Source organism: Phyllobacterium sp. 628 (assembly GCF_014189505.1).
Taxonomy (GTDB): domain Bacteria; phylum Pseudomonadota; class Alphaproteobacteria; order Rhizobiales; family Rhizobiaceae; genus Phyllobacterium.
The window spans coordinates 3153607-3267130 of record NZ_CP050301.1 but is presented as its reverse complement, the minus strand read 5'-3'; the positions used below and the strand labels follow the sequence as shown (position 1 = coordinate 3267130).

The 113524-nt window shown below is 54.3% G+C and carries 116 protein-coding genes and 4 pseudogenes (1 of these 120 cut by a window edge); 72 read left to right on the top strand and 48 right to left on the bottom strand.

The features are described from left to right. Positions 1–171: 171 nt before the first annotated feature. From cobU to HB779_RS17735, 5 genes are read left to right on the top strand one after another with little or no spacing between them, the layout of a single operon-like run. Positions 172–696: a bifunctional adenosylcobinamide kinase/adenosylcobinamide-phosphate guanylyltransferase gene (gene cobU, locus HB779_RS17755; protein WP_188343580.1), complete on the top strand. Its 525-nt coding sequence runs from the start codon at positions 172–174 to the stop codon at positions 694–696. Positions 697–700: 4 nt separating this feature from the next. Then, a complete protein-coding gene (gene cobW, locus HB779_RS17750; protein WP_188343579.1) occupies positions 701–1753 on the top strand; it encodes a cobalamin biosynthesis protein CobW in 1053 nt (350 codons plus the stop codon). A 14-nt stretch (positions 1754–1767) separates the two neighbouring features. Then, entirely contained in the window at positions 1768–5499 is a 3732-nt protein-coding gene (gene cobN / locus HB779_RS17745) for a cobaltochelatase subunit CobN (RefSeq protein ID WP_188343578.1), read from the top strand. Between the two features lie 26 nt (positions 5500–5525). Continuing rightward, entirely contained in the window at positions 5526–6164 is a 639-nt protein-coding gene (gene cobO, locus HB779_RS17740; protein ID WP_188343577.1) for a cob(I)yrinic acid a,c-diamide adenosyltransferase, read from the top strand. Continuing rightward, entirely contained in the window at positions 6164–6592 is a 429-nt protein-coding gene (locus HB779_RS17735; RefSeq protein ID WP_188343576.1) for an EamA family transporter, read from the top strand. The genes cobO and HB779_RS17735 overlap by 1 nt, the downstream gene beginning before the upstream one ends. 178 nt (positions 6593–6770) lie before the next feature. On the opposite strand, the gene HB779_RS17730 is transcribed toward HB779_RS17735, so the two are convergent. Beyond that, a complete protein-coding gene (locus tag HB779_RS17730; RefSeq protein ID WP_188343575.1) occupies positions 6771–7562 on the bottom strand; it encodes a TSUP family transporter in 792 nt (263 codons plus the stop codon). A gap of 172 nt (positions 7563–7734) precedes the next feature. Here HB779_RS17730 and HB779_RS17725 point away from each other — a divergent pair, with 172 nt between their 5' ends. Genes HB779_RS17725 through cobM form a run of 3 tightly spaced genes read left to right on the top strand, consistent with a single transcriptional unit; the run spans position 7735 to position 9334 of the window. Next, positions 7735–8163 carry a TerB family tellurite resistance protein gene (locus HB779_RS17725; protein ID WP_188343574.1) on the top strand — a complete coding sequence of 143 codons (429 nt, stop codon included), beginning with the start codon at positions 7735–7737 and terminating at the stop codon, positions 8161–8163. Next, positions 8163–8570 carry a cobalamin biosynthesis protein gene (locus tag HB779_RS17720; RefSeq protein WP_188343573.1) on the top strand — a complete coding sequence of 136 codons (408 nt, stop codon included), beginning with the start codon at positions 8163–8165 and terminating at the stop codon, positions 8568–8570. Before HB779_RS17725 ends, HB779_RS17720 begins: the two co-directional genes overlap by 1 nt. 2 nt (positions 8571–8572) lie before the next feature. Continuing rightward, the gene (gene cobM / locus HB779_RS17715; protein ID WP_188343572.1) at positions 8573–9334 is read left to right on the top strand and encodes a precorrin-4 C(11)-methyltransferase; all 762 of its coding nucleotides are present in this window, start codon (positions 8573–8575) and stop codon (positions 9332–9334) included. 150 nt (positions 9335–9484) lie between these two features. On the opposite strand, the gene HB779_RS17710 is transcribed toward cobM, so the two are convergent. Together HB779_RS17710 and HB779_RS17705 are read right to left on the bottom strand one after the other, a co-directional pair. Next, a complete protein-coding gene (locus HB779_RS17710; RefSeq protein ID WP_188343571.1) occupies positions 9485–10231 on the bottom strand; it encodes a cobalt-precorrin-6A reductase in 747 nt (248 codons plus the stop codon). Beyond that, the gene (locus HB779_RS17705) at positions 10218–11309 is read right to left on the bottom strand and encodes a cobalt-precorrin-5B (C(1))-methyltransferase (RefSeq protein ID WP_371823938.1); all 1092 of its coding nucleotides are present in this window, start codon (positions 11307–11309) and stop codon (positions 10218–10220) included. The genes HB779_RS17710 and HB779_RS17705 overlap by 14 nt, the downstream gene beginning before the upstream one ends. A gap of 134 nt (positions 11310–11443) precedes the next feature. On the opposite strand from HB779_RS17705, the pseudogene cobA reads away from it, so the two are divergent. From cobA to cbiB, 4 genes and pseudogenes are all read left to right on the top strand, one after another. Further along, positions 11444–12282, top strand: a pseudogene (cobA, locus tag HB779_RS17700) (uroporphyrinogen-III C-methyltransferase). Beyond that, positions 12279–13577 carry a cobyrinate a,c-diamide synthase gene (locus HB779_RS17695; RefSeq protein ID WP_188343569.1) on the top strand — a complete coding sequence of 433 codons (1299 nt, stop codon included), beginning with the start codon at positions 12279–12281 and terminating at the stop codon, positions 13575–13577. Before cobA ends, HB779_RS17695 begins: the two are co-directional and overlap by 4 nt. Next, positions 13577–14588, top strand: a pseudogene (cobD, locus tag HB779_RS17690) (threonine-phosphate decarboxylase CobD). Before HB779_RS17695 ends, cobD begins: the two are co-directional and overlap by 1 nt. Before the next feature lie 29 nt (positions 14589–14617). Further along, entirely contained in the window at positions 14618–15595 is a 978-nt protein-coding gene (cbiB, locus tag HB779_RS17685; protein WP_188343568.1) for an adenosylcobinamide-phosphate synthase CbiB, read from the top strand. Here the strand turns inward: cbiB and HB779_RS17680 are convergent. The 5 genes from HB779_RS17680 to HB779_RS17660 form a co-directional block, all read right to left on the bottom strand. Further along, positions 15592–17220 (bottom strand): ABC transporter ATP-binding protein, encoded by a 1629-nt coding sequence (locus HB779_RS17680; RefSeq protein ID WP_188343567.1) that lies wholly within the window; start codon positions 17218–17220, stop codon positions 15592–15594. The two genes, cbiB and HB779_RS17680, sit on opposite strands and share 4 nt — an antisense overlap. Further along, positions 17217–18068, bottom strand: coding sequence for an ABC transporter permease (locus HB779_RS17675; protein WP_188343566.1), 852 nt, complete (start codon positions 18066–18068; stop codon positions 17217–17219). The genes HB779_RS17680 and HB779_RS17675 overlap by 4 nt, the downstream gene beginning before the upstream one ends. Beyond that, positions 18065–19012, bottom strand: coding sequence for an ABC transporter permease (locus HB779_RS17670; RefSeq protein WP_188343565.1), 948 nt, complete (start codon positions 19010–19012; stop codon positions 18065–18067). Before HB779_RS17670 ends, HB779_RS17675 begins: the two co-directional genes overlap by 4 nt. A 252-nt stretch (positions 19013–19264) precedes the next feature. After that, complete coding sequence (locus HB779_RS17665; protein ID WP_188343564.1) at positions 19265–20749, bottom strand: ABC transporter substrate-binding protein; 1485 nt, start codon at positions 20747–20749, stop codon at positions 19265–19267. Positions 20750–20809: 60 nt separating this feature from the next. Beyond that, positions 20810–22081, bottom strand: a complete 1272-nt coding sequence (locus tag HB779_RS17660; RefSeq protein WP_188343563.1) for an acetylornithine deacetylase/succinyl-diaminopimelate desuccinylase family protein — start codon at positions 22079–22081, stop codon at positions 20810–20812. A 158-nt stretch (positions 22082–22239) separates the two neighbouring features. On the opposite strand from HB779_RS17660, the gene HB779_RS17655 reads away from it, so the two are divergent. From HB779_RS17655 to HB779_RS17645, 3 genes are all read left to right on the top strand, one after another. Continuing rightward, positions 22240–25092 (top strand): molybdopterin oxidoreductase family protein, encoded by a 2853-nt coding sequence (locus HB779_RS17655; RefSeq protein ID WP_188343562.1) that lies wholly within the window; start codon positions 22240–22242, stop codon positions 25090–25092. Next, positions 25089–25856, top strand: coding sequence for a 4Fe-4S dicluster domain-containing protein (locus HB779_RS17650; protein ID WP_188343561.1), 768 nt, complete (start codon positions 25089–25091; stop codon positions 25854–25856). The genes HB779_RS17655 and HB779_RS17650 overlap by 4 nt, the downstream gene beginning before the upstream one ends. A gap of 200 nt (positions 25857–26056) precedes the next feature. Continuing rightward, positions 26057–26971 carry a DmsC/YnfH family molybdoenzyme membrane anchor subunit gene (locus tag HB779_RS17645; RefSeq protein ID WP_188343560.1) on the top strand — a complete coding sequence of 305 codons (915 nt, stop codon included), beginning with the start codon at positions 26057–26059 and terminating at the stop codon, positions 26969–26971. 26 nt (positions 26972–26997) lie between these two features. Here HB779_RS17645 and HB779_RS17640 read toward each other — a convergent pair whose 3' ends face one another. From HB779_RS17640 to HB779_RS17615, 6 genes and pseudogenes are all read right to left on the bottom strand, one after another. Next, positions 26998–27930, bottom strand: coding sequence for a lipid A biosynthesis lauroyl acyltransferase (locus HB779_RS17640; protein ID WP_188343559.1), 933 nt, complete (start codon positions 27928–27930; stop codon positions 26998–27000). A gap of 3 nt (positions 27931–27933) precedes the next feature. Further along, a complete protein-coding gene (locus HB779_RS17635) occupies positions 27934–28962 on the bottom strand; it encodes a zinc-binding dehydrogenase (protein ID WP_188343558.1) in 1029 nt (342 codons plus the stop codon). 27 nt (positions 28963–28989) lie between these two features. Beyond that, a pseudogene (locus tag HB779_RS17630) lies at positions 28990–30268 on the bottom strand (beta-ketoacyl-ACP synthase). Between the two features lie 11 nt (positions 30269–30279). Further along, positions 30280–31464: a beta-ketoacyl-ACP synthase gene (locus HB779_RS17625; protein WP_188343557.1), complete on the bottom strand. Its 1185-nt coding sequence runs from the start codon at positions 31462–31464 to the stop codon at positions 30280–30282. Between the two features lie 71 nt (positions 31465–31535). Next, positions 31536–31817: an acyl carrier protein gene (locus HB779_RS17620; protein WP_188343556.1), complete on the bottom strand. Its 282-nt coding sequence runs from the start codon at positions 31815–31817 to the stop codon at positions 31536–31538. Between the two features lie 129 nt (positions 31818–31946). Beyond that, the gene (locus tag HB779_RS17615) at positions 31947–32534 is read right to left on the bottom strand and encodes a histidine phosphatase family protein (RefSeq protein WP_188343555.1); all 588 of its coding nucleotides are present in this window, start codon (positions 32532–32534) and stop codon (positions 31947–31949) included. Between the two features lie 103 nt (positions 32535–32637). On the opposite strand from HB779_RS17615, the gene HB779_RS17610 reads away from it, so the two are divergent. The 3 genes from HB779_RS17610 (at position 32638) to HB779_RS17600 (ending at position 36217) form a co-directional block, all read left to right on the top strand. After that, positions 32638–33594: an AEC family transporter gene (locus HB779_RS17610; RefSeq protein WP_188343554.1), complete on the top strand. Its 957-nt coding sequence runs from the start codon at positions 32638–32640 to the stop codon at positions 33592–33594. A 134-nt stretch (positions 33595–33728) separates the two neighbouring features. Further along, a complete protein-coding gene (locus HB779_RS17605; protein WP_188343553.1) occupies positions 33729–35186 on the top strand; it encodes an NAD-dependent succinate-semialdehyde dehydrogenase in 1458 nt (485 codons plus the stop codon). 5 nt (positions 35187–35191) lie between these two features. Continuing rightward, positions 35192–36217 (top strand): aldose epimerase family protein, encoded by a 1026-nt coding sequence (locus tag HB779_RS17600; RefSeq protein ID WP_188343552.1) that lies wholly within the window; start codon positions 35192–35194, stop codon positions 36215–36217. Positions 36218–36389: 172 nt separating this feature from the next. On the opposite strand, the gene HB779_RS17595 is transcribed toward HB779_RS17600, so the two are convergent. After that, complete coding sequence (locus HB779_RS17595) at positions 36390–37307, bottom strand: sugar kinase (protein ID WP_188343551.1); 918 nt, start codon at positions 37305–37307, stop codon at positions 36390–36392. A 142-nt stretch (positions 37308–37449) separates the two neighbouring features. Here HB779_RS17595 and HB779_RS17590 point away from each other — a divergent pair, with 142 nt between their 5' ends. Genes HB779_RS17590 through HB779_RS17580 form a run of 3 tightly spaced genes read left to right on the top strand, consistent with a single transcriptional unit; the run spans position 37450 to position 40432 of the window. Continuing rightward, a complete protein-coding gene (locus tag HB779_RS17590; RefSeq protein WP_188343550.1) occupies positions 37450–38067 on the top strand; it encodes a pyridoxamine 5'-phosphate oxidase family protein in 618 nt (205 codons plus the stop codon). 26 nt (positions 38068–38093) lie between these two features. Next, positions 38094–39806, top strand: a complete 1713-nt coding sequence (locus tag HB779_RS17585; RefSeq protein ID WP_188343549.1) for a SulP family inorganic anion transporter — start codon at positions 38094–38096, stop codon at positions 39804–39806. 5 nt (positions 39807–39811) lie between these two features. After that, complete coding sequence (locus HB779_RS17580; RefSeq protein ID WP_188343548.1) at positions 39812–40432, top strand: ParB-like protein; 621 nt, start codon at positions 39812–39814, stop codon at positions 40430–40432. 185 nt (positions 40433–40617) lie between these two features. On the opposite strand, the gene phnF is transcribed toward HB779_RS17580, so the two are convergent. Next, positions 40618–41364, bottom strand: coding sequence for a phosphonate metabolism transcriptional regulator PhnF (gene phnF / locus HB779_RS17575; protein WP_188343547.1), 747 nt, complete (start codon positions 41362–41364; stop codon positions 40618–40620). A gap of 84 nt (positions 41365–41448) precedes the next feature. Between phnF and phnG the strand changes: the two genes are divergently transcribed. The 14 genes from phnG to phnN all read left to right on the top strand — a co-directional run bounded on the left by phnG (position 41449) and on the right by phnN (position 53791). Next, complete coding sequence (gene phnG, locus HB779_RS17570; protein ID WP_371823867.1) at positions 41449–41937, top strand: phosphonate C-P lyase system protein PhnG; 489 nt, start codon at positions 41449–41451, stop codon at positions 41935–41937. Continuing rightward, on the top strand, positions 41937–42548 hold the full coding sequence (phnH, locus tag HB779_RS17565; RefSeq protein WP_188343545.1) for a phosphonate C-P lyase system protein PhnH: 612 nt from the start codon (positions 41937–41939) through the stop codon (positions 42546–42548). The genes phnG and phnH overlap by 1 nt, the downstream gene beginning before the upstream one ends. Positions 42549–42551: 3 nt before the next feature. After that, positions 42552–43658 (top strand): carbon-phosphorus lyase complex subunit PhnI, encoded by a 1107-nt coding sequence (locus HB779_RS17560; RefSeq protein ID WP_188343544.1) that lies wholly within the window; start codon positions 42552–42554, stop codon positions 43656–43658. Positions 43659–43941: 283 nt separating this feature from the next. After that, a complete protein-coding gene (locus HB779_RS17555; protein ID WP_188343543.1) occupies positions 43942–44835 on the top strand; it encodes an alpha-D-ribose 1-methylphosphonate 5-phosphate C-P-lyase PhnJ in 894 nt (297 codons plus the stop codon). After that, positions 44832–45614, top strand: a complete 783-nt coding sequence (phnK, locus tag HB779_RS17550) for a phosphonate C-P lyase system protein PhnK (RefSeq protein ID WP_188343542.1) — start codon at positions 44832–44834, stop codon at positions 45612–45614. Before HB779_RS17555 ends, phnK begins: the two co-directional genes overlap by 4 nt. A gap of 9 nt (positions 45615–45623) precedes the next feature. Beyond that, positions 45624–46331, top strand: a complete 708-nt coding sequence (gene phnL, locus HB779_RS17545) for a phosphonate C-P lyase system protein PhnL (RefSeq protein WP_188343541.1) — start codon at positions 45624–45626, stop codon at positions 46329–46331. After that, a complete protein-coding gene (locus tag HB779_RS17540) occupies positions 46328–46942 on the top strand; it encodes a DapH/DapD/GlmU-related protein (RefSeq protein WP_188343540.1) in 615 nt (204 codons plus the stop codon). The genes phnL and HB779_RS17540 overlap by 4 nt, the downstream gene beginning before the upstream one ends. A gap of 98 nt (positions 46943–47040) precedes the next feature. Then, positions 47041–47874, top strand: coding sequence for a phosphonate ABC transporter ATP-binding protein (gene phnC, locus HB779_RS17535; protein ID WP_188343539.1), 834 nt, complete (start codon positions 47041–47043; stop codon positions 47872–47874). A gap of 84 nt (positions 47875–47958) precedes the next feature. Next, complete coding sequence (phnD, locus tag HB779_RS17530; RefSeq protein ID WP_188345990.1) at positions 47959–48870, top strand: phosphonate ABC transporter substrate-binding protein; 912 nt, start codon at positions 47959–47961, stop codon at positions 48868–48870. Between the two features lie 78 nt (positions 48871–48948). Further along, a complete protein-coding gene (phnE, locus tag HB779_RS17525; protein ID WP_188343538.1) occupies positions 48949–49908 on the top strand; it encodes a phosphonate ABC transporter, permease protein PhnE in 960 nt (319 codons plus the stop codon). A 9-nt stretch (positions 49909–49917) separates the two neighbouring features. Continuing rightward, positions 49918–51252 carry a phosphonate ABC transporter, permease protein PhnE gene (gene phnE, locus HB779_RS17520; protein WP_188343537.1) on the top strand — a complete coding sequence of 445 codons (1335 nt, stop codon included), beginning with the start codon at positions 49918–49920 and terminating at the stop codon, positions 51250–51252. 66 nt (positions 51253–51318) lie between these two features. After that, the gene (locus HB779_RS17515) at positions 51319–52026 is read left to right on the top strand and encodes a DUF1045 domain-containing protein (protein ID WP_188343536.1); all 708 of its coding nucleotides are present in this window, start codon (positions 51319–51321) and stop codon (positions 52024–52026) included. Between the two features lie 2 nt (positions 52027–52028). Then, the gene (locus tag HB779_RS17510; protein ID WP_188343535.1) at positions 52029–53165 is read left to right on the top strand and encodes an alpha-D-ribose 1-methylphosphonate 5-triphosphate diphosphatase; all 1137 of its coding nucleotides are present in this window, start codon (positions 52029–52031) and stop codon (positions 53163–53165) included. Beyond that, positions 53162–53791, top strand: coding sequence for a phosphonate metabolism protein/1,5-bisphosphokinase (PRPP-forming) PhnN (phnN, locus tag HB779_RS17505; protein ID WP_244642678.1), 630 nt, complete (start codon positions 53162–53164; stop codon positions 53789–53791). The genes HB779_RS17510 and phnN overlap by 4 nt, the downstream gene beginning before the upstream one ends. Positions 53792–53858: 67 nt before the next feature. On the opposite strand, the gene HB779_RS17500 is transcribed toward phnN, so the two are convergent. The 15 genes from HB779_RS17500 to HB779_RS17430 form a co-directional block, all read right to left on the bottom strand. Further along, positions 53859–54926: a porin gene (locus HB779_RS17500; RefSeq protein ID WP_188343533.1), complete on the bottom strand. Its 1068-nt coding sequence runs from the start codon at positions 54924–54926 to the stop codon at positions 53859–53861. Positions 54927–55401: 475 nt separating this feature from the next. Beyond that, entirely contained in the window at positions 55402–55752 is a 351-nt protein-coding gene (locus HB779_RS17495; RefSeq protein ID WP_188343532.1) for a hypothetical protein, read from the bottom strand. Beyond that, entirely contained in the window at positions 55752–56018 is a 267-nt protein-coding gene (locus HB779_RS17490; protein WP_188343531.1) for a pyocin activator PrtN family protein, read from the bottom strand. The genes HB779_RS17495 and HB779_RS17490 overlap by 1 nt, the downstream gene beginning before the upstream one ends. Beyond that, positions 56015–56431, bottom strand: a complete 417-nt coding sequence (locus HB779_RS17485; RefSeq protein WP_188343530.1) for a hypothetical protein — start codon at positions 56429–56431, stop codon at positions 56015–56017. The genes HB779_RS17490 and HB779_RS17485 overlap by 4 nt, the downstream gene beginning before the upstream one ends. Continuing rightward, complete coding sequence (locus tag HB779_RS17480; RefSeq protein ID WP_188343529.1) at positions 56431–56814, bottom strand: hypothetical protein; 384 nt, start codon at positions 56812–56814, stop codon at positions 56431–56433. The genes HB779_RS17485 and HB779_RS17480 overlap by 1 nt, the downstream gene beginning before the upstream one ends. Next, entirely contained in the window at positions 56811–57158 is a 348-nt protein-coding gene (locus HB779_RS17475; RefSeq protein ID WP_188343528.1) for a hypothetical protein, read from the bottom strand. Before HB779_RS17475 ends, HB779_RS17480 begins: the two co-directional genes overlap by 4 nt. A 1-nt stretch (position 57159) precedes the next feature. Further along, positions 57160–58059: a hypothetical protein gene (locus HB779_RS17470; RefSeq protein ID WP_210302598.1), complete on the bottom strand. Its 900-nt coding sequence runs from the start codon at positions 58057–58059 to the stop codon at positions 57160–57162. 379 nt (positions 58060–58438) lie between these two features. Continuing rightward, entirely contained in the window at positions 58439–58651 is a 213-nt protein-coding gene (locus HB779_RS17465; RefSeq protein ID WP_188343526.1) for a hypothetical protein, read from the bottom strand. After that, positions 58648–58983 carry a hypothetical protein gene (locus tag HB779_RS17460; RefSeq protein ID WP_188343525.1) on the bottom strand — a complete coding sequence of 112 codons (336 nt, stop codon included), beginning with the start codon at positions 58981–58983 and terminating at the stop codon, positions 58648–58650. Before HB779_RS17460 ends, HB779_RS17465 begins: the two co-directional genes overlap by 4 nt. A 64-nt stretch (positions 58984–59047) precedes the next feature. Next, positions 59048–59239, bottom strand: coding sequence for a hypothetical protein (locus HB779_RS17455; RefSeq protein WP_188343524.1), 192 nt, complete (start codon positions 59237–59239; stop codon positions 59048–59050). A gap of 379 nt (positions 59240–59618) precedes the next feature. Continuing rightward, a complete protein-coding gene (locus tag HB779_RS17450; protein ID WP_188343523.1) occupies positions 59619–60050 on the bottom strand; it encodes a hypothetical protein in 432 nt (143 codons plus the stop codon). An 88-nt stretch (positions 60051–60138) separates the two neighbouring features. Beyond that, positions 60139–60408, bottom strand: coding sequence for a hypothetical protein (locus HB779_RS17445; protein WP_188343522.1), 270 nt, complete (start codon positions 60406–60408; stop codon positions 60139–60141). Continuing rightward, entirely contained in the window at positions 60405–61106 is a 702-nt protein-coding gene (locus tag HB779_RS17440) for an exonuclease domain-containing protein (RefSeq protein ID WP_188343521.1), read from the bottom strand. The genes HB779_RS17445 and HB779_RS17440 overlap by 4 nt, the downstream gene beginning before the upstream one ends. Next, entirely contained in the window at positions 61103–61681 is a 579-nt protein-coding gene (locus HB779_RS17435) for a hypothetical protein (protein ID WP_371823866.1), read from the bottom strand. Before HB779_RS17435 ends, HB779_RS17440 begins: the two co-directional genes overlap by 4 nt. Positions 61682–61898: 217 nt before the next feature. Further along, on the bottom strand, positions 61899–62105 hold the full coding sequence (locus HB779_RS17430) for a hypothetical protein (RefSeq protein WP_188343520.1): 207 nt from the start codon (positions 62103–62105) through the stop codon (positions 61899–61901). 411 nt (positions 62106–62516) lie between these two features. Here HB779_RS17430 and HB779_RS17425 point away from each other — a divergent pair, with 411 nt between their 5' ends. The 24 genes from HB779_RS17425 to HB779_RS17310 all read left to right on the top strand — a co-directional run bounded on the left by HB779_RS17425 (position 62517) and on the right by HB779_RS17310 (position 87898). Beyond that, on the top strand, positions 62517–63056 hold the full coding sequence (locus HB779_RS17425; protein ID WP_188343519.1) for a terminase small subunit: 540 nt from the start codon (positions 62517–62519) through the stop codon (positions 63054–63056). 188 nt (positions 63057–63244) lie between these two features. Continuing rightward, positions 63245–64735: a terminase gene (locus tag HB779_RS17420; RefSeq protein ID WP_188343518.1), complete on the top strand. Its 1491-nt coding sequence runs from the start codon at positions 63245–63247 to the stop codon at positions 64733–64735. Between the two features lie 7 nt (positions 64736–64742). Next, positions 64743–65054 carry a hypothetical protein gene (locus HB779_RS17415; RefSeq protein WP_188343517.1) on the top strand — a complete coding sequence of 104 codons (312 nt, stop codon included), beginning with the start codon at positions 64743–64745 and terminating at the stop codon, positions 65052–65054. 4 nt (positions 65055–65058) lie between these two features. Next, a complete protein-coding gene (locus HB779_RS17410; protein ID WP_188343516.1) occupies positions 65059–65268 on the top strand; it encodes a hypothetical protein in 210 nt (69 codons plus the stop codon). A 19-nt stretch (positions 65269–65287) separates the two neighbouring features. Further along, positions 65288–66976 (top strand): portal protein, encoded by a 1689-nt coding sequence (locus HB779_RS17405; RefSeq protein WP_188343515.1) that lies wholly within the window; start codon positions 65288–65290, stop codon positions 66974–66976. After that, the gene (locus HB779_RS17400) at positions 66973–67320 is read left to right on the top strand and encodes a hypothetical protein (protein ID WP_244642411.1); all 348 of its coding nucleotides are present in this window, start codon (positions 66973–66975) and stop codon (positions 67318–67320) included. The genes HB779_RS17405 and HB779_RS17400 overlap by 4 nt, the downstream gene beginning before the upstream one ends. After that, a complete protein-coding gene (locus tag HB779_RS17395; RefSeq protein ID WP_188343514.1) occupies positions 67304–68101 on the top strand; it encodes a hypothetical protein in 798 nt (265 codons plus the stop codon). The genes HB779_RS17400 and HB779_RS17395 overlap by 17 nt, the downstream gene beginning before the upstream one ends. Positions 68102–68104: 3 nt before the next feature. Next, on the top strand, positions 68105–69148 hold the full coding sequence (locus HB779_RS17390; protein WP_188343513.1) for a major capsid protein: 1044 nt from the start codon (positions 68105–68107) through the stop codon (positions 69146–69148). A gap of 65 nt (positions 69149–69213) precedes the next feature. Continuing rightward, the gene (locus HB779_RS17385) at positions 69214–69624 is read left to right on the top strand and encodes a Bbp16 family capsid cement protein (protein WP_188343512.1); all 411 of its coding nucleotides are present in this window, start codon (positions 69214–69216) and stop codon (positions 69622–69624) included. Then, positions 69617–69955, top strand: coding sequence for a hypothetical protein (locus HB779_RS17380; RefSeq protein ID WP_188343511.1), 339 nt, complete (start codon positions 69617–69619; stop codon positions 69953–69955). Before HB779_RS17385 ends, HB779_RS17380 begins: the two co-directional genes overlap by 8 nt. Positions 69956–70007: 52 nt before the next feature. After that, positions 70008–70286 (top strand): hypothetical protein, encoded by a 279-nt coding sequence (locus HB779_RS17375; protein WP_188343510.1) that lies wholly within the window; start codon positions 70008–70010, stop codon positions 70284–70286. Next, positions 70283–70585 carry a hypothetical protein gene (locus HB779_RS17370; protein WP_188343509.1) on the top strand — a complete coding sequence of 101 codons (303 nt, stop codon included), beginning with the start codon at positions 70283–70285 and terminating at the stop codon, positions 70583–70585. Before HB779_RS17375 ends, HB779_RS17370 begins: the two co-directional genes overlap by 4 nt. Then, positions 70566–71186, top strand: a complete 621-nt coding sequence (locus HB779_RS17365) for a hypothetical protein (protein ID WP_244642410.1) — start codon at positions 70566–70568, stop codon at positions 71184–71186. Before HB779_RS17370 ends, HB779_RS17365 begins: the two co-directional genes overlap by 20 nt. Position 71187: 1 nt before the next feature. Continuing rightward, complete coding sequence (locus HB779_RS25465; protein ID WP_244642409.1) at positions 71188–73617, top strand: hypothetical protein; 2430 nt, start codon at positions 71188–71190, stop codon at positions 73615–73617. After that, on the top strand, positions 73598–74074 hold the full coding sequence (locus HB779_RS17355; protein WP_244642408.1) for a phage protein Gp13 family protein: 477 nt from the start codon (positions 73598–73600) through the stop codon (positions 74072–74074). The genes HB779_RS25465 and HB779_RS17355 overlap by 20 nt, the downstream gene beginning before the upstream one ends. Further along, complete coding sequence (locus tag HB779_RS17350) at positions 74067–74585, top strand: hypothetical protein (protein WP_188343507.1); 519 nt, start codon at positions 74067–74069, stop codon at positions 74583–74585. The genes HB779_RS17355 and HB779_RS17350 overlap by 8 nt, the downstream gene beginning before the upstream one ends. Positions 74586–74592: 7 nt before the next feature. Next, positions 74593–76803 (top strand): hypothetical protein, encoded by a 2211-nt coding sequence (locus HB779_RS17345; protein WP_188343506.1) that lies wholly within the window; start codon positions 74593–74595, stop codon positions 76801–76803. Positions 76804–76950: 147 nt separating this feature from the next. Further along, on the top strand, positions 76951–83547 hold the full coding sequence (locus HB779_RS17340; protein WP_188343505.1) for a hypothetical protein: 6597 nt from the start codon (positions 76951–76953) through the stop codon (positions 83545–83547). A gap of 42 nt (positions 83548–83589) precedes the next feature. Next, positions 83590–84360 carry a hypothetical protein gene (locus HB779_RS17335; protein WP_188343504.1) on the top strand — a complete coding sequence of 257 codons (771 nt, stop codon included), beginning with the start codon at positions 83590–83592 and terminating at the stop codon, positions 84358–84360. A gap of 11 nt (positions 84361–84371) precedes the next feature. Continuing rightward, the gene (locus HB779_RS17330) at positions 84372–86336 is read left to right on the top strand and encodes a hypothetical protein (RefSeq protein ID WP_188343503.1); all 1965 of its coding nucleotides are present in this window, start codon (positions 84372–84374) and stop codon (positions 86334–86336) included. Between the two features lie 78 nt (positions 86337–86414). Next, the gene (locus HB779_RS17325) at positions 86415–87038 is read left to right on the top strand and encodes a class I SAM-dependent methyltransferase (RefSeq protein ID WP_188343502.1); all 624 of its coding nucleotides are present in this window, start codon (positions 86415–86417) and stop codon (positions 87036–87038) included. A 114-nt stretch (positions 87039–87152) separates the two neighbouring features. Further along, entirely contained in the window at positions 87153–87395 is a 243-nt protein-coding gene (locus tag HB779_RS17320; RefSeq protein ID WP_188343501.1) for a hypothetical protein, read from the top strand. A gap of 54 nt (positions 87396–87449) precedes the next feature. Further along, a complete protein-coding gene (locus HB779_RS17315) occupies positions 87450–87641 on the top strand; it encodes a hypothetical protein (RefSeq protein ID WP_188343500.1) in 192 nt (63 codons plus the stop codon). Then, complete coding sequence (locus HB779_RS17310) at positions 87638–87898, top strand: hypothetical protein (protein WP_188343499.1); 261 nt, start codon at positions 87638–87640, stop codon at positions 87896–87898. Before HB779_RS17315 ends, HB779_RS17310 begins: the two co-directional genes overlap by 4 nt. A 121-nt stretch (positions 87899–88019) precedes the next feature. Here the strand turns inward: HB779_RS17310 and HB779_RS17305 are convergent, their stop codons facing one another. From HB779_RS17305 to HB779_RS17270, 8 genes are all read right to left on the bottom strand, one after another. Continuing rightward, positions 88020–88358 carry a hypothetical protein gene (locus tag HB779_RS17305; protein ID WP_188343498.1) on the bottom strand — a complete coding sequence of 113 codons (339 nt, stop codon included), beginning with the start codon at positions 88356–88358 and terminating at the stop codon, positions 88020–88022. 85 nt (positions 88359–88443) lie between these two features. Further along, positions 88444–88812 (bottom strand): hypothetical protein, encoded by a 369-nt coding sequence (locus HB779_RS17300; protein ID WP_188343497.1) that lies wholly within the window; start codon positions 88810–88812, stop codon positions 88444–88446. A 30-nt stretch (positions 88813–88842) separates the two neighbouring features. Next, on the bottom strand, positions 88843–89385 hold the full coding sequence (locus tag HB779_RS17295; RefSeq protein WP_188343496.1) for a hypothetical protein: 543 nt from the start codon (positions 89383–89385) through the stop codon (positions 88843–88845). After that, complete coding sequence (locus HB779_RS17290) at positions 89382–89588, bottom strand: hypothetical protein (RefSeq protein ID WP_188343495.1); 207 nt, start codon at positions 89586–89588, stop codon at positions 89382–89384. Before HB779_RS17290 ends, HB779_RS17295 begins: the two co-directional genes overlap by 4 nt. After that, on the bottom strand, positions 89589–90527 hold the full coding sequence (locus HB779_RS17285; protein ID WP_188343494.1) for a recombinase RecT: 939 nt from the start codon (positions 90525–90527) through the stop codon (positions 89589–89591). It lies immediately after the preceding gene. Beyond that, positions 90490–90693, bottom strand: coding sequence for a hypothetical protein (locus tag HB779_RS17280; protein WP_188343493.1), 204 nt, complete (start codon positions 90691–90693; stop codon positions 90490–90492). Before HB779_RS17280 ends, HB779_RS17285 begins: the two co-directional genes overlap by 38 nt. Further along, entirely contained in the window at positions 90683–91567 is an 885-nt protein-coding gene (locus HB779_RS17275; RefSeq protein WP_188343492.1) for a PD-(D/E)XK nuclease-like domain-containing protein, read from the bottom strand. Before HB779_RS17275 ends, HB779_RS17280 begins: the two co-directional genes overlap by 11 nt. Before the next feature lie 274 nt (positions 91568–91841). Continuing rightward, the gene (locus tag HB779_RS17270; protein ID WP_188343491.1) at positions 91842–92471 is read right to left on the bottom strand and encodes a helix-turn-helix transcriptional regulator; all 630 of its coding nucleotides are present in this window, start codon (positions 92469–92471) and stop codon (positions 91842–91844) included. Between the two features lie 194 nt (positions 92472–92665). Here HB779_RS17270 and HB779_RS17265 point away from each other — a divergent pair, with 194 nt between their 5' ends. The 9 genes from HB779_RS17265 (at position 92666) to HB779_RS17225 (ending at position 99323) form a co-directional block, all read left to right on the top strand. Next, entirely contained in the window at positions 92666–92896 is a 231-nt protein-coding gene (locus tag HB779_RS17265) for a helix-turn-helix domain-containing protein (RefSeq protein ID WP_244642407.1), read from the top strand. Between the two features lie 221 nt (positions 92897–93117). Next, positions 93118–94605 carry a DEAD/DEAH box helicase gene (locus HB779_RS17260; RefSeq protein ID WP_188343490.1) on the top strand — a complete coding sequence of 496 codons (1488 nt, stop codon included), beginning with the start codon at positions 93118–93120 and terminating at the stop codon, positions 94603–94605. Beyond that, the gene (locus HB779_RS17255; RefSeq protein WP_188343489.1) at positions 94602–94961 is read left to right on the top strand and encodes a hypothetical protein; all 360 of its coding nucleotides are present in this window, start codon (positions 94602–94604) and stop codon (positions 94959–94961) included. The genes HB779_RS17260 and HB779_RS17255 overlap by 4 nt, the downstream gene beginning before the upstream one ends. An 82-nt stretch (positions 94962–95043) precedes the next feature. Continuing rightward, positions 95044–95541: a single-stranded DNA-binding protein gene (gene ssb, locus HB779_RS17250; RefSeq protein ID WP_188343488.1), complete on the top strand. Its 498-nt coding sequence runs from the start codon at positions 95044–95046 to the stop codon at positions 95539–95541. Further along, positions 95541–95894 carry a DUF4031 domain-containing protein gene (locus tag HB779_RS17245; protein WP_188343487.1) on the top strand — a complete coding sequence of 118 codons (354 nt, stop codon included), beginning with the start codon at positions 95541–95543 and terminating at the stop codon, positions 95892–95894. Before ssb ends, HB779_RS17245 begins: the two co-directional genes overlap by 1 nt. Next, positions 95894–96298, top strand: a complete 405-nt coding sequence (locus HB779_RS17240) for a VRR-NUC domain-containing protein (protein ID WP_188343486.1) — start codon at positions 95894–95896, stop codon at positions 96296–96298. The genes HB779_RS17245 and HB779_RS17240 overlap by 1 nt, the downstream gene beginning before the upstream one ends. 78 nt (positions 96299–96376) lie before the next feature. Beyond that, entirely contained in the window at positions 96377–97261 is an 885-nt protein-coding gene (locus HB779_RS17235; protein WP_188343485.1) for a CHC2 zinc finger domain-containing protein, read from the top strand. Then, the gene (locus HB779_RS17230; RefSeq protein WP_188343484.1) at positions 97258–97575 is read left to right on the top strand and encodes a winged helix-turn-helix domain-containing protein; all 318 of its coding nucleotides are present in this window, start codon (positions 97258–97260) and stop codon (positions 97573–97575) included. Before HB779_RS17235 ends, HB779_RS17230 begins: the two co-directional genes overlap by 4 nt. Further along, positions 97572–99323, top strand: a complete 1752-nt coding sequence (locus HB779_RS17225) for a DUF5906 domain-containing protein (protein WP_188343483.1) — start codon at positions 97572–97574, stop codon at positions 99321–99323. Before HB779_RS17230 ends, HB779_RS17225 begins: the two co-directional genes overlap by 4 nt. Positions 99324–99497: 174 nt before the next feature. Here the strand turns inward: HB779_RS17225 and HB779_RS17220 are convergent, their stop codons facing one another. Beyond that, the gene (locus HB779_RS17220) at positions 99498–99782 is read right to left on the bottom strand and encodes a cyclic nucleotide-binding protein (RefSeq protein ID WP_188343482.1); all 285 of its coding nucleotides are present in this window, start codon (positions 99780–99782) and stop codon (positions 99498–99500) included. A gap of 91 nt (positions 99783–99873) precedes the next feature. On the opposite strand from HB779_RS17220, the gene HB779_RS17215 reads away from it, so the two are divergent. After that, complete coding sequence (locus HB779_RS17215; protein ID WP_188343481.1) at positions 99874–100671, top strand: glycoside hydrolase family 108 protein; 798 nt, start codon at positions 99874–99876, stop codon at positions 100669–100671. On the opposite strand, the gene HB779_RS17210 is transcribed toward HB779_RS17215, so the two are convergent. Further along, positions 100652–101734: a site-specific integrase gene (locus tag HB779_RS17210; protein ID WP_188343480.1), complete on the bottom strand. Its 1083-nt coding sequence runs from the start codon at positions 101732–101734 to the stop codon at positions 100652–100654. The genes HB779_RS17215 and HB779_RS17210 overlap by 20 nt on opposite strands. A 105-nt stretch (positions 101735–101839) precedes the next feature. On the opposite strand from HB779_RS17210, the gene dusA reads away from it, so the two are divergent. Further along, positions 101840–102868 carry a tRNA dihydrouridine(20/20a) synthase DusA gene (gene dusA, locus HB779_RS17205; RefSeq protein WP_188343479.1) on the top strand — a complete coding sequence of 343 codons (1029 nt, stop codon included), beginning with the start codon at positions 101840–101842 and terminating at the stop codon, positions 102866–102868. Here the strand turns inward: dusA and HB779_RS17200 are convergent. The 3 genes from HB779_RS17200 to HB779_RS17190 are packed head-to-tail and all read right to left on the bottom strand — an operon-like array spanning position 102865 to position 104633. Next, the gene (locus HB779_RS17200) at positions 102865–103569 is read right to left on the bottom strand and encodes a TIGR02281 family clan AA aspartic protease (RefSeq protein ID WP_188343478.1); all 705 of its coding nucleotides are present in this window, start codon (positions 103567–103569) and stop codon (positions 102865–102867) included. The genes dusA and HB779_RS17200 overlap by 4 nt on opposite strands. A 5-nt stretch (positions 103570–103574) precedes the next feature. Then, positions 103575–103808: a DUF1289 domain-containing protein gene (locus tag HB779_RS17195; RefSeq protein ID WP_188343477.1), complete on the bottom strand. Its 234-nt coding sequence runs from the start codon at positions 103806–103808 to the stop codon at positions 103575–103577. Between the two features lie 18 nt (positions 103809–103826). Then, on the bottom strand, positions 103827–104633 hold the full coding sequence (locus HB779_RS17190; protein ID WP_188343476.1) for an adenosylcobinamide-GDP ribazoletransferase: 807 nt from the start codon (positions 104631–104633) through the stop codon (positions 103827–103829). Between the two features lie 94 nt (positions 104634–104727). Between HB779_RS17190 and cobT the strand changes: the two are divergent. Beyond that, positions 104728–105745, top strand: a pseudogene (cobT, locus tag HB779_RS17185) (nicotinate-nucleotide--dimethylbenzimidazole phosphoribosyltransferase). A 121-nt stretch (positions 105746–105866) separates the two neighbouring features. Here cobT and HB779_RS17180 read toward each other — a convergent pair. The 4 genes from HB779_RS17180 to HB779_RS17165 all read right to left on the bottom strand — a co-directional run bounded on the left by HB779_RS17180 (position 105867) and on the right by HB779_RS17165 (position 112896). After that, positions 105867–109205 carry an autotransporter domain-containing protein gene (locus HB779_RS17180; protein WP_188343475.1) on the bottom strand — a complete coding sequence of 1113 codons (3339 nt, stop codon included), beginning with the start codon at positions 109203–109205 and terminating at the stop codon, positions 105867–105869. A gap of 301 nt (positions 109206–109506) precedes the next feature. Next, positions 109507–110436: a LysR family transcriptional regulator gene (locus HB779_RS17175; RefSeq protein WP_188343474.1), complete on the bottom strand. Its 930-nt coding sequence runs from the start codon at positions 110434–110436 to the stop codon at positions 109507–109509. 401 nt (positions 110437–110837) lie between these two features. After that, the gene (locus HB779_RS17170) at positions 110838–111284 is read right to left on the bottom strand and encodes a DoxX family protein (RefSeq protein WP_188343473.1); all 447 of its coding nucleotides are present in this window, start codon (positions 111282–111284) and stop codon (positions 110838–110840) included. Positions 111285–111372: 88 nt separating this feature from the next. Next, positions 111373–112896: a HAMP domain-containing sensor histidine kinase gene (locus HB779_RS17165; RefSeq protein WP_188343472.1), complete on the bottom strand. Its 1524-nt coding sequence runs from the start codon at positions 112894–112896 to the stop codon at positions 111373–111375. Between the two features lie 179 nt (positions 112897–113075). Between HB779_RS17165 and HB779_RS17160 the strand changes: the two genes are divergently transcribed. Next, on the top strand, positions 113076–113524 hold the 5' portion of the coding sequence (locus HB779_RS17160; RefSeq protein WP_188343471.1) for a thermonuclease family protein. 154 nt of this gene lie beyond the right edge of the window; only the first 449 of its 603 coding nucleotides appear in the window; its start codon is at positions 113076–113078; its stop codon lies off the right edge, out of view.

Sequence of the window (113524 nt, the reverse complement as noted above, 5' to 3'; positions counted from 1 at the left end):
GCTTGGGGTAATCCTGCCCAAGAACCGAAGGGTAGCATCCCTTCTGGCCCAGCACGGAGGTTGTCATGGCTGCTCGCATCGCGCGTTCTATTGTTCTTCCCCCTCACATCTTGATAGTGCGGCGCCGCCGCTGCCGTTTGATGGACCATTGCGGTCGTATTGACGGCGGCGATGTCTGTGCTCAATCACGGTGTGACCTTCATTCTTGGCGGAGCCCGCTCCGGCAAATCCAGCTTTGCTGAGGGTTTGATCAACGCATCCGGTCTGGATCGCGTTTATCTCGCCACGGGCAGGGCTTGGGATGAAGAAATGTCCGAGCGGATCGATTTGCACAAACAGCAGCGCGGTTCAGCATGGCGTACAATCGAGGAGCCGCTCGATCTGGTGGATACATTGCAAAGCGCAACTGCACCCGGAAAAGCCGTTCTTGTTGATTGTCTTACGCTCTGGCTTACGAACCTCATGATGGCCGAGCGCGATATTACCGCCGAGACACGGCAGCTCGTTGAAGCGCTGCCGAAACTGCAGGGATCAATCATACTGGTTTCGAATGAGGTGGGTCTTGGCATTGTACCGGAGAACCGCATGGCGCGCGATTTTCGCGACCATGCCGGACGTCTCCATCAGGCTGTGGCACAAGCCGCAGCAACAGTCTATTTCGTGGCAGCCGGGCTGCCGCTCACAATGAAGGGATAGGAATATGCAGGGTCAAAAGATTCCCGCAACAGTGATCACTGGTTTTCTCGGTTCGGGCAAAACGACGATGATCCGCAATCTGCTCGAAAACGCCAATGGCAAGCGCATTGCCCTGATCATCAACGAGTTTGGTGATCTCGGCGTCGACGGGGGCTTGCTCAAGGGTTGCGGTATCGAAGCATGCCGGGACGAGGACGTGATCGAACTGAACAATGGCTGCATCTGCTGCACCGTTGCCGATGATTTCATCCCGACCATGACCAAACTGCTGGATCGGGCTGACCGGCCGGATCACATTGTGATCGAGACATCAGGTCTTGCCTTGCCGCAGCCGCTGGTTGCCGCGTTCAACTGGCCGGAGATCAAGACGCAGGTTACCGTTGATGGTGTTATCACTGTGATTGACGCCTCAGCCGTATCGGAAGGGCGCTTTGCTGATGATCATGACAAGGTTGATGCGCAGCGCATTCAAGACGATTCGCTGGATCACGACAGCCCGCTCGAAGAGCTGTTTGAGGACCAGATTCGTGCTGCTGATCTGATCGTTCTGAACAAGACGGATCTGATCAATGACAAGCAGCTCGACGGTGTGCGTGGTGACGTGCAGAGCCGTTCGTCGCGCTCGCTCAACATGGTGTCGGCCAGCTTCGGCAAGCTCAGCAATGAATTGCTGCTTGGTCTTGGTGTCGGTACCGAGGAAGACATTGCCAATCGCAAGTCACACCATGAGATGGAGCATGAGGCAGGTGAAGAGCATGACCATGACGAGTTCGAAAGCTTTGTCGTTGGTCTTGGCCCAGTTGCTGAGCCGAAGTCGTTCATCGAAAAGCTCAAGACCGTTATTGCCGATCACGACATTCTGCGACTGAAGGGCTTTGCTGACGTTCCGGGAAAACCTATGCGTCTGGTTGTGCAGGCTGTCGGCACGCGCATCGAGCATTACTTTGATCGTGCGTGGAATCCGGGCGAGGAGCGGCAGACCCGTTTCGTTGTCATCGGACTGCACGACATTGATAATGATGCCATCACATCGGCTGTGACCGCAGCCGCTGTCTGAAGATAGGAAACTGAATGCATCTCCTGCTCGCCCAGAAAGGCACGATTGCTGAAGGCACCGAGGCGATTGACCTTGGCCAGACGCCGGGAGATGTGTTGTTTCTGTCCGCCGCCGATACGGAACTTGCCAGTCTGGCCTCCGCCCGGCGGCAGGGCGATGGTGCGGTTTCCCTGCGCCTGGCCAATATGATGAGCTTGTCGCATCCGATGTCAGTCGATGCCTATGTCGAGCGAACGGCGCGTTTTGCGAAACTCATTGTCGTGCGCGTCATCGGTGGTGAGAGTTACTGGCCCTATGGTCTGGAAGCGCTGCATGCCTGCGCTGTCAATCACAGGGTGCAACTTGCTGTTCTGCCCGGTGACGAAAAGCCTGATCCGGGACTCGACCGGTTTTCGACTATTGTCCGGCATGACCGGGATGCGCTTTGGCATTATCTGCTGGAGGGCGGGGCACAGAATGCGCAGCGTTTTCTCGATTATTGCGCGGCATTGATTGGTGCCGGTGAAAAACCGCAGGATGCAGCGCCATTGCTCAAAGCAGGTCTGTGGTGGCCGGGCAAGGCCGCGCCTTCGCTGGAAGAAATGCGGCATGAGTGGCATGAGGGCTCACCGGTTGTAGCGATCTGCTTTTACCGGGCATTGGTGCAAAGCGGCCAGACCCAGCCGGTTGAGGCATTGTTGGAGGCTTTGCGCGCCAAGGGCCTCAATCCTTTGCCGGTGTTTGTCTCCAGTTTGAAAGACCCGGTTTCAATCGCTACATCGGAAAGCATCTTTTCCGAAGCGCCGCCAGCTGTCGTTTTGAACGCAACCGGGTTTGCTGTTTCCGCGCCGGGTGCCGCACGCAAGCCGACGGTGCTGGAACATGACGGCGCGATGGTGTTGCAGGTCATCTTCTCAGGTTCCAGCGCCGAGCAATGGCGTTCATCCGATCAAGGTCTGTCGGCGCGTGATCTGGCGATGAATGTCGCCTTGCCCGAGGTGGACGGCCGTGTGCTTTCCCGTGCTGTTTCGTTCAAGTCGGCCAGGCATTTTGATGAGGCGGTGCAAGCCAATATTGTCATGCACGAACCGCAAGCGGACCGTGTCGCATTCGTGGCTGATCTCGCATCAAACTGGGCACGGCTGCGTACCAGCAAACCGGCTGAGCGGCGCGTTGCCCTTGTCATGGCCAACTATCCCAACCGGGATGGACGGCTCGGCAATGGTGTCGGGCTCGATACGCCTGCCGGTACATGGCAGGTGCTCAGATCCATGCGGAATGCCGGCTACACGATTGCCGATTTGCCTGCCGATGGTGAGGCATTGATCAACCATCTGATGGCGGGCCCAACCAATGCAGCCAGCGATGGACGCGACATCCGCGAAACGATTTCGCTGAATCAATACAATAGTTTCTTTGCATCGCTTCCGGATGTGATTCAGCAAAAAGTGACAGCGCGCTGGGGCACGCCGAAGGATGATCCATTCTTCCTTGATGCAGCACGTGGCTTCGCCCTGCCGCTCAGCCGGTTCGGTGAGGTGCTGGTCGGCATTCAGCCCGCACGCGGCTACAACATCGATCCGAAGGAAAGCTACCACTCGCCGGATCTTGTGCCGCCGCACGGCTATCTCGCCTTCTATGCTTATCTTCGAACAGTCTATGGTGCCCATGCCATTGTGCATGTCGGCAAGCACGGCAATCTTGAATGGTTGCCGGGCAAATCTCTCGCACTCTCGGAAACGTGTTTCCCCGAGTCCGTGCTTGGCCCCGTTCCGCATATCTATCCGTTTATCGTCAACGATCCGGGTGAGGGCACGCAAGCCAAACGCCGCTCGTCTGCGGTCATTATCGATCATCTGACGCCGCCGCTGACGCGGGCCGAAAGCTATGGTCCGCTGAAAGACCTCGAAGCGCTGGTGGATGAATATTATGAGGCATCGGGTGTAGACCCGCGTCGTCTCGTGCGGCTCAAGGTGCAAATCCTGGATCTGGTCCGCGATATCGGTCTCGATACGGATGCGGGCATTCACGATCACGATACAGATGATCTCGCTCTGCAGAAGCTCGATGCGTATCTCTGTGACCTCAAGGAAATGCAGATCCGCGATGGCCTGCATATTTTTGGCTTGGCCCCCGAGGGACGCCTGCTAACGGACCTTGTCGTTGCTCTTGCGCGCGTGCCGAGGGGCTCTGGTCAAGGCGCTGACCAGAGCTTGCAGCGGGCCATAGCCAATGATCTGGGTTTTACCTGGTTCGATCCACTCGATTGCGACATGGCAGCGCCATGGAATGGCGAGCGTCCGGATATTTTGGCTGAGGTGTGTGGCGATCCATGGCGCATTGCTGGCGATACGGTGGAGCGTGTCGAGTTGCTGGCAGCCAAGCTGGTTGCCGGAGAAACGGTGTGTCCGGTTGACTGGTATGCAACGCTTGAGGTTGTCGAAGGCATCCGAACCAATTTGCATCCGGCTGTGATGGCTTGCGGCCATGCGGAAATGGCCGGACTTTTGACGGCTATGGACGGACGTTTTGTTGCGCCGGGGCCATCGGGTGCGCCGACACGCGGCCGTCCCGATGTGCTGCCGACAGGGCGCAACTTCTTTTCCGTTGATAGCCGCGCAGTGCCAACACCGGCCGCATGGGAACTTGGCCAGAAATCGGCGGAACTCTTGATCCGCCGTTACACGCAGGATCATGGCGAGTGGCCGACATCACTGGGCCTGACGGCGTGGGGCACCTCGAATATGCGGACCGGCGGCGATGATATCGCTCAGGCCTTGGCCCTGATCGGCGTCAAACCTGTGTGGGACAGGGCTTCCCGGCGCGTGACTGGCTATGAAATCATTCCGCCAGCTGTGCTGGGGCGTCCGCGTGTCGATGTGACTTTACGCATTTCCGGTTTCTTTCGTGATGCGTTCCCGGATCAGATTGCACTGTTCGACAAAGCCGTGCGTGCGGTGGGGGCGTTGCAGGAAGATGCGGACGACAATCCCATCGCCATGCGCATGCACAGCGAACAAGCGCGTTTGATCGCCGAGGGTGCAGATGAGAAAACCGCAAGGCAGCGTGCGGGCTTCCGTGTCTTCGGCTCAAAGCCCGGTGCCTATGGTGCGGGCCTGCAGACACTGATCGATGAAAAGGCCTGGGATAAGCGTGACGATCTGGCCGAAGCCTGGCTCGTCTGGGGTGGCTATGCCTATGGTGCCGGTGAAGAGGGCAAAGCGGAACGCGGTCTCTTGGAAGAACGGCTGCGTACTGTCGAGGCCGTCGTGCAAAATCAGGATAACCGCGAACACGACCTGCTGGATTCCGATGACTATTATCAGTTTGAAGGCGGCATGTCGGCGGCGGTCGAACAATTGTCCGGCGAGCGTCCGACGATTTACCACAATGATCACTCGCGCCCGGAAAAGCCGGTCATTCGCACGCTCGAGGAAGAAATCGGGCGAACTGTTCGCGGCCGTGTGACAAACCCCAAATGGATCGCGGGCGTGATGCGCCACGGCTATAAGGGTGCCTTCGAGATGGCTGCCACGGTGGATTATCTCTTCGCCTTTGCAGCAACGACCGGTGCCGTACGCAATCATCATTTTGAAGCCGTTTATCAAGCCTTTTTGATGGATGACGAGGTGCGGGCGTTTCTCAAAGACAAGAACCAGCATGCCCTGCGTGACATCGCTGAAAAGCTGGAGGAAGCCGTGGAACGTGGCTTCTGGACACCGCGCTCCAACTCGGCACGATTTGAACTCGGCAAGCTTGCCGCCTGAGACAATGATTCGGAAGGACACGCCAAATGGCTGAAAAATCAGAGAAACTGTTGAACCTGACCGAAGAGGAAGTGAACGCGCGCCATGCGGACAAGATGCGCAAGAAGAAGGTCGTGCGCGATAAAATTCTTGCCACCAAGACCGATGAAAAGGGATTGGTGATCGTCAATACCGGTAAGGGAAAGGGCAAGTCTACCGCCGGTTTCGGGGTGGTTTTCCGGGCGCTCGGCCACGGCATGAGGATTGGCGTCATTCAGTTCGTCAAAGGCTCATGGGACACCGGTGAGCGCTGGGTATTGGAGAAATTTCCGGAACAGGTGAAAATCTCGGCCATGGGCGAGGGATTTACCTGGGAGACGCAAGATCGGGCGCGCGACATCGCCATGGCTCGCGACGCATGGGAACAGGCAAAGACAATGATCCTCGACGATGAAACGGACATTGTACTTTGTGATGAGCTGAACATCGCGCTGCGCTACGACTATCTCCCCGTCGAAGAAATCATTGAGGTTCTCAAACAAAAGCCGCACATGAAACATGTGATCATCACCGGCCGCAACGCCAAGGACGAACTTATCGAGTTCGCCGACCTTGTCACCGAGATGGAAATGATCAAACATCCGTTCCGGTCCGGTATCAAGGCGCAGAAGGGCATTGAATTCTGATGACAGGAACTTGGCAATTCTGGGCTTTTCTCTCCGCAATCTTCGCGGCTCTGACCGCCATTTTTGCCAAGATCGGCATTGAGAATATCAATTCGGATTTTGCCACGCTGATCCGTACCTTTGTCATTATCGGCGCGCTCTGCCTGTTTCTGACCGTCAGCGGGCAATGGCAAAGCCCGTCAACCATTTCAGCCAAGACCTGGACATTTTTGATCCTGTCCGGGCTGGCGACGGGTGCATCGTGGCTCGCCTATTTTCGTGCATTGAAAATCGGCGATGCGGCGCGGGTTGCGCCCATCGACAAACTGTCCGTGGTGATGGTTGCAATTTTCGGCGTGGCATTTCTCGGCGAGAAACTATCAGGCCTGAACTGGCTCGGTGTTCTGCTGATTGGCGGCGGTGTCATCCTACTTAGTTTCAGGTTCTAAAGGCGACGGATAACGCCTGTTACAATGAAGTTTATGCGTGGTTCGACAATCTCACCATGAGGGATATGGATGGCTGCAAAACAATCGTCAACATTGCAGAATATAACTCCCTGCAATCTTCACTGTCCCTCATGGTGAGCTTGTCGAACCACGCAGCATTCTTCGTGCAGCACTGCTGCTAAAGGAGCGCTGCCAGCCAGAGGCGAATCGGGTTGCTGGGATCAAGCAGCAATTTTGTCGCCAAGGCCAGACAGACGACAATCAGCAATGGCTTGATGATCTTTGCGCCGTTTTTCATGGCCATGCTGGCACCGACGCGCGCGCCAATAAATTGGGCGACGCCCATACACAGGCCAATCTTCCAATTGATCACCCCGAGAAATGCGAAAGTAGCGAAGCCACCGACATTGGAAGCGAGATTGAGAAGTTTTGTGTGCGCTGTTGCCTTGAGCAGGCCATAGCCTGCCAGGGACACGAAGCTGAGCATAAAAAACGAGCCGGTTCCCGGACCGAACAGGCCGTCATAAAAACCAATGAGTGGGACAATCGTAAGGCCGAAGAGAAATGGTGTCATGCGCCGGGTGCGGTCGATATCGCCCATATTTGGCTTGAGCGCGAAGTAAAGCGCAATTGCGATCAGCAGGACCGGCAGAAAGGCACGAAGCAAATCTCCGGGCAAAAAGCCTGCGAGCAATGCGCCGCCGACGCCGCCAAGTGCCGACATGAGGGCTGACGGCAACTGCTTTTTCAGATCGACATGACCCTTCTGGGCATAGGCGATGGTCGCCGAGGCAGAACCAAACAGCGATTGCAGCTTGTTGGTGCCAAGGGATTCGACGGGCGACATGCCTGAAAGAAGCAGCACCGGAACGGTGATCAATCCGCCGCCACCTGCGATAGAGTCGATAAAACCTGCAGCAAAGGCGGCAAGGATAAGAAGTACTGGAATATTTTCGAAGAAGGCAGACATGGCGGGAACTCATTAAGAATGCGCCGGAACATAGAGAGATTTTTGTCTTTGGCGAGAACATTTAGGCGCCTGCACAATTCAACTGTGCGAATCACGCGCTAGTGTGTTGTTTACGCACTTGAATTGGAAAGTTTCTGCTGCGATCAATCGCGTGCAGACAGTTGGGGGTACAATGAGCGAGAGCATTTTTGATCGCATCACCGCATTTCTCGGTTCCAAGAGCGCCGTGCAGAAGGTTGCTGACGATCCGGTTTTGACCGCTGAGCTGCTGCTTTTGCTGCATGTGGCGCTGGCTGATGGCAAAACCGAGAAATCGGAATATGCCGCGATCCTGCGCATTGCCTCGACCGATTTTGGCATTTCTCCCGATGAGTTTGGCGAAGTCGCCACATACCTCAAAGACTTCGGCTATGAGACATCCAGCGAGCAGGCTGCGCTGGCCTTTGCCGATGTTCCGTTCGAGCGCAAGGTTATGCTTCTGCGCCATCTTCTTGCGATCGCCAATGCGGACAATGATCTTGATCCCAAGGAGGCAAATCTGATCCGCAGGACAGCCGATTTGCTTGGAGTGACGCCGGAAGAGCTTCACAAGTCGCATTGATGGTTTCTGCAGGCGAAATTGCTGCCGCCTATATGTTGGGGCTGGGTTGTGAGCGCGGATGTGATCCAGAAGAATTGTTCTTGCTTGCTGAAAACGTTTTACGGGAAGCAAATATAAGCCCGGATGACTTGGCAGGTATCTGTTCGATCGATGCACGGCAGAGCGAACCAGCTATTGTTCAGCTGGCAGAACGATGGGGATTGCCGCTCATTTGCTTCACGGCTGCAGCGCTTGAAGAACAAACACCGCGTCTGGCTAACCCATCAAGGCGGGTGTTCGAACTGACAGGCAGTCACGGGGTGGCTGAAGCGGCAGCACTTGCCGCTGCCGGCCCTGAGGGTGCTTTGGTGATTGCCAAGACAAAATCTGCCCATGCAACCGCGGCACTCGCGGTAAGGAAGAAATAGATATGAAGGTTCATTTCATTGGCGCCGGTCCGGGCGCACCTGATCTTATCACGGTGCGTGGTCTGAAACTCATTCAGTCCTGTCCGGTCTGTCTCTATGCCGGTTCGCTTGTGCCACCGGAAATGGTGGCGGAAGTGCCGGAGGGCGCCCGCGTTGTTGATACATCATCGCTGACGCTGGATGAGATTATCGCCGAATTCGAGCGCGCGCAGGCCGAAGGCAAGGATGTGGCGCGGGTTCATTCCGGCGATCCGTCGATTTATGGCGCAGTTGCCGAACAGATGCGCCGCCTTGATGCGCTCGGCATTGAATATGACGTTACCCCCGGCGTTCCTGCTTTTGCCGCTGCCGCTGCGGCGCTGAAGAAGGAGTTAACAGTTCCCGAGGTTTGCCAAACCATCATTCTGACGCGCACATCAATGAAATCTTCCGCCATGCCGGAAGGCGAAGAACTGGCAACACTTGGCAAATCCGGCGCGACGCTTGTCATTCATCTTTCCATCCGCAATCTGACACGGATCGAAAGCGAACTGGCGCCGCTCTACGGTGCTGACTGTCCAGTCATCGTTGCCTATCGTGTCGGTTGGCCGGATGAGCAGTTTATCCATGGTACATTGGCTGATATTACCGGGAAAGTGCGGGAATCCGGCCTTACCCGCTCTGCCATGATTTTCGTCGGCAAAGGCTTGTCGGCTGATGCGTTTCGTGATTCTGCGCTCTATCACAAGGATCACAGCCACACGCTGCGTTCACGCTCGGAGTAGCTGCAAAACGATTGTGCGTGGTTCGACACGCTCACCATGAGGGAAATGGATGGGCTGCAAAGTAATCACTAATGTTGCAGAATTAACTTCCTGCAATCCTCACTGTCCCTCATGGTGAGCTTGTCGAACCACGCACAAGGGATGTGCATGCTATCCCAACCTCTCCCGTACGAACGATATAATGCTGTCGACATCAGGCAAGGTGCTGGTATCAGGGCGATGCGGCCGCTCAATCATGATGACCGGTAAACCCAGTTCCCGGGCGGCTGCGATCTTGGCATAGGATGCCGATCCGCCAGAGTTGCGGCACACGATATGGGTCAGGCGCTTGCGTGTCAGAAACGCGGCCTCCTCATCTTTCTTGCCGGGTTTGGATAGTTCCAACTCAAAATCGGCCAAATCCGGTGGCGTTTCCGGCGGATCGATCATGCGGACGACAAAGTAAACGTCCCGCCGTTTGGAGAATGGCCCAATATGCTGCCGTCCAAGTGCGAGCAAGACGCGGGCTCTGGAGGGGATGGACAAAACTGCTTCTTCCAATGTTGCGACGCTGTTCCAGATATCACCGGGTTTACGCTGCCAGGCAGGCCGCTCAAGACGCACAAATGGAGTATGCGTTGATTGGACTGCTGCAAGGGCATTGTCGGAAATCTGAGTGGCAAACGGATGTGTGGCGTCAACGAGGAGTGCAATATTCTCGTGCAGGAGATAGTGGGCCAATCCCTCGGCACCACCAAAACCGCCTGTACGAACCGCGCCTTCTATCTTCGCAGGATCACGGGTCCGGCCCGCCAATGATGAAATAGTAGAATAACCTTGGGCAACCAGAGAGGCTGCCAGCTTGGTGGCTTCGGCCGTTCCGCCCAGAATAAGAACACGGCGATCAGAGACGGGCAAGAATGCCACCTTTGCGATCCGTGACGATCAATTCCACTTCAACGGGCGCGCCTTTGAGTGTGGCAAGTGCTGTCGCCTTTGCCTTTTCGGCAATAGCGGATGCGAGATTAATGCCGGATGCTTGAGTCATTTCAAGCACTTCCTGCGCGGTATTGGCGTTGAGAATCCGTTCCCTCATGTTTTTGTCAAACCCGAGCTTTTCCGCTTCATCCGCGAGAAATGCCATGCTGACCTGACTGCGCGCGGAGTGCAGATCAAGCGCGCCCTGCGCCAGCTTGGTCAATTTAGCGAAACCGCCGGCGATAGTCAGCTTGTCGATCGGGTGAACCCGCAGATACTTCAAAAGGCCACCGGCGAAATCGCCCATATCGAGCAATGCGATATCAGGGAGATCGTAAATCTCCTGAGCTGCGTCTTCCGAGGTGGAGCCGGTGGCCGCCAGCACGTGCGTGAGCCCTGCAGCGCGGGAAACATCGATGCCGCGATGAATCGAGTGAATCCATGCTGCACAGGAGAAGGGATGAACGATGCCCGTCGTGCCGAGAATGGAAATGCCGCCGATGATTCCAAGCCGTGGGTTCCAGGTTTTTTTGGCAAGTTCCTCACCCTCCGGAACGGAAATGGTGATGACAAGATCAGCAGGAAGATCGTATTGCGCACAAATCTCTTCGCAGATGGCAGTCATCATGGCGCGGGGAACCGGATTGATCGCGGCTTCGCCTGGCTGAATCGGCAGGCCCGGCAACGTCACTGTCCCCACACCTTCGCCAGCGACAAATTGGATGCCGGTTCCGGGCGGCGCCGGGAAAACGGTGGAGATGATGGTGGCGCCATGCGTGACGTCAGGATCATCGCCGGCATCTTTGACGATACCGGCGATTGCATAGCCATCGCCAAACGATTCGAGTGCGAGAGGAAAATGCGGAACTTCGCCCTTCGGCAGGATAATCGCCACAGGATCGGGGAATTCGCCGGTAATCAGGGCAATCAGCGCCGCCTTGGTGGCCGCTGTCGCGCAGGCTCCCGTCGTCCAGCCCCGCCGCAGCGGGGTGTGGTTCGGTTCATCAGGTTTACGCATTCCGGCATCAGGTTCGTCGCTCATGCGCGTCTTATAGACCACCTAGGGATAGAGTTGCATGATTTTTCCGATAAGTTCATGCTTGTGATGCGGAAAATTATGCTATGCGCAAAAGAGCAAATATGGGGAGCGCGATGAGCGCAGTGACATCAAAACTGCCGAAGTTTGAACCGGGCCATGTCTGGCTTGTCGGAGCGGGACCGGGTGATCCGGGCCTCCTGACGCTGCACGCGGTCAATGCGCTCGAACAGGCCGATGTCATTGTTTATGATGCATTGGTGAATGAGGAATGCCTGTCATTTGCCCGCCCTGATTCTGAACGGGAATATGCAGGCAAACGCGGCGGGAAACCGTCGCCGCAGCAGCGGGATATTTCGCTGCGGCTGGTTGAATTGGCTCAGGGTGGCAAGCGCGTTCTCCGGCTAAAGGGGGAGATCCCTTTGTCTTCGGCCGTGGCGGTGAAGAGGCTTTGACGCTGGTGGAACACGGTATTCCTTTCCGCATCGTACCGGGCATAACTGCCGGGATTGGTGGTCTGGCCTATGCGGGTATTCCTGTCACACACCGCGAAACCAACCAGAGCGTCACTTTCCTGACCGGGCATGATGCGACAGGTCTGATTCCGGATACGATGGATTGGGCGAGTATTGCCAAGGGGTCATCGGTCATCGTCATGTATATGGCGATGAAGCATATTGGCGTGATCGCCGCAAAGTTAATCGCCGCCGGACGAGCGAAAGACGAGCCCATGGCCTTCGTGTGCAATGCCACGACCGGTGAGCAGAAGGTGCTGGAAACGACGCTGGCGCAAGCTGAACGCGATGTGGAACAGGCAGGGCTGCGCCCGCCCGCCATCGTGGTTATTGGCGAGGTGGTGCGACTGCGGGCGGCGCTTGACTGGCTTGGTGCGATGGAGGGCAGGGTGCTGCAAAACGATCCGCTGGGAACGCGCCGCGAAAAGGATGCGGGATGAAAGGCTTTGTCATCGCTGCGCCCTCGTCGGGCAGTGGCAAGACGACGGTAACGTTGGGTCTGCTGCGCGCCTTGCGCGATCTTGGTGTGAAGATCGCACCGGCCAAGGCAGGCCCTGACTATATCGATCCCGCCTACCACAGCGTTGCCAGTGATGTGCCCTGCGTGAATCTCGATCCCTGGGCGATGCGCCGCGATCTTGTCAGCGCGCTGGCTTCCCGCCACACGGAGGGCGGCAAGCTTCTGGTTGTCGAGGGTATGATGGGCCTGTTTGACGGTGCAATTGATGGAACAGGTTCGGCTGCGGATCTTGCCACCCATTTGTCGCTGCCGGTTATTCTCGTGGTCGATTGCGCAAAGCAATCGCACTCGATTGCAGCGCTGGTCAGCGGCTTCCGGGATTTTCGCCGTAATGTGATGATCGCCGGACTTGTTCTTAATCGGGTTGGCAGCGCACGCCATGACGCGATGCTGCGTTCGGCGCTTCAGCCGGTTGGTATTCCCGTTCTTGGCGTGATCCCGCGCGATCCGAAATTGCATCTGCCGGAACGGCATCTTGGGCTGATTCAGGCCGGTGAACTTGCTGATCTTGATGCTTTCATTGGCAATGCCGGAAGGGTCATCGGCGAAAAGATTGACCTGACTTTGCTTCAGCACATTGCAGGACGTTTTGGTCCGGCAGAATCCATGGCGAACATTGCCCGGGTCCCGCCCTTGGGCCAGCGGATTGCCGTGGCGCGTGACAACGCATTTGCATTTTCCTATGTGCATTTGCTGGATGGCTGGCGGCGGCGTGGTGCCACGATCAGTTTCTTTTCACCGCTCAACGATGAAGCGCCTGCGGAGGATTGCGATGCGATCTATCTGCCAGGCGGTTATCCTGAATTGCATGCGGAGCAACTTTCGAAAGCTGCACATTTTGCTGGCGGTATCCGCCGCGCGGCAGAAAGCGGCATTCCAGTCTACGGCGAATGCGGGGGCTATATGGCGCTGGGCGAAAGCATCGAGGACGCCGCGGGGAAAACTTATCCCATGCTTGGCCTGTTGCCGCTGGAAACCAGTTTTGCCAAGCGAAAGATGCATCTGGGGTATCGGCGGGTTGAACCGCTGCAAGCCTCTCCATTCCAGTTTCCGTTCACGGCGCACGAGTTTCACTATGCCAGCATTGTGCGGGAAGGTGATGCCGCGCGCTTGTTTCGCGTGCGCGATGCGCTGGGTGAAGACCTTGGCGAAGCCGGTTTGCGGGTTGGCTCCGTATCGGGTTCTTACATGCACATGATTGATATAGCTGGATGATGCAGATTGAACATGGCGGCGCGCTTGATCGCGCCATGCACCGCTATGGCGGGCGGCGCGAAGATTGGCTCGATCTTTCCACCGGCATCAACCCCGAAGCTTTTCCGTTGCCGCCGATCAAAACCGATGTGTGGAACCGCTTGCCGGATGAAAATCTGCTGAAATCAGCGCTCGATGCGGCTCGGGCTTACTACGGTGCATCCGCAGACGCAGGAATGGTTGCGGCACCGGGCACGCAGGCACTGATCCAGATCCTGCCTGAACTGGTTGTTCTGGGGGGACGTTGCCATTGTCGGGCCAACCTATCAGGAACATCAATCATCTTTCAGTCGAACAGGGTGGAACGTCATCTTGTGCGACAGCGTCGAGCAGATTCCGCTGACGGCGAAGGTCGCCGTGATCGTCAATCCCAACAATCCGGATGGCCGTGTTGTTGGCAGGGATGTGTTGCTCAATCTCGCAGACCGACTGCGCGAGCGGGGAGGATTCCTCATTGTCGACGAAGCCTTTGCTGATCCACATCCAGAAACCAGCGTTGCTGGCCATTGCGGGCGCGACGGTTTGATTGTGCTCAAATCGTTTGGCAAGTTCTTTGGACTGGCCGGCTTGCGGCTTGGATTTGCCTTGGCAACGCCTTCGATTACCAATGCGCTGGTTCAAAGATTGGGGCCTTGGGCGGTCTCCGGTCCGGCACTTGCCATCGCGGCGGAAGCATTTTCAGATGCCGCCGGACGGGCTGCGTTTACGGATCGGCTCGAACGGCGGCGTACTCTGCTAGGCGATGTTTTTGCAAAGACAGGTCTCAAAGAAATTGGCGGGACAATGCTGTTCTCGCTGGTTGAACACAGGGATGCGCACGCTTTGTACGATGCGCTTTGTACGCAGCGGGTACTGGTGCGAAAATTTGCCTATGCGCCACAATGGTTGCGCTTTGGTCTGCCACTGGATGAGAATGACGCAGAGACATTGCGGCAGCGGCTCGCTATAGCAATAGGCGCAATCCGTAGCTGACATTTTGATTCAAGAGGATCGAAACATTCATGGAAATCAATCTCTTGATTCTGTTTCTTGCCTTACTCGCGGACCGGTATGTCGGCGATCCGGATTGGCTTTGGCATAGGGTACCGCATCCGGTGGTCCTGTTCGGCAATGCCATCGCATTCGTTGATAAACGTTTCAACAAGGCTGGTAAGACGGAACAGGAAAAGCGGCGCGATGGCTTTTTGACCATGTCGGCGCTGCTGGTTCTGGCGGGTGCGATTGGTGGTCTCATCCATTGGGTGCTGACAATGATCCCGCCCTTTGGCGGATTGATTGAAGCTTTGATCGTTGCTGTGTTTCTGGCTCAGAAGAGCTTGGGTGAGCATGTTGCACGGGTGGCGGATGCGCTGCGCAATGACGGGCTTGTTGGTGCCCGCCGGGCGGTCTCGATGATTGTTGGCCGCGATCCACAAGTATTGGACGAGCCTGCCATTACGCGCGCCGCCATCGAAAGCCTTGCCGAAAATACCTCGGATGGGATCATCGCACCAGCATTCTGGTATGCCCTGTTTGGTCTGCCGGGATTACTTGCCTACAAGATGCTGAATACGGCCGACTCGATGATTGGTCATCTCAATGACCGCCACCGCGACTTTGGCCGGTTTGCCGCCAAGCTTGATGATGCCGCCAACTGGATTCCTGCGCGATTGACTGGTCTGCTGATTGCTGTGGCCGCTTGGATTATACGGGGCAGTCAGGCTGCTGCCCGGTCATTTAACGTGATGATGCGCGATGCGCGTTTGCATCGCTCGCCTAATGCCGGTTGGCCTGAGGCCGCGATGGCTGGCGCGATAGACGTCGCTCTTGCCGGGCCGCGCGTCTATGGCGGTGTGGTTGCCAATGAGCCTATGCTCAACGGTGCGGGGCATCGCGATGTCGGTGCGGACGATATCGATGCAGCGCTGCGCGTTTATAGCGTGGCGACCGCGCTGTTTATGGCTGTTCTGCTGGTTTTGTTTTTTCTTGGGCTTTTCTAACCCTGTTCACCAATGCGGCGGGCAAGAGCTTTGTGCAGGTCGGGCGAGGCACTGACCAGCGCACGTCCCGCCTCGGATTGCGGGTGGCGCAGAATTTCCTCTGTTTTCCCGCGTTCCATGATCTTTCCATCTGACATGACCATGACGGTGTCAGTAATGGCCCGGGCAACGGCGAGATCATGCGTGATAAAGAGATAGGCGACGCCCAGCCGGTCATTGAGATCGGCAAACAGGTCAAGGATCTGTGCGCGTATCGAGACATCAAGAGCGGAGACTGGCTCGTCGGCGACGATCAGCTTTGGCTCGGTGATGATGGCGCGGGCGATGGCAAGCCGCTGGCGCTGGCCGCCTGAGAATTCGTGCGGATATTTATCCTTATCGGTTCGTGGAATGCCCACCCGTTCAAGCGCGCGATGCACACGGTCGCGCCTTTCGGCTTCCGGGATGTCCCTGTCCAGCAAAAACAAGGGTTCAGATATCAGACGGTCTGCCTTGTGACGGGGATTGAAGGAACCATAGGGGTCCTGAAAGACCACCTGCATGTTACGCCGGACAGGCCGCAGGTCCTCTTGGCTAAGTTTGTCGATGCGCCGGCCAGCGAAATGGATTTGCCCGCCAGTGGGCTTTTCAAGCGCGAGAACCATGCGGGCGAGGGTGGATTTGCCACAACCGGACCGGCCGACCAGCGCTGTTGACTGTCCTGGCTTGATATCGAACGAGACATCGTCCACCGCCTTGAAATCCCCGTCGCGGCCAAAAAAACCTTTGCGTCGGCCCGGATAGGTTCGCGACAGACTGCGGATTGCCAGCAAGGGGCCGTTCGTCGTGGCTTGGCCTGAATGATGCGATGTGCGTTCCGGTACATGCATTGATGCTTGTGCCAATTGACGCGTATAGGGATGTGTCTGTTCCGTCAGGATTTGCGTCGTTTCGCCATTGTCCATGACTTCGCCATGCCGCAGGACGGTGATGGAGTGGGCCACATCCGCGACAACTGCCAGATCATGGCTGATCAACAGCAGGCCCATCCTTTCTTCATGCACAAGGCTCTGCAGGAGGTCGAGTATCTGCGCCTGCAACACCACGTCCAGCGCAGTGGTCGGCTCGTCGGCAATCAACAGGCGGGGCTTGAGCGCGCAGGCAATGGCAATCACCACGCGCTGGCGCTGACCGCCGGACAGTTCGTGCGGATAGCGGCTGAGCGGAAATTGCGCCGTAGGCAGACCGACGCGATCCAGAATGGCGCGGGTTTGTTCTTCGGCAGCGGCGCGGCTCGCTCCGGTATGCAGCCTTATGCCTTCTGCAACCTGTTCGCCGATGGTTTTGACAGGGTTGAGCGCCGTCATGGGTTCTTGAAACACCATGCCGATATCATTGCCGCGCGAGCGGCACATGTCAGCTTCACTTGTGGTCAGCAGATCCACGCCGTCGAACAGGATTTGACCTTGGGTTTTTGCACCACCCGGCAAGAGTTGCATGATGCTGAGCGCCGTCATGGATTTGCCGGAACCGGATTCACCAACCAACGCGCGGATTTCTCCTGACTTGACCGACAGATTGATGCCCTTCAGTGCTTCGAAGGCGCCAATTCTCAGCTTCAGGCCTTTGATTTCGAGCAGGCTCATGAACGCTCCCGCCGCATTTTCGGATCGAGAATGTCTCTGAGACCATCGCCAAGCAGGTTGAGCCCGAGAACCGTAATAACGATGGCGAGGCCGGGATAAAGCGCCATATGCGGTGCCATGCCGATCATGGTTTGTGCTTCGAACAGCATCCGGCCCCAACTGGGCATGGGTGGCTGCGATCCAAGACCTACATAGGACAGGCCCGCTTCAGCGAGAATGCCAAGGGAAAACTGGATGGTGCCCTGTACGACGAGCAGGTTCATCATGTTGGGCAGGATGTGCTCGACTGTAATACGCGCCGACCCTTTGCCCGACGCCCGGGCGGCAAGAACATATTCGCGCGGCCAGAGCGAGAGCGCCGCCCCGCGTGCCACCCGCGCAAAGACGGGAATGTTGAAGATGCCGATAGCAATGATGGCGTTGATGGCGCCAGGACCGAACACAGCGGTGATCATCACAGCCGACAAAAGTGCCGGAAAGGCAAAGACCAGGTCGTTGAAGCGCATCAATGCTTCGTCGATCATCCCGCCACGTGCGGCTGCCCAAAGACCGAGCGGCACCCCGACGCCAGCGCCAATAACAACCGAGACAAAGGCAACCGCGATGGAGTTGCGGCTGCCAACCATGATCATCGACAGGATATCGCGGCCAAAATGATCAGTCCCTAGCCAGTGGGCCGCCGATGGCGGTTTGAGTTTGCCCAGAATATCAAACGAGCCAACGGCATAGGGTGTCCAGACAAGAGAAAGCGCCGCCATCAGGGCCAGCAGCACTGTAATCGTCAAGCCAATGACAAACGACCGGTTGGAAAACGCCTTGGAAATATTGCCCTGCCATTCCGGGCTCATGAACGGCCCCGCAGACGCGGATCAACCAGCGCATAGGAAAGATCAACCAGAAGGTTGACGAGAATGACGGTTGCCACCAGCAGCATCACGACGCCCTCAACCACAATCAGATCGCGCTGGGTGATGGCCTGAAACACCAGACGGCCCAATCCGGGCAGGTAAAACACGTTTTCAATGATGATGGTGCCAGCCAGCAGAAATGCGAACTGCAGTCCAAGAATTGTCAATATCGGAATGAGCGCATTGCGCAGCGCATGCCGGTACAGCACTTTGCGGCGCGTCAGACCCTTGGCACGGGCAGTGCGGATATAATCTTCGCCCAGCACATCAAGCAGGGCAGAGCGTGTCACACGGGCAAGAATAGCTGCCTGCGGTAGCCCGAGGGCAATGGAGGGCAGGATCAGCGATTTGAAACCAGCCCACAGTCCCGCATTCCAGCCGGGAAAGCCGCCTGCGGGCACAAGACGTAACGACACGGCGAAGACATAGACCAGCAGCAGCGCGAACCAGAAGTTTGGGATGGCAACGCCAATCTGGGCGATGCCCATCGTGCCACTATCGGCAAGTGTCCCGCGCCGCGATGCGGAAAACAGTCCAACTGGAATGGCGATGATGGTCGACAGAAAGAGCGAGATCAGCGCCAGCGGCAGGGACACAGCGATGCGTTCGGTGATGAGGTTCAGGACGGGAACAGAGTAAGTGTAGGATTTGCCAAAATCGCCGGTTAAAAGTCCACCAATCCAGCTGAAATAGCGGGTCAGCAATGGCTGATCCAATCCCATTTGCTGTTGCAAGGCTTGAACTGCATCTTCCGTGGCATTGATGCCAAGCATCAGCCGCACCGGATCACCCGGAACGATTTCAAGAACGATGAAAACGACGATGGAAGCGGCCAAAAGCGTGAGTATGCCGATGAGCACCCGCTTGGATACGTAGTTCAGCATAGGTGCTCTAAGCCCAGTTGTTGACGAGAGTACCCACCCCCCTCTGTCCTGTCGCTTTCCGGGGCGAGCCACGGGTCTCGCCCGTCCTTCGGACCCCCCACATGGGGGGAGATCACATCGACATCACCGCTTTTGCACAATCGGAAACATTTCAAATTTCGATGAGACAGCAATGCAGGCTGATCTCCCCCCTTGTGGGGGAGATGCCCGACAGGGCAGAGGGGGGTGAAGCAACCCAAATCCATCAACCCGTCACTCGGCCCATTTCACCGCCGTCAGGTCATTGGCCGGGATGGGGCCGTTTTCCCACAGCCCCTCGACCTTTGCATCCCAGATACCGGTTTTGGGTAGCTGAAACAGAAAGGCGACCGGAGCGTCGGCAGCGAGGATTTTCTGTGCCTGCTGATAAAGCTCGGTGCGTTTGGCAGTGTCGGATGTTGCTTCAATCTGCTTGATCACATCCCGGAAGGCGGGATTGTTATAGTTGAAGTAATAATCATCACGGGCAAAGATATTCAGATCGTTCGGCTCCGTGTGGGACACAATTGTGAGGTCATAATCCTTGCCCTTGAACACCTGTTCCAGCCACTGCGCCCATTCAACCGGAATAATCTCGGCTTCAATACCAATCTCGCGCAGCTCTGCGGCAATGATCTCGCCGCCACGCCGGGCATAAACCGGAGGCGGCAGTTTAAGCGTGGTCTTGAAGCCATCAGCATGACCAGCTTCGGCCAGAAGTTTCTTGGCCAATGCCGGATCATAGGCAGACTCGCCGGTCAGATCGAGATATGCCGGGTGATGCGGCGGAAAGAACGAGCCAATCGGCGTTCCAAGCCCAAACATCGTCCCGTCGATCACCGTCTTGCGGTCGATGGCGTGGGAAATCGCCTGCCTGACCTTCAGATTATCAAATGGCGGCTTCTTGTTGTTCATTCCAAGGATGGTCTCGCCTTCGGTCGTGCCGATAACGACCTTGAAACGCGGATCGGTCTGGAATTGTGCGACTGCTTCATAGCTCGGAAAGACAGGAAATGCCTGTACGTCGCCTGCGAGGAGAGCAGCCGTTGCTGCTGCCGGATCAGGAATGATCCGGAAGGTTGCCTTGGTCAATGCAACTGGGGTGCCCCAATAGCCAGGGTTTTTGGTGATGACAATTTGCGAGCCTTTGGCCCAATTGTCGAATTTAAAGGGACCGGTACCAACAGGCTTTTCCTTATTGGTGTCGGCGCTTTCCGGCGCGACGATGACTGCAGCAGCCCAGCCCATATTATAGAGGAAATCACCGTTTGGTTGTTTGAGCGTGACTTTGACGGTCAGCGGATCAACCACCTCAACGGTGTCGATGGATGCAAACAGAGGTTTCTGCGGATTGGTGGATTTTTCGCCGCGCGCCCGGTCGAGCGAGAATTTCACATCCTCAGCATCGAAGGCCGTGCCATCGTGAAATTTGACGTCCTTGTGCAGCTTGAAGGTATAGACCTTACCATCCTCGGAAATGGTCCAGCTCTCGGCGAGCGCGGGTAGAACCTGACCCTTGGCATCAATGCGGGTCAATCCTTCGAAAACGTTGGCGTAGACCACTTCGCCGATTGCTGTGGCGGCACCCGCAGTTGGATCGAGATGCGGCGGCTCCAGTACGACACCAAGCACGAGATCTGTTTTGGCAGCAAAGGACACGGTAGCCGACAGAAAGACAAGTGCGCTGGCCGCAAGGGCCGATTTCCAGAAATGTTTCATTCCACGTCTCCCAAAGACTTTGCCGTAAAACCCCATGCAGATCAGCATATTTTTGTTGGCCTAGATAGAACCGGACAGAAGAACTTTCAGTCCCAGCGCCATGACCTTTGCCGACTCGATCATGTCTTCAATACCCACATATTCGTCAGGGCGATGGGCAAGATCGAGAATGCCGGGCCCGTAAGCGATACAATCATGCAACAGGCCGATACGGGCGATATGCTTTTGATCGTAAGTGCCGGGTGAAATCACATAATCCGGCTCCTTGCCAAAGACTTCGCGAATGCCCTGCGCAACGGCGGTAACCACCGGCGCATCACGCTCGGTCATCAGTGGCTGCACTTCCATAATGTCGCGGATGTTGTAGTGGAACTTCGGCCGTTCCCACTGCAACCGGTCGAGGATCGAGGTCACCTCGCGTTTGACTTCCATGATGTCCTCTTCAAGCAGGAAACGCCGGTCGATGGTGAGGCGGCAGGAGTCTGGAACATTGGGAGATGGCAGACCAGAGTAATCGTCCGTCTGGCCCCCATGGATTGAATTGATATTCATTGTGGAACGCTTGGCACCTTCGGGCACGACGGGCATGCGCGTCTGTTTCTTGTCGAGTTCCGGAAATAGCTCTTTCTCGAAGGCATCGAGTACTGCGCCCATGTGGCGTACAGCGCAATCGCCGAGAAACGGCATTGAACCGTGGGCGATTTCACCCTTGGTTTCGATCTCAGCCCACCAGACGCCGCGATGGCCCAAACAGATTCGGTCCTTGTTAAGTGGCTCCGGGATGATGACGTGGTCAACGCGCGGTTTGGAGAAAAATCCTTTGCTGGCCAGATAGGCCACACCGCCAAAGCCACCGGATTCCTCATCGACGGTGCCGGAGATTTCGATGGCTCCGGCAAAATCAGGATAGACTTCGAGAAATGCTTCGGCAGCAATAATTGAAGCGGCAAGGCCGCCTTTCATATCGCAAGCGCCGCGTCCGTAGACCTTGCCATCTTTCACCACGCCTTCGAAAGGATCAACAGTCCAGCCTTCGCCCGCATCGACCACATCGATGTGCGAGTTGAAATGTACAGTTTGGCCATGTGTCCGGCCATCGAAGCGCGCGACGATATTGGTACGTGGATAGCGGTCAGTGTCACCGGGTGTGCCTTCGCCGCGAATCAACTGCGTTTCAAAACCGCTCTTTTTCAACCTTGCCGCGAGATATTCAGCGCAGGGTGTGTAGGACTCGCCGGGCGGATTAACCGTTGGAAAGCGTATGAGATCGCGTGTCAGTGCAATCAGGTCATCACGTCGTTTTTCAATAGCGCGGGAGAGTTTTTCGTCCATTAAGCTATCAAATCAGGCAAGGTCCCGATTTGGCAAGTAGCAACTTGTTGCAATCGCGATGGGCGTTTTCCTTGTGCAATGTCGCTTGTGTGTTTGGCGGATTAGAATTGTTCTTATAAAACAGGATTCTGCGACGTCACCAGCGAGGCAATCAAGAAATGCAAACCGAACCGTACATCGCTCTGTCGGAGCCGGTTGGTGATGAGATTCGCAAAACCACCTGTTACATGTGTGCCTGCCGTTGCGGCATCGATGTGCATCTGAAAGACGGCAAAGTCCGTTATATCGAAGGCAACCGCGATCACCCGATCAACAAGGGTGTGCTCTGTGCCAAGGGCTCTGCGGGCATCATGCAGCATTATTCACCGGCGCGGTTGCAAGCGCCCTTGTTGCGGACAGGACCGCGCGGGTCGGGTGAGTTCAAGGAAATCAGTTGGGAGGAAGCTTTGTCACTGGCTGTGGATTGGCTCAAGCCTATCCGCGAGACAGCGCCGCAAAAGCTGGCTTTCTTCACGGGACGTGATCAATCACAGGCACTGACAAGCTTTTGGGCGCAGAATTTCGGCACGCCCAACTATGCGGCCCATGGCGGCTTCTGCTCGGTCAATATGGCGGCGGCTGGAATCTATACGATCGGGGGTGCCTTCTGGGAATTTGGCGCGCCGGATTGGGACAAGACCAAGCTGTTTGTGCTGTTCGGGGTGGCCGAGGATCACGATTCCAATCCCATCAAGATGGGTATCTCCAAGCTGAAGAAAAACGGCGCGCGGTTTGTTTCGGTCAATCCGGTGCGGACAGGCTATTCCGCTGTTGCCGACAATTGGATCGGCATCCGGCCGGGAACGGATGGCCTGCTGATCCTTGCTATCATCCACGAGTTGTTTCGCAACGGGCAGATCGATCTGGATTACCTGCAGCGCTATACCAATGCGCCTTGGCTGGTGATTGACGATGCGGACAAGGAAGATCATGGCCTATTCCTGCGCGACGATCTCGGCAAAGCACTGGTGCGGGACCGCAAGACGGGCGCACTGGTGCGTTTTGATGAGCCCGGCCATATCGCTGATCTGAATGCAGATTTTATCACCGATGACGGCCGCAAGGTTCGCAGCGTCCTGCGGCTGATGGCGGAAAAATATCTCGATCCGCAATACGCGCCAGAAGCCGTTGCCAAGGAAACCGGCATATCGGCAGCGACCATCAAAGGGCTGGCTGCGGAAATCGCGCGGGTGGCTTTCGAAGAGGAAATTATCCTCAATCAGCCGTGGACCGATATGAAGGGCGAACAGCACGACGTCATGATCGGGCGCCCTGTTACCTTTCACGCCATGCGCGGCATTTCTGCGCATTCCAATGGCTTTCAATCGGCACGGGCCCTCCATGTTCTGCAGACGATTATCGGGTCGATAGATTGCCCCGGCGGCTATCGCTATAAGCCGCCTTATCCGAAGCCTGCCACTGCCCACCCACGGCCGCATGGCAGGGCAGAGCATGTCACTCCCGGCAAACCGTTGGCGGGACCGCATCTTGGCTATCCCCTTGGTCCGGAGGATTTGCTTGTTGATGCGGAAGGAAAGCCGCAGCGCATCGACAAGGCATTCTCCTGGGAAGCCCCGCTCTCCGCCCATGGCATGATGCATATGGTGATCGCCAATGCCCATGCGGGCGATCCTTATCCGGTGGATGTACTGTTCCTTTACATGGCGAACATGGCGTGGAACTCGTCGATGAACACGCGCGGCACGATCAAGATGCTGGAAGCGCGTGACGAGGTAACCGGCGAATACAAAATACCGAAAATCATCTATTCGGATGCCTATTCCTCGGAGATGGTCGCCTATGCCGATCTCGTGTTGCCCGATACGACCTATCTCGAGCGGCATGACTGCATCTCGCTGCTGGATCGGCCTATTTCGGAGCCAGAGGCCGCCTGTGATGCCATTCGCTGGCCGGTGCTGGAGCCGGATCGCAACGTGCGCGGCTTTCAATCCGTGCTGATCGATCTTGGTGCACGGCTCAAACTGCCGGGGTTTGTCAATGAGCAAGGCGATGCGCTGTATAAGGATTACGCTGACTACATCGTCAACCATCAGCGCAAACCGGGGATTGGCCCGCTGTCAGGATGGCGGGACGCGGATGGATTGGGCGAGGGGCGTGGAACACCCAATCAGGACCAGTTGAAGAATTATATCGGCAATGGTGCGTTCTGGATGAAACACATTCCAGAAGAGGCGCTTTATTTCAAACATCACAATGCCGCCTACCAGCAGTTCGCCATTGATACAGGCTTTTTCGATACGCCGCAGCCGGTCACCATTCAGCTCTATGTCGAGACGCTGCAAAAGTTTCGACTGTCAGCACTGGGGACACGGAACCCCGTTGCGCCGGAACAATACCGGAAGCGACTGCTTGAATGCTTTGACCCGTTGCCCGACTGGTATCGGCCATTTGAGGAACAGGGCGTCGATACGGCCACATATCCCTATCACGCGATTACCCAACGCCCGATGGCGATGTACCATTCCTGGGGGTCGCAGAATGCGTGGCTTCGCCAAATCCACACCAAGAACCCTCTCTATGTACCGGGTGGTATCTGTGATGAGCTTGGCCTGAAGGATGGCGACTGGGCCTGGGTGATTTCGCATCATGGCCGCATCAAGTGCGAGATTGCGCGAACCGATGCGGTGAATGGGAAGACCATGTGGACGTGGAATGCCATCGGCAAACGCAGCGGCGCATGGGCGCTCGACAAGAATGCGCCTGAGGCAACCAAAGGTTTTCTTCTGAACCACCTGATCCATGAACTCCTGCCGCCGAAAGCGGATGGCATGCGCTGGTCGAATTCTGATCCGGTCACCGGACAGGCGGCATGGTACGATTTGCGGGTGCGGATCGAGAAAGCGGAAGCGGGCGAGGCGATAAGTGAGCCGCATTTTGGCACGCTGCACCGCCCGGGCAATCAGCCTGAGCCAGCCGAGCAGTTGCGATACGGACAGGAGTGGGCGAAATGACCAGCTTGCCGCAACATCGCACAGCTAAAAAGCTTGGACTTGTCATCGATCTCGATGTTTGTGTGGGCTGCCATGCCTGCGTCATCAGCTGCAAGGAATGGAACACCGGCGCTTATGGCAATGCGCTATCGGATCAGCATCCCTATGGCGAGGATGTTTCCGGCACCTTTCTCAATCGCGTCCACAGTTTTGAAGTGGTGCCGGAGGGCGGACAAGTCATCGGCGAGGCGGGAGATGCGCGCGTCGTGCATTTTCCGAAATCCTGTCTGCATTGCGAGGATGCGCCTTGCGTTACCGTTTGCCCGACCGGCGCGTCGTATAAACGGGCTGAGGACGGTATTGTGCTTGTCGATGAGGACACGTGTATCGGCTGCGGCCTATGCGCATGGTCCTGTGCCTATGGTGCCCGTGAGATGGATCTGGCAGCGGGCGTGATGAAGAAATGCACATTGTGCGTGGACCGAATCTACAACGAAACACTGCAGCAGGAAGACCGCGTACCGTCCTGCGTGCGGACTTGTCCTGCCAATGCCCGCCATTATGGCGATCTCGGCGATCCAGCATCTGATGTGTCGGTGATGGTTGCGGAGCGAGGCGGGTTCGATCTGATGCCGGAACAGGAGACAAGGCCGACAAACAAATATCTGCCGCCGCGCCCGCGTACGTCATTGGCGAGTGCAGCGCCAATGATTCCGCTGGCCGAAAACACCGAGGGTGCGAGAGGATTCTTTGCGTGGCTCGACAAAACACTGGACCGGATTTGAGAATGCAGTTTTTCACCCCCCTCTGTCCTGTCGGACATCTCCCCCGCAAGGGGGGAGATCACATTGTCATCGACGTATTCGCACAACATGCGACATTTCTGGTTTGGCAAAGGCGGGCATGCAAGCTGATCTCCCCCCTTGCGGGGGAGATGCCCGACAGGGCAGAGGGGGGTGATTGCTTATCCCCATTGGTATCCTGAATGCATCCGGCCTATTCGATCATTATCTTCACCACGCTATCAGGTCTCGGCTATGGCCTTGCTGTCATTTTGGGGCTCGGATTTCTCGATCCATCCGCATTGCCGACCAAAATTGCCTATCTCACAGCGCTGGCGCTGATTGGCATGGGTCTTTTGTCTTCGCTCCTGCATCTGGGCAATCCACAGCGGGCGTGGCGGGCCTTGAGTCAGTGGCGTTCGAGCTGGCTCTCGCGTGAAGGCGTGATGGCAATTGCAACGTTTGTTCCCCTTGTTCTTAGCGCTGCGCTATGCCTCTTTGCTGACCGGTACGACACGGTTCTTGGCTTGATCAGCGTGCTGGGCGCACTGGTCACCGTTTATAGTACGTCGATGATCTATGCCTCGCTGAAAACCGTCGATTCCTGGCACACACACCTCACACCGCTGTGTTTCCTGTTGTTCTCGCTGGCAGGTGGCCTGTTGCTCGGTTCACTTTTCGCCAGTTTTGACGCGCAGAGGGGATTGCCGCTGCAGCTGCTGGCCTTGCTGTTCTTGCTTTTCGCGCTTGTCGCAAAGATGGTCTGGCGCAAACGCGCAAGAACGCTGATTGCGACATCCACTCCTGAAAGTGCAACCGGGCTAGGCTCTATCGGCAAGGTTAGACTGCTGGAACGGCCGCATGCGCTGGATAATTATCTGACCCGTGAGATGGGTTTTCGCGTTGCCCGCAAGCACGCAAGCAAGCTCTGGCTCATTGCTTTTGTCAGCGGTGCCATCTTACCCATCATCGCGTTGCTGATTGCCATGAGCATTGGCGAGAGCGTGGTGAGCATTGCTCTGCTGGCTATCGCCATATTACTGCATCTGCTCGGTGTGTTTGTCGAACGCTGGCTGTTCTTTGCTGAAGCAAAGCATGCGGTGATGAATTACTACTGATTTCATGAGCGGCATCAGCCGCTCACTCAGGCATTCCAGCGCTTGTGGAACCACATCCATTGGCCGGGATATTCCCGCACCCAGGCTTCGACCTTATCATTCACCAGCTGCACGGTCTGGGCGATATCAACCGCACCTGCTTCGTCGCGTGGCAATTCCATCTTGTCTTCCAGTTCGAGACGGAAGCGGCCACCGGGCAGACGCACACAGCGTGCCGGATAAACATCGCAATCGTATTGACGTGCGAGCTTTGCCAGAAGCGGATTGGTTTTGCAGGGGCGGCCAAAGAAGGTCGAGGCAATGCCGCGGTGGAACTTCTGGTCCACCAGCATGCCGACATTACCATTGGTGTTCAGAACGCTGGCAAGCGACCAAGCAGCTCCTGCCTTGGAAGGCACAAGGTGGCCCATATTGGTGCGGCGGGCGCTCAGAATTTTCTTGGCAACATAGGGATTGTTCGGCGGGCGAAATAGCGCCGTAACATTCAGGTCGAACGTGGCGGCGCAAATTGGCAAAAGCTCGAAATTGCCGCTATGGGCGGTGAAAAAGATGTGCGGCCGGTCTTTCTCCTCGCGAATACGCTCGAAGATTTCACGCCCCTGAACTTCAATCAGCCCCGGCACATCGCTGTTGGGGTCATAGTCGAAGATCGCGTCGAGAAACACATATTCCGCAGTAAGCCGCGCCATGCTGCCCCACATATCGCGGGCGATGAGCTGCAATTCTTCTTCGGACTTTTCAGGATAGGCCTTGCGCAGATTGGTCATGGCCACGCGGTGGCGGCCCATCAAAGGTCCGATCCGGCGGGCGGACCAATCAATGAAGTTTGTCGCCGCTTCCGCAGGCAACAACCGCAACACGCGAAGAATACCAAAAATCACGTGCGCCGACAGCCAGTAGTTGAATGCCTTCAACTTCTGGCTCCAGCGGAACAGAGCAAGTTTGAATTTGAGGTTCATGCCTTAATTGACGCGCAGGATAATCTTGCCGAAGACGTCGCGGCCTTCCATGCGCTTCAACGCAGTATCGATGTCGTCAAAGCCCACTTCCGTATCGATAACCGGACGCACGAGTCCGCGCGCCATTTTCTGCATGGCGTCGGCCATGTTCTCCATACGGCAGCCGAAGGAGCCGAGCAGTTTCAACTGCTGCTGGAACAGCATCATCAGGTTGAGATTGGTCGAGACGCCCGAGGTCGAGCCACAGGTGACAAGCCGCCCGCCGCGCCGCAGCGACAGCATGGAACCGGCCCAGGTATCGGCGCCGACATGCTCGAAGACAACATCGACGCCCTTCTTCTTGGTCAGCTTGCGCACAACGCCTTCGAAACGGTCGACGCGATAATTGATGACGTGATCGGCGCCGAGCGCCTTGGCTTTTTCAATCTTCTCGTCGGAACCAACGGTGGTGATGACCGTGCAGCCCATCTTCTTGGCAAGCTGAATAGCTGCTGAGCCGATACCCGAACCACCCGCATGGACAAGGATAGTCTCGCCCGCTTCGAGCTTGGCATTGTCAAACAGCATGTGTTCGACCGTTCCGAAGGTGACAGGCGCTACAGCCGCTCCGATTTCGTCAACGCCGGGAGGTGCCGGGACGAGCAGGCGGGCTTTCAGGTTCACTTTTTCCTGCGCAAAGCCATCGAGATGGAAACCATGCACGCCGGAAACGTGTTCGCAAAGATTGTCGCGGCCTTCACGGCAAGGGCGGCAAAGGCCACAGGTCTGTGCACCGTAGATCGAAACCAGTTGGCCGGGCAAAAGATTGGCAACGCCCGGGCCGATGGCATCGACAACGCCGGAGGCTTCCGCGCCGATTGTCAGCGGCATCTTGCGCTTGGCAAAAGCCATGCCGCGCCAGCCCCAGACGTCAATGTGGTTGAGCGCAACAGCTTTGATGTTGACCGTTACTTCACCCGGACCGGGCGGGGGCGGGGGAGCAATATCGACAATCTCGAGCTTGCGGTCTTCAATCAGCTGTAATGCGCGCATATCCGTTTTCCTAATTCAGGTGACGGATTAGTTCGGTTCTGCCGTCATGACAAGACACGTATTTTGTCCGCCAAAGCCGAAAGAGCTGGAAAGTACCGCAGAGACGCTGGCTTCGCGCTTCACATTAGGCACCACATCAAGAATGATTGCAGGGTCGGGATTGTCATAATTGATGGTCGGCGGGATCGTTCCTGTCTCGATGGTGAGCATCGAGAACACGGCTTCAATGGCGCCAGCCGCGGTCAAAGTATGACCGATCATCGACTTGTTGGAAGATACGGGAAGCGATGAAATGCGCTCGCCAAATACGGTCGAGAGCGCCAGATATTCCATCTTGTCGTTTTCGGGTGTCGAGGTGCCGTGCGCGTTGATATAATCTATCGCATCTTCCTTGATACCGGCATCATCCAGCGCAGCGCGGACCGCGCCAATAGCAGGCGAGCCGTCGGGCTTCGAGCGGGTGCGGTGGAAATCGTCGGCCTTCTCACCGCATCCGCGCATGATTCCGGAGAATCTTGGCACCGCGTGCAACGGCTGATTCCAATGATTCCATAACAAGCGCGCCAGATCCTTCGGCCATGACAAAACCATCACGGTCCTTGGAGAACGGCTTGGCTGCCTTGTGGGCGGGGTCGTTATGGGTAGAAAGAGCAGAGAGCAACGAGAAGCGGATCAAGGCTTCGGCGGAAACAGAACCATCGGTGCCGATTGACAGGACACGATCGCTTTCGCCGCGCCGGATTGCTTCAACCCCCAACTGAATGGCGGTCGCTCCGGATGCACAGGCAGTCGAAAGTGTGATTGGCAGACCGCGTGTGCCGAACGTATCGGCAAGGCGTTCGGCGATGAAGCCGAATTCTGTCGTGTTGAACATGGCCGTTTGCGGCCCACGGCGGCAGGCGGCCAGCAGAAGATCATAGCCGGGTTCGCCTTCGTTTTTGACCAGAGCGTCAAGTGCAAAGCGATTGCGCCATTCAAGTTCGACGGGTGGCGCAGCCAAGAACAACGGGCCACCAAAGTTTTCCGTGTCGAAACCGGCTTGGGCAATCGCTTCTTCAGCTGCAAGCGATGCAAGCTTTTCAGACAATGCCGACGCGCCCTGATTGCTTTCCTCAAGAAAATCGACAGTTCCTGCGATTTGTGTACGCAGATTGTCAAGCGCAAAGCGGGTGATGGTGTGAATGCCGGATGTGCCTGATGTCAGTGCAGCCCAATTATCCTGCTTGCCCTGTCCGAGCGAGGAAACAACGCCGAGACCGGTTACTGCAACGAGGGGGCGGCCAAGATGGTCAGTGTATTTTGACATATGCCAATCTCTCAAACTTTGACGAGGCGAGCGACGCCTTCGCCACGGGTCGCACCAATCGAGGTCGCAAGGGCCGTATCGAGGCTGCCAGTCGCAGCCTTTTCATTTTTTGCATCGACGGGCGGAAAAACTGTGCCGTGAAACAGACTGAGCGCAGCAAGCCCGACGGCGAGCGGAAACTGTGCCTCGCGCAAATGGCCCACTTTGCCGGCAACACCGCGTATCGCGGCACTGGCAAAAGCATCAAGCGCGGACTTTTCCGTTGCGGTAACACCGTGTGCGCCGGTTGCGCCTGATACAATGAGACCCGCAGCCTTGTCGGCACTTGCGGCACCAACCAGTTTGCCGATGGTTTCCTTCAGGTCTTCACGCTTGCGGCGGATTTGTGCGCTGTAGATGCCCTCAATGGCCGCATAGACGCGGGCACCCCGCTTGGCCGCATGATCGGCGCTTTCCAGAACGAGGAAGGCACCGCCGGAGCCGGTGACAACGCCGCCGCCCGTAGTGCCTTCACGCTGCCAGAGCGGCGCCCAGCCATCGGATTTCAACATGCCATTGAGCTCGTAGCCCAGCAGCATATCAGGATGTTCCGAATTATAGGAGCCACCGACCAGCGCATGGGTGCTTTGACCCGACCGGATACGCGCGACCGCTGTATCAAGCGCGGAAATGCCTGCACCCTCTTCGCCCATGAATGTGCGTGAGGAGCCGGTGACCTTGTGGACGATGGAAATATTGCCGGCCAGCAGATTAGACAACTGGGCGAGAAAGAGCGTCGGACGCAGCTCGGTCGTCAACTTCTCATTGAGCATCGTACCGAGATCGTTGCGGACGCGGGCTTCAGCCAGAATCTGCGTATCGACAGTCACATCCCGTTCGCCGCCGCCGGCAGCGACCACCATATCCATAGTCGCGCAGAGTGCTTCGTCGTCCTTGATGCCAGCATCTTGAAGTGCAAGACCGGCAGCATAGGTCCCCAAGCGCTGCCACGTCTCCATCTGCCGCTGGTCGCCGCGCTTTGGAATCTGCAGATTCCAGTCGACTTCACCCAGTGGATGAACCGTATAGGGCTTGAACGTTTCGCTATCTATGCGCGGTTCGGCGTGATCGTTAAAAGCCTGCCAATGGGCATCGGCACCTTCACCCAAAGATGAAATCAGTCCGATGCCAGTGATAACGACGGTGTTGTTCTGCATTGTCTCGCAACACCGTTCATACGGTGCACCCGGTTAGGTGGATATGGTCAGACTGGAACGGCGTCCAGAAATCAGGCTTTTTTGGCAGCGACGAGTTCGTCGATCTTGGCGCAGAGGTTCTTCAGAACGAAGTATTCTTCGGTCGGAACCTTGCCGTCATTGACTTCCTGAGTCCACTGCTCGAGCGGGATCTTGATACCGAAGGCCTTGTCGATGGCAAAAACGATGTCGAGGAAATCAAGGCTATCGATACCGAGATCGTCAATCGTGTGGCTTTCCGGAGTGATGGAGTCGCGGTCGATTTCGCTGGTTTCAGCAATGATATCGGCGACCTTGTCAAATGTTGCGGTCAATTCAAGTTTCCTTTTGCTTCCGGTGCCTTAGAAAAAGCACTGATGTCTAATGAGGCGGTATCTAGCGTTTTTCATGGCTTAGGGAAAGACCGAATTACCCCGCGCATTGATACTTTACTAGTTCCATCGTCAGTCGAAAATGATCCTGCCTGCAATATGAACCGTTTCCCCTGCTTCGGGAGACGACACCACCACCGCCTCCGTCGGGCGCGGGATGATACCGGTCAAGGCGGTTATATTGGCACGATCCGTCATCATTACCAGATTGCCGGAACTCTTGAATTCAGCAATCATTGCACGAATCTGGTCGATTTGCGATTGTTTCGCCGCTTCGTCATCGGCCAAAGGACCAAGGGCGCTGACAATTTCCACAGATACGCCGCTGAAAGCCAGCCGTGCCGTTTCCTGCGCATTGCAGACCGGGCTTGCCATAACTTTGTCGATTCGTATGGCTTTGGCGGCAAAGCGTGCACCCAGTTTCTGCGCAAGCTGATGACCGCGGTCTGAAAGTGTCCGAACCTGCGTGCAATCAACCGTTGTGTCGGTTGTTGGGCTGAGCGTGCCCGAGGAATCGCCGCCTTGCAGCAAAACCGTATAGCCGCCCCGCGTCAGCCGCGCCCAGGCCGCGTCGGTCGCAAATGCCGTTGGAATGGATATGAACACGCTCAGGATCAGCGTCAGTGTCGAAAAAGTCCAAAATCGCAATTGCTTCAACATTCATTCTCCTTAGCAGTGGAGATGGTGATTTGGCCAAGAAAAATAAAGTGAAAGCTTGTGTGTATCTTGCACGGTCGTTGCCGCAGGCTTATTGCGGAAGACAATGGGTCTCGTTCAAACAATCATTGTGGTTTTTGGGGGGATTGCCGTCGCTTATGCTGCGGCACACTTCAAGCTGCTCGATGAGCGGGTTGGCGACGGGCTTTCCGAGTTTGTCTTTATGATCGCCGCACCCCTGTTGCTGTTCAGAACGATGGTGACGGCAGACTTTCACGGCTCGGCGCCGTGGGGATTGTGGGCATCCTACTTCACTGGGCTTGCAGTAGCCTGGGCGCTATCGGATCTGGCGATCAAGGTCATTTTTCACAGGGACAATCGGGCCGGTGTGGTCGCAGGGGTTTCGGGCGCCTTCTCGAATCTGGTGTTCCTCGGCATGCCACTGATGCTTGGTGTATATGGTCAGGACGGATTTGCCATCCTGTCGCTGATCGTGGCGATTCATATGCCAAGTGTCATGGCGGCTTCGATTACCTTGCACGAGATCGCCCTGCGCCGCGACGGCGTGCTCGACGGGGAACGCAGTCTTCACAAGGTCGTGACCTCGTTTTTCAGAAGCCTTTTGCGCAATCCTTTTGTGCTTGGAATCCTTGGAGGGTGGATCTGGCGTTGGAGCGGTCTGCAATTGCCGGTCGTGGTCGATTCATTGGTTGAGCTGTTGGGTAGTGTCGCCGGACCGGTGGCATTGTTTGCCATGGGAATGGGGCTGAAGAAATTCGGGATATCAGGACAGCTGGCCGCTTCGCTGGTCATTGCGATGATCAAACTGTTCATCATGCCTGCCGTGGTTTTGGCAATGGCGCTGCTGATTGATCTGACACCATTTACGGCCAAGATCGCGGTTATTTCGGCTGCGCTGCCCGCCGGGGTCAATTCCTATCTTATTGCCACCAAGTTCGGGACAGGTCAGGCATTGGCTTCCAATTCCATGGTCGTCGCCACGGCGCTTTCTGCCGTGTCGATGGTATTCTGGGTCACGGTTGCGACACACGTTTTCGGTTAGGTCAGGCTGTTGCAGCTTTTGCCAAAAAGGAGCAGGGTAGCGCCAACTAGGACGCCAATCGTTGGCAGTCTTCCCGCAAAACTCACAAAATTCGTGGACCAAATGCTCCGCCTTACATTTCAGGGAGAATTATGATGTTGCAGAAATCCAGCCAGTTCATGAAACAGGCTAATCTCATCAATGGCGAATGGGTTGCCGCAGATTCCGGCAAGACGATTGATGTCATCAACCCTGCGACCGGCCTGAAAATTGGCACCGTACCCAATTCGGGCAAAGCTGAGACAGAGCGTGCGATTAACGCCGCTGCAGAAGCTTTCAAGACATGGCGGAAGACGTCTGTGCTCGAGCGTTCGAAGCTGATGCGCAAACTGCACGACGCCATTCTCGACAATCAGGATGCGCTGGCTGAACTTCTGACGCTGGAGCAGGGCAAGTCCCTGGCGGAAGCCAAGGGTGAAGTCGGTATGTCTGCCGCCTATATCCTTTGGTATGCGGAAGAAGCGCGCCGCACCTATGGCGACGTTGTACCGTCCCCATGGGCAGACCGTCGCATTCTTGTGACGAAAGAGCCGCTGGGTGTTATCGGCGCGATCACCCCATGGAACTTCCCGTCCTCCATGCTTGCCCGCAAGATCGGCCCGGCGCTGGCGTCCGGCTGCACAGCAGTGGTCAAGCCAGCAACGCAGACACCTTACTCCGGTCTTGTCTGGGGCGCGCTGTGTGAAGAGGTTGGCATTCCGAAGGGCGTTGTGAACATTCTAACCGGTTCTGCTTCTGAAATTGGTGGCGAGATCACCAGCAATCCGCTGGTCCGCAAGATTACCTTCACCGGTTCAACTGAAATAGGCAAAATCCTGATCAAGCAGGCCGCTGATACGGTGAAGAAAGTATCGATGGAACTGGGCGGTAACGCGCCGTTCATCGTCTTCGATGACGCTGACCTTGACCGGGCTGTCGATGGCGCGATTGCAGCAAAGTTCCGCAATTCCGGTCAGACATGCGTTTGTACCAATCGTTTTCTGGTTCAGTCCGGCATTTACGATGCTTTCGTTGAAAAGTTTGCCGCAGCGACTGACAAATTGAAAGTTGGCAACGGCCTGGAGGCCGGGACGCAGCAGGGCCCGCTGATTGACGAAAAGGCCGTCGCGAAGGTCGAGGAATTCATTGCCGACGCCAAGCAGAAGGGCGGCAGGATCGTCACTGGCGGTAAGCGTCATGCGCTGGGCGGCAGCTTCTTCGAACCGACTGTCATTAGTGATGCAAAACCCGATATGCTGTTCACCACGGAAGAGATTTTTGGACCGGTCGCGCCGATCTACAAGTTCGAAACCGAGCAGGAAGCAATTGATCTGGCCAACAATACGCAGTTCGGTCTTGCCTCTTACTTCTACACGCAGGATCTCGGACGGGTTTTCCGGGTCTCGGAAGGGCTGAAGTACGGCATGGTCGGCGTCAATGAGGGCATGATCACCACCGTTGAAGCGCCTTTTGGCGGCTTGAAAGAATCCGGTCTTGGCAAGGAAGGCGGCCATCAGGGGATCGAAGATTATCTCGACACCAAATATGTCTGCATTGGCGGCTTGGGGCTTTAAATTTTATGAACACTGAAATTTTTGGCCATACGGCCGATGGCGAGGCAGTTCACCGTATTACCATTTCGGGCGGCGGATTGACCGCCAAAGTGCTCACCTGGGGTGCAGTTATTCAGGATTTGCGTCTTAGGGGACACGAAGCGCCTCTGGTTCTCGGCTATCAGGATTTTGCCGATTATCCCGCGTACTCGCCCTATCTGGGCGCGACCGTGGGCCGCTCGATCAATCGTATCCGTGATGGCGAGTTGGTAATTGACGGCAAGACCTTCGGGCTTGAGCGCAATTTCCATGACCGCCACAATATTCATGGCGGCAGCAAAGGCGCGGGCAAACGCAACTGGAATGTCGTCGCTATCGGCCCGGACTATGTCACGTTGAATATTCTGCTCGCTGATGGTGAAAGCGGCTTTCCCGGCAATTTGACGATCACCTGCACCTATATGCTGGAGTCAAAGGGCACACTGGCGATCCGTCTGGACGCCGTGACCGATAAGCCAACCATGTGCAATCTGGCGCATCACAGCTATTTCAATCTCGATGACGGCGGCAAGACAGATGCACTGGATCATCAGGTGAGGATCGGTGCGGACGCCTATCTCTCCGTAAACAGCGATTTGCTGCCTGACGGCCGGGTTTTGCCGGTTGCTGGCACGACGCATGATTTTCGCGAATTCCGGACAATTCAGCGCGAAGAGAATGGCAAGCAGGTCATTTATGATAATAACTTCTGTGTTTCCAGCCACCGTCAGCCATTGCAATGGGTGGCATCAGCCAAAGGCGCACGAAGCGGTATCGAATTGAATGTCCTGACAACAGAACCCGGTGTGCAGCTTTACGCTGCCAATACGCTGGGTGGCCGCCCAGCCATTGGACTCACCGGACAAACATACGAGAATTTTGCCGGTTTCTGTTTTGAAACACAGAACTGGCCCGATTCAACGCACTTTCCATATTTCCCTCAGGCCATCCTGCGGCCGGGCGATGTGTATAGTCAGATGACGCATTACAGCTTCAAGAAGCACGAAGTTTAAGGTCGCAAGTCCTGTGGTGCGTGGTTCGACAAGCTCACCATGAGGGAGAGGGGTTGCCTGCAAAGTTAACCGGAACCGTTGCAGAATATGGCTCCCTGCAATCCTCCTCTCCCTCATGGTGAGCTTGTCGAACCACGCACCTCGATAATGCCACGGGCAGATAATGAGGGGCCTAGGTGTTGAAAGCTTTCCGAGCTTCATCCATCGGGGCAAGCGCGCCATGAAACTCGACCACGCGCGCTGCCACTTTATGCGCGCGTGCGGCGGCTGCAACTGGTTCAAGACCGGCAAGGCGGGAGGCAATATAGCCGCCATTGAAACTGTCGCCAGCGCCCGTTGTATCAACCGCATTGGCGCGGATAGCGGGAACCTGTTCGTGTTTGCCTGCCGTAACGACCAAGGCAGGTTCAGTGCCATCTTTCACAACAATTTCGCGGACGCCGTAGCTTGCAATACGGGCCGTTGTATCTTCAGGCGACACATCGCCGAAAAGCGCGTTCTCGTCCGGGAAAGTGGGCAGAGCAATATCAGCCACATGATAGGCGTCGATAAGAGCCTGCCTTGCCGTTTCAGCATTTTCCCAAAGACGGGGCCGGTAGTTCGCGTCGAACGCGACCAATGTGCCCTGCCTGCGGGCATTGCTGACGGCATTCAAAACGTTCTGGCGGCTTTTGGGGCTGAGGATGCCCATGGTGATACCTGAGAAATAGATGATCTTGCGCCCGTCCAGACTGTGGGCGAGAGCATCGGGATCATCAGCCAGATGACGGGCGGCGGAATCATTGCGCCAATAGGTGAAAGAGCGCTCAACCCCTGTCAGGGTAATCGCGTAAAGGCCCGGCCGTGCACCGACAACAATCGGGCTGTGGGCGGTATTAATACCGTTTTCCTTCAGGAAAGCCCGCTGTTTGACCGAGAAAGGATCATCCCCAAAGGCGGTGACATAATCGACGGCGAAATCCGCATCGGTGAGTGCGCGCACATACCAGCTCGTGTTGAGCGTATCGCCAGCAAAGCCCATCCGCCATTGATCGCCATTGGCACCGGACAATTCAATCATACACTCGCCGATGGCTGCAAAACCGCCCATGAAATCCTCCACAACAGTGTTCGGAGCGACTGATATACGAGTGGGATGCCGCTGTCATTTGCTAAAAATATGGGCTGTCATAAGAGATTAATCGTGCGATGTTAGACGGCAAACGCATTTGAACGACCAAAGGGAGATTTCGGTGTCTCGCGTTACGACAATCGAAGAGTTGGAAGCCATATACGGCAACGGTGCAGTCGCAGAAGCATCAACAGCCAAAGTGACTGACCGCATTATTCCTGAGTACCGCAAACTGATTGAAGGTTCGCCCTTTGTGGCACTGGCTACCAGTGGACCTGAGGGGCTGGATTGTTCACCGCGCGGCGATCTGGCCGGTTTTATCCGTATTCATGATGAACGCACATTGATGATGCCCGACCGGCGCGGCAACAACCGCGTCGACTCCTTGCGCAATATTGTGCGCGATCCACGTGTTGCACTGCTTTTCCTGATACCCGGCCTCAATACAACGTTTCGCGTCAACGGCAGAGCGTTTATCGATACTGATCAGGCATTGCTCGACAGTTTCATCATGGATGGCAAAGCGCCGCGCTCGGTCATCACAATGGAAGTCGAAGAAGCCTATTTTCAGTGCGCGCGGGCGCTTATCCGCTCTGAATTGTGGAATCCCGCAAATCATCGTTCGCCCAAGGAGTTCCCGACGCCAGGACAGATGCTGGCAGCGCTGAGTGAAAACCGTGTCGGTGGCGAGACTTATGATAGCGAATGGGCAGCGCGTGCCGCCAAGACAATGTGGTAGGTCGGGCTAGGTCGTGGAGGCGTTCAATGAAACAGCTGAGTGCTTCCTTAACGGTTGCCAAAGGTAAGGATTGGCTGCCATTTCGTTCTCTCGTCGGCTGGAAATTCTCCGATCTCAACGGCGATGCCATAGCAGGTCTGACGCTGGCGGCCATTGCGATACCTGAACAGATGGCAACGGCTCGGCTCGGCGGCTTTGCCCCGGAAATTGGGTTTTTCGCATTCATTGCCGGTTCTCTGGCCTTTGCGATCTTCGGCACCAGTCGTCATCTTTCTGCAGGCGCAGATTCAACCATCACTCCGATTTTTGCCGGCAGTCTGGCACTGCTGGCAACAAGTGGATCGCCGGAGTTTGGTCTGCTCGCTGCGGCTCTCGGGCTTATTGTCGGACTTCTCGTGGTAGCGAGCGGTATTTTTCGGCTTGGCTGGATCGCTGATCTCTTGTCGGTTCCGGTGACGACAGGTTTTCTTGCCGGGATTTCGATCCATATCATCATCTCGCAATTGCCGGGTCTTCTGGGGATTGCCGCGCAATCGGGCGATGTCTTTCAACGCGTGTCGGCCACAATCGCGAGTGCTTCGCAAATCAATCTCTACAGCGTGGCGCTTGGTGTTGGCGTCTTTCTTGCTGTGTTTGTGTGCGAGCGGATCAATGCCCGCATACCTGGCGCGTTGATCGGGCTCATCGCTGCAACGCTGGCCGTTATCTCGTTCAATCTTGAAAGCCGGGGCGTCAGCGTTCTTGGTGCGCTTCCCAACAGCCTGCCGCATGTGTCATTGCCAAAAATTGGGTTCGAAGAATTGCGCAGTCTGTTGCCTCTGGCATTGCTTGTTGCTGTCGTCGTCATGGTGCAAACGGCCGCCACAACGCGATCCTTTGTCTCCAAGGATGGTGAAGGCCCTGACGTCAATCATGATTTTATCGGGGTTGGCGCGGGAAGCATTCTTTCGGGTCTATTCGGTGCCTTTCCAGTCAATGCCAGTCCGCCGCGCACCGCTATCGTCGCCGAGACTGGCGGTCGCTCGCAAGTCAGTGGCTTGATTGCAGCGGCTATTGTGTTGTTGCTGGTGATGTTTGGTGGCCAATTGCTGTCTGATGTGCCGCATGCGGCTTTGGCTGGCATTCTTCTGTTTGTGGCACAGCGGATTATCCGCTGGCAGACCATAGGAAGCGTCTTTCGGGAAGCACGCGGCGAGTTTGCATTGATCCTGATCACAATGGCGGCGATTGTAGCTTTGCCCATTGAAGCGGGTGTTACGATTGGTATCGGGCTTTCCCTCCTGCATGGTTTATGGGCGGTTATGCGTGCCCATCCAATTGAGTTTGAAAAAGTGCCGGGCAGCTCTGTGTGGTGGCCGCCAAGCGCGACTGCGGAAGGCGAAAAGGTGCCGGGCGTGCTCGTTGTTGCGTTTCAGGCACCCCTGTCATTTGTGAATGCGGATGATTTTAAGCGCGGTCTGTGTGGCGCGATTGATGCCAGTGGTTCATCACTTAACCTCGTTGTTCTGGAAGCCAGCAGCATTATCGAGATCGATTTTACTGCATCGCAAGCGCTGGCCGATGTTATCACCCACTGCCAGACGGCAGGTGTGAAGTTTGCCATAGCGCGGTTAGAGTCCGTCAGGGCGCAAAATGCCTTGTCACGATTTGGGCTTAACGCTTTGCTCGGATCGGAGAACATCTTTCACAGTGTCGATGGCGCCATTAGGAAACTGGCACCCAACGCGAAGCAGGAGTGACGCGCATGTCCGGAACACGCGAGCCCATTGTAACACCCGTTGCGATCAAGGATCTGCGACCGACGCAAATTACCGTTGGCCTGCGGGAAGTAGCGGAAAAACGCAAGCAATGGCGCGGTGAGAAGGGCAAGAAGGGTGGCGAGTTTTTGGGGCGTCATATGATCCCGGTTGTGCTGGGGCCGAACAGGCGCAACTACGTGATTGATCATCATCATCTTGCGCGGGCGCTTTATGAGGAAGGCGTCAAGGATATCCTTGTGACTGTCGTCAGCGATCTGTCAGCGCTCGATAAAGAGGCATTCATGGTCGTGCTCGACAATCGCGGCTGGATGCATCCTTTCGACGATCAGGGCAAGCGTCAGGACTACGCTGCTATTCCCAAAGGCATCAAGGATCTTGCTGATGACCCATTCCGCAGCCTTGCGGGGGGATTGCGGCGTGCGGGCGGGTTTGCCAAGGACACGACACCTTTCAGCGAATTCCTCTGGGCTGATTTTCTGCGGCGGAGAATGAACCGCAAGACGGTCGAAGCCGATTTTGAAGCAGCCCTTGTTCGGGCACTTAAAGAAGCAAAAGGTGATGATGCCAGCTATCTGCCGGGCTGGTGCGGTTCCATTCTCGATTGATCTGTCTGACGTGATTGAATGACATTTCTATCGTGCGTGGTTCGAAAAGCTCACCATGAGGGAAATGGTTGGGCTGCAACGTTAATCATCGATGTTGCAGAATATGACTCCCCGCAATCCTCACTCTCCCTCATGGTGAGCTTGTCGAACCACGCATCACAGCTCATGCAATTAACTACAGAGAGTTAACTCATCGACCGTCCATCAATCGCAATTTCCATACGGTCAGCAGCAAAACGCGACTTGGCATATTCGATGGGATGGCCATTCATATCGATGTTGATGGCAGTTGACACCAAAACGATAGCGCCGGGCGATAGGCGCAAATGGCGCAAATCCTCGGCGTCGGCGTGACGCGCTGCAATGATCGTTGATTTGCGCAGATAATCATCAATGCCTGCGGCCTTGAGGGCGGCCGTGATAGATCCAGAAGCCCGGTAATCCTCGACAATGTTGGGCACTCGCGCGGCTTCGAACCATACTGTGGCGCAGGAGACAGGATTGCTGTCCGCCGTATGCATGGAGTCAATCCTGATAACCTGACCAGCCGTCATTCCAAGAGCGCCTGCTACTTCTTCGGACGGCTCCTCGACGCGGTGACCGAGCAATATGCCTTTGGTTTCCCGAACCTGCGTTGATAGAATTTCGGAAAAGCGCGTGCGTTCGCCAATGCGGTAGATGAGCTTCTTGCTGTTTGCCACGAATGTGCCGCGCCCCTGTTCTGCGCGTAGAACACCTTCCTTGGTAAGCGCGGCGATGGCACTGCGAATCGTATGGCGATTGACGGAAAACCGTTCCGCCAGCGTGATTTCCGGTGGCAATTTTGTGCCGCTCGGCATTTTCCCCACCGTGATATCGCTGCGTATCTGGTCGGCAATCTGGCGCCAGATCGCAACGCCACTGTTGCGGGTGATGAATCGTGCAGATGTCACGCTTTGTCATGCTCCTGTCATTGACGGGATTTATAGGTAGGTTTATTGTCTAGTTGTATAGATAAATAGACAAATCTGAGCGAGATGTCAATGATCAAAGAAAACACCCAGTCCACCCAAACCGGAGGCGCGCCGGACCTGCAGCGCAAAGCTGCCATGGCTTTGCTTGCGCAGGCAACAGCGCAGGAAATAGCGGCCTTCTGGGCTGAATGGAGCGATAAGCCCGATGTTGAGACATTGCGCGGACCGGAAACGGGCCTCGTCATGCTGCGCGGGCGTATAGGTGGTGGCGGAGCGCCTTTCAATCTAGGCGAGGCGACAGTGACGCGGGCAACCGTCCGGCTCGGCAATGGCTCGGTTGGTCATGCTTATGCACTTGGACGGCACCGCGAAAAGGTACGGTTGGCGGCAGTTTTTGATGCGCTGTGGCAGCGGCCGGAATGCCGGCAAGACGTGCAGCAGGGTGTGCTTGAGCCAATCGCCAATCGCCTTAAGCAGGAGCAGGAAGCAACACGAGCCGAAACCGCTGCAACCAAAGTCGACTTTTTCACAATGGTACGGGGTGATGACTGATGCTTACCGAAACACAGGCTTTTGAAGGCGGCTTCAGCGATAGTGTCCTGAACGCGCAGAGCATTTTTCGCGCCTTGATGGACGCCATGGCCAATCCGGGCAGGATCGTCGAAATTGATCCGCTCTGTACGCCGCCAGCGCCGCTATCGGCTTTGGCCGGTTCGATTGCAGCGACGCTGTTTGACCATGATGCGACCGTGTGGTGCGACCGCGCCATTGCCAATTCGCCCGCTGCCATTGGCTGGTTGAAATTCCATACGGGTCTGGAACTGACAACTGAACCATCCGAGGCTGACTTTGTCCTGATCAGTGATATCGCGGCGATGCCGTCGCTTGAATCTTTCTGCAAGGGCACAGCAGAATATCCGGATCGCTCAACCACGCTGATCCTGCAGACCGATGGATTCAACGGCGCGGAAACGCTGACCCTGGAAGGGCCGGGGATAAAAGATGCCAAGTCCTTTTCTCCCAGCCAGTTGCCGAAAATGTTCATCGATCAGTGGACTGCCAATCGTGCGGCTTTCCCGCGCGGGGTTGATCTGATCTTCGCTGGAAAAAATGCGCTTGCCGCATTGCCACGCACGACGCGTATCAGAAAGACGGAGGCCTGAGCCATGTATGTTGCAGTCAAAGGCGGTGAGGCCGCCATTCGTAATGCACACAAGCTGCTGGCTGACAGGCGGCGCGGCGACCGGGATGTTGCGTCTATTCAGCTCGATCAAATCGTTGAGCAGATGTCACTGGCCGTCGACCGGGTCATGGCTGAAGGTTCGCTGTATGATCCGGAATTGGCCGCGTTGGCCATCAAGCAGGCACGCGGCGATCTGATTGAGGCAATCTTTCTCGTGCGTGCCTATCGCACTACCTTGGCCCGGTTTGGCTACACAAAGTCGCTCGAAACGGCGCAGATGCGGATCGAACGGCGGATTTCGGCGACCTTCAAGGATCTGCCCGGTGGCCAGTTGCTGGGTCCGACATTCGACTATACCCACCGCTTGCTTGATCCAGAATTGGCAGACGACACGCCGATTGAAGCCCCTGAGCAGCGCGACGAACCGGATGTTCCGACACCGCGTGTGACTGACATTCTCGGCCATGGCGGCATGATCGAGGAAGACGGGGAATTGCCGGAAGGTGCTGTCGCTGGCGATCTGACGCGCGAGCCGCTGACCTTCCCGCTGGAACGGGATTTGCGCTTGCAGGCACTGGCGCGTGGCGACGAAGGGTTCCTGCTTGGGCTCGCCTATTCAACCCAGCGTGGTTATGCCCGCAGCCATCCCTTTGTCGGTGAAATCCGTATCGGCGAGGTCGAGGTGGAACTGGAGGTTGCAGAACTTGATTTTCCGCTGACACTCGGCTCCATCCGCGTCACCGAATGCCAGATGGTCAACCAATTCAAAGGATCGTCCAAGCAGCCACCGCAGTTCACACGTGGCTATGGCCTCGTCTTTGGTCAGAGCGAACGCAAAGCCATGTCGATGTCACTATGTGACCGGGCTTTGCGGGCGAGGGAGCTTGGCGAAGACATTACCGCCACCGCACAGGACGAAGAATTCGTCATTTCCCACAGTGACAACGTGCAGTCGACGGGCTTCGTCGAACATCTGAAACTGCCGCATTATGTGGATTTTCAGGCCGAACTCGATCTCATTCGCCGTATGCGCGCTGAGCACGAACGTAACCGGCTGGAAGGCGAAGAAACCAAAGAGGCAGCGGAATGATGTTAATCTCCTCCACCGCCATCACCGCCACCGTCACTCCCGCTATCGGAACTGTCGCCTGTAAGCTCAATGGTTATGCCGCTACCTCCGTTTTTGCCAGGCCACACTCTGTTGGCAAAGATTATGAAGGCGGCGATGGCCAGAATGAAGCTGAAGCCGTAACCGCTTCCGGCCGAGAACAAAGATGTGGTTTGCAAAGCCTCTCATCCCCTCTTTTCGATGCCAGAAAGCCCCCCATCCTCCGAGAGAATGATCAATCTGGCCTTTGCGAGGTTACGATACAATGACCGATCTAGCGACCTACAATTTTGCCTATCTGGATGAGCAGACCAAGCGGATGATCCGCCGGGCTATTCTCAAGGCCATTGCCATTCCCGGTTATCAGGTGCCGTTTGCCTCGCGCGAAATGCCAATGCCTTACGGCTGGGGTACGGGCGGCGTGCAGGTTACGGCTGCGGTGCTTGGGCCGGATGATACGTTGAAGGTGATCGATCAGGGTGCTGACGATACGACCAATGCGGTGTCGATCCGGGCCTTTTTCCAGAAGGTTGCCAATGTTGCGGTAACGACCAAAACAACTGATGCGACGATTATCCAGACGCGCCACCGCATCCCGGAAGCGCAGCTGCAGGAAGGGCAAATCCTTGTCTATCAGGTGCCCATCCCCGAGCCTCTGCGCTTTCTCGAGCCGCGCGAAACTGAAACGCGCAAGATGCATGCGCTGGAAGAATACGGCCTGATGCATGTCAAACTGTACGAGGACATTGCCCGCCACGGCCATATCGCCACCACCTATGCCTATCCGGTGAAAGTGGAGGGGCGTTATGTGATGGATCCATCGCCCACGCCGAAATTTGACAATCCGAAAATGCACATGTCGCCAGCTCTCCAGCTGTTTGGCGCAGGGCGTGAAAAGCGCATCTATGCTGTTCCACCCTATACGGAAGTTGTCAGCCTCGACTTTGAGGATCATCCCTTCGAAATCCAGACATTCACGGAGCCTTGCGCCTTGTGCGGGGCCAAGGGAAGCTATCTGGACGAGGTCATTCTTGATGACAAAGGTGGCAGCATGTTTGTCTGTTCGGATACGGATTTTTGTGAAGACCGGCAAGCCAAGGGGCATCGCGGTGCGCTCGCGGCAGAAACTGCGGCGAAGACTGTGGAGGCAGCAGAATGAATACGAACGATACACCACTCCTGAAGGTCAAGGACCTGTCGAAATTCTACGGAAGCCGTATTGGCTGCCAGAATGTCTCGTTCGATCTGTGGCCGGGCGAAGTGCTTGCAGTTGTTGGCGAATCCGGCTCCGGCAAAACGACATTGCTCAATTGTCTGGCAACGCGTCTGGCGCCATCCGCAGGTTCGGTGGAATACCGCATGCGTGACGGCCAGTACCGCGACCTCTACCGGTTGAGCGAGGCAGAGCGGCGCTTTCTGATGCGGACGGACTGGGGCTTTGTCCACCAGAACCCGGCTGACGGCCTGCGCATGACCGTATCAGCCGGGGCAAATGTTGGTGAACGATTGATGGCCATCGGCGACCGGCACTATGGCAATATCCGTGCCACGGCGACCGACTGGCTCGGGCGGGTCGAAATTGCCTCTGACCGTATCGATGATCAGCCACGCGATTTTTCGGGTGGTATGCGTCAGCGCTTGCAGATTGCGCGCAATCTCGTCACCAACCCGCGTCTGGTGTTTATGGATGAGCCGACCGGCGGGCTGGACGTCTCGGTGCAAGCGCGTCTTCTCGATCTGTTGCGCGGGCTGGTCAGTGACCTCGGTTTGGCAGCCATTGTGGTAACGCACGATCTTGCCGTTGCCCGGCTTCTGTCACACCGGATGATGGTGATGAAAGACGGTCACGTCGTCGAAACCGGTCTGACCGACCGGGTGCTTGATGATCCACAGGCGCCGTATACCCAGCTTCTCGTTTCTTCCATCCTGCAAGTCTAGGACCGCATCATGCCGACACCTCTCGTTGTTTCCGATGTCGCCAAAAGCTTCACCATGCATTTGCGTGACGGTATCCGTTTGCCGGTGGTGGCAAATGTCTCGTTCTCCATCAAGGCGGGCGAATGCGCTGTTCTTGGCGGCCCTTCCGGTGCCGGCAAAAGCTCGATCCTGAAAATGGTTTATGGCAATTATGCTGTCGATCAGGGCCAGATCATCGTGCCCTATGGGGATCGTCTCGTTGATCTTGCTACTGCCGATCCACGTACGGTCCTTGGCGTGCGCCGTGACATGATTGGTTATGTCAGCCAGTTCCTGCGCACTGTTCCGCGCGTTTCCGCATGGGACGTGGTTGCCGAACCTTTGGTTGCACGTGGCGTTGACCGCGCGGAAGCGCGCGACAAGGCAGCCAAATTGCTGGCTGGATTGAACCTGCCGGAGCGGCTTTGGTCGCTTCCGCCAGCAACTTTTTCCGGTGGTGAGCAGCAGCGCGTCAATATTGCGCGCGGTTTTATCACGGACCATCCTATCCTGCTGCTGGACGAACCCACGGCATCGCTCGATGCGAAAAATCGCGAAGTTGTCGTATCTATGATCCGCGCCAAGAAGGCGGCGGGCACTGCGATGCTCGGTATTTTCCATGATGAAGATGTGCGGGAGGCTGTGGCCGACCGGATCATCGACGTTACGGCATTTGCAGTGACGAGCGAGGCAGCATGACACGGCTTTCTGAAACCCCGCTCATTCACGCCACTGCAGCGGTCGAAGACTGCGAACTCGGCCGTTATACGGAGATCTCCGAGCGTTGCCGCATCAGTGAGACCAAACTCGACGATTATTCCTACATCATGCAGGATGGAGCAGTGTGGTGCGCGACGATTGGCAAGTTCGCCAATATAGCTGCCAGTGTCCGCATCAATGCCACCAACCATCCGACCTGGCGCGCAACATTGCACCACTTTACCTACCGTGCCGGCGACTACTGGGATGATGCGGGGGTGGAGGAGTCATTCTTCGAATGGCGCCGTGCCAATCAGGTGCGTATCGGTCACGATGTCTGGATCGGCCATGGGGCGACGGTTTTGCCGGGTGTGAGTGTGGGCGATGGGGCCGTGATCGGAGCCGGGGCTGTGGTTTCACGCGATGTCGATCCCTACACGATTGTTGGTGGTGTTCCCGCGCGCAAAATCCGCGACAGGTTCGACAAAAAGATTGCAGAACGCCTGCAAACACTGGCCTGGTGGGACTGGGATCATGCCCGGCTGCGCGGCGCGCTCGATGATTTCCGCACTCTGGATATCGAGGCATTTCTGGAAAAACATTCGGGCTGAGTAAAGCTACCCACAGTTGTCACGCAAGTGCAACAAAAGTGCCATCGCAACTTCACACAACCATTCTAGGACAGGGCAATACCAACAGGAATTGGCCTATGCTGAAGATTGAAAACGTGACGCGTCGCTTTGGCAATAATATTGCCATCGACAACGTCAATGTTGAAATTCCGCAGGGCCAGATGGTTGGGGTCATCGGCCGCTCGGGTGCCGGCAAGTCGACATTGTTGCGCATGATCAACCGGTTGATTGACCCGTCTGAAGGCTCCATCATCTTTGAAGGCAAGGATGTTGCGAAACTCAACGGGTCGGCGCTGCGAACATGGCAACGCGACTGTGCCATGATCTTCCAGCAGTTTAATCTCGTACCCCGCCTTGATGTCCTGACGAATGTCCTTCTTGGACGACTTAACCACCGGTCCACGATCAAAAGTCTTCTTGGCATTTTCTCGCGTGAAGAACGTGCCATGGCGATCGCCGCACTCGAACGGCTTGATATTGCCAAAACCGCATTGCAGCGGGCCGGAACACTCTCCGGCGGACAGCAACAGCGCGTCGCCATCGCCCGCGCACTGATGCAAAATCCCAAAGTCATCCTTGCAGACGAACCGATTGCTTCACTCGACCCGCGCAATGCGCAGGTGGTGATGGAGTCATTGCGTGACATCAATGAAAAGGAAGGTCTGACGGTCATCACCAATCTGCATACACTCGATACGGCGCGGCATTTTTGCGAGCGCATCATCGGTATGCAGGGCGGCAAGGTGGTTTTCGATGGAACGCCCGATGATCTGACAGAGTCTGCGGCACGCCGTATCTACGGCGCGGATGGTCTGAAGGACGCTTTCTCGGAAGCTATCACATCGACCAGCATTGCGCGTCATGCGCCGACACCAATCCCTGAATTGGAAGCCATTTTGGCCGCGCGTTAAGCGCAAACGGATCGCCTTGCCCACGTTACGGGCCCAAGACAGATCAAGAAAACTTAGAATGCTTTGACAGGAGAGATAGTCATGTTGCTCAAGAAAGCCCTTGTGGGTGCGATCGCAATCACTGCCATGCTTGCAGGCTCGATGGCTCGCGCTGAAAACCTCGAAACATTTCGCGTCGGTATCATCGGCGGTGAAAATGAAGCAGACCGTCTTCGCAACTATCAGTGCATTGTCGATCAGTTGCCGAAGGTCCTCGGCGTCAAGAACGTCAAGCTGTTCCCGGCGACGGATTATGATGGCGTCATTCAGGGCCTGCTTGGCGGTACCCTCGATTATGCCGAGCTCGGTGCTTCCGGCTTTGCCAAAATCTACCTGACCAATCCAAAGGCTGTTGAGCCTATCCTGACAACTGTTCAGACCGATGGCGCAACCGGTTATTATTCGATCATGGTTGCCCGCAAGGACAGCGGCATCAAGACGCTTGCCGACATGAAGGGCAAGAAGCTCGGCTTTGCCGATCCGGATTCCACTTCCGGCTATCTCATCCCTGTGACGTCCCTGCCAAAAGACATCAAGACCTCGGTCAAGGAATATTTCTCCGAAACCGGCTTTGGCGGCGGTCATGAAAACCTCGTTCTCGCTGTCAAGGACGGCAAGTTCGATGCTGGTACGACATTTGGTTCCGGCGTCGGTTCTTTCGATGAAGGCTATACGTCAGGCAATCTGCGCAAGATGGTCGACAAAGGTCTGATCGACATGAAGGATTTCGTTGAACTCTGGAAGTCGCCACTGATCCCGAACGGTCCAATCGTTATCCGCACATCACTGGACGACAGCCTCAAGACCAAATTCAAGAAGTTTATGCTCGATCTGCCAAAGAGCGACCCGGCTTGCTTCGCAGCAACCATGGGCGGCGATTTCAAGAGCTACACCGAGGTCAACACACAGTTCTATCAGCCAATCATCGACGCACGCAAAGCGCAGATCGGCGGCTAAGCCCGACAGTCATCATCACGGCCAGTTCTTCGGATCTGGCCGTGATTTTGTTTGAAGGCACCTGGAAGGATGTGTGCAATGAGCCGAACTGCGCCCGCGGAGCTGTCGTCAGACGGTATCCAGATCGAAAGGCATTGGCAGGAGCTTGCGGGCCGTCGCCGTGCCTATAGCTGGATTATCGCTATTGGCCTCTTGGTAACCATCACGGGATCCCTGTGGTTTGCCAATGAATCCAACGCGGGCAAATTCTTTGACCGCCTGCCACATCTTTTTGATTTTGCGGGTGACCTGATACCGCGCGATGGCTGGGAAGTCTGGCGCGCCATGTTCGATCTGCCGTCGCCCTATTTCGACGGAAGCCTGAAATATGATTATCCCGAAGGACGGGTCTATCTGTTCAGCGGGTTCTACATGCCCGAATATTTCTACAAGATGCTCGAAACCCTGAATATTGCGATCCTTGCGACGCTGGTGGGTTTCATCTTCGGTTTCATGATCTGTTTTGCCGCCGCCAAAAATCTGGTGAAGAACCGGCTGATTCGTTTTGTAGCGCGGCGCTACATGGAAATCCTGCGCGCCTTTCCGGAAATCGTCATTGCCGGCTTTTTTGCTGCCATCCTGTCATTGGGGCCGATCCCGGCAATGTTTGCCGTTGGCATTCACACCATCGGGGCGCTCGGCAAGCTATTCTTCGAAGTCGTTGAAAATGCTGACATGAAAGCTGACGAAGGCTTGCGTGCGGTCGGTGCCAACTGGATAGAGCGTGTCGGCTTCGGCATTGTTCCGCAGGTCATGCCAAACTTCATGTCCTATGCGCTGTTGCGGCTTGAGATCAATGTCCGCGCCTCGACCATTATTGGTGCCGTCGGCGGCGGCGGCATTGGTGAGGAACTGCGTCTGTCGATTGGCCGCGGTCATCAGGCAAAGACGCTTGCAATCATCCTGCTTCTGTTCGTGACGATCATTGCAGTGGATCAATTTTCGGCATGGCTGCGTCGTCGCCTCATTGGCGATCAGGCCTTTGCCTTCGGCGGTTAGGAAATCATCATGAATGCAATGACCGCCGATGCGATTGCCGATTTTGAGTTGCGGCATCCTGCTGTTTTCAATCCGCCGTTCTGGCGCCGCTTCCTGCCACTGCTGATTGCTGCCGGAATTGTCGCATACGTATTCTACTGCTGGTGGTTTTTCTCCATCGGTACCGTGCTGGCGAGTGGGCAATGGCAGCGCGCTGAACTTTACGCCCGCGACTGGGTTTCCTACGCGATCCGCACCACGGTTCGGCCAACGCCAACGGGGCCGACGGTCAGTTACCCGCGGTTTTCCGAACTTGGCGACAATCCAAATCCAGGCTGGGTCGTCAAGAACGGCAACGATGTCACCATAGTGTTCGGATTGGATAAATCGCTCGATATCAATGACCAGCGCGTCATTGCCACGCGTGGTAGTGAAAGTCTGACCGTGTTGCTTGCCACTGACGGTGCAAAACCTCAGGGTACATTGCCGGATTGGGCGACGTTGAAAGAAGATCAGGTTACTGTCAATTTCGGGTTTGCCGGGCAGGCGGATATTATTCCGCAACGTGTTGTCGTCAGCCGCCGGTTTTTCGGCTGGGCGAATTTTGTCTTCGACACTGCTTCGCCGTTCTGGGGCAAGTCCTTCGGTGAAGTGGCATCGCTCATCACAAACGGTGAGCGGATCAAGCCGGAAATGTCCAATGCGGCGCTTGCCTTTGACAATATCTGGTTCAATTCGTCGTGGCAGCACGGTGACGTCTGGACCAAACTCCTGCAGACGATCGTCATGGCTTTCATGGGCACGCTCATGGCTTCGCTGCTGTCGTTTCCGCTGGCGTTCATCGCCGCCCGCAACATCACGCCCAACTTCTTTGCCAACCAGATTACCAAGCGTTTCTTCGACTTCCTGCGTTCTGTCGATATGCTGATCTGGGCGCTGTTCTTTACCCGTGCTTTTGGCCCGGGACCACTGGCCGGTATTTCCGCGATTTTCTTCACCGACACGGGAACGCTGGGCAAGGTTTATTCGGAAACGCTGGAAAATATCGATGATAAGCAGCGTGAGGGCGTCAAATCTGTTGGTGCCTCACCTGCCAATGTACAGCGCTATGGCGTGCTGCCGCAGGTCCTGCCGGTCTTTGCCAGTCAGGCGCTGTATTTCTGGGAATCCAATACACGTTCGGCCACCATTATTGGTGCGATGGGCGCTGGTGGTATCGGCCTGAAGCTCTGGGAAGCCATGCGCACCAATACCAATTGGCACAACGTGGCCTATATGGTTGTGTTGATCCTTGCGGTAATATTCATCTTTGACGGCATATCGAATGCTCTCCGGTCGCGCTTGGCCGGAAAGTCGCACCATTAAATGTGCGACGTTCAAAGGCTTGTCATATTCGGGGCGTAACGCGAGACTGTTCCAGAGGAATCACCCATGCGCTATGCAATCTATTTCACGCCGCCATCGGCCGACCCGCTATTGAAAGTGGCGGCGAACTGGCTTGGCCGCAATGCCTTTACCGGGCAACCGGTGCGGCCGCCGCAAATTCGCGACCTCGCGCATGAGGATTTTGCCCAGTTGACTGAGTCTGCACGCCGCTATGGATTTCATGCGACACTGAAGGCTCCGTTTTATCTGGCTGAAGGGATCGAAGAACGGGAGCTGCTCTCCGCTCTCATGCACTTTGCCTCGTCGATAAATGCGGTCGAAATTCCCAAGCTCACAATTGCCAATCTTGATGGGTTTTTCGCGCTTGTGCCGGAAGAGCCTGTTGCAAGGCTGAATCAGCTGGCGAATGATGTGACTGTTGCTTTCGACCGTTTTCGTGCTCCGCCCAGCGAGGCGGAAGTGAAGCGTCGCAACCCCGAAAAGCTGACATTGCCGCAGCGCCGTAATCTCGAACAATGGGGCTACCCCTATGTGTTTGAGGAATTCCGTTTCCATATGACGTTGACGGGACCTGTGCCCGAGCGCGACAGGCCAAAAATCGAACGTATTTTGGGTGAATTTTTGGAGCCTGTCCTCGAAGAGCCGGTTGAAATCAACAACCTTGCTTTATTTACAGAAGCCGAGCCGGGCTTCCCTTTTGAAATTCATTCGCTCCATCCGCTGGCCGGAACCAACAGAAGAAAGTCTGCCTGATTATGTCCGCCGAATTGATCTTGAACAATGCGCAAATCGTTCTGGAAAACGATGTCATCACCGGATCTGTACTGATCCGCGACGGCAAGATTGCCGATATTTCGGCAGGCACGGTATCGGGCGGCGAGGATTTTGAAGGCGATTATCTCATTCCTGGACTGGTCGAGCTGCATACGGATCATCTGGAAGGGCATTATGCACCGCGTCCGCGCGTACGCTGGAACCCGATTGCCGCCGTGCTTGCGCATGATGCGCAAATAGCCAGCTCCGGCATAACCACCGTTCTTGATGCGCTGCGTATCGGTCTGGATCGCGATGCAGATATGTCGGCCGAGGAAATCCGCAAGCTGGCGGATGCCATTGAAGACAGTGTTCAGCAGGATCGTTTGCGGGCCGATCACTATTTCCATCTGCGCTGTGAAGTGTCCGAAGCGGACTGCCTCAACGGCTTCCATTTTTTCGACAATGACAGCCGCGTAAGGCTGGCATCATTGATGGATCACGCACCGGGTCAGCGTCAGTTCGTTGATCTGGAAACCTATGCCTATTATTACCAGCGCAAACTGAAGTTGTCGGATTTGGAATTCAACGTCTACTGCGAAAAGCGCATGGGAGAATCGGCCAGAAACTCAGCCCCGAACCGGAAGGTTATTTCGGATATCTGCCGCGAGCGCGGCATTGTTCTGGCCAGCCACGACGATGCCACATCCGCCCATGTTGATGAGGCGGTGGAGCAGGGCATTCACGTGGCGGAATTTCCAACGACACTGGAAGCGGCTGCTGCTTCGAAGCACGCTGGTTTGGCCGTGTTGATGGGTGCGCCGAATGTGGTGCGTGGAGGCTCGCACTCGGGCAATGTTTCGGCGCGGGAGCTGATCGAGCACGGACATCTCGATATTCTTTCATCCGACTACATTCCGTTCAGCCTGATCCAGTCGACATTCTTCCTGGGTGAATCGGACGGTATCAGCTTGCCGGATGCAGTGCGGCTGGTGACAAAAAACCCGGCGGAAGCTGTTGGGTTTGACGATCGTGGTGTTATCGAAGTCGGCAAACGGGCGGATCTGGTGCGTGTTCGTGTGGACGAGCACATTCCAGTGGTTCGCACTGTCTGGCGTGAAGGCCGCCGGGTGGTCTGATGGCAACGGCAACGATCGAACGCGCTCTCAATCCGGCATCAGCGCCTTTGCGCAACGGCGTGTTTATCGCCGTTGTTGGACCGAGCGGTGCCGGTAAAGATACGATCATGGACTTTGCCCGGGAGGCCGTGCAGGGCCAGCCGGATTTTTATTTCGTGCGCCGGGTCGTCACGCGGCCGTCAACGGTTGACGCTGAAGATCATGACACACTGAGTGAGGCGGAGTTTATGGATGCGCGCCGGGCAGGGGCATTTTGCCATTGCTGGGAAGCACATGGATTGCATTATGGATTGCCGGTCTCTGTGGATCATCAGGTCGAGAAGGGCGTGGTGGCCGTTGCGAATGTTTCGCGTGGCATCCTTCCCGCGTTGCGCGAATCCTACGCAAATCTGGTGGTCGTGCACATTACTGCGTCGCATGAGGTGCTCGCACAACGATTGGCTGCGCGTGGCCGTGAAGATGCCGAAGAAATCAAGCAGCGTCTGATGCGCGCCGCACCCAATGCGTGCGATCCTGCCGATGCGGTCATGATCGACAATTCCGGTGCCGTTGCCGATGCAGGGTCGGCTTTCGTTGCTGTGTTGAAAAAGTCAGCGGCTTTCGCAGCTGTTTCCGAGCAAATCTGAACGAAAACACCTGATAGAAATGAAAAAACCGGGGCTGGACCCCGGTTTTATTGTCTATAGCTCAATATTAGAAATTGCGCTGGAAGCGAAGTGTGCCGCCGAATGCATCATCGCCGCCACCCTTGGCAAGCGAGCTGGCTTTACGATCGCCGTCGAACTTGGTGTAGTTCAGTTCCGGCGTAATCACGAAGCCAGGAACCAGTTCGTAGGCAACATTGAGGGCACCGGTGATCGTGCCTTCGGATTCGTAACCAACGAGGCCATTGACAGTTGCCTTGTCGGAAACCTTGGCGGCGAGACCACCCCAAGCTGCCCAGTCACCATGCCATGGGGCAAGGAAGTTACGCTTTACACGGGTGTCATCGTAGCCTGACTGATAGCCGCCGAGAGCGAAGGCAGAGAAAGTATCGCCGAATTTCACGTCAAGACGCAGCTTGCCGACATATTCTTCGACATTGGAGTCGTAACCACCGATTGCCGTAACGCCGCCCCAACCCTGCTCATACTTCACACCAGCCAGAAGATGCGGCAAATAGCTGTCGATAACGTAGTCGGAATAACCGTCGTGGGACGATCCCTGTTCCGCGGCGATAATGGCCGAAAACCCGTTGCCGCCGGCGAAGGTGTAGCTCACCTGATTGGTGGCCCAGCTGTTGTAGTTGACGATATCGTCATTGATGATATCGCCGACATAATTGGTCCAGGAACCGAAGATTTCGTCGGCGACGCCGATACGGAATCCGCCAAGCTCAATGAATGCCTGAGGGATGGAACCACCGCTGTTCACACCATCGGTGTATTCAAAACGCGACTGGATGTAGGAGCGCAACGTGCCAAGTTCCGTTTCGGAGCGGGCGTCGAAACGAATTTCCGTGCGCAGGTGTTTGTTCCAGGTACCAAGCTCACCGCCATTGTAGACATCGTCACCGGCGGTTGCATCATAACGGACATAGCCACTGATCTTCAGACAGGTCTCAGTCCCGGGAATATAGAAGAAACCCTTGCCATAAGCGTCACAGACACGAACATATTCGACCGGTTCCGGTTGAGCAACGACGACAGCATCGGCAGCACGTGCGCCAGAGATCGTGACCAAAGCTGCAATGGAGCCGAAAAGAAAAGTTTTAATGTTCATATGGGATGCCTTTCAAATCAAACTGCGTATGTCGTTTTTAGGCCCGTTATTATACTTATGTAAAACCCCTTTTTTGTTGAGCTTTCGCTTCAGTATTTTTTGTTGCGGTTTTATCACGCTACTAAAGTGTAAGGTTGGAAGGTAGCCAAGCCAAGTAAAACGCGTCTTGGTGGACAAAATTGACGTTGCAGATTATGAGAACCAAATGAGGGCATCAGGACAATCCCGAGGGTTGTTACCTAGTGTTTTGGCGAGGTGCGCCGAGCGCGCGCCCATCAGCAACAGCAAACCGGAAGCATTCAGACGTGACTGACGTGGTCGAACAGAGCAAGGGATATCAGCGCAATCGCTTTGCGGTTGCGCCCATGATCGATTGGACTGACTTAATAAAAAACTCCGCTTGAAACGGGGTTTTTCGTCGGTCTGAAAATCTGATGTTATAAAAATGTGATAATCAGGATCGGTAGCGTGGTTGTCAAAGATTTCGATGAAACTCGGTAATTGCATCTAGGTCGCCGGGGCCTAACATGTTTGAAGCAATCCACCTATCCCCGGCAAATTTGAAATCTCCCGGGCGAACATCATAAAGAAAAGTGGTAGGTTTGATGGTGGATGGCTCAAAGGTTGCTGGAACCGTACCGATCTTTTCACCGCGTTGGTATACCGGAACTCGACCGGATGGCAATTCTACACCGTGGCTCTTTAACAATGCCTCAAGCCCACAATCGCGAATGGCCCGTTGATCCAGCGTAATCCACTGGCCGTTGCCAAGATCATAGGTAGCCTTTCCGGACATTTCGTCTTCTAGACTTTCTATCTTTTTCATCACCGCCGTCCCTGTAACTGGTCACATTCCTTCTTGGCGGCTTCCCTGCGCTTGTCAATCCAGTCGGCAAGGTCTGTCAGGTGAACGCCCTTTGCGGCCTTTGCGCTGCCCTCTATGCGGACCACAGGCAAATCAATTCCGCCCTCAGTAGCCTTGCGGGCAAGCTGGACAGGCGTCAAGTGGCTGAAATAGTCGCGGCACACCTTTTCAAGCGGGATGACTGCCGCGCCGTCGTATTGGGCCATGAGTAGGAAAGCGGTGTTCATTTCGCACCTCTACGGATTGCAGCAGCTGTGTCTCGTTTGATGTTAGCCCAAAGGCTGTCACGAACCCACTCGCGGCCTTGGCGGTCAAGTGCCTCGGCAACAGTTGCGCAACGCTCGCGCTCGGCCAAGATTGCGCGAGTTGCCATATCAACACCATGGTTCCCATCGGCTCGCCCGGCGCGAACACTCTTGGCCGCATCTACACAGCCGCATTCATCAAGATAGCTCGCAACGATCTCCCGCGCTGCCTGTCTTACGTCTGCCGGTATCTCTGGAATGGTATAGTCCCTCGTCTTCCAATTCGACGATGCACTACGGTCGATAGTTGTATCCGATGGTGGCGGCGCAATGCAGCCATTGCTATCTACGCCCGCCATTGCAGATATGCGGTCATGATCATCTTTGCGGGACATTAGATTTCTCTCCTGTAGATCACACCGTTGATTTCAAGGGTGTCAGGCATGGAAGGTGGAGCCTTGTTCGGATCAGCGCCAAGCTCTGCGAGACAGGCGGCAAGGTGTGGTTGTGCTGATGCTTCTGCATAGCTGATGTGATAGCTGACCCAAGGGTTGTCCTTTGGGCCATTATACCCTCGTTCGGCCACATAGATAAGCTGGCCGATGACGTTCATGATGACGATTTTAGTCAGCTTGTCCGGCGCGGATATGTTACTGTTCCAGAACCTGGCCGCAGATTTTTTCGCCTGCGTTGTGATTAAGCTGGTTTCCTTGCGGGGGGCTTTGAATACAATATTGCCGTTCCTGCGAAACAGGGCAAGCGATGCAAACGGGGTCATTTCAATAACCTCGAAAGGTTGTGGTGCCTAGAGAACGTACATCCCCTCACATTATCGAGGCGATCAAGCGTTTCCATGACTTCTTCGGCGCGCCGCTTGTTCTTGCTTCCCTCGTCACGAAGGCGCATATGGTGATGGCATGCCGACGTTTTATGCGGATAGGCGACGATCTTAAAGCCGTCTCCTATAATCTTCGCAACCTGATACGGCGCATAGGTAAGAAACAATTCAGCGCCGTTGGCCTCGCACCACGCAAACAGAATATCAAGCTCAAACTTCCATTGATAATGCTTACCAATGCGCTTTTTGGTGAAGGGCAAAGTTGCCTTGATCAGATCGGCCATTTTATTCAGCCCTCAAAAATTCAGACACATCATCCCAGCGGTGCGCAACAGCTTCAAGGTCGCCTTTGTTGGCCTCTTCACGTTCGATCACTTCTTGCCAAGCATCGGCGTCAATCACGTCGTCAAGAGCTTCCTGAATGAGTGCTTCAATGATTGGCGGGTTGAGCGCGTCAAGCTCCCAGCTTTCGTCACCGTACTGCTCGCGGTAGTTTTCAAACCGGCTATCGGTTTCCTTGGCCGGGTTGGGTGGCGGGGAGTATTGCTCTACCTGCTCCATGTTGAGCGCGAGGCGTCGAACCATCACACCATGCCGGGCAAACATTCGCAGCCGGTCGCCATTGTCGCGTGTCATGTCGAGGCCGCTCGGATCGTGGTCGCCAAGATGCAGCACAAGAGGACGCTTGCCGTTGCGATAGGAGGCTGCGAAACGCTTTCCAGCGCGATACTGCTCTGACTGTGAGGTATATCCACGACATGCAAAGAACGGCACTCTCAGGCGATTACAGATTGGTTCGATCACACCGACAAGCGCGTCTTTCTCAATCCACACCTCCGGGGCGTAGCGCTGGGTGTCCCACGGGTCCTCAAGGTATTGGGAAGCTACCGCATCAAGGATAGATTGCGGGCTAGACCACATATTAACTTGTCGAACGTTACGGGTCCTATCTTCAATCGAACTCCAGTCAATCATCCCGGCAAGGCGGGCATCATTGATAATCTCGCCAAGCCGCTTGTACTCGGTCTGTTTGTTCGGAATGATGCCGCGCGCGACGAACTGATAATATAGCTGGCGAAGCGTGAGAGAAAATCCCATGGCCCGATATTCGTCAATGATCACATTGGCCTGAGTAATGATCGAGACTGTTGATTTCCTGAACTTCTTTTCAATGAATTTTTCCAACGACATTAGTCAGGTTTCCTTGCGGGTAATGGGTTGTCTGATTGTTCGAAAAGGCGACACGATTTGGCGTCGTGGGGAATGAGCCGTTTGGCCTTGTTAAGGATCGGCTTGTTGCAATAAGCCTTCTTCAGTTCGAGCGGCTTGGTCGCGTGTCTCTTTCCATTGAACTGGGGGGGTAGGAGCGGGCGGATTTTTGCTGAAAGGGGAGTTCTGCTTATTTTTCCAAACATGCCAGAAAATGCACTCTCTGCATGTCGTTCCGGCTGGTCCCGTTCCGGCGATATGTGCCTGACCTATGAACGTTTCGCGAATAGGGTGATCAAAGTCCGCTGATGTGAGGTGGTTGCTGAATGCAAGATGAGGATTGGTAGTGGGCATTTCATACCCTCCACTCAGCGGCGATCTTGCGGTTTGCGCGATTGGTTTTCTGCTGAAATCGTTCGCCTGCGATTAGCTCGGAAACAATCTCGTCAATTACGCAATCCTCGAAGAAATCCAGCCCGTGGCGTTGCAATATGCCATCGACAACCCTTTTGACTTTTCGAGGATCAGAATTCTTGATGAACTGCTCTTTCTTGGTGCGCGTGGTCATTCTGCGGCCTCAAGATATTCGCTTTCAATGCTTTCGGCCCACGCGGCGGCATTCGATAGGGCATCATCAACGCCGTCCGCGATGCATTCGCGAATGCGCTTGCGGTCATGCTCTGTCATGGGCTGATCGCCCCAGCCTGCCGCCAAGCCACACATGCCTACTGTGAGGTCGGAAACGATGTCCTGCGCCTCTTTGGTGTAGTCTTCGAACTGCCGGAAGCTATCGGCCTGAACTGCCACTGTGTAGCAAGCGCCGGGCTTCACTTTTGCGCGCAATGCAACGAGGCGCGAAATTGCGGCGTCTATCAATGAAGTGGTTTCTGCAGAACTCATGTTGGTTGCTCCGGTAGTGGATCACTTTTGAAATCCGGCCACGCGAGCCGGACGCCGAAGGGGATCAGAGAGAGGAAAGGAGATTGTGGGTCGCTTGCGTGGAAAAGATCGTTTCAGTCAGAGTGCCGATGACGGCATAATCCCTGCCGTCGTTGCGCTTGGACTTGGCCGCGATCTTGATTGCATCGGATCTATCTTTAATGCCGTCGCAGACAGGGACTTGAGTATCAGCTTCGATAACGGTGTAAATTTGCATCGTTGCTCCGTTGATGTGATTGTTGCTATTGATGTGAATATCACAACACTATAGCCGTGTATATAGCCTTGTTAATTTGGATGATGATTATTTTTTACCGCATATTGTTCTTTATTTGTTCCGTCACCATTTTCACGCCATGACAAGAATTTTCGATTGGACTTATCAGGTAGAAGAATGGTCCGCTGATCATGAAAAGGTCTATGATCTGATTGCGGGGGTAAACAATCTGCACGCGGCGATAGCGGTGTATGAGGTTATGTGTACCGAGCGGCCTGATCGTGTGATCTATCTGCGAAACGGGGCAAGGGTCATGAGGCGTTCGAAGCCCTTCCCAAATTGCGAAATCATTATTTTGCCGCGTCCTGGGTGATGTCGATTATGGTAAGTCTTCTTCACGCAAACCAAAGTCGCGATACTGCTGGTCTCGGATATCCGGTTCGTTTCCGTTAAACTCGCCATCTTCCATAGCAAGGAATTGTGCGGGGTCATTGTCCCATGGCACACGTTCAGCAAAAGCTTCTACAGCCTTATCAAGCGCCGCTGACTTCTCCAGATCATGGCTTTCATAAACCACTTCGCGAACGGCAATCACCAGATTGATAACGTCTTGCGGTAACTGGGCTGGCTCTGGTGAAAGAGCGGCTTCAACGCGCCTATACCAACCCAAGTCTGTTGGGTCGTATTCTGTCCATGCCTTTAAATCGTCGTCGGACAACGTTCCATTGATACCTCGACCAGTGAGGAACGCATGTCGAAGCAAATTTGAAAGGTCCAATGGCTTAAGCGCCGATGTCTCTGTGATGGTCATGACTTGAAGCCTCCTTTGAATGTAAAATAGATTGACGTGCCGATACCGGCGTAGACGATGAATGCCAGCAGAGATTGAAGGATCAGCGTCATTCCTCATCCTCCCCATCTCCTGCGCATTCCACACAGATCAAGTCGCTGCCATCAGCATCGGCTAGTTCGTCCGTGTCATGCCACCACCCGCAGCCGCCGCATAAAAAGCAGCGATCATCGAACAGCCGGAGAAATTCTTCATCGTTGATAAGTTCTGCGTGTCCGGCGTCTTCAAGCTCGCCTTCCAGCGTCCGCATGCATGTGCCGGAAAGGTTCTGCTTGATCGTATTGGCAAGGGATATCTTATCCGTGAGGTTGGCAGTCATGTCGCTGTCCTCCTCTTGATCCAGTAATGAGCGGAGAATTTGGTATCCTCGTCCATCTCGCTCTTGTCCCTGATCCATTCGAGGTAATCCAAGGGAGCCTCTTGGTAGGTCTTGCCCTTGGCCTTTGTCCCGAAAGTGATCTTTCGCAACAGCGCCGGGTATTTCGAAATGGTAATCATTTCGTTGGGCGTCTTGAGATCGAGAAGGCGCAAAAGGATGTGAGCCGTCACATAGGCATCAGGCAAGGCACGGTGCGGCGGAAATGCCTGATCTTCGTCAAGCTCAATCTCCAGCCAATACCGCAAGCCCTGATTGCTGTGCGTCGGTGCATCCGGCCAAACGATACGCGCCACCTTGTAAGTGTCGATCCACGGCCTGCCGCCTCCGTCACTGAAATGCTGCTCAAACTTGGCATTGTGCGCCACGAGAATATCTGTCTGCGAACATCCGGCGAAGAATGGAGGCCAAAGGCTGGCGAGGGCTGGGGCAAATTGCACGTCGCCCTCTGTGATGTGGTGTACGGCTTTCGTCACTGCCGGTATTGCTCCGGTCGGCTTCGCAAATGATCGCCATGGGTTGCCTATCTCGCGGGTAGCAAGATCAACGTCGAAACGGCCAAGCTCGATGACCTCCGCGCCTTCGTCCTCTTGCGTCCCCGTTGTCTCAAAGTCGATGACACGCGCGATCTTGGCCGTCATGCTGCAATCCTGTCGAATAGATCGAGTTGGCCGCGTGGCTGGTCGCCGTCGCCTCCCCACTGCTGCGCCATAGCGTCGGCAATTCCTGAGAAAAACTTGGAGCGTTCGGCCCATCGGCCCGGCCCCGGCGCTGCATTGTGAACGCGAGCCCACGTCCTGCGATCTTCAAGCGTCAGTGATAGGTATTCCTGCTCAAGCTCTGGCGTGGTGTGCTGCAACACTGGCAGGCCACGAAGCCATAGGCATGTGCGCTTTGTCTCGCGGTGGCCAAACTGGTAGGGCTGAACGGATTGCGCGAATGCTTTGTAGTTGCGAATGCGGCTCTTGGCATGCTCATGCATGACAGGGTTTTCAATTGCGACCCGCTCAATGGGAGCGTTCCACAAATCGGAAAACAGTTCCGCGCCGTCATCCAGTTTCTGCCACATGAATGCCAAGCGCTGGTCGCGGTTCATATCACGGTACGCGGCAATCTCGGCGGCGTTGTAATGCTCTGCGGTCAACCGTGTCGGCGGCTCACTCAGCCAGCGCACACCACTGTTGCAAAGGCGGGTGCATGGCGGATGGGCCACCATGAGCATGTCCCAGCCAAGATGTAGGAACTTTCTGACATCGCCAATCAGGTGTTTGTTGCTGCGGTCTAATGAGGGCAACAGATCACAAGACCATGCGTCATGACTGAGGGCGGCAAATGCCCGGCGAACGGTCCCCGTATATTCACAAGCGATAAGCACTCTCATCATTCACCCTCTGGCAGTTGGGAAACGCCTCCGTAGAGGCGAAACCAAACTGTCAGTTCATTTCGATCTTCTGTATTCCAAAGTGCATGTCTTCTTGATCAGCCAACAATCGCATCCCGGCGACCACGTTATTTGCATCATGGCAGGCAAGGGCGAAGTGATCTTCCTTGCCTGTAATGGTCACGTGATTTTGTAGCTGTATTACGTATTCTTTTCGGCCCTGATCGGCTCTGTATGTCCAAACGATTGCAGTAGGCATGGCATTCCCTTTTGCTGATAATGTTGCGTTAATCACAACAATATCATGATGGGCAATTATCGCAACAAAAATCGCAACACTTATGTACGATTATATAAGCCTGTCTGAAATGTGAGGACCGCTCATTAGTGACGCACTGTGCGCGACTAACTCATTGATAGTGTTACAATGACGCACTTCCATTGATCTTTCGGCATACATGCATGCACATATATGCGCGTATAGTCTTTAATCATGTGCCATCTGATACACTTATGCATTATCAATGACTTACGATATGTTTTTACGGAAAAGTGCTGCACTAGTGCGTCATTACCGTAAATAATGGGAGAGTGATGTGGAAACCGCATTGATGTTCTGAAATGCAACCATTCCAGCGGTAATCAATGAGCCTAATCAAAGGCTAGATTGATGACTGACAAACTGACCCCGAAACAAGAGCGATTTGTTGATGAATACCTGATCGACCTGAACGCAACGCAGGCCGCTATTAGGGCTGGCTACGCTGCAAATGGCGCTGAGGTTACTGGCTCGAAGTTACTAAGAAATCCCAAGGTAATGGCCGCAATCAATGCCCGTAAGGATAAGCGTTCCGAAGCTGTGCAGGTTGACGCTGAATACGTCCTTAAAAGATTGCACGATGAGAATGAGGCTGATGTCGCTGATCTGTTCAACAAAGAGACCGGTGAAGTCCTGCCGGTGCATGAATGGCCTCTAATCTTTCGCAAGGGATTAGTACAAGGCATTGAGACTGAGCAGTTGTATGAAGGCCATGGTAAAGAGCGCAAGTGGATCGGCACCAAATACAAGGTCAGGCTAGACAGCCGTATCAAGCGCACGGAACTGATCGGCAAGCACGTCCGCGTCAATGCCTTTAGCGAACAGGTAGTAGTGAAGGGTCTTGATACTCTTGCTGATCGGCTTGAGCGGGCTATGAAACGCGATGGCTAATCTTGTCGCTCATGAATGGGTTATAGTGGCGAACAGGCGTTGGTGCATCTGCTGTGACGCTTTTCAATCCAAGCGAGATGATTGGCCCATACAATCGAAAGATTGCCATCGCAACACGCCATACGCCGCGCATCGTCGCTCCAATAAAACGGATGAATTAGACCTGTTCGGAATACAGGTCGCTCACAATGGTTAAGCAACCGGGCATCGGCCATAACCGCGATCCGAATGACGATATCATTGAACTTGCTGCATCCTGCCGGTTCGATCCTGTGCGCTGGAGTAATGTAGCGTGGGATTGGGGACACGGCGAACTTTCAGACTATGACGGGCCGCGCGCTTGGCAGGATGATATCAACGGCATCATCCGCGAACATCTGGCAAATCCTGAGACCAGATACGAACCTTTGCAAATCTCCGTCGCATCCGGCCATGGTATCGGCAAGTCTGCTGAAATGGGAATGCTGTCCAATTGGGCAATGTCCTGTTGGGCTGACGCAAAGATTGTCACAACCGCCAACACAGAGGGGCAGTTGAGGACAAAGACAGCGCCGGAAATAGGCAAGTGGTTCCGCATGTCATTAACTGCGCATTGGTTCGATGTGCAGGCGACAACCATCAAGAGCCGCGATCCAACGCGCTCCGATAGCTGGCGGCAAGATTTCATTCCATGGTCCGAACATAATACGGAAGCGTTCGCCGGTCTGCACAACAAGGGCAAGATCATCCTCGTCTTGTTCGATGAGGCATCCAAAATCCATGACAAGGTTTGGGAAGTCGCAGAAGGCGCGCTGACCGATGAAAACACCGTCATCATATGGGTAGTGTTTGGCAACCCGACGCGCAACAGCGGACGCTTTCGTGAGTGCTTCCGCAAGTTCAAGCACAGATGGAAGAACCGGCAAATTGATAGCCGCACGGTTCCCGGCACAAACAAAAAATATCTTCAACGCCTCGTAGATGACAACGGCGAGGACAGCGACCTTGTGAAGGTGCGTGTACGGGGGCAGTTCCCGGCGCAATCAGCCATGCAGTTCATTTCAGCCGACGACGTAGACAAAGCGCAAAAGGTCCATTTGCGCCCCGGTCAGTACAGCTTCGCACCAAAGATCATTGGTGTTGATCCTGCTTGGACAGGTGATGACAGCCTTGAGATCGTTCTGAGACAAGGGCTGTATTCCAAAAGCCTCGCAACCATTCCTCGCAATGACAACGACGTACAAGTGGCGAACCTGATTGCGCGGCTTGAGGATGAACACCAAGCCGACGCGGTATTCGTGGACGCGGGCTATGGAACCGGCATCGTGAGCGCTGGTCTTACCATGGGCAGAACATGGCGGCTCATATGGTTTTCAGGCAAGTCCCTTGATCCTGGGTACATCAATGTGCGGGCGTACATTTGGGGACAAATGAAACTCTGGATCAAGGCTGGCGGCGCAATCGATCCGAAAGACCAGCTTTTATATGACGATCTCGTGGGGCCTGAAACGGTCTCCCGTTTAGATGGCAAGATACAGCTTGAAAGCAAGGAAGATATGAAGGAGCGCGGCCTTCCATCCCCGAACAAGGGCGATGCGCTGGCGCTGACGTTCGCTGAGCCAGTCGCAAAGAAGGTGCGGCATCAGGTTCATGGCGGCAACCATTCGCCGGTACAGATCGATTATGACCCGCTTGCGTGAGGATGCCATGACCGATCAGGACAAAGAGACAGCTTACTACATCCAGCGTGAAGTGCACCAGACCAAGGAACACAACCAGCGTTTGGAGTTCGCAGTAGCGCAGAACATTGCCACCAATGGCCGGTTGTTCTGCGTTATGCTGTTTATCGTCTGCCTGATCGCAAAGCTGGGCGTATTTGCCGTCATTGCGGCGCTGCCTGTCGGCTTGTCCTGCATCGCTGACGCGCTCCCGGCTGGCAAGCTCAAATCCCTTTTCTCGCTCCTGATTTACGCGCTCGCGGCCTTCGTCGCGATCATCCTGCTCATCAACCTACGGTGATCCCATGTGCATGTTTTCCCAGCCCGAACAAAAAGCTCCTGTCCTGCCACCTGAAAACGCTGCGATGCGCCTGCCAGATGGTGACGCAATCAAGTCAACCACTGGCCGACGCACAGAAGACCGGGTGAAAGCTGGCGCAAACACCATTCTCACGTCCGGCTCTGGCGTCACGACTGCCGCGCCAACTGACAAAAAGACATTGCTCGGCCAGTAAGCCGGATCGGACACAATACATGACCGACAATGCCGCTCGATACGAAACGCAAATCGCCTATCATCGCCGCCGATTGGAAGAACTTAAACAGGTTCGCCAACCTTGGGAAAGCGTATGGTCGCCGCTGGCTGAGTATATCGAGCCGTCACGTTTGCGCCTGACGAATAAGAATGAGGGCGCAATCAACCGCAAGAAGATCATCGACAGTACGGGAACGTTTGCTCTCCGAACGCTGCAATCTGGCATGCATTCCGGCATCACGTCACCCGCGCGCCCTTGGTTCCGGCTGACAACGTTTGATCCTGATTTGAAAGACTTTGCGCCCGTAAAAGAATATCTTGCGGCGGTCGAAGCGCGCATGCGTGAAGTGTTTCAGGCATCCAATATCTATAACGCTTTTCATACTGGCTACGGTGATCTCGGTCAGTTCGGTCAATCCCTCGGCATTCTTGTTGAGGATGATGACAAAGCAATCCGTATGCAGCAGCTATTGCATGGTCGCTTCTGGCTGGCTCGCGACGACAAGGGCCGCGTGACGACAATGTATCGTCAATTCCGCTGGTCCGTGCAGCGAATTATTGGCCGCTTTGGTTACGATAAGGTCAGCCAGCGTATCAAGACAATGTACGATACCTCAAAGTATGACGAATGTTTTGACGTTTGCCATGCCATTGAGCCGCGCTTGTCTCGCAATCCCGGTATGATCGACAAGGCTAACAAGCCGTTCCTGTCGAACTATTGGGAAGACATGAGCAGCGAAGGGCGCTTGCTTGAGGAAAGCGGCTTTGATGAGAACCCGCTTATCGGTCCAGCTTGGGAACTCGCCGCCGATGATCACTACGCCACGTCGCCGGGGCAGATTGCGCTTGGTGATGTGAAGATGCTCCAGATGGAGCAGACACGTAAGCTTGAGGCCATTGACAAGATCGTCCGGCCACCCATGACAGGGCCGACAAGCATGCGGAATAATCCCATGTCGCTCCTGCCGGGCGCTATTACCTATGCCGACGATCCTCAGGGGAAGGGTTTCCGCCCCGCGATGGAAGTGCAGTTGCGTCTTTCAGAGCTTGCCGCCGATATCAGGGACACTCAGGATCGCATCAATCGCGCATTCTATGCCGATCTGTTCTTAATGCTTGCCAATATGGAAGGCATCCAGCCGCGAAACACCATGGAGATTGCAGAGCGTAAAGAAGAGAAGCTTCTCGCGCTGGGTCCGGTGCTTGAGAACATTTACAACGGCCAGCTTGAGCCGGTCATTGATCGCACATACGCGATCCTCAATCGTCGCGGCGAGTTACCAGCGCCGCCGCCTGATCTGCAAAATAAAGAATTGAAGATCGAATATATCTCGATGCTTGCACAGGCACAGAAGGCCGTCGCTACAGGCAGCATTGAGCGTGGCTTTGCGTTCCTTGGCCAGATATCGGCGGTCAAGCCCGATGTTCTTGATAAGGTTGATGCTGACGAAGCCGTTGATGTTTACTTTGATTACCTCGGCGTACCTCCGTCCATCGTCGTACCTGATGATGAAGTCACGAAGATGCGTGATGCGCGGGCGCAAAAACAGCAGATGGCAGAGAATGCGCAAATGGCCGCGACCGTCGCGCCTGCCATCAAGGATAGCGCTGACGCTGCAAGTGTTCTTGCGACGGCTGGGAGCAATCCGTCTGGTGGGCAACTTCTCCAGCAATTGGGCATCGGATGATGGGCGATTTGGAAGAACAACTTTCTACATTGCAACAGATTGAGCGTGAAGAACTGGCGAGGGCGTATCGCGAGGTTTTCGCCATGCCAAGCGGCAAGCGCGTTCTGTTCGATATTCTGACCGATTGCGCAATCTATCAAGACGCTTTTACCGGCGACGACAACGCGACGAACTACACGTTAGGGCTACAGGCTGGAGGCCGCAGACTGATTGGCAAGCTCGATCAGATTGACCCGCGTTTCTATCCAACTCTGTTGCTCGCCGTCGCTGACTTGAAAGCAATGGATCAAGCGGCTGCGAATAGCTCCGCAACACAAGGAAATGATGATGATCAAGATGCTTGAGAAGTATCGCCCCGTGTTTTCCTCTGAGAATGAGGGTGGCGCTGGCACTCCTGCAACGCCTGAAAGTGTGTTGTTTCCAGATGAAAAGCCCGCTGATCCGCCTGCCGGTGAGAAAAAGCCGGGCGAGGGCGAGGCTGACGGAGACAAGAAGCCAACAGAAGGCGACAACAAGTCCGGCGACTGGAAGGAATATGTTCCTGATCCTAACAAGTCGGAGGCGGAAAATACCGCCGCGAAGTCAGAACATGACAAGACCAAGCCAGCCGACGACAAAGACAAGAAGGCTGATCCGCTGGACGCCGTACCGGCTGACGGAAAATACGCGCTGACCATGCCTGAAGGCATTGCTGTGGATCAGGCATTGCTTGACGCCCTCGGCCCGAAGTTCGCCGCTAAACAGATGACTACCCGTGAAGCGCAAGAACTCACTGACGAATACGTCAAGGTTGAACAGGCTCGCGCCAAGACCCGCACGGAAAATTGGGGAAAGACCCTTGAGAAGTGGGTGGATGACGCCAAGGCCGACAAGGATATCGGTGGCACTAAATGGGATGACACCGTTGCCACCTCCCGGCGCGCGGTCAACACGCTCGGCACTCCAGAATTGAAGGAATATTTGCAGGCGAGTGGTGGCGGCAACCATCCTGAGCTTATCCGTTTCATGGCAAAGGTCGGCGCTATGATCAAGGAAGATAGTCCGGCTGATGGCGGTGCGGGAGGTTCGGGCAAGCCCGCAGAACCCGCGCATGTTCTGTTCCCGAATGACGCACCGAAAGGTTAGAAAATGGCAATTATCGGAAGTTCTTACCCGCAGCTTGTAGACGCCTATAAGGGGTCGGCTGAGGGCATGGTTATTGAACTGCTCAAGCAGAATAACCCCATCCTTGACGATGCGATTGCGACTGAGTGCAACATGGATGCTGTCCATCGCCACTCAATCCGCACCGGCTATCCTACTGTCTCGTGGGGCCGTCTTTACAAGGGTGTGAAAGCATCCAAGGCGACCATGCAGCAGGTCGATGATACGACTGGCTTTGTTGAAGCCCGCTCGGAAATCGATACGCGCTTGCTCAAACTTGCTCCAGACAAAGCAAAAGCCCGCCTTGTTGACAGCATGCCATACGTTGAAGCGCTCAATCAGGAAATGGCTACGGGCATTTTCTACCATGACACAGCAACAACGCCCGAAAAGTTTAAGGGGTTGGCCTCTCGCTTCAATGCATACAATACAAACCTTGTTGATCCTGGCAAGCCGAACATTGCCAATCAGGTTATCCATGGCGGCGGCGCTGGTTCTGACAATACGTCGATCTGGTTTGTCACATGGGCGGATCACGCGACTTCTCTGCTCTATCCAAAGGGTACGAAGGCCGGTGTTTCGATCATGGATAAGGGCGAAGAACCTGTGATTGATCAGGTGAACGGCGGCACTTACTATGCCAAAGTCTCCATGTACGAATGGCATATCGGTGCGTTCGTGAAGGATTATCGATATAGCGCCCGCATCGCCAATATCGATGTTTCTGATCTTCTGGCTGGTTCTGTCGATGTTTGGGCGCTTATGCGCAAGGCATACTATCGCCTGTTCCAAGTATACGGCATCGGCGCACTTGGCGGTAACACTGCGATCTACATGAACCGTCAGGTTCTTGAAATCCTTGACGCGCAGTCGAGTGACCGTTCGTTGCTCGCCGCCAATCCCAACTACACCGGTCTCGGACAGACGCAGGTTGAGGGTCGCGTAATCAAAACGTACCGGGATATTCCGATCCGTATGACTGACGCGATCCTGAATACTGAGGCTCTTGTTCCGTCTGTCGCCATCTAATCCATCAACCGCCTGAACCTGTCGCATCATTGCGACGGGTTGCTCCTTAAGAAAGGCAACCAGAAATGATTTTCGATCAGCAGACTTTGCTTTCCGATGCGCAGGCTATCACGGCATCGGTGGCATCCACCAATACAATTGATCTCGGACCTATCAAGCCGGGTATCGTCCGCGACATCGGCAAAGGGAAACAAATCCCGTTGCTCATTCAGGTCGTTGAGGCGTTCAACAATCTGACTTCGTTGGGCGTTGCCTTGCAGGTCGATGACAATTCCGCCTTCTCTTCGGCTAAGACGGTTTGGTCGCAGACGGTCGTTCTGGCTGATCTCAAGGCCGGTAAGGTCGTTGTCCCTGAGTACATCACTCGCGGCACCGATGAGCAGTTCTTGCGACTGAACTACACAGTTACAGGCACAGCGCCGACGACTGGCAAGGTTACTGCCGGGGTCACAATGGGTAATCAGTCAAATGGTTAAAGTTCTCGCAAAAACACGGGGCTACATCGCCGGTATCCTTCGCGAACATGGCGATGTGTTCGAATGGCCGGATGATGTGAAGCTGGGAAGATGGGTAAAGGAATATACCTCCGGCGAAGATCCTGCCGATACTGATCCATCAGAACCGGTGAACGAGAAGCCAAAGAAGCCCGGCAAGGCTGCAAAGCCCGGCAAGGCAACGACGGTAGCCGCTCCAGTGGCAGAGCCTTTTGGTGACGCTCCTGAGCCTATTCGCGTCACCAATGAAATCAATGCGGCTACAGGCGGAACAGAACCAGACTGGATCGCTCCCCAGCCCGTCGCTGATTGAATAGCGGGGCGGCTTCGGTCGCCCTCTTTTCCTCCTAATCGGGATGCCAAGAATGGCCTACATCTACAATGAACAAAGAGTTCTCGGTGTTCAAGGCGTGGCCGATGGTGTGAAAGTATTCAATAACCGGCCAGTGCTTGGGCTTAGCGTTGCCCCTGACGGCGTGATGATCATCAACAATATCAGGGTCTTAGGTATTCGCAGTGTGAGCGGTCAGGTCATTCATAATGACCAGCCCGTAATTGGCGTTGTGATCGTCGCGGACGGTCGCACGATCTACAACGACCAGCAGGTAATTCCGGCCCGTGACGTGAGTGGAATGTTCCCATGAAAATGACAAGCCTTGCCAAGAAGTACAGCGACCTTGCTGAGACAAAGCCATCGGGCGCTGACACCGACGAATACTTTCCTACTCTCTACTTCGATGAAGCACAGATGGACGCGCTGGGTATCGACACTGCGAAGGTTGGCACTGACATGTCGATGGTCGCAATTGTTCGCGTTTCGAGCGTCAGCGACAGCAAGAACGGTTCGCGCTCCATAGGTTTCGAAATCATTGAGGCGGCTATCAAACCCAAAGAACGGGACGCTGCCAGCATATTATTCCCGAATGAAAAGTCCGGCAAATGACATCCATTGTATCCATTTGCAATCTTGCGCTCTCAATCTCGGCAAGAGCAATATTAATGCTCTGACTGAGCCGAACGCGGAGGCACGAGCCTGCAATCAGTTTTACGAGCATGTTCGCGATATGCTGCTGCAAGGCTATCCATGGCGGTTCGCGGGCAAGACACAATCCCTCGCGCAGTTGACTAATGATAAGCTGGGCAAATGGGCTTATGCATATAGCCGCCCGGTTGATTGCCTCAAAGTTCGTTGGGTTCGACCGGCTTATTCCACCACGGACATGCGCAAGGAAGAGGGGGCTTTGATCCCCGAATATTCTTACCCTCATGACATTGAGGGAACCACCATTTATTCAGACCTTTCGCCCGCCTTCCTGCGCTATACAGTGCGGCTCACCGATCCTACAAAGTTTACCCCACTGTTCGTAGATGCCCTTGCTTGGCATTTGGCTGTTCGCCTTGCTATGCCCTTGACCCGTGACCCTAAGATGCGCGCCGATGCTTTCCAGCTTGCGCAGCAGACACAGGGACTTGCACAGGAAGCCGACGCGAATGAGGTTCGCGAGACATCCGATCACGAAACTGAATTTGTGGCGGGGCGCTGACATGTCTGATCTTCGTGCATATCAACCCTCATTCACTGCCGGGGAACTGTCACCCGCACTATGGGCGCGTGTCGATCTCGCAAAGTACGGATCGGGACTTAAGACCGCTCTCAATCTATTCATACATCCGCATGGAGGGGCCTCAAACCGCGCTGGCCTGCAATTCATTCGAGAAGTGAAGGTAAGTTCCAACAACGCCGCTTTGATCCCCTTCCAGTTTAATACTGAACAGTCATATGTTTTGGAGTTCGGGGATAGGTATTTCAGGGTGTTCCGCAATGGCGGGCTTATTCTTTCAGGCGGCGGCTTCCCTTATGAGACTGTAACTCCATACGCGCATGACAAGGTGGCTGATCTGGTCTTTATTCAAGAGGCTGATGTTATGTATGTCTGCCATCCAGATTACCCAGTTCAAAAGATTTCCCGCCTCGCTGATGACAATTGGACATTGACGCCTGTCATGTTTGCTCCATCGGTCCCAGCTCCAACCGGTCTATCAGCAACGGCTCGGTACAAGTTCCGTAGCGGAGATAGTAGAGCGTTCCAGCTTAAAGTAACGGCTATCAGCGCTGGCGGCGCAGAAAGTGCCGCGTCGGGTGCTGTAGCTGTTTCATGGCAGTTTGAGAATTTTGATGGTCGCTTCATTCTGGTATCGTGGAATGCTGTTCCCGGTGCGGTGACGTACAGGGTATATCGAACAGATGCGGATGTAGGCATAGTTGCTGAAACGAATAGCACGTCTGCCGATATGCCTTCTGGTCCTGGGGCTTTTCGTGGTTCTGGTGAAGTTGCGCCTGGCACTTCGTCGCCCGGCGCTCCTGCCACTCCATCAGGCGTAAGCGCCGTGGTTGTTTTCGGCAAAGTAGCAACATATGCGGTTTCTGCTGTCGCATCGGAAACTAGCGAAGAAAGTTTGCCTTCGGCCCCATTCTCTATCCGCAATGATATGAGCATCGCAGGAAATAAGAATAGCCTTGTGTGGAACCCTGTAGCTGGTGCGTCGGCCTATATCGTCTATAGAAAGGACAACGGTGTATATGGGTATGTTGGACGTTCAGAGACTACTTCGTTTGTTGATGAGAACATTACCCCCGATATTGCCGATGGTCCTCAGTCTGCGCGCAATCCGTTCAATGGACCGGGTAATTACCCACGTTGCGCCACATTCATTGAACAGCGTATTGCTCTTGCCGGTACGAAAAACGATCCGCAAGCGGTATGGATGTCTCAATCAGCGAACTATGAGAACTTCGGGGAAAGCTCGCCATCAAAGGCGAGCGATGCGGTAACGTTCCGCATCAAGGCCCGTCAGGTAAACGAAATTCGTTCGATGCTAGCAATCAAGGGCCTTATGCTTCTGACTTCTGGCTCTGAATGGGTTGTTAGCGGCGGTCAGAACTCTGACGCAATCGCACCATCTGCAATCAAGATCGACAATCAGGGTTATCGTGGTGCGGCCAAGGTGCAGCCTATTGTTGTTGGTAACACCGTGTTGTTTGCTCAGGAGCGCGGCGGTGTTGTTCGCGATTTCAGCTATGAGTTTTCGAATGATAGCTACGTTGGCCGTGACCTTACAATCATGGCCCGTCATCTATTTGAGGGTAGGATAATCAAGTCATGGTGCTATGCACAGTCGCCTTATTCGATTGCTTGGGTAATCTTGGATGACGGCTCTGTTGTATCGCTAACATACATGAAAGAGCATGAAGTTTGGGCTTGGACGCGCCACGAAAGCGGCCCAAACAATGATGCACAGTTTGAAAGTGTCTGCGTTGTAGCAGAAGGAAATGAGGATGTTCCTTATTTCTTGGTGAAGCGGACCATCGGCGGCGTATCAAAAAGATACATTGAACGGTTGCACACACGCGACTTTGCTGAGGTGGACGATGCATTCTTTGTAGATAGCGGCCTGACGTATTCAGGGCCACCCGTCACGGTGATTGACGGCTTAGACCATCTATTAGGGCAATCAGTCGTTGCTCTTGCAGATGGCAATGTGGTGCGCAATCTCACGGTGGGGCCGGTCGCAGGCGGCATAGGCATCACATTGAAAAATGCGGCTTCAAAAGTGCATGTTGGTTTGTCGATGGTTTCTGCGCTGCAAACTCTCGATCTCGATCTTGGAACAATTCAGGGCCTTGGGACGGTGCAAGGGCGTATGAAATCGGTCAGCGAAGTGACGATGCGAGTTGAAAAAACACGCGGAATATTCGTCGGTCCATATGACGGCGAGCGTGATAGCGTACATCTATCGGAGTATCGACAGCGTTCTACTGAAAACTGGAATGAGGCAATCGCCCTTTATACCGGTGACATACAGATAACAACGCCTTGGGATTGGAATACGAATGGCAATGTTTGGATCAAGCAGTTTGATCCATTGCCCATGACAATCCTCGCAATCATGCCGGATGTCACAATTGGCCGTTGATATACAGATCGTTCCGGCGCGGGCCTCCCACGTTCGCACGGTAGCCCGGCGCATGCGCAAGGCGGATCGTGATGAAGTTTCCGCTGCATCTGGCCGATTGCCGGCTGATGCTTTGATCTACTCTCTGCGTAAGTCATCCGTCGCATGGACAGCCCTGATCGACGGCGTACCGGAACTTATGTTCGGTGTGGGTGATCTCAATGTTCTGGCCGGTGTGGGCGCGCCTTGGTTGCTCGGAACGGACGCGGTGGAAAAGAACTATGTGGCGTTCCTTCGTGGTTCCGTTGATTGGAGAGACCAACTATTGCGGCGCTATCCAGTCATGAGGAACTTTGTCGATGTGCGCAATCAGGCGTCAATCCGATGGCTGCGATGGTTGGGCTTTAAGCTCTTTGATCCGGTCGAATTACGGGGGCATGAGTTCTGCCTGTTCGAATTGAGGTCTGATAATGTGTGATTTGGGAATTGCTCTGACAATCGGATCTACGTTGCTTGGTGCTGCGGGACAGATGCAGCAGGCACAAGCCAGCGCGTCAGCGAGTAAATACAATGCACAGGTTGCGGATATGAATGCGCAGCTATCGGATCGCCGCGCGAAAGATGCGCTGGAACGCGGCGCACAGGAAGAGCAAAAGAAACGCCAAGAGGTTGCCCGTATAAACGGCGCGCAAACTGCCGCCATGGCTGCAAACGGTGTTGATCTCACATTCGGTTCTCCGCTCGATACTCTTGTAGATACTGCCACGCTTGGAGAGCTTGACGCCTTAACGATCCGCACAAATGCCAATCGCGAGGCGTATGATTATCGTGTTGATGCTGTGAACAAGCGGGCAGGCGCGACCCTCAATCGCATGGAAGCTAAGAGCGCAGTTGCAGGTGGATATCTTGGCGCTGCCGGTACGGTCTTGACCGGCGCTGGCAAGGGATACCAACAGTACAAACAAGGGTCCATCGGATCGATACAGTGAGGCTCTTATGGTAAAGGTTCCTGAATATCAGCAGAGTGTTTCGACGCGTCCAATATTTCAGGAGGGCGTCACTGTTCAAGCCTCGCCCGAAGCATTTGGCGCAGGCGTCGGTCGAGGAATGCAAGGGCTTGCGCAGGGAGTATCAAACCTTGGAGGAAGTCTTGCTGCTGTAAAAGAGCTTGAAGACATTAACCGCGCCAAAGAAGCTGATAACTCTTATGCCAGTTGGGCGCGTGAGCGTATGTATGGGCAAAATGGGTTTATGACCCTTGAGGGCCGCAACGCTGTAGACGGTCGATCCGCGTTCGAAAATGAGGCAGAAGAGAAGCGCAAAGAGTTCGGTAAGGGTTTGACGCCCGGAGCAGCCAAGGCTTATCAGACAGCTTCGCAGGCTCGCACACAGTCGATGTTTCAGCAATCAATCACTCACACTGCCCAGCAGCAAAAGACGTGGTTTAAGGATGCGTCTACGGCCCGCATTGAAACGTTTGCAAATGATGCGCTTGTAAATTTCGGCAACCCGACGATGGTCAATAAGAATGTCGCAGCCGGTATCATGGAGTTGCGCGAGCAAGGTCAAATGGCTGGCTGGGATACCGATACACTGAAACAGCGCGAAGCAGAGTATGTTTCCGGGGTGCACAAGAACATCACGCTTCGCATGGCTCAAGATGATCCGATTGCAGCGGATAAGTATATCTCTGACCATTCCAACCAGTTAAGTGGTGCGGATCGATATTCTCTTCAAAACTCCCTCAAGACAGAAATCACACAAGCCAAGTCAAAGCGTGCCGCCGCTGATTTCTTTGCATCGACGGCAAAAAGCAATGATCCCGGCGTAAACTCTGCCGTTTCAATGATTTCCCGTTTTGAGGGTTTTGCAACAAAGCCATATTGGGATGTAAATCATTTCCGTGTTGGCTTTGGTTCTGACACTATTACCGGTGCAGATGGCCGCGTTGTTACGGTTAAGCCAGGAATGACCGTTTCGCGCGATGACGCGGTGCGTGATCTGAACCGACGTGTTGCGAGTTCACAATCTGCGATTATCAGCACCGTAGGTCAAGACCGATGGAATGTTCTTTCAGCATCGGCAAAAGCTGCCGTGACTTCCGTTGGTTACAATTACGGCACTCTCCCCAGCTCGGTCGCAAATGCAATCAAGGTGGGTGGACCCGCTGAGATTGCTACAGCGATCCGTGAATTGGAAGACCACAACGGCGGCGTCAATGCAAAGCGTCGTAACCAAGAAGCCAATGCCGTTGCGGGTTTTGGCACTCCCAGCGGTGGCGGGAATGATTTTGCTGCATCGGCACGTTCGGCGCAGAACCATTTTACCGACATGGAAAGCTACCTTGCCAACATCAAAGACCCTGACGTGCAAGACATGACCCGCAAGCGGATCAACGCCATGATTGAGGCTCAAGGCAAAGCTGACGAAGCGCGTGAGAAAGCGGCGAAGGCTGATCTATGGAAATATATTGATCAGGGGCAAACGCCCGATCAAGTGCCAATGGAGGTTCGTCAAGCTGCTGGCATGTCGGCTGTGTCATCTGCGTGGAACTATCTGGAAACTTCTGCAAAGGGTAGGGCGGTCGATAGCAACGAAACGTTGCTGTATGACATGCGTAAATATTCTGCGACAAATCCGAGTGAGTTCGCGAACGTTGATCTTAATGACTATCGTGACCGGTTGAGCAAGGAAGCCATCAAGGAGCTTACAGAGAAGCAATCAACGGCGCTCACTGATCAGCGAAAGGCTCGCGAGGATGGATTGAACCTGACCAGTGCATTCTCGCAGGCACAAACCCAGCTTGAGGCCGTAGGCGTGGCAAAGACGCCATCCAAGATGAATGATGATGATCGGAAGCGGGTAGCGCAGTTTCAGAACGCCTTGGCTGGGGAAATGGAGGCGTTTAAACGTGCGAATGATAATCGTGCGCCTACTCAGGTAGATATTCAATCCATGGTCAACAAATTGCTGTTGCCAGTCGTTATCAAGACGCCCGGAACTTTTTGGGACAGCAACAAGGATGGATTGCTATTTGAAGCTGGTTCGCGCGCAGACGGAACCACAGTTGATGTCGATGTTAAATATTCCGATATTCCGATTGATTTGCGGCGGGGTATTGCCATTGATCTCGAACGCGATCTAGGCCGCAAGCCAAGTCAAGAAGAAGTGACGGCCAGATATGAAGATTTTGTTCTCAACCGTTGACGGGGATTAATCCCACAACACCAAGAAGCCACATAGCGCCGACGAACAACACGATCAGCGCCATTGGTATCACGGTCACGTTGAACAGAAATCGCTTAGTCGCGCTCATGCGCGTCATTTCATTCGCTTTCACAGGATGCCCCCTTAATGGATACGATTGCGGACTATAATTCGTGGAAGGCCAGCAAGCAACAGAGTGGCGTTGGCGCGGCCAATGTAGTTCTTGGGTCGGCCACCGATGCGCCTGATCAGGTTGCCGGTGATCTGAACCTTGCCAATGAGTTCGGCAAGGTCACTGGAAGTCCGGTTCCTCCTGCGCCACTGGTGAAGGAATACCGGAACATTTTTCAGCAGAAAATAGAAGAGCAGAAAAACAAGACCATCCTGTCAAACGCTCCGCGACTGACTGAATGGTTGCGCACTCCTGAAAATGCAGCGGTTGCCAAGGATGATCTTTCCGGCCTGTCATGGTGGGAAACTGCATTTGGGGCTGGCGGAAATGCTTTGAGCCGTGGCGTCAAACGTGTCCCTCAATCCTACAATCAGTTTATGGCCGATCAGGCGTTTGAACGTATGCAAGATGCAAATCGTTCGTTTGGAGATATCCTTTCTGAACAGTCTGCAATTCGCAACGGCAAAGGCGAAGTGATCGCTGAAAGATTGTTACCGGGTCCAGACGATTTGTTTTTTGCCGGTACGCGATATGCCAATTCCCGTATTGCCGAATTATTCGGTCGCGACCAAGAAAAGGCCGCACAATACTACCAACAGCAAGTTGGTATTATCGGCAAGCGAATTGCTGACATTCCTATGTCTCCAGCCGGTGCGCGGTTCCGTGACGATTTCATGGCTGGCGGTCCTCAAGGTGGTCCGTGGAATCAGCTTTCCAGTTTCGCTACAAAGGCGGCTTCTGATCCTGGTGGCTTGCTGGCTTTCCTCACGGAAACTGCGGCGGAAAGCTTGCCCTCAATCGCTGCGGCTGTTGGCGTGACCGCCGCAACTCGTAGCCCTGTCCTTGGCGCGGTGGCTCTTGGTGGCCAGTCCGGTATTCAGGAGCGATACACAGAACCATCGTCGTTCTTTCAGAGCAAGGGAATTGACATATCCACCCCGGAGGGCGCGGCAAAGGTCATATCCGATCCGGCGCTTATGCAGGAAGCCGCACAACGCGGTGCAATACGCGGCCTGATTGTCGGCGCTATGGATGGTTTGTCTGGCGGCGTGGCGGGCAAAGAGCTTGCAGCAAGTCCTATTGGTGACATGGTATTGCAGTCAGTAACGCAAGCCTTCATGGGCGGTGCTGGTGAAGCCGGTGCGCAGATGGCTACAAATGGCTCCGTTGATATGCGGGATGTCATCATAGAGGCGCTTGCCGAGTTTGTGACCGCTCCCGTTGAGGCTGCTGGTGTTGGTGGTCGTGGTTTCCTTGAGGATCGCAGAAAGGCCCGCGCCGCTGAGGCTCGCCAAACTTTGTTTCAGGAACTTTCGGGGCAGGCTCAAAACTCTGCATTGCGTAACCGAATGCCTGACAAGTTTCGCCAATTCATTGAAGCTGCGACAGCAAATGGACCAGTTGAGAATATCTATGTTCCGGCTGAGCAGTTTGTTCAGTATTTTCAGAGTGTCGGAATTGATCCTCATGAGCTTGTTGACGGCCTTGAGGGCATGTCACGCGATGATCTTGATGTGGCAATAGCTGGTGGCGGGGACCTTCAAATACCAACTGCCACATACGCCACAAAAATCGCCGGGTCGGAACATGATGCTTTCCTTATGGAGAACATGCGCTTCGATCCTGATGAATTTACTTCTGCAGAAGCCAAGGCATTCAATGAGCGTGCAGAAGATGCGATGAATGAAGCTTGGCGCGTTGCCGAAAATCTGCGTCTTGATGAAGAACAGTACCGGTCATCTGAGCAGCAAATCTATGACACGATGGTATCTCGCCTACGCGCAGCTGGTCGCTCTACCGACGTGGCGACGACGGAAGCTGTTCTGTACCCTGCATTTTATAGGGTCATGGCCGAACGTTCCGGCCTGACCACGGAAGAGTTTATGCAGAGATACCCTTTGCCGGAAGTAACTGGCGAGCGGCCAGATGGCATGCAGTTGCGTAATGTCGATGAATTGAGCCGGACGCTTGCCGAGGCGCGCAATCGCCGGACTACTCGCGATAGCAGGCAGTCATTGCTTGAGTTCATTTCAGATTACGGCGGCATTAATGATACTGGCGGCGAATTACGTTCGCGTGATGCCGAGACAGTCAAGCGAGGCAAGGGAAAGAAGTCACTCAAGCTTGCCCGTAGTGGTATCGCCTCTGGTATGAAGGATATGTTCGGCGGATCAGGCAAGAAGCATGGCGCTGATGATGTCGCGCGCGCTGCCATTGAAGCCGGGTTCCTGGCCGATGATCCCGTAGCTAACGAATACAGGGCTTCACTGGAAAGTGGCAATCAGGCCCCAGACATCTCCCGGCCACTATGGGACGCGATTGATCGCGAGCTACGCGGGGAGGCTCAATACTCTGTCTCCGCCGATCCTGCCGTTGCTGATGTTTCTGATCTGGATAAAATCGAGGAATACCTTTCGCGCCTCGGTGTGTCACTTGACGATAACGACGCCGCAATCCGTGAGGCGCTTGAGAAGGCGCGGGATGAAGAAGGGAAGAAATACGGCCAGCCCGGCTTGCTTTTCCAAGATGGTAGCGCGGGGCCACGAGGCTTGATCCAATTCCCTGCCGGGGGTGTCGGCAACGGTGACAGCATCATTCGACTTTTCCAGACTGCGGATTTGTCCACCATGCTGCACGAGAGTGGTCACTATTTCCTCACCGTCATGCAGAACATGGCTTCTACGGGAGAGCCGCAAGCCGCTGGAGACTTTAATGTTATCAAAGATTGGTGGCGGTCAAATGCTTCGGATGTAGCCAAGGATGCGGGTGGTGATGTCACGGCTGATGACGTTATCGCTGCGCTAGACAATAGCACAACCGGCGATGCTTCAAAAGACGCGGCTATTGATGTCGGCATGCAAGAGCAATTTGCGAGGGCATTTGAGGCTTACTTGATGGAAGGAAAATCACCTTCCAGTGATTTGCGCACGGCGTTCGAAAAATTCCGGTCATGGCTGATTTCTATCTATCGTCGCCTTTCCGGCCTGAATGTTAACGCCTCGCCTGAGATCAATGCTGTCTTTGACCGCATGCTTGCGTCTGATCAGGAAATCGCTGACGCAAAGACAGAAACGGGCGACACTGGACCACTGTTCGCGACTGCTGAGGAAATGGGCCTTACGCCCGATCAGTATGATGCATTTATCAAGCTTCGAACTCAGGCAGAAGATGAGGCCAAAGCACGATTGCTGCGCGAGACTATGGCTCCTATCAAACGCGAGCGTGACAAAGCTTTCAGGGAAGAGAAGGCCATAGTTCGCGATGAGGTGGAAACTGAAATCAACACCTATCGCTATTATCGCGCGATGGAATGGATGGGTAATCGCCGCTGGCTTGGCGAAGGTCAGCCAGAAGCAATGCCAGATTTCCGCCTGTCGAAGGATATCCTTATTGAAAGGTATGGCGAAGGCGTATTGAAGCCCCTGCCACGCGGGAAACAGACAATGTACGCTGTGGATGGTGGTCTTGATCCTGACGAAGCTGCCGGATGGTTTGGCTTCAATAGTGGTGACGAGATGGTTAAAGCCATGGAGCGCGCACCCAAACGCAACGAAGCCATTGACGCGGAAACTGATAGGGTCATGCGCGAACGCCATGGCGACGTTTTGAATGATGGAACTGCGGAAGCGCAAGCCCTTGATGCCGTGCATAATGATAAGCGCGGTCAATGGATCGCAGCGGAATTGAAAGCTGTGATTGACGTCGCTGGAACAGGGACCGGCATGACGGCAAAGGAAGCCCGCCTGTCAGCCCGCCATACGCTGTCACGCATGCGTGTCCGTGATGCCATGAATGCCAATAGGTTTCTTGCTGCTGAACGGAAGGCTGCTGCGGAAGCTGCCCGCCTCGGTGCAATGTTGTCGCGTGAGGCTGTGTGGATGGGAAATGCCCGTCGCCGGATCGCTACAAAAGCGCGTGAGGCTATACGTGAAGAAGGTGCGGTGGATGTCGTCGCACCTCAGATTGAACGTGCTAATTCCAGTACGAAAAACTACAATGAGACTGTTACTCGCCTTATTGAGGTAAAGCGCCGTCAATTGCTCAATCATGCCCTATACTCAGAGGCCCGGAAGGTTGCAGATGAGGTTGAGAAGGCTGAAAATTTTGTTGCCAAGCTGGGAAAAAAATCAACGCGTGAGCGTATAGCGGGTTCTGGCCGTCGCGAAAACGCGCAAATTGATTATCTTGCTGCCATTGACCAGATGCTTGATCAGTATGATTTTCGCAAACTCAGCGCGACTGCGGAGGATCGACGCGGCGCGTTGAATGCGTATGTCGAGGCAATGAAAGCAGCCGGTCGCGAGAATGAGCTTTCAATTCCTGATGATGTTTTGTTGAGGTCAAGCCGTGCGCCCTACAAAACTCTGTCTGTTGAGGAACTTCGCGGCGTAATTGATACGTTAAAGAACCTAGAGCATGTAGCCACACGGTGGGATAAATTAATTGATGCCCAACAGCAACGCGAGCTAGAAGCGGTTACGACCGACATTGTTGAGGCGTTCGAAAAGAACACAAATAAGCGTCCTCCTGGTCGTGTCGGTAGTAAGCGCGAAGCATTGCGAAATTCAACACGTCAATTTTTTGATCTCGTGTTGAACGCTACAACACTGTTGCGTGAGATTGACGGGTTCGAAGATATGGGCGCAGCCTATCGGAATTTGAAAGCTCCGATTGATGCGGCTATGAACCGGCTGATCGTCCGCAAGGAACAGGCCGCTTCTGATCTTCAAGCGCTCTACGATGTTTATTCAAAAGCAGAGCGTCGTAGCATGTCCGTCCGCGAGCATATGCCTGAACTAGGTTATGCATTGTCGAAGTGGGAACGGATCGCCGTAGCCCTCAACACTGGTAATGCTGGCAATTTCCAGCGTTTGACTGATCCGAAGGTTCGCGGGTCGCTGAGTGAAGATCAAGTGAACGCCGTTCTATTGACGCTTGATGCGCGTGATGCGGCTTTCATACAATCGGTATGGGACTATGTTGGATCGTTCCGGGATGACATTGCGGCCCGCGAGCGCCGCACGACCGGCGTTGAGCCGCAATGGGTCGAGGCCAGCCCCATCGACATTGCCGGTAAAACTTTAAAGGGTGGATACTACCCAATCAAGTATGATCCGCGCCTTTCGTCACTTGCTCGCGATGATGCAGCGCAGGATATCGCGCAATCTCTACAAGCTGGCCGGTTCGGCAAAGCGCAGACACGCAATGGTCATACCAAGGAACGCGCTCAATCATCAGGGCGTGACATTGAACTTGATATGTCCGTGCTGCACAGACACATCAACCAAGTCGTTTATGATCTCGAATTGAGCGAGGCGGTATCCAATTCTTGGCGTATTCTGCAAGATACAAAGGTGCGCGGCGCGTTCATGGAGGCTGGAAAATCGGCCGACTTTGACGCCTTGGAAATTTGGTTGAAGGACGTTGCGGAAGGCGAACTGAAATCCGCCGATCTCGTCAGCCGGATGTCGCGCACCCTGAAATCAAATTTCACTGCTGCCAAGCTCGCATTTAACCTTGTTACTGTAGCAATGCAGATTACTGGTCTGTCTCAATCCATGGTTGTCGCTGGCAAGAAGAATGTGGTGATCGGTATCATGAAGGCCGCTGCAAGTCCTGTTGCAATGTCGAATGACGTTGCGGCCCGGTCGCCCTATATGGCTACTCGTCAAACCACGTTTAACAAAGATATCTACGATTTTTATTCAGATCCGAAAACGGGACCCGTCGCCACCCGATGGGGAGAAATAAAGTCAGAAATCATTGGCCCTCTGTCATTCTGGTTGATGACAAAAGTTCAATGGCATTTAGTCGATGTTCCAACGTGGATCGGTGGATATCAGCAAGGCTTGCAGAAATTCGGGAATGACGAGACCAAGGCCATAGCGCATGCTGATGACATTGTGAAGCGCGCGCAAGCGTCGGGCCTGTTCCCTGATCGATCCGCCATAGAACGCGGTTCAGTGAGCCGCAATGCCCGGCAGAATGATGTTGTGCGATTGTTTACAGCACTCGGCTCCTACATGTTCGCAAAATTCAACGTGGCATATGAACGATCTGCCAAGGCTGGCCGGACAATCGGACAAGAGGGATTTAACGCCAAGTCTGCGCAAGAGGCGCTTTCGTGGACGCTGGACATGACTTTTCTCTTTGCGCTTGAAGCTGTCGTTACTGCTGCGATCAAGGGCCAGTTGCCCGGAGGCGATGACGGTGAGGATGATGATGGCTGGTTGAAATTCCTCGCAAAGCAAACGGGTTTCTCCATCATGGGAACCATCCCATTCATTCGTGACGGAGCAAGCGCATTGCAAGGTTTTGACGGTGGCGGGGCATATGGTGGCATAGTGGGTGAGGCCGCTAAAGGGTCAATCGGCACGGCGAATATCATATCGGCAATATTTGCTGACGGCGATGTGAAGAAATCCGATGTCAAAGCCATCATCGCCGGAACAAGTCTTGCGACTGGTATTCCAGCCACACAGATCAATCGCATCGTAGATGCGGGATGGCGTCAGGCGGAAGGTGAGAACGTTTCCCCGCTGGAATACATATTAGGCAAGATTGGGAAATAACCATTGGCACTTAAGGTGCCTCACAGATTGATGTGAGGCACCATGACTGTTTCAAGCGAAATTGATAGATCAGGTCCATACGCTGGGAACGGCGTGACGACTATCTTTAGTTATGGGTTTCGCATCCTTGACGAAAAGCATATTGCAGCGATTAAAACCAAGTTTGACGGGACCGAAACAACGCTTCGGATTGATGCCGATTACATCGTATCTGATGTAGGTGACGAGAACGGCGGTCAAATTGCTTTGGTCGCGGCCCCTGTTGTCGGGGAGAGCATAACTTTCCTGCGCAATGTCCCCTTTGTTCAAGAGGTAGACCTAGAAAATCAAGGTCCATATTTTGCTGAAACTGTTGAAAGCGCGTTTGACCTTGCGGTGATGCGAGACCAGCAGTTGAAAGAGGCATCTGATCGCTTTGGCGGCAACATATCAGGCCTTAAAGCAGAGATCAAAAACGAAGAGATCGCCCGTATATCCGCTGACATTCAGGAGAGCAATCAACGCATTGTCGGTGATGCAGCAAATGCTCAAGCCATTGAGCGGGAGAGTTATGCCCGCATTGCAGCAGATCAGGAAATCCACGTTGAAATAGACAGCATCATACCTGCCGTATCTAATTTCACCGCCCGCTCGGAAGCGGCGGCGGCAAGCTCTGAGACATCTTCTAAAAGAGCGCAAGACTTGGTCGAGGCCGCAACCGCGGGCTTCACCGGTTTCCCTGATGGTCATGCCTATGATTACGGCTACGTGACCGATGGCACCACTTATTTTGATCGAGATTACGGGTTCGTAACTGACCCTGTGACCCCATAAGGAACCTCTGTATGTCAACTCAAGTCCAGCACCGTCGAGGTACAGCCGCGCAAATCCAGTTGTTTGCAGGCGCAGCAAGCGAGTTCATTCACAACACTACGGATAAGACGATCCATGTGATGGACGGCTTGACGCTGGGTGGTACGCCGCTTGCCAAACGATCCGAACTTGATAGCAAATCTTCGTTTGCGGGAACTAGGGCGCAAGCCAAGGCTATTGATATCACTCGTACCAAGACGGTGTATCTGGCTGAGTTACGCCGAGAAGGGCCATTCACTGTTGTGTATGGTGATTTCACCGGCCTGCTTGCCTTGGACCCACTTGAAGGGATGTACCTACAAATTGACGGTGTTCCCGCGACTACAGCGGCGCTCGTGCGTTCACACGATGGCGAACTGTTGCCTCAATGGTTCGGGGGCGTTGGCGGTGGTGTTGTTAATGATAAGGCGGCTGTCGAAGCCGCGTTTGCCTTCGGTTGGCCGGTCAAGTTTACAACCCGTTTTGGCATTGGTAGCGCGATTACCCTGACAAATAAGGCCGTCAGCATTCGTGGTGTGGGCCGTGGGATTTCTGGCCTTGTCGATATCGGCGTTGCTGCCAATCAATACATGTTGTCGATTGTGAATGACGGATACGCCACGCCTGTCACGATGGAAAATTTCAGTTTCCTAACCACACAGGCAAGCGTTGCAAACGCATTGTCTGTGAAGTTCGGCGCGGCGGATGCTGAATTTTTCCGCGTTCCACATCGTTTCAGCATGGATAAAGTAAGCGTTCACGGAACATCAATCAGTTCTGTGGGGCATATGCAGAATGGTTTTAAGAACGGCATCAAACTCACGAACGTAAATCGCCCTGTTTGCAACGATGTCATTATGTCCGGTCAAGGCGGCAATCCGTATCAGGCTGATGCGCAAGTTACAAATACCGTCATGTCAGTCGGTTGGGATTTGGTTGCGGACTATCATGCCACTGATCCTTTCCAGCGGGCCGCGCCCACTGATCCGGTATTTATGGATTGTCATGTTTACTCTGCTGACATTGCTTGGAGAGGACGCGGCCATTGGGAGGGCTATGTTTTCCGGCATTGCATCGCGGTCCTGTGCAATCGAGGCTGGGATTTGGCGACCGATACACCCCCAGGAGTTGGCGGCGTACAGTTCCCGATGCTTGTCTTGGATACGTGTCATGCCAATGTGTTCAGAGAAGCCGTAGTAGGGAAGGACTTCTTTGACGTTTGCATTATCAATCCGCAGCTACACAAGTGGTCCTATGCCCCTGCTGGTTACGTTTCTACGGCGATCCAGCTTACGAATTGTCCTCGTTTCAATATCACGGAACCAAAGATTTTTAATCTTGCAGATGGAAGCGTGACAACGGCAGAACAGTTCAACGGAATTACGCTCATCGATTGCAATGGCGGCTCTGTTACGAAGCCTCAATTTTCGGGTGTAAAAAACGGCGTGCAGCTATCCGGCACAACGAACGATGTCACTTATGAGCGCGGCCTATGGCGTGATCTTCCGTCAGGTGCCATTGAATATCAGGACCTATCGACTGGAGCGAATAACCGTCGCAAGGGTGTCGTCGTTGATTTGGGAGCAAGCAATGTTGCCGTGGTTGCTGTTACATCGACCGCTACCGATATTGTTTCTATAGACCTTGGCACGGTTTGGAGGAACGATGAATTCCTTGTAGAATTCATGTCAACATTCACGAAAGACGCAACCTCCGAATACATCACAGATACGATTAGCAAGGCGTCTGGCTCTGCCAATGTTTTGTTTATCAACGGATCGACATTCTACAGCGATACTCGATATGCACTTGCAAGCGGTGCTGCAACCAGTTCGAATAATGTTCGTTTCAAGATTGGCGCATCCGGTACGTGTGTGATTAAGCTTCAAGCAAGATGTAATGGCGGCGGGGCAAGTATTGCGGCGGCTGGAACAGTCATGAGAATTTCGCGTGTATGATGCTATTGCGGCGAAAACCATGTTGATCGACACTGCTTTGTTTGATACCCGTTAAGCCTTAATCAAAAGGTGGAATTGATGACTTATGTTTGGAGAGAGTACCCAACACTAACGGCGGAACATGTTGGGAACGCACGTCTTTTTGCGAACCGAGAAGACATGGTTTCCTCGCTTTCAGATTTGAAAGACGGCAAGGTGATTGCGGAAATAGGCGTTGCTCAGGGCAATTTCTCCGAGTTCCTTTTGCAAACTTTGAAGCCAGCGGAGTTCGTCGCCTTCGATCTCTTTACGATCCATCAATGGCCTTCTTTGTGGGGGAAAGACCCAAAGGAAATTTTCGGCGATAAGACGCATCCGGAATGGTTCAAGGATCGTTTCGCAGGCCAGCCTGTCAAGATTGAAATCGGCAAGAGCTGGGACTTGCTGCCGAAATATCCCGACAAGTATTTTGACATGATCTATCTTGATGGCGATCATGAATACGAGGGTGTCAAGCTTGATGCCGCATTGGCAGACAAGAAAATCAAAGACAATGGGATTATCATTTTCAATGATTACATCATGTACGATCATGCCGGTGAATTGGGCTATGGCGTTGTACAGGTTGCCAACCAGCTAATTGTGGAGGGTGGTTACGAGGTTATCGGCTTCGCTCTTGAGCGCAATATGTTCTGCGATCTGGCCGTTCGTAAAAAACGCTGATTCAATTCTATGTATTGAGAATGAAGGGCCACCCATTGGGTGGCCTTATTCTTGTGGTCAACCATCCTCTCTTATACCTCGATAAAACTGGAACGGTATTGAGGTTCATGTATTATGGATGAAACTACACGCGCAGAGATTGAAAAACTCCATGGGAGGATCAATGACGTGAAAGATCGTGTTACCGTTCTTGAGGCACAAACGCCTCACATCAAAGAAGCCCTTGGTAGGATAGAAAAAAGCGTGGACCGATTGAACGGTCATATTGTCAAAGCCATTTGGGTAATCCTGATATTGTTCATAGGCGTTGTGTTCAAGTTTACCGTCGCGGGTGGCTGGTCTATCCCGGGAGTTTAATTTTCAACTCTTGTCGGTCAACGGTGCGGCCTCATCAAACTTTGAGGCTTCGAAATGACCAGCGTTATCATCCGCATCGTTCTTCGCTATATCGCCGGATATCTAGCTTTGAAGAGCGTTCTTCCTCAAGACATCGTTGACCTGATCGCAAATGATCCTGACATTGCCGCCGCTGTAGGCTTTGGCCTGATGGGTGTTGCTGAGGGCGCTTACGCGCTTGCTCGCCGCTTCGGGTGGTCAAAATGACTTGGCTCGCTGTGCGGGCCACCCTGTCAAAAATACCGGCATGGGCTTGGATGGCTTTGGCCGGTGTCATTATCCTGCTGCTCGCGGGTTATGGCCTGTACAGGGCGGGTTACGGGGCTGCTCGCGTTGAAACGCTGGAGAGGTCCGTAGAGGTTTTACGTGGAAGGAAAACAACCAATGAGAATATTCGCAATCTTGATGACGCTGGCTTGTGCAGCAAGCTTGATGGGGTGTGGCGCAACGGCGAGTGTTTGTGATGGATGGGAGGCATTGACGCCCAGCGCTGGCACTCGTCAATACATCGTCAAGAATGACCGGCCCTTTGCCGAACAGACGGCATCGCATAATGCCTTTGGCCGCAAGCAAGGCTGCTGGTAGTCACTTCACCAGAATATCGCCACGTGGCAATGATCCCTTGTCAAGAAGATTGGCGAGGGCTTTCTTTGGCGACATGTAGGATTTTCGATCTGGCCGCTCTAAAACATCCTGATCATTCCATTGCTTTTCAAGGCGGCACATTTCAGTCCAGATATTGAGTTGCTTTGCATCTGATCGTTCACGGCGCAACGCGCGGAACAAATCATATAGCTCTGCGCCGCGTTTCATCCGGCGATTGTTAAAGCTCTGGCGGCATACGGTCGAACAGAACAATTTACCGTCACGATGGTCGCTGATGTGATTTCCACATTCTTGGCAAGCAGTTATGCTCTTAGCCATACCATTGCTCCATATGAGAAAAAGGACGCCCGCGTTTAAACGGTACGTCCTCCTTGTAACAAAGTGTTGTGAAAATCACAACATACTAGGCAGCTTTATTTTTCTTCGCGTCGTTCTTGATAAACTCCGGTACACTTGCGTCGTCTGGAGCTTCGCTTTGATCTGCGTCGTCAAGATCGGTCGCGACCGTGTTTGTTTCTGACGTGGTTTCATTCGTGACTGTTGTTGTCGTCTGATCATCTGTCGTCGTTGTCACTGGTGGGGTGTCTTCGACGCGCCGCGTCCTCTGCTCCGTCTTGACTTCATCAACAGTAGCGGCCTTTAGCAGTGCTGAATAATCGCCTGTTTCATGTGCCGCCTTTACGATGCTGAGCGCGTTGAACTGCTCGTCCAGCGTCTTGCCGGTCTGTAGGAAAGCGCGGATTGTGATTGCAATGCCAGTCTGATTTGCCATGGGAATATTCTCCGTTGTTGGCTGGGTGGTTTAGATTTCGCGGATCAGCAGGATTGCTGCCGCTGCATAGTTGATGACGCCTAAAAACTCGCGCACAGCCGCGTCATGCTGTTTGCGCTTCACCATGCGATTAGCCTCTTGGGCCTTCTTCATGATCTGATAGGAGTGGCCTCCGGTATCGCCAAGCATGCGGGCGATTTCCATTATCGGTTGCTCCAAGAATGGCTTCTCGTCGGCGTGTCGCCCATGTCCCTTGCCGGTTGCTGCCTGATCGTGTGCGGCCTGTAGGATGCCCGCTAGGCTTCCATACATAGGACTAGAGATAACGGCTGGCTGCGCCTTTGTAATCTCGTGAAAGTTCGTATCGCTATCCGGGTTGATCCATTCCTTGACAATATCGACACTTGATATTGCGCCTTTGTAAATCTCCCCATCCTCGTTGTAGGTGGCTTTTGAGCCGTCTGATAATTGACCGCTCCAAGGAAACTTTAGACCGCGCTGCATGATGCGCCGCATCGGACCAACCTTACGGCCATCACGGCTATAGTAGAATTTTCCTTCCTCGATTTTCATTGCTTGCCTCGTAACTTCTGCGATGTTGCCTTGATCTTGTGATGAGCAAGGATCATCGCCGTCTCTTCGTCGCGCTCGGCCCCGGCGATAAACTTCAATTCTCCAGCCAACCGTTCAAGTTCGGTCGCAGCACGAAGTATTTGCGCCTTGCCGCCGTTACGGATTTCCACTCGGGAAATCTCTGGAATGGTGGTGATCTCCATTTAAATATCCTCGTCGGGTCGCTGGCTGTGGTCGCCGTCGTCGTAATATTCTCCCGTATCAGGGTCGTAGTTTTCCTGATCCGGGTACTCGGTTGCGATTTCGGTTTGTGTCTCTTGCTTCTCCTGCGGCGTAACATTCTTCAACGCCGCCGCCGCTCCGCCACGTTTTTTTGCTGCCGGGGCTGGCTTAGCTGGTTCATCTGTTGCGGCGTCCACGTCGAAAGAGTAATCATCATCAACGCGCTCAACGGCTTGATGAAATGCGTCTTTGTCGCTGCTGGATGGAAGATATTTTGACAAACGGCGGAACACGGTCTTTCGTGCCATTTCCGACCAATCAGTAGACCACGGCGTAGACTTTATCTTCTTGGCGAGAAAAGCCTTGTAGGCGTCTGAACGGTCGCGAATGCGATCAACATCAGAGACAGACATGACCTCGTGAACAATACCGCCGTCCTTCAATTCAGCGAGGGCATAGACCGTATGAGGATCGCCACGTACTCCCTCATGGTTGATTTCATGATGAATTGGTTGGGAGAGATTGGTAGGAGAGTGACGGAACACATCGCCTTTCCGAGCGATCTCAACCACGATGCCTCTGATCTCGCCAGAGTTATACGCGAGCTTTAGAAGGCCGCGCATCATGGGGCGATACTGAACCTCGCCATTATAATCCACGACCAATGCGGCCTCACGTCCATCAAGCACAAGCCCATCGGCTGCGGCTTTGGTACAAGCAGCCAGCAGAGATTGAGGGTTTTTTATCTTCTCGATATTACGGGTGAGGGCGATTGCTGTTTGTGCTGTTCGCACAAATTTCTCTGCCGAAATATGACCGGGAAGTGCTTTTTTGAACTCCGGGGTCATCTGATCAAGGCGAGTGCGAAGCGTAACGGGTGGCTTAGGCCCCGTCGTCTGCAGTGCTGTTGTCTGTGACATTTTCGATATCTTTCAGGAGTGCGGCGGCGCTGGCTTGTGCCTTGCCTGTTCCGGTGTTTCTGACATGCTCCAAGATTTTGATTGCCATGGAGCGGTTTCGATCTGGAGCGAGGCGATAAAAATAGGCAGCGCTCCAGAAGTTCTTGGCATCCTGGTCAAGCGGCATCTTCCGCCTGTTGTTCGTCCAGTGCGTTCGGCGCATCTGTCAGACGGTAAGCCCAATGCTTGAATGTGAGTTCCTGAACGCCTTCTCCGTATGCAGGCCAACGGTTGGTCTTTGTACATTCCGCATACCTGTCGAGCGCTTGGCGCATCGTGGCGCGGCCTTCTTCCACGATGGACGGCGGAAGCTCATAGGCGGCGGCGGCGTAAGGAGACTTCTTTTCGAAGGTTAGGAATACCCAGCCATTCACCGGTTTATTCAGGGAGGCCCAAATATCCGAGTAGAAAGCTTCCTGTGCGTGATAACCGTAATTGATTACGCTTCGCGCAAAGGCGTCAGGGTGGGCACTCTCGGTTGTTTTAACGTCAAGAATAATCCCCAAGTCTTCGCGATAAAGATCAGGACGAACCCGGCAAAGGCATCCAGTGACAGGATCAATCGCATAGCCTGATGGTTCAACCATCGCTTTGCCGCCCGTTATGATCCCATTGATAAAAGGATCGGCATGAACGCTGTCGCGAAGGGCAAGAATTTCATCGTATGCCTTAGACACAAGCAAAAGCTTCCCGCTAAGTTTGCAACCTTCGGCAAGATCGGTCCACTTGTTGCCGCGACGATCATCAGGACCGCGAACAACCAATTTCTCAAAAAGCTCAGGCTCAAGGATGGCAAGGTGCGCGCCAGTTCCGAAATCTTTGACTGCTTTTGTTTGAGTAGTTTCCTCAACAATCGGGGGGAACTTGTAGTGCGCCGGTGTCTTCGTCTGTATGGTCCAAAGACCAGACTTAGAAATGCCGGGACCAGAGTGATAAGCCTCGTTTGGAATGCCGCCATATATGCCGGGCTTGATGTCCGGGTTGACTGCGATATCATTCATTGGTGTTGCTCCATATGTTGCATTGTTGTGTATATCGCAACACTATGCGCAACATGCATCAACAGTCAACAGTGAATTTCAGAATTTCTAAAATTCAGCAAAAGCTAGGGTATTTCGTTAACGGAAGATTGACGGCATTACTTTGCGGATGTGCAAATCACAACGCTATTATAGTAGATTAGTCTTCTGATTGGTCGCCAATCAAACATAAAAATAGCTGCGAACCAAGGGTTTGCAGCTACATAATGGAGTGTGCGTTACTGGTATTTGGACGTTAGGGAATGATTGCAAGCACAGCTGTTGCAGTTTGCAACGTCACTTCAATCGCCTTGCCGGAAACAGAGTATATGCGGGCCTCACCGGTCTTTCGCGCTCGCTCGATCCTCGCCATGATCTGTTCGCCGTCATTCGTGCGACAAATAGCGAGGCCTCCAATGGCCGATGCATCAACATCATCCGTATGTGCGAATAGAACCACGGCATCGTCAAGGATCGACAACGGCCCTTGCACGGCCCTAATCTGCGCGGCGATGATTTTGCCGTTTCCTGCCCCGATAATAGCAGCTTGCGCACGATCTATAACCGATTGCGGTAGCGGTTTAGGTTCTTTCAAGCGATCTAGATGGCCCTTGTCATTGATGATTGACGCAAGAAGTATTCTTGTGGGCATACCATCAATATCAATAGAAACGCCTGCATGCTTCAGTACTTCGCTGACTGGAGCCCTCAAAAAGTGCGCAATGGCGTTCGCTTCATCCATTTTCATTTTTCGCTGACCGGACAACATCCTAGATACCGCAGACGCATCGACATCTAGATGTCGGGCTAGGCCACGGACGGACTGTTTGTTTGTATGTAGTTGCTGAATGAACCAAGGCTTATCAATCGTCTGTTCTTTACTCATTGCACCGCCGTCCATGCCAGACAAGAATAATTGTCATTGGTTTTATGGACGCTGTTTGTTGCAAAAAATGCAACGCACCGCAAGAATTAGCACTCAACTTTCATTACAAATAGTTAATAACTTGCATTTTCCTTCTTGACGATGCGAAAATCACAACATAATGTTGCGAAAAATGCACGTTATGAAGGTGTGATTTGACCAGCATCATTGAAAAGCCGACGCCTTGGCAAAGAGTATATGCAAAATTTGGCATGTCTCAGTCCGATCTCGCGCGCTCGATTGGTAGCCATAGATCAAAGATCAGCCGCGCTCTCTCCGACGAAAAAGGCTTGATTACCGGGCGCGATCAAGAGCGGCTCATTGAGCTGGCAGAGAAGCGGAACGTTCCGATTAACTCTGACGATCTGACGCCAGCGCTAAAATGAGTGCAGACAGCCAAAAAAATACGGAAACGATGTCAATTCAGCAACAGGCGGAAATGATCGAACGCTTGGTTTCGCGTTGCCAAATGACAGACGGAACGATAGCCGCCCAAACATACGCTTTGTTCGAACCATCCGACGTTGCGGCTTTCGCACTCTTAGCATCGCGTCTTTGGCGAATGGCTCCGTATGAGCAAAAAATCAAAAAGCTTGTGGTGGGCTAAATGATTTCACTTCGCCCCGATCAAGAGGATGTCAGAACAAAGCTTCGCGTTGCGTTGCGGTCTTCATCATCAGTGCTGACCTTCGCGCCTACTGGTTTCGGCAAGACGGTTTTGGCCGCCGCTCTTATCAAGATGATCTTTGCTGCTGGGAAGCGCGTTATATTTTGCGTTCACCGTGTAGATCTGATTGTTCAGACGGCGAAGACTTTTGAAAAATTTGGCATACCGTTTTCTTACATCGCTGCCGGGCATCACTATAACCCGTATCATCGCGTCTACATCGCCTCCATTGCCACTCTTCGCAATCGCCTCGGTAAAATCCCTGCGCATTATGTGATGGTTGATGAAGCGCATTTGAGTGCAGCAACCGGCTGGGCCGCTGTTGCGCTGCACTACAAGGAAACTGGCGCGAAACTCATCGGATACACCGGATCACCTGAACGGCTAGACGGCAAGCCGCTTGGCGATGTTTGGGATACGATGGTTCTTGGCCCCTCAATGCGATGGCTGATCGACAACGAGAAGCTTTCACGGTATCGCCCCTTTGCCCCTGCCGGTCTTGATACAAGCGGTCTTCATTCTCGCGGGAACGAATTCATTCCGTCCGAGCTAGAAGAGTTAATGGCGGGCAAGGCTGTCATTGCAAATGCAGTGAAGCATTGGAAGAACATTGCTCGTGGTAAAAGAACAATTGGCTTCGCGCCTTCTGTTGCACTCGCTGAAAAGTATGCTGCTGAGTTCCGAGATAAGGGCGTCATGGCAGTTGCTCTTGATGGCAACACGCCACAACCGGATCGCAAGTCCGCTTTCGTCGGCTTCGCTGACCGGCAGATAGAGATTATCTTCAATTGCGGCCTGTTCTGCGAGGGCTTCGATCTTTCCGCACAGGTTGACCGCGACGTTACCATTGAATGCACGATGGATAATTCTCCATCGCAATCATTGGCGAAGGTTCTCCAGAAGTGGGGGCGCTGTCTGCGCTGGGATGGAACCGGCATTCCTCACATCATCCTTGATATGGTCGGCGGTTTCGCTCGGCATGGTTTCCCTGATGATGATCGCGAATGGTCGCTTGAAGGCCGTAAAACTTCTGACAGTTCGGTGGATATCCTAACTTGCCCGAAGTGCTTTGCCACGCATGCGCTTGCGCCGCGCTGTACTGAGTGCGGGCATGTGTATCCAGTCAAAGAGCGGGCGTCCTTGGGTGTCGGTCGTATTCTCAATGAGGTTGATGCGGCGATTGTTGAAATTGATCCAGCCGCCGAGCGCCGCGAGCGTGAAGCCTCGCGCCGTGAGCAGGCGTGGGCTTTGGCTGATGACGTGCTCAACGACCGCGATCCAAAATTGTCAAAAGGTATGAAATCGCAGCTTGAAGCACTGATCAAGCAGGCAACCGCCAAGGGGTTCAAGTCCCCTGAAAAATGGGCGGCTCACATTATCACGGCACGACAGGCCAAGGCGGCTGAAAGGAACGGGGCAGGCTCATGACAATCGCGGAGAGGAATTTTCCTAAGCATCTTGTGGACCCCATCAACTGTCCTTGCTGCAAGCAGGCAGTTCACGTTCCGACACTTGAAATCGTCGTTGACCACTACAAGGTCACACCGCTCGAAGCCCGCATTCTTGGTGCGGTCTGGAAGGGGAAGGGAATGCCGGTCCAGACTGAACGGATATTCGATGCCATGTACATCGATGATCCAGACGGAGGACCCACACCAACAAAGATGTACCTCGCGTTCAAAGTTGGCCTCTGCCATCTGCGCGCGAAACTGCAAGGTTCCGGCATCAACGTTGAGAATGTCGGTTATCGCCGGGGATACCGGCTTGTTTTAGGAGAAAAGTAACATGAAAAAATTTCGAATGCTGATCTGGTCGAAAATCATTCGCGCTGGCAATTCCCTCTTGCGCTTGGCTGGAGCAAAATAAATGGCTGGCTCGCTCAACAAAGTTCAACTAATTGGCAATCTCGGGGATGATCCTGAAATTCATACCTTTGATAATGGATCGAAGGTTGCCAATTTCTCTATCGCTACCTCGGAAAGCTGGAAGGACAAAGCCAGCGGTGAAAAGAAAGAACGTACCGAGTGGCATCGTATCGTCGTTTGGAATGAAGGGCTGATTTCTGTAATCAGCCAGTACGTTGAAAAGGGCGATAAAGTCTATGTCGAAGGTGAGTTGCAAACTCGCAAATGGCAGGACAAAGATGGCAATGATCGCTATTCGACAGAAGTGGTCTTGACCGGTTTCAGCGCAAAATTGCTCATGGTGAGCGGTAACGGTGGTGGGCGGGCGAGTGATCAGAATGGCAATGCTGATCGCCCAGGAAACAAAGCTCCTTCCGGTGATGGTGGTGGAACAAGTGGCGGTCGCAGTTTCAGTCGCGATCTTGATGATGAAATTCCGTTTGCGCCGGAGTGGCGCTAATGGCGGCGTATGTTGATGACGTGAGGCACCAGTTTGGCAGAATGGTCATGTGCCATTTGTGGGCCGATACCGAAGCCGAGTTGCTTAAGATGGTGGATACCATCGGGGTGCAACGTAAATGGATACAAGGTCATCAGACGCTTTCATTTGGCAAACACAAGAAAGCTAGCTGGGTTCATTTCGATATTACATTGAGCAAGAAAGCTCTAGCTATCGCTGCTGGTGCAATTCTGACTGACAGGTATGGGCCTTTGGAACATACCGCAAGGATCGCCATCGCATCGGGTATTCCTGATTGCGTTGAGTACGGTGAAAAACGTTTAGCAATGATTGCTGAGTGTAGGGCTCGCTAATGTCAGAAGCTGATTTCATGCGCCGTCTGCAAATGCGCGCCTCACAATTGAAGGCGCGCCTTTTCAGGCAACAGGTAGGCATGGCGTGGGTAGGTAAAGCAGAACGCATAACCGTCCATCGCACAATGAAGCTAAAGCCCGGTGACGTTGTGGTACGTAATGCCCGCCCTTTCCATGCCGGAATTACTGGTATGTCCGATCTTGGTGGGTGGGTGCCAGAGTTGATCACGCCTGAAATGGTCGGCTCAACCGTTGCGATTTACACACAAGTCGAGGTGAAAGAAAACGCACGCCCAACAATCGAGCAGTTGGCTTGGATAGATGCGGTGAACAGCGCTGGGGGCAGGGCTGGCATAGCCAGAAGTGAAGAAGACCTGTCAAAAATCCTTCTCGGCATCCACTAAATTTTTGGTTAACGGGCTTTACATTCGAATATACTGTTGCGAATATCGCAACAGCAAATCACTTACGGAGCCAGCCCAATGTCGTCGGATATAGAGCGTTTAAGGCGCGACGTTTCACTGTCTGATACAGCAGCGCATTATGGCGTCAGTCTCGATATTGACGGGCAAGAATTTGTCGGCTGTTGTCCTTTCCATTCTGAGGATACGGGGTCTTTCACCATATTCACAGGGAACGACCATATTGAGCGCTTTCATTGCTTTGGTTGCGGCGAACATGGCGATGTGTTGGACTTTGTGCAGAAGATCAAGGGCGTCGATCTGCGGGAAGCAATCAACATACTCGGCGGTGGCGAGGTCGGCCCAAATGTTGCGCCGCGCAAGGTCGAGGTTCGAGACATTTATGCGGGTATCGTGCCTGTCGATAATCCATCACAATCAATCGAAGCTGGCAAACGCGTAAAGCTCTACAATCCTAAGCGCAAAGGGGATAAATCCGAATGGGGATCGTTCACCCCGTCGATGGTGTTTCCGTATAGGCGGGCTGATGGTTCATTGATCGGCTATGTCTTGCGTCACGATCTGCCGGATGGTGGCAAAGAAACGCCTATGGTCATGCGTGTCGTACTCCAAGATGGCTCGGAACGCTGGTGCCGCTTCCCATTTCCCAAGCCCCGCCCGCTGTACGGCTTGGAAACTATTGGAGAAGCCCGGCAAGTGATCATAGTCGAGGGCGAAAAGTGTAAAGACGCCTTGGCTAAGGCTACGGGGAGAACTGTAGTTTCATGGCCGGGCGGAACTCAGGGTGTGAAACATATAGATTGGTCACCCCTATCCGGTCTGAATGCTGTCATCTGGCCGGATGCTGATGTTCCCGGCTTGGCTACTTCTAATGAGGTAGCCGCTATTGTCACAGGGCTAGGCTGCACTGCTCGCGTTCTCGATGTGATGAGGGCCACGCAATGAGTGCATGTCCCTGCTGCGGTTATGACGCAAATAATGTGACGATGGAAAGCGTTACAGAGTACGTTCATTTCACAAAAACAGAGAGAAAGATTTTTGATTTTCTGTGTGAGAATTTTGGGAAGTACGTTAGCGCTACTGAAATAGTCGAAATCCTGTACGGCGACAAGGAAGATGGCGGGCCAGAAACAGCGCACACTATCATCGCCGTAATGATCAATCACATCCGGGAAAAGATACAAAATCACGGCCTAATCATTCAAGGCAAGATCGGCTTGAACGGTGGTCGCCGCTTGGTGTGGGCTGCTGATAAATGACGCAATACGCATTCACAGATTGGCAGTCTGGAACGAAGCCGCCCAAAGGATGGGACTGTGCTGACGCCGTGCGCGACGGATGGACCAAGAAAGATATTGACGATTTCATGCGGGCGTCTGTTCAACCGTGGACGCCTCCAGTTGTTGCAAAAACTGAAACCTCTGAAAAATCAACAGAGAGGCCCAAGGAAAGCCAGCGGGAACCCAATGAGCAGTTTGAGCCGTCAGCATCGGCCACAACTGCCCACAAGCAAACGTCGGCGCTGGAAGAGGCTCCTGACCCTGATAAAGATTTTCAAACTGTAGTACCGGCTCCGCGCGCTGTCGGCGCGTCTGCTATCGATAGGTTCTCTGCCATTCGGAATTTTGAATGGGGAAGCGAGGTTGAGATTGCAACCGAGTTTACAAACCGGATCATGATTGCGTGTGGCGGCGACGTGGTGAAAGCCGATGGCAAGTTTTGGGCCTTTGGGCCAACTGCTTGGCAAGAGATACCGGATCAGAAGCTACGTCTTGCAGTGCATAAATTCGACGGTGTAGGCGTTGGTGACAAGGGTGCGCCGCTCAAGATCGGGAAGCGGACAATTGACGGTGTACTTTCGGAGGCTGGGACCATTCTTTCCGAGCCTGATTTTTTCAACGATCCAACTGTAGCAATGAATGCATTGAATGGCGTCATCGTAATTGGTCCCGATGGAAACGTTACGGTTCGCGCTCACGATCCCGAAGACAAGTTCCGCTTCACCATTCCCGCCGAGTTCAATGCGAAGGCTGATAGGTCGCCACCCACACAATCAATGCTACACAAACTCGTGCACGGTGCATTCAAAGGCGACCCCGACGAAGAAGACAAGATCAACCTTGTTGGTGAAATTCTTGGTGCTGCTGCCCTTGGTTTGGCTACGCGCATGCCGCAACCAAAAGCATTCGTGTTTCTTGGCGAGACTGCATCTAACGGCAAGTCCACCATTGCAAGCTTGCTGTCGTGCTTGCTCCCTGCCGGTTCGGTTTCTGCAATTCCGCCCGCTGCATTCAGCGATGAGCGGCGCATTGTCAATCTGGCTGGCAAGGCCGCTAATGTGGCTGACGAATTGTCAGCGGCGGCAATCGCTGGAGAAACTTTCAAGGCGGCTATTACCGGCAACCCGATTGAGGGACGCGATCTCTATAGATCAGCAGTAACCTTCATCCCGCGTGCTCTTCATTGCTTCACCACGAACACACTGCCAAGGTTCAACGGCGGTCTAGACCGTGGGTTGCAGCGCCGACTTGTCGTGTTGACATTTAACAGGCCGATACCGGAGAAAGAAATCATCCCCGATATCTCCGATCATATTCGCAATTCCGAATTGGATTTGCTTCTTGGTTTCGCCATAGCTGGCGCACAGCGGCTTATGAAGAACCGGGCCTATACAATCCCGCAATCATCGAAGGAAGCGCTACAGGGCTGGCTTCTGCTCGATCCTGTCAATGAATGGTTTGAGGCGCATATCGCTCCGTGCAAAGATGAGCCTTACGACGGCTGGATGCGAACTGGTGAATTGTTCAACGACTTCAAAAAATGGGCGCTGGAGCAAGGGCATTCGGAACGGTTCTTGCCTCCGGTCAACACGTTCTCACAACGCTTGAAGGCCATGCCAAACGTTATTGTTAAGCGCACGGCGAAAGGTAGCGTTGCGGTCGGCATAAAGTTAAGCGGCGGGTTGAGTGACGAGAGAGCTAAGGATTTAGCGCAAGTGGACTGGTAAGAAGAGCCGCAAGCGGCTCATTCCGCTGCGGCTCTTACATTACCCGGTTCGCTCTGATTACGCTGGCATGAATGCTCTACCCCTTGGCGGCCCAGCGCCGTTCCCCACGGACGATCAGAACTATGTAGCAATCAACCAGGAATGATTGATCAGGAGTACCGCGCGGGGTGTTCGTTATTCTGCGTCTTCTGGAAGCTTGATGCGGTCCGGCTGGAATACTGCTCGGTTCATCCACATAAATGCTTCCTGTATGCCGGTGCGAGCAAGCGCCATCATGCGAGGGTCATATTGACCGCTCTTTGCAATCCCTGCGGCTTCAGCATCCATGTTGTGTTTATTCATGGCGTCGATCTGGCGAAGGCAACGTTCTTCCAGAATTTTGTTTTCGTTGACGAGTGCAACAGCCTTGTCACTCTGTGCTTTGTATCCTGCGACTGGCAGTCCTTTATGTTCGGTCATTTTTGCTTCTCCCGGTTAAAGTGGACATTCGATCCCCACAACTATTCCCGCGTGATGGTTGTCGCGGTTTACACAACGCGGGAATATTCCTATGGCAACTGGAAATTTGGCGGCATGTCTTGCCGTAACCCTTCGTCATGAAGGCGCATATACGAACGACAAACGCGATCCGGGTAATTGGACTGGTGGCAAAGTTGGGGTTGGAACCCTCAAGGGAACTAAGTACGGCATTGCTGCTGCCAGCTATCCGAACCTTGATATCAAGAACCTCACGCTTAATGACGCCAAGCCGATCTATGAGGCAAAGTACTGGCGTCCGATCCGTGGCGATGCTTTGCCTGTCGGTATTGATCTATCAACGTTGGACTATGGCGTTAATTCTGGCCCCTCTCGATCAGTCAAGGATTTGCAATCTGTCCTTGGTTTGAAACCTGATGGTATCGTTGGAGCGGATACGCTCAAGGCGGCTATCGTGGCTGACGGCAAGGCCGTCATACAGAGGCATTGTGCCAAGCGTCTTAGCTTCATGCGAGGACTCAAAATCTGGAACACGTTTAAACGGGGGTGGTCAACCCGTGTGGCAGATGTCGAAGCAAAGGCCGTGGCTATGTATCTTGCCCGTTCAAAGCCGCTTACCGGCGCTGACCGGCAGGAGCTACAGACTGAAAGCGCCAAGGCAAACACCACGGCCACCGTACAGCAGACAGGGGCGACGGCGGCGGGTGGTGGTGGCATCGCAACGAGCGGCAACGTTCCGGCTGTTGATATCAATTGGTACGTGGTCGCTGGTGTTGCTGTCGCTCTGCTGATTGTGATCGGCATTCTTCTTTTTAAGGCCAGCCACAACAAGAGGCGGGCTGCTGCATATGCTAAGGAAGCGGCTGCGTAACCGCGTCCAGCCACTTCCAACCATCATACTTGTCGCCGCTTTCTTTCATATGCGTATATCGCTTGAGGCTAACCCACGAGCGATGACCGGAAACAGCGGCGGCATGTGGTATATTCATACCCATTTCGAACAGCCGCGATATGCCTTCGTGTCTCAAATCGTGAAAGGTTAAATCCTCAATAGCCAGAAGCGGACAGGCGCGCGTAAACGCGGCGCTGATTGCATCAGTCGAGTAGGGGAATATGGTATCAGATGCGCGGGTCATCGCTTTGATAATCCGTAAGGCCGGTTCTGGCAGATCGCACCATGTGTCATTTCCTACCTTCTGGCCGGGATGTTTCATGTCTCTCACCAATATACGAGAGTGTTTCTCGTCAAGATCGTCCCATTTAATTCGCGTGATCTCTTCTTGTCGCCGTGTTGAGAACAATGCGAATGCAATGATCCTATCCATAGGTGCGGATTTGGGGTGCGTCTTATTCCGGTTCTGAAAATGCGTCATGAGCAAATCAAGCTCATCAAGTGTTGGCCTACGGTCGCGACTATCTGATTTGCTAATAAGGCCCAGCCTCTTTGCAACAACAGTTGCGTCCTTTATGGCTTGCGGGTCTAGACGGTAATCCCATGCCGGCCGGGCGATAGCGAAGATGGCTGACAAATGAGATATGTAATTACTGACTGTCTGTGGCTTCTTGCCCGCTGAAAGCTCTTTGGCTAACCCTACAATGTCTTGACTTGTAACACGCTCGCAAAGCAGGTTCGCAATCGGGTACTCTTTGATTGTTCGAAGAACTTGCGCCTTTGTCCTGCCAATCTCTTTCAGGCTTTCGGTTGTGTACTTATCAATAGCGTCGGCCAGTGTGATGTTTGAAGATTTAGCGCGCTCGATCTCGCCGGGCTGGGATAATTGTTCCTCGCGTTTGGCGATCCATGCTGCTGCTGCCGGGCGTCTATCGAATGTCTTGTTCTCTCGGTGCGCAATGACACCCTCTCGCATAATGCTGATTTTTGCCATATATGCTAAGGTGCCATTCTTCCTTTTTCTTTCTACGATGGTTCCCATGCTTATAACATCACTCTCCAGTTTCTCACATTGTTATAAACATAGCGAACAAATACACAAGTACGTTGCGATATACACAACGATACGCAACATGTTGAGCATGAAATGCAACGAAATAACTTAGAAAATTCAACAAACGCAAGCATTTACGGCGGTCGCGTTTTTGCTGTAGCCCCCATGATCGACTGGACGGATCGTCATTGCCGGACTCTGCACCGGCAGTTCACGCGTCATGCTTTGCTGTACACCGAGATGATTGTTGCCGATGCCGCAATCCACGGTAATCGTGAACGGATTTTGGGATTTTCGGCACAGGAGCACCCCGTTGCTCTGCAACTGGGTGGCTCGGATCCGGCGAAACTGGCTGCAGCCGCCGGGATAGGTGAGGCGCTTGGCTATCGCGAGATTAATCTCAATGTCGGCTGCCCATCCGACCGCGTCCAATCCGGAACATTTGGTGCTTGTCTTATGAAGACTCCGCGGCTTGTTGCGGATTGTGTTGCTGCCATGAAGCAATCGGTCGCTATTCCTGTGACGGTGAAATGCCGTATCGGCGTTGATGACCAGGATATTGAGCAGGCGCTGGATGATCTGGCTGGTGGTGTTTTCGAAGCCGGTTCAGATGCATTGTGGGTGCATGCCCGCAAGGCATGGCTCAAAGGACTTTCGCCCAAGGAAAACCGCGATATTCCGCCACTCGATTACGACAGGGTCTATCGGCTGAAACAGCAAAACCCGAGTCAATTCATCGGGATCAATGGTGGTATTCAGACGCGCGATGAAGCGCTTCATCATTTGAATCATGTGGATGGTGTCATGCTGGGCCGGGCTGCCTACAACAACCCGTTCATGTTGCTGGACGTCGACAGCGCTATTTATGGCGATGCACAACAGCCAGCTGCGATTGAGGCGATCATCGATCATATGTGCATCTATGCTGACAGCCATATCAGCCAGGGCGGCAGACTTTCGCATGTGACGCGCCACATGGTGGGCATGTTCCACGGTGCAGCCGGTGCCCGCCGCTGGCGGCAGATTTTGTCCACGGAGGCCAATCAGCCGAATGCCAACAGTGCGATTATTCGCCGGGCTTACGAGGCTGTGCAAATGGGACTGGCTGAACAGGCAGCTTAGTTCGACAGAATCAGCCGGTCGCCGCGCACTGAAAATCCACTCAGGGTATTGAGAAAATTCATGCCGAGAAGGCTACCATCCATGCGGCCATCCTGTGCCACCATCGCGCGAATATTATAGCGTTCGATGGCGCCGATTTTGATGCTGTTCAGGGTGACGATGGCCGCTGTCGTTGCGCCATTGGCGGTCATGATCGGCGTTCTGTAGGCCAGCTTGTCAGGATTGAGACCGGCGCGCTGTGCGTCATTATAGGACAGTACGATGGACGATGCGCCGGTATCGACCATAAAAGCAACCGGCGCATTGTCCACGGTTCCATTGATTTCGAAATGTCCATTATCAGCCTTGGCCAAAGTCACGGTAATGGCACCATCACCATCGCGGGTTGAAATCGGACTGCCGGGAATGAGACCCGCCGTGATGCGGTGGCCGATATCCTGCAACTCATAGCGATATTGATATCCGGCAACGAGAGCGAGAAGAATGATCAGCCAAATCGCCAAGCTGCGCAGAAAATGGCTGAGCGGAATACCGGAGCCAAGGATGCCCGCCGCGACGACGATGCCCCAAATGCTGAGATAGGCAAAGCGGGCAAACTGGTCGTTGTTCAAGCCGAATGTCGAGCCGCTGTCATTGTTGGCAATCAGAAGCAGTGTCACTCCCGCCAGTGCTGCAATAATGATCCAAAACAGCCGCGGCATTTTACTCAAACACCCTGTTCTTTTTCGCGCGCCATGCGGGTCCGCCGGGTCTCTCGGCGCGGACGGCGCTCAAGTGCTTCCAGCCGGGCAGGAAGACCAGCCATCACTGTGCGGCGGTTGTCCGGTGACATGATCGTCCAGGCACCGATTTCTTCACGCGTGCGCCCGCAACCGAAACAATAGCCGGTCTTGATGTCGATGGCGCAGACGAGGATGCAGGGTGACTCGATCATATCCATCCCTAAAATCTGGTACGGTTAGAGTGTAATGACAAGCCCGAGCAGCAGGGAAAGTGTTGCCAATTGCTGCATTGCGCCCAATGTATCGCCGGTCTGGCCTCCAATTTTCTCCCGGCAAAGCGCCGAGAAACCGAAGAAGACCAGCCCTGTCAAGCATGCGGGAATTATGAGTGCGAGTGGTCCTGCGGCAGCGCCATAGCTGAGCGCGAAGGCAACAGTGCCGAGAATGAGCGCAAAGTTGGCGGCCGCAAGGGTGGGCGTTCCTGCACGGTCGGATACTCCTCCCTTGCGTGCGGAAGGCAGCGTCTGCCAGAATTTCACCAGCAGGGCGCGACTGGCGGCTTCTGTTCCGGCAAGAACAGCGATGGAAGAAATCGGGCTAAGCTCTGTCAGAACATCCGTGTAAAGTGCCGTTCGCAAAAGCACCGAGATGATGAGGGCAAGCGTGCCGTAGGAGCCGATAGCCGAATCCTTCATAATCTCAAGACGCCGTTCAAGCGGTTTGCCGCCGTAGAACCCGTCGGCCACATCGGCCAGACCGTCCTCGTGCAGGGCGCCGGTCACAATGATTGATGTGGTGACCAGCAGCAGCGCCGTGACGAATTCAGGCATATCAAATGCCGATCCGAGCAGGATCACCAAAGCCGGCGGCAGTGCAATGATGAGTCCGGCTAAGGGAAAGCCGCGCGCCGTGTCGTGCAGGGAACCCGTATAATCCTCGAACCATTGCGGCGAAACCGGCCACCTCGACAGAAATGCCAGTGCGCGCATCGTTTCTTTCACCAGATCCATGGCACGTTCCTGTTGATCAAGGGGCCGCGACATTCAATGCCGTCCGATGACCTTTGCGTTTCGTTCGGCAAAGCTTATAGGACGGGGATTGATAATTTGCCATGAAGACTTGACCGCAAGGAATATCATGACCACCGGCCTGCCATTTGACGATTTTCGTACTCTCATCGAAACCCTGCCCGGACCGGACGAGGCCGCAGTGGCCGCTGTACGCAAACGCGACTCGACCCTGACTAAGCCACCGGGCGCATTGGGCCGCATGGAGGAGATCGTCGAATGGCTGGCAGCCTGGACAGGCCGTTCGCGTCCGCAGATAACCCGCCCGCTTGTGGCGGTCTTTGCCGGCAATCACGGTGTGACGGCCAAAGGTGTCTCGCCCTATCCATCGTCGGTCACGGCACAGATGGTGGAGAATTTCGCCGCAGGCGGCGCGGCGATCAACCAGATTTGCATTGCCAATGATCTCGGCCTGAAGATTTTTGACCTGGCTCTGGAATATCCAACGGCGGATATCACCGAAGAAGCCGCCATGGACGAAAAGACCTGTGCTGCGACGATGGCATTCGGCATGGAATCGATTGCAGGTGGCACGGATCTGCTTTGCATCGGCGAGATGGGGATCGGTAACACCACCATCGCTGCCGCAATTTTCAATGGTCTTTATGGCGGCACGGCTGAAGAATGGGTCGGGCCCGGTACGGGGGCCAACAGCGATGGTATGAAACGTAAAGCGGATGCCGTGCGTGCTGCCGTGGCGCTGCACGCTTCCCATCTGAAGGATCCGCTGGAAGTTCTGCGGCGTCTGGGTGGGCGGGAAATTGCCGCAATGGCCGGAGCAATTCTGGCGACGCGCGTCGAAAAAAATCCCGGTTATCATCGATGGCTATGTCGCAACCGCAGCTGCCGCTATTCTGCACGCGGCCAATCCGGAAGCGATTGATCATTGCCTGTTTGGTCACGTGTCAGCGGAACCCGGTCATCGCAAGGTGTTGGAAAAGCTCGGCAAGAAACCGTTGCTTGATCTTGGCATGCGGTTGGGCGAGGGCACAGGTGCAGCACTTGCCGCTGGCATTGTCAAAGCAGCTGCGCTCTGCCACAGCGGCATGGCTACATTTGACCAGGCTGGTGTCAGCAACCGCGACTAAGAACAGCTTGAATAAAGAACAGGCTCCTTGCGGAGCCTGTTGAGTTTCGTTCCCTGACGCAGGTCAATGGAACGGGGGAAGGTGGTCTGGCTTCAGATTGGTTTATGCTCTGCTTGTTCCCCTAAAACTTCACGGTCAGATCAGCTTTGACGGCATTGTCATGGGCATTGGCTGAGAACTGGCCATTATAGCTGATGCCAAGGCTGGTGGCTTTGCCGATATTCACATCAAACCCGGCTTCGACCAGTGCGGTGTCCTGTGCAATCGGCAAGCCGTCGATGGAGAAGGCAGAACCACTGGCAAAGGCGAGATTGGCCGTTGGTGTCGTATCGCCAAAAGCATGCCGCCAGCCCGCCATGCCATGGGCGGTAAGGATGGTGGCATCGCAGATGGCAAAGCCATGCGAGGCCCTGAGGCCAAGCGTTGTGGTGGTCAGGTCCGTTGTGTCGCCATTGGACGAGAGCGCCGTCAAACCGCCGGTTTCGGCAAAGCCATCGGTTTTGAGATGCACGTAAGCTGCCCCGGCAAAGGGTTCAAGCGCAGCATAGGGCGTATCGATGCGGTAGGAGGCTTCACCGAACACCTGCACGGACTTGGCCGTATAGGCGGCATCATCACCTTCATCAATGGTTAGAAGATGCGCCCTGCGGCTGGTATCGATTGCATGATGGGCAAGACTGGCACCAAGGCTCAACGTCATGGCATCCAGCTTGGTGCCGCCATAGACACCGACCTGATAGCTGTCGGCGGAGCCATGACCGCGATCCGTATGGATGGATGTGTTGCCATAGCCGGCCAGAAGACCAAGACGCCAATCGGAATGGAACAACCCGTCGGCAATGATGCCATCAAGCCCGGTGACGAAGCCGCCGACATTGCGGGAAAGCCCGGATGCATTGCTTGTCCCATCGCGCTGGCTCCATGAACCATAGCCCTCGGCCCAGATGGCAGTGGTTTTGGTATCGGCAGCAGCCAGTGTCCCGGCTTTATCAGCACCATCCGGCCCATAGGCCAGCACCGGTGCTGATGCCTTGGCACCTGTTCCGTCCCCGAAGGCGGACCTGATGCGGTTTGTGGCTGCATCGCGGACAAAGCGGCTGTCTTCGGCAAGCACACCCTGCACCGAGGCATGGATCTCGCCGGAGAGGCTGTCAAAGTCGGCCGGAAGATTGGCAGCATAGGTTGCCGTGGCCACCGTATCATACAGCGTGTCGCCAAGCCCGAGCGCCTCAAGAGCATTACCCACTGACTTCTCATTCTTCGTCTGCCCCACATCGGCAAAGGCCACGCCATTGCGTGACAGGGTCAGCATCACATCATTGGGATCATAGGCCAGTGCCCCGCCGATGAAGAGATAGGCGGGAAGGACGCTGTCGAAGGCACCGGAGACACCACCGGTAGAAGTGAGGATCGTATAGCTCTTGTTCAAAAGCGCCAGAGTTTCTGCTGGCGTCAAGGGCTCCTTGCCGTTCTCCGGCGAAACCGTGACGATGCCGCCGAGCAATGTTGTCTTGCCGCCGACGGTGAGCTTGTCAGCCCCGCCATTGCCATTGCCATTGACTTCAACGGCAAACCGGCTGCCCGGATCGAAGCTCGCATCACCATTGGCCGTGAGGGTTCCAACCGAATTGCCCGGCGCAACCGTCCCGCCCGCATGCACCATCAACCCGCCGACAAAACCATTGCCGCCAAGAATGCCGCCGGTTGTCGTTGTAATGCCGGTCTGCGGATCAACAACGCCAATGCCGCTTCCATCGACTGTAACATCGGAGGTGATGGAACCATTGACGCTGAGCGTGCCGCCGCGCACCCAAGTGCTGCCCGTATAGGTATTCTTGCCCTCAAGGATCAGATGGCCGTCACCAAGTTTTTCAAGACTGCACTGCGTGACTTTTGCATGTTGCGCAATTGCGTCTTCACGTATGGCGATGATTTTCGTCAGATAATCATATGCGGCCTTATCGTCGTTGCTGGCATTAGCAGGGAGACCTTTGTCCCAGCCCTTATCGCTCAACGACTTCTTCAGCACGGCCTGATCCGCTGCCTCATCGTCACGGCGATACTTCAGTGCTTCATCGGTGATATCGTTGGACCAGGTATCACTGATACCGCCGGGCAAACTGACCGCAAATTTTCCCATGAACTGACCGGGGCCGTTCATTGCATTTTTCAGGTCAATATTGCCCCAACCGTCATCATAACTGGGATGACGCGTGATGACACCGTCATGCCCAGACGTTGTGAGCATGACAGACAGCACCTGTTCCGGCGTCATATAGGGGAAACGGCTCTGAATAACCGCTAATGCGCCCGAAGCGTGGGGGGCTGACATCGATGTACCATCATATGTCGCATATTTACCATCCGGTACGCTGCTGTAAATACGGCCTCCCGGCGCATCGACACACCAATAGCGAGAAACACCACAGCGATTAGAATAAAGAGAGATGTCTCCGTATTTGCCTAGCACCGGTTTTCTATCCGGACCTCTCACAGGGTCGGCCCACGCAACGGCAAGCCAGCGACCCTCGAGTTCAGGCCGGAAATATGGAAGTGCAGCGAACAAATCCGGGTGTTGCATTGGCCCGTCATTGGATGCCGATACAATCTGGATGATGCCATGCTTGTTAGAAGCGTCGCCCACGGCATCCAGCCATGTTTTCTCTCCCTTTTGGCTTTTTGCCCAGAAATTACTGTAAGCGCGGACAAAATCTGGAATAGTACCAGTCTGATTTTCAAAATAATCAGTGTCATAACGGGAGTCTGATCCCCAACTGTTGTTGACGAACTTGACGCCTTGCGAGGCCAGAGCATCGTAAGCAGCCATAAAGTAGTTGTAGTCTAGCGAATCCGACCCTTGCAGCCGGTTGCTATCTGTTCCGTGGGTATTGGCAACATAGATATTGGTGTCAAAGGCGACACCATGCATTCCCTGATTGTCACGCGCAGCACCGATGCTTCCGCTGACATGGGTACCGTGACTATCATTGTAGGCGGGATTGTAAGCGCCAGAGATGTCGAAAGAATCACCTTTCTTAAAGGGCAATGCACCATTGCCTTCGTATTGGGTGCTATCGCTAGAATAAACACCTTTTGTATCGACTGTATGGATGCGGTTCTTGTCCTTAAATTCCGGGTGGTTGATGTCGATACCCGAGTCCATGACACCAGTCTTTGTATTCTTTCCAGAATAACCCAAAGCGTAGGCATATTCCGCACGCATTGCGGACAGGCCCCAATCCTTGTTAAATTCAGGCGTTCGCCAAGTCTGAGCAGCCGCTTCAAGATCATTGGTGCGAGACCCATCGGCATTGAAATATTGGCCTGGTGCATTCTGTGCGAAAACTGGCAGGGAAAACACTGCTGCGGAAAGAACCACGCTGGCATAAAGCGCTGCTTTGTAGTGACGATACTTGCCACAATTGGCGTGCCGGTCTGAAAAAATACTTTGAGTATACATCGGCAATATCCCCCTCGGATTTTTGCTGGATTTTCGTTGTCAAAGTTGCTCCGCGCATGACAAAGCCTCCGCAGAACGGTTCAGGATCAGGGTTGTCAGATGTTTCGTTGGCCGTACGGGGCGTTTGAAATGAACGCCTGTGTCAGTGCAGTCCAACGTGAACTGTCGTGTCTGGCTAGGTGATGGGGTGGCCGTTCAAACTAAAATAAAACAATGTCATTTGCTGTCCCTTATTCTTGTGGACAAAATCATGAGTCCTGGCAGCAGGATAGGCACACTCGCCAGTTGTCGAAAAATGAAATTAAGTTCTATGGGCAATAACCGGAAGGAATATCGCCGGAGCCACTTGCTCCACCAGACCGGGAAGGAGTTCCAAAGCCCGGCGCATAATGGGATACTGACGCGAGGATTGGCGAAACCAGGCTCCGGATGGGTATTTCCATATGGGTGTGTCGGTTTTTAAACGGCGCAGCCCCGCTGAACTTGCCAAATGTTCGATCTGCGCGGGCGCGAGCATCAGAAAATCCGATGTCGCTACGATACGAAAAGCCGAGCCCAACGGATCCACCCGCATGATGATTCTGGGCGCTGCCAATTGGTGTGCAGAATAATACATACCAAGCTTGTCAGCGAGCAAAGCATCACGCTTGTAAACAATCCACTGGCAATGGCTTAGGGCTGTTGAGGGAAGCGTTCCGTGAAGCGCCAGGGGATTTCCGGGCCTGCAGTATGGGACCATCTCTGCTCGCAGGACCTCGAGTGTTTCCAGACCTTCAGGCGGCGAGGTGGCAATTGCCCCTAATGTGAAATCTAGTTCACCTGTGAGCAGCCGGGTTATAGAGGTTTGACCGACGTCCACCGAGAGAATGAAGTCTGTTTCAGGAAATTCACTGCTGAGGAGCCTGATCAGATCTGGCACAATCGTTGTATGATAGGCCGGTCCTGCTGATATTTTTAACTCTTTGACTACCCCTGAATTTGCCGCTTTGACTTCTTCATGCGCCTGGCGGTATTGGAGTTCAATCGCTTCTGCGTGGGTGAATAAAGTGCGTCCCACGCGTGTCAGCCGCATTCCCCGGGCTGTTCTTTGAAATAAACCCGCACCGAAATCTTCTTCAAGCCGCTGGATTGTCTTGGTTAGGGCGGGTTGGGTTAGCCCTACTATCTCCGCTGCCGACGTCAGATTTCCACATCGTGCAACCGCTAAAAATGCCTTGAGGCTTCGTTCCATCTCATTCCTTAAAATTCAAACTGGACGAGGTGTCGGGGGGTAAAAATTAGTTCGCGTTATATTGTTACATTCGCAGTAAGCGTTGAAAAAATCAAATGTCATTAGACTATGGCCCAAAGCTTTTGATTAAGATAGCTACAAATTTTACGCAAAACTGATACAAATATTTACACGCGCACGATATATTCACCTGCGCGCGCCTTAATTGCACCCACTGCATTGAGTGAAAAACAGTCTGATTTAAGCTTATTGAGAGCTTTGGCGTGAAGGTATTCCGCCTTGAATTGCCCTAAGCGCATCTGGCATTTTTGACCATGCGCACGGCGATCTTACAAAGCGCGACCTGACAAAACAGATGGATAGCGCTGGCGCCGCGGGCGCCAGTTTTTGTAGCAACAAAATTAAAATTCTTTGCCGATTTTCGCGTCAATGGAGTGATTGCTGGCACCGCGAATAACAAAGAAGAACAGGATCGCAGTCCACAGGATGGATTTTTCAGCACCGGACCAGCCCTGACCCATGACATAGCCATGAAAATAGATGGTGACAGCCAGGACAATGGTTGTAGCGAAGGCGGCTGGCCGGGTGAAGAGGCCAAGTGCGAGCAGAATACCGCCGAAGAATTCAGTGGCCGCAAGCAACGGGGACCAGAAGACGCCGGGATAGAAACCCAAGCTCTCGACCATCTCAATAGCGCCGAATGGATTGATGATCTTGCCATAACCGTGCACGGCGAGAGCCCCACCAGCAATCACCCGCAAGATTGTTTCCGACACTTGTGCAAGTGCGTTGTAGATGCCGCCGAGGGCTGGGATAATCAGAGGGCGGTTATTTCCATTGGCGTTCATAAGTGGTTCCCCATTTTCTGTTTGACGCTGGCAGCAAGGGCGAGGTGCCAAATAACGATCAAATAACAATAAATTGAACTTGAGTGTTTTAGGCAGCTTTGTGTCGTCTGGACGATTTGACGCCGGGGGGCGTGGCTTGCAGCACCCGATTGCGCGGGAATGTGGCGAGTGCTTCTGTGCCTTCGCGCAGTTTGGACGACAGATGGAATTCACCATCGTGTACATGCACGAGTGCCTGCACGATGGGTAAGCCGAGCCCGGTGCCCTGTTCAGCATTTTTGATGGCAATGGAGCCTTGTCCGAAGGTCGAGAGGACCACCGGAATTTCCTCTGGAGGAATGCCCGGGCCATTGTCGCGAACGGAGACATATTGACCGCCGCCTGCCGTCCAGCCAACCTTGATGTCAATACGGCCATTTTGCGGGGTGAACTTCACGGCATTGGCAAGGAGGTTGAGAATGATCTGCCGGATGGACCGTTCATCGGCGCGCAGGCGCCACATGCCGGTTTCGAACTGCGGCACCATCCGTATGCTCTTGTTACGGGCTTTCAACTCCATCATGTGCATGCATTCTTCAGCGATATCGGCGAGCAGGAGGGGCTCTTCATTGATGGAATGGCGACCGGCTTCGATACGGCTGAGATCGAGAATTTCGTTGATGAGGTTCAAGAGATGTTCGCCAGAGGCGTGAATATCCCCGGCATATTCGCGGTAGGTAGAATTGTGCATCGGGCCGAGGACTTCCTTGGCCATGACTTCGGAAAAACCAAGAATGGCATTGAGCGGTGTGCGTAGTTCATGACTCATGGACGCCAAGAAGCGTGACTTGGCGAGATTAGCTTCTTCGGCCCGGCGCCGGCCTTCGTCGGACATGGCATTGGCCGTTTCAAGTTCGGCAATAAGGGCGTCTTTTTCCGCCTGCAGCGCCAGCGTCGTTGATACGGAACGGTTAAGCCGAGTCGCAACGAGGTAGAAGAAGGCGAGCCCGGCAAACAGCATGATTACCATCGTCGCCTGGATCGGACTATCAAGCTGGTTCGTGGCGATGATCGTGTAAGTGATGACCGGTAGTGTAAACGCCGCGAGAATGGCTGCGCGAAGCGCTGAACATATGATGGCGGTGATCGCCATGGCCAATATCAGAGCAACGGCCTTGATGACCGGAAACAGACTGATGCCGCAGGCGGCGCAGTTCAGATAGGCGAAATAGGCCCAGCCCATGCTGGTGAGAAAATGGCCGCCGAGATAGATCGCCTGCCAGTTCTTGACATCCTCATCCGTTATGCCGGTCCGTTCCAGATGTTTGGCAAGAATGCCGAGAACGGCATAGAGTCCGATTGTTATGCTCGCCCAGACAACCATATCTTTGCCAAAGCCCGAAAAGACACCGGCCACAGCGATCATGGCAATGAACAGGGGTAAGGTCGCTGCGTTAACGATCAGCGCCCGTGTATGCATGAACAGCAATTCGCGCTCGAAGTGCTTGATGCCGGAATGTTCCATAAGCCGGTCGCGGGCGCGCCGCACGACGACAGACAAATCCTTGTTGCGCGGCAGTTTACGCCGGTCAACAATGTTTTTGTCTGCACTTGTCGCGTCCAGTAATGCCATGCGCCTCGTTCCAGATCGTGCTTTGCCTGCACATTCGGCAGCATTGCATCGCAAGCCTATGCATAAATGATTAAAAGACCTTCAAATCGGCGGGGAGAATCAATCGCAATGGAAGATTTTGGCGCGGTTTGCCGATGAATGGCGGCTATAGCAGATATCGTCGCTGGCGCAGGTCACCCGTGCCACCGCGTTCATTCGGCAGAAAGCTCATCGATTATGCCCTCACGCTGATCTTCTTTGCTCTTGTTGCACTTTTGGCGGTGCGGCTGGCTGTTCCGCGCGACGCACCGGAAATGAGCGGCAAGGCCTACGTGATCGATGGTGACACCATTGTGCTGACTGGCACCCATATCAGGCTCAAAGGCATAGATGCGCCAGAACTTGCGCAACGTTGTGGCGAAGGGCTCGATAATTATCCTTGCGGCCAGGTCGCGCGGCGCGCGCTGGACAAGCTGATCGCAGGCAGAACCGTGCGGTGCGAGATAAGTGGAAAGGACAAGTACAGGCGTGACCTTGGAACGTGTTTTTCCAGTGAAACCAACCTGAATCGCGCCATGGTCGAGGCCGGGCAGGCAACAGGCTATGGCGATTATCAGGCGGAGGAAATGCAAGCGCGGGCGGAACGAAA

Bases quoted from the DNA above. Each gene is read 5' to 3' on its own strand.
- cobU (WP_188343580.1), top strand. From the start codon at position 172: ATGTCTGTGCTCAATCACGGTGTGACCTTCATTCTTGGCGGAGCCCGC.
- cobW (WP_188343579.1), top strand. From the start codon at position 701: ATGCAGGGTCAAAAGATTCCCGCAACAGTGATCACTGGTTTTCTCGGT.
- cobN (WP_188343578.1), top strand. From the start codon at position 1,768: ATGCATCTCCTGCTCGCCCAGAAAGGCACGATTGCTGAAGGCACCGAG.
- cobO (WP_188343577.1), top strand. From the start codon at position 5,526: ATGGCTGAAAAATCAGAGAAACTGTTGAACCTGACCGAAGAGGAAGTG.
- HB779_RS17735 (WP_188343576.1), top strand. From the start codon at position 6,164: ATGACAGGAACTTGGCAATTCTGGGCTTTTCTCTCCGCAATCTTCGCG.
- HB779_RS17730 (WP_188343575.1), bottom strand. From the start codon at position 7,562: ATGTCTGCCTTCTTCGAAAATATTCCAGTACTTCTTATCCTTGCCGCC.
- HB779_RS17725 (WP_188343574.1), top strand. From the start codon at position 7,735: ATGAGCGAGAGCATTTTTGATCGCATCACCGCATTTCTCGGTTCCAAG.
- HB779_RS17720 (WP_188343573.1), top strand. From the start codon at position 8,163: ATGGTTTCTGCAGGCGAAATTGCTGCCGCCTATATGTTGGGGCTGGGT.
- cobM (WP_188343572.1), top strand. From the start codon at position 8,573: ATGAAGGTTCATTTCATTGGCGCCGGTCCGGGCGCACCTGATCTTATC.
- HB779_RS17705 (WP_371823938.1), bottom strand. From the start codon at position 11,309: ATGCGTAAACCTGATGAACCGAACCACACCCCGCTGCGGCGGGGCTGG.
- HB779_RS17695 (WP_188343569.1), top strand. From the start codon at position 12,279: ATGAAAGGCTTTGTCATCGCTGCGCCCTCGTCGGGCAGTGGCAAGACG.
- cbiB (WP_188343568.1), top strand. From the start codon at position 14,618: ATGGAAATCAATCTCTTGATTCTGTTTCTTGCCTTACTCGCGGACCGG.
- HB779_RS17680 (WP_188343567.1), bottom strand. From the start codon at position 17,220: ATGAGCCTGCTCGAAATCAAAGGCCTGAAGCTGAGAATTGGCGCCTTC.
- HB779_RS17675 (WP_188343566.1), bottom strand. From the start codon at position 18,068: ATGAGCCCGGAATGGCAGGGCAATATTTCCAAGGCGTTTTCCAACCGG.
- HB779_RS17670 (WP_188343565.1), bottom strand. From the start codon at position 19,012: ATGCTGAACTACGTATCCAAGCGGGTGCTCATCGGCATACTCACGCTT.
- HB779_RS17665 (WP_188343564.1), bottom strand. From the start codon at position 20,749: ATGAAACATTTCTGGAAATCGGCCCTTGCGGCCAGCGCACTTGTCTTT.
- HB779_RS17660 (WP_188343563.1), bottom strand. From the start codon at position 22,081: ATGGACGAAAAACTCTCCCGCGCTATTGAAAAACGACGTGATGACCTG.
- HB779_RS17655 (WP_188343562.1), top strand. From the start codon at position 22,240: ATGCAAACCGAACCGTACATCGCTCTGTCGGAGCCGGTTGGTGATGAG.
- HB779_RS17650 (WP_188343561.1), top strand. From the start codon at position 25,089: ATGACCAGCTTGCCGCAACATCGCACAGCTAAAAAGCTTGGACTTGTC.
- HB779_RS17645 (WP_188343560.1), top strand. From the start codon at position 26,057: ATGCATCCGGCCTATTCGATCATTATCTTCACCACGCTATCAGGTCTC.
- HB779_RS17640 (WP_188343559.1), bottom strand. From the start codon at position 27,930: ATGAACCTCAAATTCAAACTTGCTCTGTTCCGCTGGAGCCAGAAGTTG.
- HB779_RS17635 (WP_188343558.1), bottom strand. From the start codon at position 28,962: ATGCGCGCATTACAGCTGATTGAAGACCGCAAGCTCGAGATTGTCGAT.
- HB779_RS17625 (WP_188343557.1), bottom strand. From the start codon at position 31,464: ATGCAGAACAACACCGTCGTTATCACTGGCATCGGACTGATTTCATCT.
- HB779_RS17615 (WP_188343555.1), bottom strand. From the start codon at position 32,534: ATGTTGAAGCAATTGCGATTTTGGACTTTTTCGACACTGACGCTGATC.
- HB779_RS17610 (WP_188343554.1), top strand. From the start codon at position 32,638: ATGGGTCTCGTTCAAACAATCATTGTGGTTTTTGGGGGGATTGCCGTC.
- HB779_RS17605 (WP_188343553.1), top strand. From the start codon at position 33,729: ATGTTGCAGAAATCCAGCCAGTTCATGAAACAGGCTAATCTCATCAAT.
- HB779_RS17600 (WP_188343552.1), top strand. From the start codon at position 35,192: ATGAACACTGAAATTTTTGGCCATACGGCCGATGGCGAGGCAGTTCAC.
- HB779_RS17595 (WP_188343551.1), bottom strand. From the start codon at position 37,307: ATGGGCGGTTTTGCAGCCATCGGCGAGTGTATGATTGAATTGTCCGGT.
- HB779_RS17585 (WP_188343549.1), top strand. From the start codon at position 38,094: ATGAAACAGCTGAGTGCTTCCTTAACGGTTGCCAAAGGTAAGGATTGG.
- HB779_RS17580 (WP_188343548.1), top strand. From the start codon at position 39,812: ATGTCCGGAACACGCGAGCCCATTGTAACACCCGTTGCGATCAAGGAT.
- phnG (WP_371823867.1), top strand. From the start codon at position 41,449: ATGTCAATGATCAAAGAAAACACCCAGTCCACCCAAACCGGAGGCGCG.
- phnH (WP_188343545.1), top strand. From the start codon at position 41,937: ATGCTTACCGAAACACAGGCTTTTGAAGGCGGCTTCAGCGATAGTGTC.
- HB779_RS17560 (WP_188343544.1), top strand. From the start codon at position 42,552: ATGTATGTTGCAGTCAAAGGCGGTGAGGCCGCCATTCGTAATGCACAC.
- HB779_RS17555 (WP_188343543.1), top strand. From the start codon at position 43,942: ATGACCGATCTAGCGACCTACAATTTTGCCTATCTGGATGAGCAGACC.
- phnK (WP_188343542.1), top strand. From the start codon at position 44,832: ATGAATACGAACGATACACCACTCCTGAAGGTCAAGGACCTGTCGAAA.
- phnL (WP_188343541.1), top strand. From the start codon at position 45,624: ATGCCGACACCTCTCGTTGTTTCCGATGTCGCCAAAAGCTTCACCATG.
- HB779_RS17540 (WP_188343540.1), top strand. From the start codon at position 46,328: ATGACACGGCTTTCTGAAACCCCGCTCATTCACGCCACTGCAGCGGTC.
- phnC (WP_188343539.1), top strand. From the start codon at position 47,041: ATGCTGAAGATTGAAAACGTGACGCGTCGCTTTGGCAATAATATTGCC.
- phnE (WP_188343538.1), top strand. From the start codon at position 48,949: ATGAGCCGAACTGCGCCCGCGGAGCTGTCGTCAGACGGTATCCAGATC.
- phnE (WP_188343537.1), top strand. From the start codon at position 49,918: ATGAATGCAATGACCGCCGATGCGATTGCCGATTTTGAGTTGCGGCAT.
- HB779_RS17515 (WP_188343536.1), top strand. From the start codon at position 51,319: ATGCGCTATGCAATCTATTTCACGCCGCCATCGGCCGACCCGCTATTG.
- HB779_RS17510 (WP_188343535.1), top strand. From the start codon at position 52,029: ATGTCCGCCGAATTGATCTTGAACAATGCGCAAATCGTTCTGGAAAAC.
- HB779_RS17500 (WP_188343533.1), bottom strand. From the start codon at position 54,926: ATGAACATTAAAACTTTTCTTTTCGGCTCCATTGCAGCTTTGGTCACG.
- HB779_RS17495 (WP_188343532.1), bottom strand. From the start codon at position 55,752: ATGAAAAAGATAGAAAGTCTAGAAGACGAAATGTCCGGAAAGGCTACC.
- HB779_RS17490 (WP_188343531.1), bottom strand. From the start codon at position 56,018: ATGAACACCGCTTTCCTACTCATGGCCCAATACGACGGCGCGGCAGTC.
- HB779_RS17485 (WP_188343530.1), bottom strand. From the start codon at position 56,431: ATGTCCCGCAAAGATGATCATGACCGCATATCTGCAATGGCGGGCGTA.
- HB779_RS17480 (WP_188343529.1), bottom strand. From the start codon at position 56,814: ATGACCCCGTTTGCATCGCTTGCCCTGTTTCGCAGGAACGGCAATATT.
- HB779_RS17475 (WP_188343528.1), bottom strand. From the start codon at position 57,158: ATGGCCGATCTGATCAAGGCAACTTTGCCCTTCACCAAAAAGCGCATT.
- HB779_RS17465 (WP_188343526.1), bottom strand. From the start codon at position 58,651: ATGACCACGCGCACCAAGAAAGAGCAGTTCATCAAGAATTCTGATCCT.
- HB779_RS17460 (WP_188343525.1), bottom strand. From the start codon at position 58,983: ATGAGTTCTGCAGAAACCACTTCATTGATAGACGCCGCAATTTCGCGC.
- HB779_RS17455 (WP_188343524.1), bottom strand. From the start codon at position 59,239: ATGCAAATTTACACCGTTATCGAAGCTGATACTCAAGTCCCTGTCTGC.
- HB779_RS17450 (WP_188343523.1), bottom strand. From the start codon at position 60,050: ATGACCATCACAGAGACATCGGCGCTTAAGCCATTGGACCTTTCAAAT.
- HB779_RS17445 (WP_188343522.1), bottom strand. From the start codon at position 60,408: ATGACTGCCAACCTCACGGATAAGATATCCCTTGCCAATACGATCAAG.
- HB779_RS17440 (WP_188343521.1), bottom strand. From the start codon at position 61,106: ATGACGGCCAAGATCGCGCGTGTCATCGACTTTGAGACAACGGGGACG.
- HB779_RS17435 (WP_371823866.1), bottom strand. From the start codon at position 61,681: ATGGTGGCCCATCCGCCATGCACCCGCCTTTGCAACAGTGGTGTGCGC.
- HB779_RS17430 (WP_188343520.1), bottom strand. From the start codon at position 62,105: ATGCCTACTGCAATCGTTTGGACATACAGAGCCGATCAGGGCCGAAAA.
- HB779_RS17425 (WP_188343519.1), top strand. From the start codon at position 62,517: ATGACTGACAAACTGACCCCGAAACAAGAGCGATTTGTTGATGAATAC.
- HB779_RS17420 (WP_188343518.1), top strand. From the start codon at position 63,245: ATGGTTAAGCAACCGGGCATCGGCCATAACCGCGATCCGAATGACGAT.
- HB779_RS17415 (WP_188343517.1), top strand. From the start codon at position 64,743: ATGACCGATCAGGACAAAGAGACAGCTTACTACATCCAGCGTGAAGTG.
- HB779_RS17410 (WP_188343516.1), top strand. From the start codon at position 65,059: ATGTGCATGTTTTCCCAGCCCGAACAAAAAGCTCCTGTCCTGCCACCT.
- HB779_RS17405 (WP_188343515.1), top strand. From the start codon at position 65,288: ATGACCGACAATGCCGCTCGATACGAAACGCAAATCGCCTATCATCGC.
- HB779_RS17400 (WP_244642411.1), top strand. From the start codon at position 66,973: ATGATGGGCGATTTGGAAGAACAACTTTCTACATTGCAACAGATTGAG.
- HB779_RS17395 (WP_188343514.1), top strand. From the start codon at position 67,304: ATGATCAAGATGCTTGAGAAGTATCGCCCCGTGTTTTCCTCTGAGAAT.
- HB779_RS17390 (WP_188343513.1), top strand. From the start codon at position 68,105: ATGGCAATTATCGGAAGTTCTTACCCGCAGCTTGTAGACGCCTATAAG.
- HB779_RS17385 (WP_188343512.1), top strand. From the start codon at position 69,214: ATGATTTTCGATCAGCAGACTTTGCTTTCCGATGCGCAGGCTATCACG.
- HB779_RS17380 (WP_188343511.1), top strand. From the start codon at position 69,617: ATGGTTAAAGTTCTCGCAAAAACACGGGGCTACATCGCCGGTATCCTT.
- HB779_RS17375 (WP_188343510.1), top strand. From the start codon at position 70,008: ATGGCCTACATCTACAATGAACAAAGAGTTCTCGGTGTTCAAGGCGTG.
- HB779_RS17370 (WP_188343509.1), top strand. From the start codon at position 70,283: ATGAAAATGACAAGCCTTGCCAAGAAGTACAGCGACCTTGCTGAGACA.
- HB779_RS17365 (WP_244642410.1), top strand. From the start codon at position 70,566: ATGAAAAGTCCGGCAAATGACATCCATTGTATCCATTTGCAATCTTGC.
- HB779_RS25465 (WP_244642409.1), top strand. From the start codon at position 71,188: ATGTCTGATCTTCGTGCATATCAACCCTCATTCACTGCCGGGGAACTG.
- HB779_RS17355 (WP_244642408.1), top strand. From the start codon at position 73,598: ATGTCACAATTGGCCGTTGATATACAGATCGTTCCGGCGCGGGCCTCC.
- HB779_RS17350 (WP_188343507.1), top strand. From the start codon at position 74,067: ATGTGTGATTTGGGAATTGCTCTGACAATCGGATCTACGTTGCTTGGT.
- HB779_RS17345 (WP_188343506.1), top strand. From the start codon at position 74,593: ATGGTAAAGGTTCCTGAATATCAGCAGAGTGTTTCGACGCGTCCAATA.
- HB779_RS17340 (WP_188343505.1), top strand. From the start codon at position 76,951: ATGGATACGATTGCGGACTATAATTCGTGGAAGGCCAGCAAGCAACAG.
- HB779_RS17335 (WP_188343504.1), top strand. From the start codon at position 83,590: ATGACTGTTTCAAGCGAAATTGATAGATCAGGTCCATACGCTGGGAAC.
- HB779_RS17330 (WP_188343503.1), top strand. From the start codon at position 84,372: ATGTCAACTCAAGTCCAGCACCGTCGAGGTACAGCCGCGCAAATCCAG.
- HB779_RS17325 (WP_188343502.1), top strand. From the start codon at position 86,415: ATGACTTATGTTTGGAGAGAGTACCCAACACTAACGGCGGAACATGTT.
- HB779_RS17320 (WP_188343501.1), top strand. From the start codon at position 87,153: ATGGATGAAACTACACGCGCAGAGATTGAAAAACTCCATGGGAGGATC.
- HB779_RS17315 (WP_188343500.1), top strand. From the start codon at position 87,450: ATGACCAGCGTTATCATCCGCATCGTTCTTCGCTATATCGCCGGATAT.
- HB779_RS17310 (WP_188343499.1), top strand. From the start codon at position 87,638: ATGACTTGGCTCGCTGTGCGGGCCACCCTGTCAAAAATACCGGCATGG.
- HB779_RS17305 (WP_188343498.1), bottom strand. From the start codon at position 88,358: ATGGCTAAGAGCATAACTGCTTGCCAAGAATGTGGAAATCACATCAGC.
- HB779_RS17300 (WP_188343497.1), bottom strand. From the start codon at position 88,812: ATGGCAAATCAGACTGGCATTGCAATCACAATCCGCGCTTTCCTACAG.
- HB779_RS17295 (WP_188343496.1), bottom strand. From the start codon at position 89,385: ATGAAAATCGAGGAAGGAAAATTCTACTATAGCCGTGATGGCCGTAAG.
- HB779_RS17290 (WP_188343495.1), bottom strand. From the start codon at position 89,588: ATGGAGATCACCACCATTCCAGAGATTTCCCGAGTGGAAATCCGTAAC.
- HB779_RS17285 (WP_188343494.1), bottom strand. From the start codon at position 90,527: ATGTCACAGACAACAGCACTGCAGACGACGGGGCCTAAGCCACCCGTT.
- HB779_RS17280 (WP_188343493.1), bottom strand. From the start codon at position 90,693: ATGCCGCTTGACCAGGATGCCAAGAACTTCTGGAGCGCTGCCTATTTT.
- HB779_RS17275 (WP_188343492.1), bottom strand. From the start codon at position 91,567: ATGAATGATATCGCAGTCAACCCGGACATCAAGCCCGGCATATATGGC.
- HB779_RS17270 (WP_188343491.1), bottom strand. From the start codon at position 92,471: ATGAGTAAAGAACAGACGATTGATAAGCCTTGGTTCATTCAGCAACTA.
- HB779_RS17260 (WP_188343490.1), top strand. From the start codon at position 93,118: ATGATTTCACTTCGCCCCGATCAAGAGGATGTCAGAACAAAGCTTCGC.
- HB779_RS17255 (WP_188343489.1), top strand. From the start codon at position 94,602: ATGACAATCGCGGAGAGGAATTTTCCTAAGCATCTTGTGGACCCCATC.
- ssb (WP_188343488.1), top strand. From the start codon at position 95,044: ATGGCTGGCTCGCTCAACAAAGTTCAACTAATTGGCAATCTCGGGGAT.
- HB779_RS17245 (WP_188343487.1), top strand. From the start codon at position 95,541: ATGGCGGCGTATGTTGATGACGTGAGGCACCAGTTTGGCAGAATGGTC.
- HB779_RS17240 (WP_188343486.1), top strand. From the start codon at position 95,894: ATGTCAGAAGCTGATTTCATGCGCCGTCTGCAAATGCGCGCCTCACAA.
- HB779_RS17235 (WP_188343485.1), top strand. From the start codon at position 96,377: ATGTCGTCGGATATAGAGCGTTTAAGGCGCGACGTTTCACTGTCTGAT.
- HB779_RS17230 (WP_188343484.1), top strand. From the start codon at position 97,258: ATGAGTGCATGTCCCTGCTGCGGTTATGACGCAAATAATGTGACGATG.
- HB779_RS17225 (WP_188343483.1), top strand. From the start codon at position 97,572: ATGACGCAATACGCATTCACAGATTGGCAGTCTGGAACGAAGCCGCCC.
- HB779_RS17220 (WP_188343482.1), bottom strand. From the start codon at position 99,782: ATGACCGAACATAAAGGACTGCCAGTCGCAGGATACAAAGCACAGAGT.
- HB779_RS17215 (WP_188343481.1), top strand. From the start codon at position 99,874: ATGGCAACTGGAAATTTGGCGGCATGTCTTGCCGTAACCCTTCGTCAT.
- HB779_RS17210 (WP_188343480.1), bottom strand. From the start codon at position 101,734: ATGGGAACCATCGTAGAAAGAAAAAGGAAGAATGGCACCTTAGCATAT.
- dusA (WP_188343479.1), top strand. From the start codon at position 101,840: ATGCAACGAAATAACTTAGAAAATTCAACAAACGCAAGCATTTACGGC.
- HB779_RS17200 (WP_188343478.1), bottom strand. From the start codon at position 103,569: ATGCCGCGGCTGTTTTGGATCATTATTGCAGCACTGGCGGGAGTGACA.
- HB779_RS17195 (WP_188343477.1), bottom strand. From the start codon at position 103,808: ATGGATATGATCGAGTCACCCTGCATCCTCGTCTGCGCCATCGACATC.
- HB779_RS17190 (WP_188343476.1), bottom strand. From the start codon at position 104,633: ATGTCGCGGCCCCTTGATCAACAGGAACGTGCCATGGATCTGGTGAAA.
- HB779_RS17180 (WP_188343475.1), bottom strand. From the start codon at position 109,205: ATGTATACTCAAAGTATTTTTTCAGACCGGCACGCCAATTGTGGCAAG.
- HB779_RS17175 (WP_188343474.1), bottom strand. From the start codon at position 110,436: ATGGAACGAAGCCTCAAGGCATTTTTAGCGGTTGCACGATGTGGAAAT.
- HB779_RS17170 (WP_188343473.1), bottom strand. From the start codon at position 111,284: ATGAACGCCAATGGAAATAACCGCCCTCTGATTATCCCAGCCCTCGGC.
- HB779_RS17165 (WP_188343472.1), bottom strand. From the start codon at position 112,896: ATGGCATTACTGGACGCGACAAGTGCAGACAAAAACATTGTTGACCGG.